Origin of the sequence: Amycolatopsis lexingtonensis, from assembly GCF_014873755.1 — a bacterium.
GTDB classification, from domain to species: Bacteria; Actinomycetota; Actinomycetes; order Mycobacteriales; family Pseudonocardiaceae; genus Amycolatopsis; species Amycolatopsis lexingtonensis.
Map to the genome: position 1 here is coordinate 8346988 of NZ_JADBEG010000001.1, position 111524 is coordinate 8458511.

111 protein-coding genes, 1 tRNA gene and 1 pseudogene (2 of these 113 only partly in view) are annotated in these 111524 nt (G+C 70.1%); 67 read left to right on the top strand and 46 right to left on the bottom strand.

All coding sequences use genetic code 11. The features are described from left to right. Window positions 1-154: the beginning of a hypothetical protein gene (locus H4696_RS38845; RefSeq protein ID WP_169734982.1), read on the bottom strand. It extends 167 nt beyond the left edge of the window; the window shows 154 of its 321 coding nt (coding positions 1-154); it begins with the start codon at window positions 152-154; the stop codon falls past the left edge of the window. Between the two features lie 55 nt (window positions 155-209). Between H4696_RS38845 and H4696_RS38850 the strand changes: the two genes are divergently transcribed. The 6 genes from H4696_RS38850 to H4696_RS38875 all read left to right on the top strand — a co-directional run bounded on the left by H4696_RS38850 (window position 210) and on the right by H4696_RS38875 (window position 4748). Next, window positions 210-650, top strand: a complete 441-nt coding sequence (locus tag H4696_RS38850) for a GNAT family N-acetyltransferase (protein WP_086860184.1) — start codon at window positions 210-212, stop codon at window positions 648-650. 40 nt (window positions 651-690) lie between these two features. Then, a complete protein-coding gene (locus H4696_RS38855) occupies window positions 691-1374 on the top strand; it encodes a metal-dependent transcriptional regulator (RefSeq protein ID WP_086860186.1) in 684 nt (227 codons plus the stop codon). A 170-nt stretch (window positions 1375-1544) separates the two neighbouring features. Further along, complete coding sequence (locus tag H4696_RS38860) at window positions 1545-2363, top strand: LLM class flavin-dependent oxidoreductase (protein ID WP_086860188.1); 819 nt, start codon at window positions 1545-1547, stop codon at window positions 2361-2363. A 72-nt stretch (window positions 2364-2435) separates the two neighbouring features. Beyond that, window positions 2436-2780, top strand: a complete 345-nt coding sequence (locus H4696_RS38865) for a transcriptional regulator (RefSeq protein WP_166640026.1) — start codon at window positions 2436-2438, stop codon at window positions 2778-2780. Between the two features lie 39 nt (window positions 2781-2819). Continuing rightward, window positions 2820-3878 (top strand): zinc-binding dehydrogenase, encoded by a 1059-nt coding sequence (locus tag H4696_RS38870; RefSeq protein ID WP_086860191.1) that lies wholly within the window; start codon window positions 2820-2822, stop codon window positions 3876-3878. Between the two features lie 249 nt (window positions 3879-4127). Further along, window positions 4128-4748 (top strand): alpha-ketoglutarate-dependent dioxygenase AlkB family protein, encoded by a 621-nt coding sequence (locus tag H4696_RS38875; RefSeq protein WP_192782777.1) that lies wholly within the window; start codon window positions 4128-4130, stop codon window positions 4746-4748. On the opposite strand, the gene H4696_RS38880 is transcribed toward H4696_RS38875, so the two are convergent. Continuing rightward, window positions 4745-5326 carry an ArsR/SmtB family transcription factor gene (locus H4696_RS38880; RefSeq protein ID WP_086860196.1) on the bottom strand — a complete coding sequence of 194 codons (582 nt, stop codon included), beginning with the start codon at window positions 5324-5326 and terminating at the stop codon, window positions 4745-4747. The genes H4696_RS38875 and H4696_RS38880 overlap by 4 nt on opposite strands. A 78-nt stretch (window positions 5327-5404) precedes the next feature. Here H4696_RS38880 and H4696_RS38885 point away from each other — a divergent pair, with 78 nt between their 5' ends. Together H4696_RS38885 and H4696_RS38890 are read left to right on the top strand one after the other, a co-directional pair. Further along, window positions 5405-5761: a hypothetical protein gene (locus tag H4696_RS38885; protein WP_086860198.1), complete on the top strand. Its 357-nt coding sequence runs from the start codon at window positions 5405-5407 to the stop codon at window positions 5759-5761. Beyond that, window positions 5754-5930 carry a hypothetical protein gene (locus H4696_RS38890; protein ID WP_169734983.1) on the top strand — a complete coding sequence of 59 codons (177 nt, stop codon included), beginning with the start codon at window positions 5754-5756 and terminating at the stop codon, window positions 5928-5930. Before H4696_RS38885 ends, H4696_RS38890 begins: the two co-directional genes overlap by 8 nt. Before the next feature lie 15 nt (window positions 5931-5945). Here H4696_RS38890 and H4696_RS38895 read toward each other — a convergent pair whose 3' ends face one another. Genes H4696_RS38895 through H4696_RS38915 form a run of 5 tightly spaced genes read right to left on the bottom strand, consistent with a single transcriptional unit; the run spans window position 5946 to window position 10187 of the window. Then, window positions 5946-6782, bottom strand: coding sequence for a 5-oxoprolinase subunit C family protein (locus tag H4696_RS38895; protein ID WP_086860199.1), 837 nt, complete (start codon window positions 6780-6782; stop codon window positions 5946-5948). Continuing rightward, complete coding sequence (locus H4696_RS38900) at window positions 6779-7390, bottom strand: 5-oxoprolinase subunit B family protein (RefSeq protein WP_086860200.1); 612 nt, start codon at window positions 7388-7390, stop codon at window positions 6779-6781. Before H4696_RS38900 ends, H4696_RS38895 begins: the two co-directional genes overlap by 4 nt. Then, window positions 7387-8136 (bottom strand): LamB/YcsF family protein, encoded by a 750-nt coding sequence (locus tag H4696_RS38905; RefSeq protein WP_086860201.1) that lies wholly within the window; start codon window positions 8134-8136, stop codon window positions 7387-7389. The genes H4696_RS38900 and H4696_RS38905 overlap by 4 nt, the downstream gene beginning before the upstream one ends. A gap of 1 nt (window position 8137) precedes the next feature. Next, window positions 8138-8932: a putative hydro-lyase gene (locus H4696_RS38910; protein WP_086860203.1), complete on the bottom strand. Its 795-nt coding sequence runs from the start codon at window positions 8930-8932 to the stop codon at window positions 8138-8140. A gap of 10 nt (window positions 8933-8942) precedes the next feature. After that, complete coding sequence (locus H4696_RS38915; RefSeq protein ID WP_086860205.1) at window positions 8943-10187, bottom strand: MFS transporter; 1245 nt, start codon at window positions 10185-10187, stop codon at window positions 8943-8945. Window positions 10188-10302: 115 nt separating this feature from the next. On the opposite strand from H4696_RS38915, the gene H4696_RS38920 reads away from it, so the two are divergent. Beyond that, window positions 10303-11025: a GntR family transcriptional regulator gene (locus H4696_RS38920; protein ID WP_086860207.1), complete on the top strand. Its 723-nt coding sequence runs from the start codon at window positions 10303-10305 to the stop codon at window positions 11023-11025. Here the strand turns inward: H4696_RS38920 and H4696_RS38925 are convergent, their stop codons facing one another. From H4696_RS38925 to H4696_RS38950, 6 genes are all read right to left on the bottom strand, one after another. After that, window positions 11026-11679, bottom strand: a complete 654-nt coding sequence (locus H4696_RS38925) for a DNA alkylation repair protein (protein WP_192782778.1) — start codon at window positions 11677-11679, stop codon at window positions 11026-11028. A 255-nt stretch (window positions 11680-11934) separates the two neighbouring features. Further along, on the bottom strand, window positions 11935-13287 hold the full coding sequence (locus tag H4696_RS38930; RefSeq protein WP_086864469.1) for a chitinase: 1353 nt from the start codon (window positions 13285-13287) through the stop codon (window positions 11935-11937). Further along, complete coding sequence (locus H4696_RS38935) at window positions 13284-15137, bottom strand: ricin-type beta-trefoil lectin domain protein (protein ID WP_169735169.1); 1854 nt, start codon at window positions 15135-15137, stop codon at window positions 13284-13286. The genes H4696_RS38930 and H4696_RS38935 overlap by 4 nt, the downstream gene beginning before the upstream one ends. Continuing rightward, window positions 15134-16198, bottom strand: coding sequence for a glycoside hydrolase family 75 protein (locus tag H4696_RS38940; RefSeq protein WP_249027210.1), 1065 nt, complete (start codon window positions 16196-16198; stop codon window positions 15134-15136). The genes H4696_RS38935 and H4696_RS38940 overlap by 4 nt, the downstream gene beginning before the upstream one ends. Before the next feature lie 24 nt (window positions 16199-16222). Beyond that, window positions 16223-17437 (bottom strand): glycoside hydrolase family 16 protein, encoded by a 1215-nt coding sequence (locus H4696_RS38945; protein ID WP_086864468.1) that lies wholly within the window; start codon window positions 17435-17437, stop codon window positions 16223-16225. Window positions 17438-18108: 671 nt separating this feature from the next. Next, window positions 18109-19344 (bottom strand): ROK family transcriptional regulator, encoded by a 1236-nt coding sequence (locus H4696_RS38950; protein WP_086864247.1) that lies wholly within the window; start codon window positions 19342-19344, stop codon window positions 18109-18111. A gap of 132 nt (window positions 19345-19476) precedes the next feature. Here H4696_RS38950 and H4696_RS38955 point away from each other — a divergent pair, with 132 nt between their 5' ends. From H4696_RS38955 to H4696_RS38990, 8 genes are all read left to right on the top strand, one after another. Beyond that, the gene (locus H4696_RS38955) at window positions 19477-20664 is read left to right on the top strand and encodes an ROK family transcriptional regulator (protein WP_086864248.1); all 1188 of its coding nucleotides are present in this window, start codon (window positions 19477-19479) and stop codon (window positions 20662-20664) included. 205 nt (window positions 20665-20869) lie between these two features. Beyond that, complete coding sequence (locus H4696_RS38960) at window positions 20870-22540, top strand: ABC transporter substrate-binding protein (protein WP_169735156.1); 1671 nt, start codon at window positions 20870-20872, stop codon at window positions 22538-22540. Window positions 22541-22558: 18 nt separating this feature from the next. Continuing rightward, window positions 22559-23626: an ABC transporter ATP-binding protein gene (locus H4696_RS38965; protein WP_086864249.1), complete on the top strand. Its 1068-nt coding sequence runs from the start codon at window positions 22559-22561 to the stop codon at window positions 23624-23626. Further along, complete coding sequence (locus H4696_RS38970) at window positions 23623-24603, top strand: ABC transporter permease (RefSeq protein WP_086864250.1); 981 nt, start codon at window positions 23623-23625, stop codon at window positions 24601-24603. The genes H4696_RS38965 and H4696_RS38970 overlap by 4 nt, the downstream gene beginning before the upstream one ends. A gap of 1 nt (window position 24604) precedes the next feature. Beyond that, window positions 24605-25588 (top strand): ABC transporter permease, encoded by a 984-nt coding sequence (locus H4696_RS38975; RefSeq protein ID WP_086864251.1) that lies wholly within the window; start codon window positions 24605-24607, stop codon window positions 25586-25588. Continuing rightward, window positions 25585-26577 (top strand): ABC transporter ATP-binding protein, encoded by a 993-nt coding sequence (locus H4696_RS38980; RefSeq protein ID WP_192782779.1) that lies wholly within the window; start codon window positions 25585-25587, stop codon window positions 26575-26577. Before H4696_RS38975 ends, H4696_RS38980 begins: the two co-directional genes overlap by 4 nt. Window positions 26578-26618: 41 nt before the next feature. Next, complete coding sequence (locus H4696_RS38985) at window positions 26619-28022, top strand: GH1 family beta-glucosidase (RefSeq protein ID WP_086864253.1); 1404 nt, start codon at window positions 26619-26621, stop codon at window positions 28020-28022. Window positions 28023-28194: 172 nt separating this feature from the next. Beyond that, window positions 28195-28818: a DUF2306 domain-containing protein gene (locus H4696_RS38990; protein WP_086864254.1), complete on the top strand. Its 624-nt coding sequence runs from the start codon at window positions 28195-28197 to the stop codon at window positions 28816-28818. Here H4696_RS38990 and H4696_RS38995 read toward each other — a convergent pair. Together H4696_RS38995 and H4696_RS39000 are read right to left on the bottom strand one after the other, a co-directional pair. Continuing rightward, window positions 28766-29932, bottom strand: a complete 1167-nt coding sequence (locus H4696_RS38995) for an acyl-CoA dehydrogenase family protein (protein ID WP_086864255.1) — start codon at window positions 29930-29932, stop codon at window positions 28766-28768. The two genes, H4696_RS38990 and H4696_RS38995, sit on opposite strands and share 53 nt — an antisense overlap. Then, complete coding sequence (locus H4696_RS39000) at window positions 29929-32271, bottom strand: bifunctional salicylyl-CoA 5-hydroxylase/oxidoreductase (protein ID WP_192782780.1); 2343 nt, start codon at window positions 32269-32271, stop codon at window positions 29929-29931. The genes H4696_RS38995 and H4696_RS39000 overlap by 4 nt, the downstream gene beginning before the upstream one ends. Window positions 32272-32337: 66 nt before the next feature. Between H4696_RS39000 and H4696_RS39005 the strand changes: the two genes are divergently transcribed. Further along, window positions 32338-32733 carry a RidA family protein gene (locus H4696_RS39005; protein ID WP_086857060.1) on the top strand — a complete coding sequence of 132 codons (396 nt, stop codon included), beginning with the start codon at window positions 32338-32340 and terminating at the stop codon, window positions 32731-32733. Between the two features lie 30 nt (window positions 32734-32763). On the opposite strand, the gene H4696_RS39010 is transcribed toward H4696_RS39005, so the two are convergent. Then, entirely contained in the window at window positions 32764-33168 is a 405-nt protein-coding gene (locus H4696_RS39010) for a hypothetical protein (RefSeq protein WP_143264953.1), read from the bottom strand. An 87-nt stretch (window positions 33169-33255) separates the two neighbouring features. Then, window positions 33256-34110 carry a PaaX family transcriptional regulator gene (locus H4696_RS39015; RefSeq protein WP_086857023.1) on the bottom strand — a complete coding sequence of 285 codons (855 nt, stop codon included), beginning with the start codon at window positions 34108-34110 and terminating at the stop codon, window positions 33256-33258. Window positions 34111-34161: 51 nt separating this feature from the next. Between H4696_RS39015 and H4696_RS39020 the strand changes: the two genes are divergently transcribed. From H4696_RS39020 to H4696_RS39030, 3 genes are read left to right on the top strand one after another with little or no spacing between them, the layout of a single operon-like run. Further along, on the top strand, window positions 34162-34836 hold the full coding sequence (locus H4696_RS39020; RefSeq protein ID WP_086857024.1) for a GNAT family N-acetyltransferase: 675 nt from the start codon (window positions 34162-34164) through the stop codon (window positions 34834-34836). Window positions 34837-34877: 41 nt separating this feature from the next. Beyond that, window positions 34878-35630: a cytochrome P450 gene (locus tag H4696_RS39025; protein WP_225955924.1), complete on the top strand. Its 753-nt coding sequence runs from the start codon at window positions 34878-34880 to the stop codon at window positions 35628-35630. A gap of 39 nt (window positions 35631-35669) precedes the next feature. Continuing rightward, a complete protein-coding gene (locus H4696_RS39030) occupies window positions 35670-36029 on the top strand; it encodes a PLDc N-terminal domain-containing protein (protein WP_086857025.1) in 360 nt (119 codons plus the stop codon). Between the two features lies 1 nt (window position 36030). On the opposite strand, the gene H4696_RS39035 is transcribed toward H4696_RS39030, so the two are convergent. After that, on the bottom strand, window positions 36031-36495 hold the full coding sequence (locus tag H4696_RS39035; RefSeq protein WP_086857026.1) for a MarR family winged helix-turn-helix transcriptional regulator: 465 nt from the start codon (window positions 36493-36495) through the stop codon (window positions 36031-36033). Window positions 36496-36595: 100 nt separating this feature from the next. On the opposite strand from H4696_RS39035, the gene H4696_RS39040 reads away from it, so the two are divergent. Further along, a complete protein-coding gene (locus H4696_RS39040) occupies window positions 36596-37018 on the top strand; it encodes a nitroreductase family deazaflavin-dependent oxidoreductase (RefSeq protein WP_086857027.1) in 423 nt (140 codons plus the stop codon). Here H4696_RS39040 and H4696_RS39045 read toward each other — a convergent pair. Then, window positions 37015-38193, bottom strand: coding sequence for an acyltransferase family protein (locus H4696_RS39045; RefSeq protein WP_192783117.1), 1179 nt, complete (start codon window positions 38191-38193; stop codon window positions 37015-37017). The genes H4696_RS39040 and H4696_RS39045 overlap by 4 nt on opposite strands. Window positions 38194-38251: 58 nt before the next feature. Continuing rightward, window positions 38252-39556: an FAD-binding oxidoreductase gene (locus H4696_RS39050; RefSeq protein WP_086857029.1), complete on the bottom strand. Its 1305-nt coding sequence runs from the start codon at window positions 39554-39556 to the stop codon at window positions 38252-38254. Window positions 39557-39646: 90 nt separating this feature from the next. Between H4696_RS39050 and H4696_RS39055 the strand changes: the two genes are divergently transcribed. From H4696_RS39055 to ligD, 4 genes are read left to right on the top strand one after another with little or no spacing between them, the layout of a single operon-like run. Continuing rightward, on the top strand, window positions 39647-40528 hold the full coding sequence (locus H4696_RS39055; protein ID WP_086857030.1) for a LysR family transcriptional regulator: 882 nt from the start codon (window positions 39647-39649) through the stop codon (window positions 40526-40528). Between the two features lie 32 nt (window positions 40529-40560). Then, on the top strand, window positions 40561-41358 hold the full coding sequence (locus tag H4696_RS39060; RefSeq protein WP_086857031.1) for an oxygenase MpaB family protein: 798 nt from the start codon (window positions 40561-40563) through the stop codon (window positions 41356-41358). Between the two features lie 49 nt (window positions 41359-41407). Further along, window positions 41408-42985, top strand: coding sequence for a hypothetical protein (locus H4696_RS39065; RefSeq protein WP_225955925.1), 1578 nt, complete (start codon window positions 41408-41410; stop codon window positions 42983-42985). A 38-nt stretch (window positions 42986-43023) separates the two neighbouring features. Next, window positions 43024-43980 (top strand): non-homologous end-joining DNA ligase, encoded by a 957-nt coding sequence (gene ligD, locus H4696_RS39070; protein ID WP_086857032.1) that lies wholly within the window; start codon window positions 43024-43026, stop codon window positions 43978-43980. A 107-nt stretch (window positions 43981-44087) separates the two neighbouring features. On the opposite strand, the gene H4696_RS39075 is transcribed toward ligD, so the two are convergent. Next, window positions 44088-44831: a CDP-alcohol phosphatidyltransferase family protein gene (locus H4696_RS39075; protein ID WP_086857033.1), complete on the bottom strand. Its 744-nt coding sequence runs from the start codon at window positions 44829-44831 to the stop codon at window positions 44088-44090. Between the two features lie 67 nt (window positions 44832-44898). Here H4696_RS39075 and H4696_RS39080 point away from each other — a divergent pair, with 67 nt between their 5' ends. Genes H4696_RS39080 through ribA form a run of 6 tightly spaced genes read left to right on the top strand, consistent with a single transcriptional unit; the run spans window position 44899 to window position 49841 of the window. Next, on the top strand, window positions 44899-45861 hold the full coding sequence (locus H4696_RS39080) for a zinc-dependent alcohol dehydrogenase (RefSeq protein WP_086857034.1): 963 nt from the start codon (window positions 44899-44901) through the stop codon (window positions 45859-45861). Between the two features lie 31 nt (window positions 45862-45892). Then, window positions 45893-46291 carry a 6-pyruvoyl trahydropterin synthase family protein gene (locus H4696_RS39085; protein WP_086857063.1) on the top strand — a complete coding sequence of 133 codons (399 nt, stop codon included), beginning with the start codon at window positions 45893-45895 and terminating at the stop codon, window positions 46289-46291. Beyond that, window positions 46288-47355 (top strand): glycosyltransferase family 4 protein, encoded by a 1068-nt coding sequence (locus H4696_RS39090; protein ID WP_086857035.1) that lies wholly within the window; start codon window positions 46288-46290, stop codon window positions 47353-47355. The genes H4696_RS39085 and H4696_RS39090 overlap by 4 nt, the downstream gene beginning before the upstream one ends. Further along, the gene (locus H4696_RS39095; RefSeq protein WP_086857036.1) at window positions 47352-48182 is read left to right on the top strand and encodes a methyltransferase domain-containing protein; all 831 of its coding nucleotides are present in this window, start codon (window positions 47352-47354) and stop codon (window positions 48180-48182) included. The genes H4696_RS39090 and H4696_RS39095 overlap by 4 nt, the downstream gene beginning before the upstream one ends. Continuing rightward, the gene (locus H4696_RS39100; RefSeq protein ID WP_086857037.1) at window positions 48179-49177 is read left to right on the top strand and encodes a lysylphosphatidylglycerol synthase transmembrane domain-containing protein; all 999 of its coding nucleotides are present in this window, start codon (window positions 48179-48181) and stop codon (window positions 49175-49177) included. Before H4696_RS39095 ends, H4696_RS39100 begins: the two co-directional genes overlap by 4 nt. Window positions 49178-49190: 13 nt before the next feature. After that, window positions 49191-49841, top strand: a complete 651-nt coding sequence (gene ribA, locus H4696_RS39105; RefSeq protein WP_169734847.1) for a GTP cyclohydrolase II — start codon at window positions 49191-49193, stop codon at window positions 49839-49841. Here ribA and H4696_RS39110 read toward each other — a convergent pair. Continuing rightward, a complete protein-coding gene (locus H4696_RS39110) occupies window positions 49830-50528 on the bottom strand; it encodes a creatininase family protein (protein ID WP_086857039.1) in 699 nt (232 codons plus the stop codon). The two genes, ribA and H4696_RS39110, sit on opposite strands and share 12 nt — an antisense overlap. Before the next feature lie 29 nt (window positions 50529-50557). Here H4696_RS39110 and H4696_RS39115 point away from each other — a divergent pair, with 29 nt between their 5' ends. The 4 genes from H4696_RS39115 (at window position 50558) to H4696_RS39130 (ending at window position 54671) form a co-directional block, all read left to right on the top strand. Continuing rightward, window positions 50558-51358, top strand: coding sequence for an inositol monophosphatase family protein (locus tag H4696_RS39115; RefSeq protein ID WP_086857040.1), 801 nt, complete (start codon window positions 50558-50560; stop codon window positions 51356-51358). Window positions 51359-51495: 137 nt separating this feature from the next. After that, window positions 51496-52968: a serine/threonine-protein kinase gene (locus H4696_RS39120; RefSeq protein WP_086857041.1), complete on the top strand. Its 1473-nt coding sequence runs from the start codon at window positions 51496-51498 to the stop codon at window positions 52966-52968. Between the two features lie 83 nt (window positions 52969-53051). Further along, on the top strand, window positions 53052-54110 hold the full coding sequence (locus H4696_RS39125) for a glycosyltransferase (protein ID WP_086857042.1): 1059 nt from the start codon (window positions 53052-53054) through the stop codon (window positions 54108-54110). Window positions 54111-54149: 39 nt separating this feature from the next. Next, window positions 54150-54671, top strand: coding sequence for a DUF4231 domain-containing protein (locus H4696_RS39130; RefSeq protein ID WP_086857043.1), 522 nt, complete (start codon window positions 54150-54152; stop codon window positions 54669-54671). 9 nt (window positions 54672-54680) lie between these two features. On the opposite strand, the gene H4696_RS39135 is transcribed toward H4696_RS39130, so the two are convergent. The 4 genes from H4696_RS39135 to H4696_RS50420 all read right to left on the bottom strand — a co-directional run bounded on the left by H4696_RS39135 (window position 54681) and on the right by H4696_RS50420 (window position 61683). Continuing rightward, entirely contained in the window at window positions 54681-56441 is a 1761-nt protein-coding gene (locus tag H4696_RS39135) for an ATP-binding protein (protein ID WP_086857044.1), read from the bottom strand. Between the two features lie 143 nt (window positions 56442-56584). Next, window positions 56585-59830, bottom strand: a complete 3246-nt coding sequence (locus H4696_RS39140) for a GH92 family glycosyl hydrolase (RefSeq protein ID WP_086857045.1) — start codon at window positions 59828-59830, stop codon at window positions 56585-56587. Between the two features lie 147 nt (window positions 59831-59977). Continuing rightward, complete coding sequence (locus H4696_RS50415; protein ID WP_211299618.1) at window positions 59978-60601, bottom strand: response regulator; 624 nt, start codon at window positions 60599-60601, stop codon at window positions 59978-59980. After that, window positions 60598-61683, bottom strand: a complete 1086-nt coding sequence (locus tag H4696_RS50420; protein WP_211299619.1) for a sensor histidine kinase — start codon at window positions 61681-61683, stop codon at window positions 60598-60600. The genes H4696_RS50415 and H4696_RS50420 overlap by 4 nt, the downstream gene beginning before the upstream one ends. 164 nt (window positions 61684-61847) lie before the next feature. On the opposite strand from H4696_RS50420, the gene H4696_RS39150 reads away from it, so the two are divergent. After that, complete coding sequence (locus H4696_RS39150) at window positions 61848-62363, top strand: GlcG/HbpS family heme-binding protein (RefSeq protein WP_086857046.1); 516 nt, start codon at window positions 61848-61850, stop codon at window positions 62361-62363. Window positions 62364-62377: 14 nt separating this feature from the next. Then, the gene (locus H4696_RS39155; protein ID WP_086857047.1) at window positions 62378-63583 is read left to right on the top strand and encodes an amidohydrolase family protein; all 1206 of its coding nucleotides are present in this window, start codon (window positions 62378-62380) and stop codon (window positions 63581-63583) included. On the opposite strand, the gene H4696_RS39160 is transcribed toward H4696_RS39155, so the two are convergent. Next, a complete protein-coding gene (locus tag H4696_RS39160) occupies window positions 63573-64421 on the bottom strand; it encodes a LysR family transcriptional regulator (RefSeq protein WP_086857048.1) in 849 nt (282 codons plus the stop codon). The two genes, H4696_RS39155 and H4696_RS39160, sit on opposite strands and share 11 nt — an antisense overlap. 83 nt (window positions 64422-64504) lie before the next feature. Here H4696_RS39160 and H4696_RS39165 point away from each other — a divergent pair, with 83 nt between their 5' ends. Beyond that, window positions 64505-65749 (top strand): MFS transporter, encoded by a 1245-nt coding sequence (locus H4696_RS39165; protein WP_086857049.1) that lies wholly within the window; start codon window positions 64505-64507, stop codon window positions 65747-65749. Between the two features lie 90 nt (window positions 65750-65839). Further along, window positions 65840-66022: a hypothetical protein gene (locus H4696_RS39170; RefSeq protein WP_143264954.1), complete on the top strand. Its 183-nt coding sequence runs from the start codon at window positions 65840-65842 to the stop codon at window positions 66020-66022. A 46-nt stretch (window positions 66023-66068) separates the two neighbouring features. Here the strand turns inward: H4696_RS39170 and H4696_RS39175 are convergent, their stop codons facing one another. Next, the gene (locus H4696_RS39175) at window positions 66069-68960 is read right to left on the bottom strand and encodes an AfsR/SARP family transcriptional regulator (protein ID WP_249026870.1); all 2892 of its coding nucleotides are present in this window, start codon (window positions 68958-68960) and stop codon (window positions 66069-66071) included. A 148-nt stretch (window positions 68961-69108) separates the two neighbouring features. Between H4696_RS39175 and H4696_RS39180 the strand changes: the two genes are divergently transcribed. Then, a complete protein-coding gene (locus H4696_RS39180; RefSeq protein WP_086857050.1) occupies window positions 69109-69702 on the top strand; it encodes a vWA domain-containing protein in 594 nt (197 codons plus the stop codon). A 39-nt stretch (window positions 69703-69741) separates the two neighbouring features. Next, window positions 69742-70662: a hypothetical protein gene (locus tag H4696_RS39185; RefSeq protein ID WP_225955927.1), complete on the top strand. Its 921-nt coding sequence runs from the start codon at window positions 69742-69744 to the stop codon at window positions 70660-70662. 20 nt (window positions 70663-70682) lie between these two features. Here H4696_RS39185 and H4696_RS51560 read toward each other — a convergent pair whose 3' ends face one another. Beyond that, window positions 70683-70856, bottom strand: a complete 174-nt coding sequence (locus tag H4696_RS51560; RefSeq protein ID WP_086857067.1) for a Wadjet anti-phage system protein JetD domain-containing protein — start codon at window positions 70854-70856, stop codon at window positions 70683-70685. Between the two features lie 113 nt (window positions 70857-70969). Between H4696_RS51560 and H4696_RS39195 the strand changes: the two genes are divergently transcribed. From H4696_RS39195 to H4696_RS39205, 3 genes are read left to right on the top strand one after another with little or no spacing between them, the layout of a single operon-like run. After that, window positions 70970-71341 (top strand): hypothetical protein, encoded by a 372-nt coding sequence (locus H4696_RS39195; RefSeq protein WP_249026871.1) that lies wholly within the window; start codon window positions 70970-70972, stop codon window positions 71339-71341. Continuing rightward, window positions 71338-72204 (top strand): hypothetical protein, encoded by an 867-nt coding sequence (locus H4696_RS39200; protein ID WP_225955928.1) that lies wholly within the window; start codon window positions 71338-71340, stop codon window positions 72202-72204. The genes H4696_RS39195 and H4696_RS39200 overlap by 4 nt, the downstream gene beginning before the upstream one ends. Window position 72205: 1 nt before the next feature. Next, window positions 72206-72442, top strand: a complete 237-nt coding sequence (locus H4696_RS39205; RefSeq protein WP_143264955.1) for a hypothetical protein — start codon at window positions 72206-72208, stop codon at window positions 72440-72442. 294 nt (window positions 72443-72736) lie between these two features. On the opposite strand, the gene H4696_RS39210 is transcribed toward H4696_RS39205, so the two are convergent. The 3 genes from H4696_RS39210 to H4696_RS39220 all read right to left on the bottom strand — a co-directional run bounded on the left by H4696_RS39210 (window position 72737) and on the right by H4696_RS39220 (window position 75100). Continuing rightward, window positions 72737-72997: a helix-turn-helix domain-containing protein gene (locus H4696_RS39210; protein WP_249026872.1), complete on the bottom strand. Its 261-nt coding sequence runs from the start codon at window positions 72995-72997 to the stop codon at window positions 72737-72739. A 275-nt stretch (window positions 72998-73272) separates the two neighbouring features. Beyond that, window positions 73273-74013: a hypothetical protein gene (locus tag H4696_RS39215; RefSeq protein ID WP_086857052.1), complete on the bottom strand. Its 741-nt coding sequence runs from the start codon at window positions 74011-74013 to the stop codon at window positions 73273-73275. 13 nt (window positions 74014-74026) lie between these two features. Continuing rightward, window positions 74027-75100: a transcriptional regulator gene (locus H4696_RS39220; protein ID WP_143264956.1), complete on the bottom strand. Its 1074-nt coding sequence runs from the start codon at window positions 75098-75100 to the stop codon at window positions 74027-74029. Between the two features lie 288 nt (window positions 75101-75388). Here H4696_RS39220 and H4696_RS39225 point away from each other — a divergent pair, with 288 nt between their 5' ends. The 4 genes from H4696_RS39225 (at window position 75389) to H4696_RS39240 (ending at window position 84054) form a co-directional block, all read left to right on the top strand. Then, a complete protein-coding gene (locus tag H4696_RS39225) occupies window positions 75389-77134 on the top strand; it encodes a type I restriction-modification system subunit M (RefSeq protein ID WP_086857054.1) in 1746 nt (581 codons plus the stop codon). After that, on the top strand, window positions 77131-78414 hold the full coding sequence (locus H4696_RS39230) for a restriction endonuclease subunit S (protein WP_086857055.1): 1284 nt from the start codon (window positions 77131-77133) through the stop codon (window positions 78412-78414). The genes H4696_RS39225 and H4696_RS39230 overlap by 4 nt, the downstream gene beginning before the upstream one ends. Beyond that, entirely contained in the window at window positions 78414-81551 is a 3138-nt protein-coding gene (locus tag H4696_RS39235) for a type I restriction endonuclease subunit R (protein ID WP_086857069.1), read from the top strand. The genes H4696_RS39230 and H4696_RS39235 overlap by 1 nt, the downstream gene beginning before the upstream one ends. Before the next feature lie 328 nt (window positions 81552-81879). Then, the gene (locus H4696_RS39240; protein ID WP_086857056.1) at window positions 81880-84054 is read left to right on the top strand and encodes a restriction system modified-DNA reader domain-containing protein; all 2175 of its coding nucleotides are present in this window, start codon (window positions 81880-81882) and stop codon (window positions 84052-84054) included. 237 nt (window positions 84055-84291) lie between these two features. Here the strand turns inward: H4696_RS39240 and H4696_RS39245 are convergent. The 3 genes and pseudogenes from H4696_RS39245 to H4696_RS39255 form a co-directional block, all read right to left on the bottom strand. After that, window positions 84292-85164: pseudogene (locus H4696_RS39245) on the bottom strand (IS110 family transposase); the annotation flags it as partial. A gap of 267 nt (window positions 85165-85431) precedes the next feature. Continuing rightward, window positions 85432-86634 (bottom strand): IS110 family RNA-guided transposase, encoded by a 1203-nt coding sequence (locus H4696_RS39250; protein WP_086857057.1) that lies wholly within the window; start codon window positions 86632-86634, stop codon window positions 85432-85434. A 303-nt stretch (window positions 86635-86937) separates the two neighbouring features. Further along, window positions 86938-87010, bottom strand: a tRNA-Arg gene (locus H4696_RS39255). A 168-nt stretch (window positions 87011-87178) separates the two neighbouring features. Between H4696_RS39255 and H4696_RS39260 the strand changes: the two genes are divergently transcribed. The 9 genes from H4696_RS39260 (at window position 87179) to H4696_RS39300 (ending at window position 96515) form a co-directional block, all read left to right on the top strand. After that, a complete protein-coding gene (locus tag H4696_RS39260) occupies window positions 87179-89197 on the top strand; it encodes a hypothetical protein (protein ID WP_086857058.1) in 2019 nt (672 codons plus the stop codon). Window positions 89198-89243: 46 nt separating this feature from the next. Then, window positions 89244-89396 carry a hypothetical protein gene (locus tag H4696_RS39265; RefSeq protein WP_192782781.1) on the top strand — a complete coding sequence of 51 codons (153 nt, stop codon included), beginning with the start codon at window positions 89244-89246 and terminating at the stop codon, window positions 89394-89396. Window positions 89397-89616: 220 nt separating this feature from the next. Beyond that, on the top strand, window positions 89617-90270 hold the full coding sequence (locus tag H4696_RS39270; RefSeq protein WP_013230063.1) for a response regulator: 654 nt from the start codon (window positions 89617-89619) through the stop codon (window positions 90268-90270). Continuing rightward, complete coding sequence (locus H4696_RS39275; protein WP_086857059.1) at window positions 90271-90879, top strand: trimeric intracellular cation channel family protein; 609 nt, start codon at window positions 90271-90273, stop codon at window positions 90877-90879. 68 nt (window positions 90880-90947) lie between these two features. After that, a complete protein-coding gene (locus H4696_RS39280) occupies window positions 90948-91640 on the top strand; it encodes a response regulator transcription factor (protein WP_192782782.1) in 693 nt (230 codons plus the stop codon). Beyond that, complete coding sequence (locus tag H4696_RS39285) at window positions 91637-93046, top strand: sensor histidine kinase (protein ID WP_086862067.1); 1410 nt, start codon at window positions 91637-91639, stop codon at window positions 93044-93046. Before H4696_RS39280 ends, H4696_RS39285 begins: the two co-directional genes overlap by 4 nt. A gap of 98 nt (window positions 93047-93144) precedes the next feature. Further along, window positions 93145-93945, top strand: coding sequence for a DeoR/GlpR family DNA-binding transcription regulator (locus H4696_RS39290; protein ID WP_086862068.1), 801 nt, complete (start codon window positions 93145-93147; stop codon window positions 93943-93945). Next, window positions 93942-95024 (top strand): galactose-1-phosphate uridylyltransferase, encoded by a 1083-nt coding sequence (gene galT / locus H4696_RS39295; protein WP_086862069.1) that lies wholly within the window; start codon window positions 93942-93944, stop codon window positions 95022-95024. Before H4696_RS39290 ends, galT begins: the two co-directional genes overlap by 4 nt. Before the next feature lie 72 nt (window positions 95025-95096). Beyond that, window positions 95097-96515 (top strand): S1C family serine protease, encoded by a 1419-nt coding sequence (locus H4696_RS39300; RefSeq protein ID WP_086862070.1) that lies wholly within the window; start codon window positions 95097-95099, stop codon window positions 96513-96515. Between the two features lie 139 nt (window positions 96516-96654). Here the strand turns inward: H4696_RS39300 and H4696_RS39305 are convergent, their stop codons facing one another. From H4696_RS39305 to H4696_RS39325, 5 genes are read right to left on the bottom strand one after another with little or no spacing between them, the layout of a single operon-like run. Beyond that, entirely contained in the window at window positions 96655-97185 is a 531-nt protein-coding gene (locus tag H4696_RS39305; RefSeq protein ID WP_086862071.1) for a hypothetical protein, read from the bottom strand. Further along, entirely contained in the window at window positions 97182-98300 is a 1119-nt protein-coding gene (locus H4696_RS39310; protein ID WP_086862072.1) for a molybdopterin-dependent oxidoreductase, read from the bottom strand. The genes H4696_RS39305 and H4696_RS39310 overlap by 4 nt, the downstream gene beginning before the upstream one ends. Continuing rightward, the gene (locus H4696_RS39315; RefSeq protein WP_086862073.1) at window positions 98297-98923 is read right to left on the bottom strand and encodes a methyltransferase domain-containing protein; all 627 of its coding nucleotides are present in this window, start codon (window positions 98921-98923) and stop codon (window positions 98297-98299) included. The genes H4696_RS39310 and H4696_RS39315 overlap by 4 nt, the downstream gene beginning before the upstream one ends. Further along, window positions 98920-99606 carry a TIGR04282 family arsenosugar biosynthesis glycosyltransferase gene (locus tag H4696_RS39320; protein WP_086862074.1) on the bottom strand — a complete coding sequence of 229 codons (687 nt, stop codon included), beginning with the start codon at window positions 99604-99606 and terminating at the stop codon, window positions 98920-98922. The genes H4696_RS39315 and H4696_RS39320 overlap by 4 nt, the downstream gene beginning before the upstream one ends. Next, window positions 99603-100247 carry a glycosyltransferase family 2 protein gene (locus H4696_RS39325; RefSeq protein WP_086862075.1) on the bottom strand — a complete coding sequence of 215 codons (645 nt, stop codon included), beginning with the start codon at window positions 100245-100247 and terminating at the stop codon, window positions 99603-99605. The genes H4696_RS39320 and H4696_RS39325 overlap by 4 nt, the downstream gene beginning before the upstream one ends. A gap of 160 nt (window positions 100248-100407) precedes the next feature. Between H4696_RS39325 and H4696_RS39330 the strand changes: the two genes are divergently transcribed. The 4 genes from H4696_RS39330 (at window position 100408) to H4696_RS39345 (ending at window position 104587) form a co-directional block, all read left to right on the top strand. Then, window positions 100408-101802 (top strand): hypothetical protein, encoded by a 1395-nt coding sequence (locus H4696_RS39330; protein WP_086862076.1) that lies wholly within the window; start codon window positions 100408-100410, stop codon window positions 101800-101802. 10 nt (window positions 101803-101812) lie between these two features. After that, window positions 101813-102514: a response regulator transcription factor gene (locus H4696_RS39335; RefSeq protein ID WP_086862077.1), complete on the top strand. Its 702-nt coding sequence runs from the start codon at window positions 101813-101815 to the stop codon at window positions 102512-102514. Further along, the gene (locus H4696_RS39340; RefSeq protein ID WP_086862078.1) at window positions 102511-103560 is read left to right on the top strand and encodes a sensor histidine kinase; all 1050 of its coding nucleotides are present in this window, start codon (window positions 102511-102513) and stop codon (window positions 103558-103560) included. Before H4696_RS39335 ends, H4696_RS39340 begins: the two co-directional genes overlap by 4 nt. Window positions 103561-103706: 146 nt before the next feature. Further along, window positions 103707-104587, top strand: a protein-coding gene (locus tag H4696_RS39345; RefSeq protein ID WP_420831550.1) for an IS5 family transposase whose coding sequence is annotated in 2 segments (ribosomal slippage) — window positions 103707-104082 and window positions 104082-104587 — 882 coding nt in all. Because the reading frame shifts where the segments join, the coding sequence is not laid out codon by codon here. 18 nt (window positions 104588-104605) lie between these two features. Here H4696_RS39345 and H4696_RS51565 read toward each other — a convergent pair. Together H4696_RS51565 and H4696_RS39355 are read right to left on the bottom strand one after the other, a co-directional pair. After that, the gene (locus tag H4696_RS51565) at window positions 104606-104716 is read right to left on the bottom strand and encodes a WYL domain-containing protein (RefSeq protein WP_249027042.1); all 111 of its coding nucleotides are present in this window, start codon (window positions 104714-104716) and stop codon (window positions 104606-104608) included. A gap of 234 nt (window positions 104717-104950) precedes the next feature. Further along, on the bottom strand, window positions 104951-106012 hold the full coding sequence (locus H4696_RS39355; protein WP_169735023.1) for an NAD-dependent epimerase/dehydratase family protein: 1062 nt from the start codon (window positions 106010-106012) through the stop codon (window positions 104951-104953). A gap of 123 nt (window positions 106013-106135) precedes the next feature. On the opposite strand from H4696_RS39355, the gene H4696_RS39360 reads away from it, so the two are divergent. Beyond that, a complete protein-coding gene (locus tag H4696_RS39360) occupies window positions 106136-106636 on the top strand; it encodes a MogA/MoaB family molybdenum cofactor biosynthesis protein (protein WP_086861534.1) in 501 nt (166 codons plus the stop codon). Window positions 106637-106658: 22 nt separating this feature from the next. Beyond that, window positions 106659-107126, top strand: a complete 468-nt coding sequence (locus H4696_RS39365) for a hypothetical protein (protein ID WP_192783150.1) — start codon at window positions 106659-106661, stop codon at window positions 107124-107126. Window positions 107127-107132: 6 nt separating this feature from the next. On the opposite strand, the gene mscL is transcribed toward H4696_RS39365, so the two are convergent. The 4 genes from mscL to H4696_RS39385 all read right to left on the bottom strand — a co-directional run bounded on the left by mscL (window position 107133) and on the right by H4696_RS39385 (window position 109311). After that, complete coding sequence (mscL, locus tag H4696_RS39370; protein ID WP_086861535.1) at window positions 107133-107546, bottom strand: large conductance mechanosensitive channel protein MscL; 414 nt, start codon at window positions 107544-107546, stop codon at window positions 107133-107135. A 30-nt stretch (window positions 107547-107576) separates the two neighbouring features. Continuing rightward, a complete protein-coding gene (locus tag H4696_RS39375; RefSeq protein WP_086861536.1) occupies window positions 107577-108203 on the bottom strand; it encodes an SAF domain-containing protein in 627 nt (208 codons plus the stop codon). Window positions 108204-108334: 131 nt separating this feature from the next. Next, window positions 108335-108634: an FmdB family zinc ribbon protein gene (locus H4696_RS39380; protein WP_086861537.1), complete on the bottom strand. Its 300-nt coding sequence runs from the start codon at window positions 108632-108634 to the stop codon at window positions 108335-108337. Between the two features lie 86 nt (window positions 108635-108720). After that, window positions 108721-109311 carry a 5-formyltetrahydrofolate cyclo-ligase gene (locus H4696_RS39385; protein WP_086861538.1) on the bottom strand — a complete coding sequence of 197 codons (591 nt, stop codon included), beginning with the start codon at window positions 109309-109311 and terminating at the stop codon, window positions 108721-108723. A 24-nt stretch (window positions 109312-109335) separates the two neighbouring features. Between H4696_RS39385 and H4696_RS39390 the strand changes: the two genes are divergently transcribed. The 3 genes in view from H4696_RS39390 to H4696_RS39400 are tightly spaced (each overlapping or abutting the next) and all read left to right on the top strand, a layout consistent with a single transcriptional unit that may run on beyond the window. Next, window positions 109336-110241, top strand: coding sequence for a UTP--glucose-1-phosphate uridylyltransferase (locus H4696_RS39390; RefSeq protein WP_086861539.1), 906 nt, complete (start codon window positions 109336-109338; stop codon window positions 110239-110241). Beyond that, window positions 110238-111515 carry a molybdotransferase-like divisome protein Glp gene (gene glp, locus H4696_RS39395; protein WP_086861540.1) on the top strand — a complete coding sequence of 426 codons (1278 nt, stop codon included), beginning with the start codon at window positions 110238-110240 and terminating at the stop codon, window positions 111513-111515. The genes H4696_RS39390 and glp overlap by 4 nt, the downstream gene beginning before the upstream one ends. Further along, window positions 111515-111524: the 5' portion of a GNAT family N-acetyltransferase gene (locus H4696_RS39400; protein WP_086861541.1), read on the top strand. The gene runs 659 nt beyond the window's last position; 10 of the gene's 669 nt are visible here — the first part of the coding sequence; the start codon lies at window positions 111515-111517; the stop codon falls past the right edge of the window. Before glp ends, H4696_RS39400 begins: the two co-directional genes overlap by 1 nt.

Genomic DNA, 111524 nt, shown 5'->3' on the forward strand with positions numbered 1-111524 from the left:
TCAGCACCAGCTGCCCGCGGACGAACATCGCGAAGATCCGCCCGTCGGCGCGCAGGGCGGAGCGGCCGAACCCGCCGGTCGCGCCCGGTGGCGTGATGCCCGGGCGTCCGGTGAACTCGTCGACCAGGGCCTCGAACCTGCCTTCCGGTGACATCGACCACCTCCGAGCCCGACAGTAACGACCACCACCGACAGAAACGGGAGGCGAGATGCCCGTCCGCGACGCCGTCTTCGAAGACATCGAGGAAATCTGCGCGCTCATCGAGGAGCACGCCGTCTACGAGGACAACCACGACCTGAAGCTCGACCGCGCCGAGATGAGCGGGCACCTGTTCGGGCCGGACCCGAAGGCGTGGGTGCTGATCGCGACCCCGCCCGGCGAGCCGGGGACCGTCGCCGGCTTCGCCTTCTGCAGCTGGAACTTCTCGACGTGGGAGGCCCGGCCGGGGATCTGGCTGGACGACCTGTTCGTCCGTCCGGCCCATCGCCGCCACGGCCTCGGCGGCGAGCTGCTCGACGAGCTGCGCAACCGCACGACCGGCCGCGTCGAGTGGGACATGCAGGAGGGCAACGAAAAGGGCGAGGCGTTCTACGCCCAGCTGGGCGCGGAGCCGGTCCCCGGCTGGATCCGCTACCGCTGGCGGCCGTGAACTTTCACGAGAAAGAACCCGGCCCCGTAAAGTATGCGGTATGGGAGATGGTTCGGTCCGGAGGTCCTCGTCGGTCGAGGACTACGTCCGGGTGATCTACGGCCTGGTCGAGCGGGGTGAGGCGGTCACCAACACGTCGCTCGCCGGCCGGCTGGAGGTCAGCCCGTCCTCGGCGTCGGGGATGGTCACGAAGCTGTCCCAGCTCGGCCTGGTCACGCACGTGCCGTACCGCGGCATCGAGCTGACCGCGGACGGCAGGCTGCTCGCGCGCTCGGTGCTGCGTCGGCACCGGCTGATCGAGACGTACCTGGTCTCGGAGCTCGGCTACACGTGGGACGAGGTCCACGCGGAGGCCGACGCGCTGGAGCACGCGGTGTCGGATCGGCTGGTCGAACGCATCGCGGCGAAGCTCGGCAACCCGGTCCGCGACCCCCACGGCGACCCGATCCCGGCCCCGGACGGCAGCGTGGAGGAGCTGTCGGTCCGGATCCTGGACGACCTCGAGCCGGGCGCGGTCGGCGAGATCGTCCGGGTGTGGGACACCGACCCGGAGCTGCTGCGGTACCTGACGGAACACGCGATCAACCTGGGCGAACGCATCGAGGTCATGGAACGCCAGCCGTTCGGCGGCCCGATGGTGGTGAAGGTGGGCTCGCCCCCGGATGCGGCTACGCACGCGATCGGGAAGGAGATCGCGCAGGCGTTGTCGGTCACGCTGCGCTAGTCCCGAGCGCCCCAATGTGGCGTTGGTTGCGTCCAACGCACCGAACGCCACATTGGTTGCGTCTGACGCACCGAACGCCACATTGGGGCGCTTTGACGCTGAGGGGCGTACGCGCGGGTGACGTCGTGAAGCGGATGTGGTGACCAGCCCGGCCGCAGCACCATGGCCGCATGAAACCCTTCCGCTTCGGCGTCGTCGCCGGCTTCGCGCCTGATCTCACCGCCTGGACGGCCCAGGCCAAGCGGGTCGAGGACCTCGGCTACGACACCCTCCTCGCCACCGATCCCGTCGGGACCGCCGACCCCTTCGTCCTCCTCGGTGCCGCCGCCGCGGTCACGCGGAACCTCCGGCTCGGCACCTTCGTGCTCGCCGATCCCTTCCGGGACGCCCGCGCCCTCGACTGGCAGGCGCAGACCCTCCACCGGCAGACCGGCGGGCGATTCGAACTCGGGCTCGGCGTCGGGCGGCCCGGGGCGGAGGGGCACGCGAAGCAGCTCGGCCGGGAGTTCCCCTCACCGGGTGAGCGCGTCACACGGATGGCCGAGACCATCGCGCTCCTCAAGCGCACGGCCGACCGGCCACGGCTGGTACTTGCCGGCGGCGGGCCGAAAATGCTCGCGCTCGCCGCGCAAGAAGCCGACACCGTCACGTTCACCTGGGCGCCGAAAACCGCCGAAGCCGAAGCCGAGTCCATTGTGGATCGATTCCGTACGCTCGCCGGTACGCGGCTGGCGGACATCGAGCTGGGGCTGAACCTCATGGCCGTCGGGGAGGCGCCGTCGCCCGGAATCGCGCGGTGGGCCGGGGTCGACGTGCCCGAGCTGGCCGCCGCTGGTGCGGTCACCGTGCTGCCCGAGGACCCGGACCGGGCCGGGGAAAGGCTTCTCCGGTGGCGGGAGCGGTGGGGGATTTCCTACGTCACCATCAACTCGGGCTACGCCGAACCGTTCGCCGCGATCGCCGCGAAGGCGCGCACGGCAGGTGGGTGAGTGCTCTTCCGATCTTGCGGACCTGCGCCTACGCTCCAATGTTCGTATTCGGGAGTGCTTCGGAGCGTTGTGATGACCGGTCAGCGAACACGCACGATCGACCGGGGGGAACAGGCGGAGCTGAGCCAGCTGCTCGCCGCGGGCCCGTTCGACGTGGCCTTGCGGGCGGCGATCCGGGCCCGCGGGCTCGGGCTCGATCGGATCCGCTATCGCTTGCGCGGCAGGGGAACCACGGTCAGCCTGGCCACCCTCAGCCACTGGCAGTCCGGGCGGTGCCGCCCGGAACGCGCGGAATCGTTGGAGGCCTTGCGGAATCTCGAGGACATTCTGAACGTGCCGGACGGCTCGCTCAGCAAGCTCCTCGGGCCGCCGCGGGGAAGAACGCGGTTCCACGCGCAGCCGCCGCCGCTCAACTGAGCGGTAGCAAGGAAAAACGGATCACGTAGGCTCGCGGCCATGCGAGCTGTCGTGATCGAAGAGTTCGGCGTCCCGCCCGTCGTGCGGGACGTGCCGGAGCCGGTGGCGCCGCCGGGTGGTGCGGTGATCGAGGTCGACGCGACCGGCGTGTGCCGCAGTGACTGGCACACCTGGCAGGGCCACGACGCCGCCGTGACGCTGCCGCACGTCGCCGGGCACGAGCTCGCCGGCCGGGTCGTCGCGCTCGGTGCGGGCGTGCGTGGGTGGGCGCCCGGCGCACGTGTCACCGTGCCGTTCGTCTGCGCGTGCGGCACGTGCGCCCAGTGCGCGCGCGGCGACCAGCAGATCTGCGACCGCGAGTTCCAGCCCGGCGCGACGCACTGGGGTTCCTTCGCCGAGCGCGTCGCCATCGAGCACGCCGAGACGAACCTGGTGGCGCTGCCGGACTCGATGGGCGCCGCCGAAGCCGCCGCGCTCGGCTGCCGGTTCGGGACGGCGTTCCGCGCGGTGCTGCGGCAGGGCCGGGTCACCGCGGGGCAGTGGGTTTCGGTGTACGGGTGCGGCGGCGTCGGGATCTCCGCCGTCCTGCTGGCCGTCGCGGCGGGCGCCAAGGTGGTCGCCGTCGACGTCTCGCCGCCGGCGCTGGAGCTGGCGGCGAAGTCGGGTGCGGTGCTGACCGTCGACGCGTCGGCGTTCGACGGCCCGGAAGCCGTCGCCGAGCACGTGCGAGAGCTGACCGGCGGCGGCACGCACGTCTCGTTGGACTGCCTCGGCTCGCCGTCGACCTGCGCCGCGTCCGTCGGCAGCCTCCGCAAGCGCGGGCGTCACGTCCAGGCCGGGCTGATGCCGCCCGCGCAGGGCGTCGCGCCGATCCCGATGCACCGGGTCATCGGCGGCGAGCTGGAGCTGGTCGGCATCCACGGGCTGCAGGCCCACGAGTACCCGGAGCTGCTCCGCGTCGTCGAGACGGCGGGGATCGACCTCGCCGCGCTGATCGGACGGCGGATCGGGCTCGGCGACGTCCCGGCGGCGCTGGCCGAGATGAACGACCCGGTGCCGGCGCGCGCGGGCGTCACCGTCGTGACGTTCGGTGACTGATCCGCCGCGCCGTGGTCAAGTGACCCGTTCGTAGCTGATCCACGCTGGCCTTGTGACATTCAGGTGTGGCAACGTCTAGTTCATGGTGGCCCAGGGCGAGGGGTTTCGGCCGCAGGAGCGTCCCGTTGGTCCGTTGGGACGTCTCCTGCGGCAGTTCGCCGCCGCGGGCGTCACGTTCCGCGGTCACCGTGTCGTGCCTTCGACGATCACCGAGCGTGCGCGGCGGGAGCTTCCGGCACAATCGAAGTGATGGACGCTCTCCTGCCGCGCCCCCGCGCCGAGATCGCGCCCGGCGCGGTGCACCTGCCCGACTGGCTCGGTTTCGACGAGCAGCGCGAGTTCGTGACGGCCTGCCGCGGCTGGTCCGGCTATCGCCACACCCGCCTGCCGAACGGCGGGGTGATGTCGGTGAAGTCCGTCTGCCTCGGCTGGCACTGGTACCCGTACGGTTACTCGCGCACCACCGGGGAGGGCACGCCGGTGCTGCCGTTCCCGGACTGGCTGGGCGACCTCGGCCGCCGCGCGCTGGCGGCCGCGACCGGTGAGGAGGGCTACGAGCCGGACGTCGCGCTGGTCAACTTCTACGACGCCACCGCGAAGATGGGGCTGCACCAGGACAAGGACGAACGCAGCCTGGCCCCGGTGGTCTCGTTCAGCCTCGGCGACGCCTGCGTGTTCCGCTTCGGCAACACCGAGACGCGCGGCAGGCCGTACACCGACGTCGAACTCCGCTCGGGCGACGTCTTCGTGTTCGGCGGCCCGTCCCGGCTGGCCTACCACGGCGTCCCGAAGACGTTGCCCGGCACGGCGGACCCGGCGCTGGGCCTGACCGGGCGGCTGAACATCACGCTGCGGGTGTCCGGGCTCTAGTCCTTTGTGGACTCGTCTTCCTCGGGCACCACGATGAGCCGCACGGCGACCGCGCGCGAGCCTTCCGGGTGCTGCCCCGGCTCGGTGACGTACTTCCACACCAGGTTCTGGTACTCCTCGACGAACGAAGCGATCTGTTCCTTCGTCAGGTGCAGCCCCGACCGGTAGATCTGGTTCCAGCCGCCCGCGCTGTCGTACCCGGCGTACGCGCGCGTGACCAGCCCCAGGTCGTGGCTCATCTTCATCGCGCCCAGCTTCAACGCGGCTTCGCGCTCGTCCGGCGTCAGCTCCAGGCCCGGCGGGGTGTAGATGTCCTTCATCTGCGACTTCCACCAGCGTTCGCGCCCGTCGCCGCGGTCCTCGAGCTCGGTGATGAGGTCGAGGTCGGCGAGCTTGCGGAGGTGGTAGCTGGTCGTCCCGGTGCTCTCGCCGAGGGCTTTGGCGACGCTCGTCGAGTTCGCTTCGCCGTGTTTGCCCAGGTAGGACAGGATGTCCCGGCGGACGGGGTTGGCCAGCGCCTTCGAGAAGGCCTTGAGATCCGGGCCGGTGAGCACGCGCTTTTGGGGACGTTGGACCATGGCCGCAGCGTACTACAGAGACTGTTTGCAAAAAATCTCTGCAATCGGCTACCTTGGATCGGGAGATCGGGGGTTGCGATGAAGAAGCTGTTCTGGGCGGCGGGGTTGGGGCTACTGCCGTGGATCGCGGTACTGGGGCTGACGCTGCCGGACGTCGTGCAAGCGCAAAACTGGCGGCTGGCCTGGACGGGGTTCGACGCGGCGGAGGCGTTCGGCCTGCTGGCCACCGCCTGGCTGCTCGGGCGCGGCGACCCGCGGACGCCGTTCGCGGCGATCGGCACGGCGACCCTGCTGCTGGCCGACGCCTGGTTCGACGTCGTGACGGCCGGCGACGATGTGGTGTTTTCGCTGCTCATGGCCGGTCTGGAGGTGCCGCTGGCGCTCGCGTGCCTGTCCGTCGCCCTGCCGCGGCCGGCGGTGCCCGCCCATGTCTGAGCTGAGCCCGGGGCTGCGCGACGAGATCGACGACCAGGTCGCGGAGGCCCTCGACGCCTACCTCGTCGAGTGGCGCCCGATCCGGGCCCGCCGCACCTGGCCGCTGTGGCTGGCGATCGCGCTCACCAACGTCGCGTGGCTGGTGGTCGTGAGTGTTCGGTCGGGTTAGCACCCGACCGAACACTCACGACGCGGGACGGAAGCGCACGGTCTGACCCGGGCGCAGCTGGGCCGCGAGGTCGAGGTCGTCCTCCTCGACGACGGCGAGCACCGGGTAGCCGCCGGTCGTCGGGTGGTCGGCGTGGAACAGGATGGGCCGGCCGGACGGCGGTACCTGCAGCGACCCGGGCACGCACGCCTCCGACGGCAGCTCGTCGTGGCGCACGCGCTCGAGAGCGGGCCCGGTCAGCCGGATGCCGACGCGGTCGGAGTCCGGTGACACCGTGTACACAGTGGACAGCAGCGCATCCGGTGCGGCGAACCAGTCCCGGCGCGGGCCCGGCGTCACCCGCAGCACCGGGGATTCCGGCAGAGCCGCCCGGGGCGCGAGGTCCACGACGGGAAACTCCCGCGGTGCCGGGCCGATCGGCAGTAGCATGCCGGCGGCGAGCGGCGGCGGGCCCAGCTTCCCGAGCGTGTCCGTCGCCCGCGAGCCGAGCACCGGCGGCACGTCGATGCCGCCGCGGACCGCCACGTAACACCGCAAGCCCGAAACCGCCGTGCCCAGCGCGAGTTCCTCGCCCGGCCACAACGTGATCGGCCCGTTCAATCCGCCTTTCGAGAGCGGGCACACCGCCCCAGTGACGGCGACCGTGGTGACGGCGGAAGCGCGCAGCACCAGCCCGCCCAGCGTCACCTCCAGGGCCGCGGCGCCGTCCGGGTTGCCGACGAGCCGGTTCGCCAGCCGGAACGACGAGCGGTCGGCGGCCCCGGACCGGCCGACGCCGAGTGCCGCGTGGCCGGGGCGGCCGAGGTCCTGCACCGTCGTCGTGAAGCCCGGCCGCACGACCTCCAGCTTCACGACGGCACCACCGTGAACCGGACGCGGGTGCCGGGCGGCAGCAGGTTCGGCGGGTCGCGCTCGACGTCCCACACCGGAACTTCCGTGCGGCCCAGCAGCCGCCACCCGCCGGGGGAGGCGCTCGGGTAGACCGCGCTGTACTCGCCCGCGATCGCCACCGAGCCCGGCGGGATCCGGGTGCGCGGCGACGAACGCCGGGACACGTGCAGCACCGGGTCCGATCCGGACAGGTAGGCGAAGCCCGGCGCGAACCCGCAGAACGCCGAAACGTACGAACCGCCGCTGTGGCGGGCGATCAGCGAGCCCACGCTCAGCCCCGTTTCCGCGGCGACTTCGGCCAGGTCTTCGCCGTCGTAGACCACCGGGATCACCACCTCGCCCGCGTCGGCCGCCGCACTGTCCACAGGGGACACCTGGCGCAGCACCGCGCCCAGCCGGCCGGCGTCGGTCACCGACGGGTCGAAGCGGACCAGCAGCGTCCGCGCCGCCGGGACCAGCTCCTCGACGCCCTCCGGCGCCAGTTCCGCCACGGCCGCCTGGTAGCCCAGCACGTCGCCGGTCTCGACCAGCACCGCGCGCCGCCCGCACGGGAGCAACCGGACGGTCATCCGGTGAACGCGCCCAGCGGCACGCCGGCGCCCTCGAGCGCCGCCTCGATCCGCCGGGCCAGCTCCACCGCGCCCGGCGTGTCCCCGTGCACGCACAGGGAATCCGGGCGCACGTCGAGCTTGGTGCCGTCTTCGGTCACGACGCCGCCGGTCGCCATGCCGACCGCGCGCTCGGCGACCAGGTCGGGGTCGTGCAGCACCGCGCCCGGCTTCTTGCGCGAGACCAGCTTGCCGTCGGCGGTGTAGGCCCGGTCCGCGAACGCCTCCGCGTACGCCACCACCCCCGCGATCTCCGCCTGCCGCTGCATTTCCGAGTTCGGCAGGCAGAGCAGCGCGAGCGCGGGGTCGTACCGGCGCAGGCCCTCGACGATCGCCGCGGCCTGCTCGGCGTCCGCCGCCGCGGTGTTGTACAGCGCGCCGTGCGGCTTCACGTACGACACGCGGCTGCCGGCCGCGCGGGCGAACGCGTCGAGCGCGCCGATCTGGTAGAGCACTTCGTCGGCCAGCTCGTCCGGCGCGATGTCGAGCGCGCGCCTGCCGAACCCGGCCAGGTCGCGGTACCCGACGTGCGCGCCGATCGCGACGTCGCGCTCGGCCGCCAGCTCGCACACCCGCCGCATCACCGACGGGTCGCCGGCGTGGAAGCCGCACGCGATGTTCGCGCTGGTCACGATGTCGAGCATGGCTTCGTCGTCGCCCATCTTCCAGGCGCCGAAGCCCTCGCCGAGATCGCTGTTCAAGTCCATTTCAGCCCACCCGGTATTCGCTGTCGTGGCGGTCGGTGATGAACATGTACCCCGGCGCGTGGGTGATCGCAAAGGGGGGCCGCGACGCCATCAGCGCCGCCTGCGGGGTGACGCCGCAGGCCCAGAACACCGGGACGTCGCCGGGGTGCGCGTCCACCGGGTCGCCGAAGTCCGGCCGGGAGAGGTCCTCGATCCCCAGCGCGCGGGGGTCGCCGATGTGCACCGGGGCGCCGTGCACCGCAGGCATCGCCCGGGTGATCCGGATGGCGTCGTCGACGCGGTCCTCCGGGATCTGGCGCATCGACACCACCATCGGCCCGAACAGCCGCCCGGCAGGCTCGCACTGCCGGTTCGTCAGGTACATCGCGACGTTGCGGCCCTGGTCGACGTGCCGCAGCGGGACGCCCTCGGCAGCCAGCGCCGTCTCGAACGTGAAGCTGCAGCCGATCGAGAAGGCGACCATGTCGCTGCGCCACAGCCCGGTCGCGTCCGACACCTCGCCGGCGAGCGCGCCGTTCTGCCAGATCCGGTAGCGCGGCAGGTCGGTGCGCAGGTCCGCGCCCTCGGCGAGCCGGGTGGCCGGGTCGCCGGGGTCGGTGACGTCGAGCAGCGGGCACGGCTGCGGGTTGCGGGTGCAGAAGAGCAGGACGTCGTACGCCCAGTCTTCGGGGACGGCGATCAGGTTGGTCTGGGTGAAGCCGTTGGCCCAGCCCGTGGTCGGCCGTGCGGTGCCGCGGCGGAACACCGCGCGCGCCTGGGCCGGGGTGAACGTGGCCGGTTCGTCCGTGGTCGTCATGAGTTCCCCCTCAGTCGACGAGTTCGATGCCCCGGGTTTCCGGGAGGCCGAGCAGTGCGAGCACGGCGATGCCGTAGCCGAGCGCGCCGAACACGATGGCCCCGCCCGCGCCGAGGAAGCCCACCACGGTCGGGAAGATCGCCCCGACCGCGCGGCCGAAGTTGTAGGTGAAGCCCTGTCCCGTTCCGCGCAGCGCCGTCGGGTACAGCTCGGCGAGGAACGCCCCGAAGCCGCTGAAGATCGCGGACATCGAGAAGCCGAGCGGGAAGCCGAGGACGAGCACGAGCCCGTTGGCGCCCTTGGGGATCTGCGTGTACGCGACGATCAGCGCGGCCGAGAGCAGCGCGAAGGTAAGGAACGTTTTCTTGCGCCCCAGCAGGTCCGTGAGGTAGCCGCCGCAGACGTACCCGACGAAGGCGCCGGTGATGAGGAACGCGAGGTAGCCGCCGGTGCCGATCACGGTCAGCTCGCGCGTCTTCTTCAGGTAGGACGGCAGCCACGTCGAGATCGTGTAGTACCCGCCCTGGACGCCGGTGGCCAGCAGCGCGGCGAAGAACGTCGTGCGCACGAGGTCGCCCTTGAAGATCTGGCCGAGAGTGCCCTTCGGGCGTTCGGTCTTGAGGCGTTCTTCCGCGCGCGGGGCGTCCTTGACGCTCTTGCGCACCCACAGCACGAGCAGCGCCGGGATGACGCCGGTCCAGAACATGATCCGCCAGGCGACGTCGTCGCTCGCGACGCTGAACACCACGGTGTAGACGATCACCGACAGGCCCCAGCCGACCGCCCACGCGCTCTGCACGAACGCCACGGTCCGGCCGCGGTAGCGCGCCGAGGAGTACTCCGCGACCAGCGCCGCGCCGGCGGCCCACTCGCCGCCGAAGCCCAGGCCCTGCAGCGCGCGGAAGATCAGCAGCGTCTCGAAGTTCGGCGCGAACCCGCAGAGCACGGTGAAGATCGTGTACATCGCGATGGTGATCTGGAGCGTGCGGACGCGGCCGATCCGGTCGGCGAGCATGCCCGCGCCGACGCCGCCGACGGCCGACACGACCAGCGTCGTCGTGCCGAGCAGGCCGGCTTCACCGCTCGAAATGCCGAAGTAGGCCGTGATGGCGGCCAGGCCGAGCGGCAGGGTCTGGTAGTCGAACGAGTCCAGGCCGTAGCCGCCGAACGCGCCGACGAAGGCGCGCCGTCCGCGTTTTCCGAGCGTGCGGAACCAGTCGAACGGCCGGGCCTCGGTTGCAGTGGTCGCGGTCATGGGCACCTCCTGGCCAGTGTCTCTCATCGTGGCGTGCCTCACACGGTAGGGATTGTTGAACAATTCCACAAGACCGCAATTGGATCGTCCCCTGTGTGACGGGTACCATCGGAGTGTGGTCATCGAAGACAGCGGGTTGCCGGGCCTGGCGGCCGACCGTGGCCTGGTCAGCCGCAAGAGCACGGCCGAACGGGTCGCCGGCGTCCTCCGCAAGCGCATCGCGGAGGGCTTCTTCCTGCCCGGCGGCCGGCTGTCCGAGCAGGACATCGGCAACGCGCTCGGCGTCTCGCGCAACACGCTGCGCGAGGCGTTCCGGCTGCTCACGCACGAGCGGCTGCTGGCCCACGAGCTCAACCGCGGGGTCTTCGTCCGCATCCCGAGCGTCGAGGACGTCGTCGACATCTACCGCGTCCGCAAGATCATCGAGTGCGCGGCGGTCCGCGGGGTGACGGCCAAGCCGGCGAGCTTCGCGCGGATCAAGGAGAAGGTCGACATCGGCGACGAGGCCGCCCGCTCCGGCAACTGGAAGGACCTCGGCACCGCGAACGTCTGGTTCCACCAGGAGCTGGCCGCGCTGTCCGGCAGCGAGCGCGTCAACGAGCTGGTCGACAGGCTGACCGCCGAGCTGCGGCTGGTCTTCCACATCATGGCCGAGCCGCGCCGGTTCCACGAGCGCTACCTGCCGCGCAACCACGAGATCCTCGACCGCATCGAGGCGGGCGACGGGCCGGGCGCGGAGCAGCTGCTGATGAAGTACCTCGAGGACGCCGAGGAGCAGCTGGTCGAGGCGTACGCCGACCGCGCGGAAGCCGCCCGCGCGGCGATCGCGGCGGAGTAGCTACCGCCGTCGCACCATCTCCGCGATCCAGGCGGGCGCGTACGGCGACGTGCAGTTCGGCGGCGTCGGGTAGTCCTTGAGCACTTCCAGGCGCTCGCCGATGGCGATCGCCCGGGCGCGGAGGTTTTCGTGCTCGATCCCGATCTGAGCCAGGCAGTGGTTCATCGCCCACTGCAGGCGGTCCGGGGCGTCCTTCAGCTCCTTCTCGATGACGTCGAGGAGTTCGGTCAGGCCGTCGGTCATGGTGGCCACGCGGGCGGTCGTCAACGCCCAGCCGGCGCTCGCGACGACGGGGTCGGGATCGGCGAACCAGGCCTGGCGCAGCTCCTCGGCGTGCGGGCTCTTCTTGACGACGTAGTTGACGAGCCAGTCGTGCACCTTGGGGGTGCGCGCGGTCCGGAGCATGGTGTCGAGCTCGTCGCGGTCGAAGGCTTTCGGGCGGCAGATCAGCGTCGCGAGCAGTTTGGCCGCGGTGTTGTCGGTCCGCCAGAGTTCGCGGGCGAGGTCGTGCTGCGTTTTCAGCCGTTTCGCGACGGCTCGCAGCTTGCTCAGGTTCACGCCGTGGTCGTCGCCGTGCTTTTCGTTGACCGCACGGGCTTTGGGGTCGTCGAGGGTCGCCAGCTCGGCGAGCACTTCGTCCACGGTCTCCGCCATGGCGACCAGTTTACGGTGCGCGTTCGGGCACGCTTGGCGTCCGGACGGGCCGAGCACCGGCCTGGCTCCGGCGCCGCTGGATAACCTCGGTGCGGTTCCGCCGCCGGAGACCCCCAGCGGCCGGCGGGCCACGCTGCCGGGTCGCCGCAACCCCAGTGCCGCGGCCCGGCAGTCCATACTCCGAAGTCCGTGAATGCCACATTGAGAGACGTAAAGTCCCTCGATGTGGCATTCACGGACTTTCCCGTGGTGTCGTCAGCCGGCGTAGCGCGCGAAGATGCGTGTGAAGTCCCACGCCTGCTGGGAAACACCCGAACAGGTGTCGTTGTTCGGGTAGGCGCCCGGGCACGGGCGGTCGCGGTTGGCCGACCAGAACGTCAACCGGGCCAGGTGGTGCGCGTTGGCGTAGCCCAGGATCGTGGTGAAGTCGTTCAGGGTGACCGTCTCGTTGTTGTCGGTGATGCCGTTCATCGACGAGATGCCCATGTGCCGGTAGGCGGTGTCGTCGTCGTAGCCGTACGCACTCTTGACGACGGTCTTGAGGCCCTCGGCGGCCCGCTGCGTCAGCGTGCCCATGTTCTGGCCGGCGCCGCCGAAGTCGAACGGCATGATGACCCAGCCGTCGACCGTGAGCCCGGACTGCGCCGCCCGGTTCACCAGGCTGCTGTCCGGTCCGGACTGCCCGGTGCCGAAGGTGACGTAGAGCTTGATGCCCGGGTTGTTCGCCCGGACCGTCTTCAGCGCGTCGACCGTGCGCTGCTGCACCGTCGGGTTGCTGTAGGCGTCGGCCTCGATGTCGATGTCGATCGCCTTGAGACCGTAGGCGCTGATCACCTTCTGGTAGCCCGCCGCGAGTTCGTCCGCGCTGCCGCACGAGGACTCCAGCTTGTTCCCGGAGTAGCCGCCGAACGAGGGGATGACGTCGCCGCCGCCCGCGCGGACCGCGTTGATCGTGTTCTGGTCGACACCGCCGGTGAGCGCCCGGCCGCCGTCCCACTGCGGGTTGCAGTAGCCGTTGGACAGGATGAACGCGAGCGTGAACCACTTGACGCCGGTGGCGCTCTGGATCGTCTGCGGGTTCGGCGGGTCGCCCCAGCCGTTGTAGAGGTACGGCGCCACGGCCATCACGCCCGGCGACGGCGTCGTGTTTCCGCTCGGCAGGGTCCACTGCTGGTTGGCCGTGCTCGCGCACGTCCAGATCTGCAGCCGCGTCCCGTTCGCGCTGGAGTTGCCGGTGGCGTCGAGGCATTTGCCCGAGCCGGTGTTGACGAGGTTCTTCGCCGCGTTGGCCGTCCACTTCTGGGCGCCCGAGCCGTTGCAGTCCCAGAGCTGGACCGTGGTGCCGTTCGCGGTGCCGGCGCTCGTCACGTCGAGGCACTTGCCCAGCGCCTGCAGGGATCCGTCGGACCCGACTGTCCACTGTTGAGCGTTGGTGCCGTTGCAGTCGTACAGCTGGATCGCCGTGCCGTTCGCGGTGCTCGCCGCGTTGACGTCGACGCACTTGCCGCCGATGCCGGTGATCGGGCCGGTCGCCGCCTGGGCGACGCCCGGGGCGAGCACCAGCGCCGACGCGGCGGCGAGCGCGCCCAATGCCGCTGTCAGTTTCATGCGGGCACATTCCACTTCTGGTTGGTGGCGCCGGTGCAGGTCCAGATCTGCAGCCGGGTGCCGTTGGCACTGGTGTTGCCGGTCGCGTCGACGCACTTGTTCGACCCGGCACCGACGATGTCCTTGGCCGCGGTGGCCGCCCATCTCTGGTTCGCGGTCCCGCCGCAGTCCCAGAGCTGCAGCTGTGCTCCGTCCGCAGTGGACTGCCCGGTGACGTCGAGGCACTTGCCGAGCGCGCGGATCGTGCCGTCGGTGCCGACGGTCCACTGCTGGGCGGCGGAGCCGTTGCAGTCGTAGAGCTGCACCGCGGTGCCGTTGGCGCTGTTCGCGCCCGCGACGTCGACGCACTTGCCGCCGAGCCCGGTGATCGGGCCGGTCTTGCCGGTGCCGCCGCCGTTGCCCTGGTTGCCGCTCCAGGTGAACGTCGCCGAGGTGTGGCCGGGCAGGGTGTAGCTGAACGAGGAGGTGCCCCAGTTCACCCGCACGCTCTGGTTGCCGGTGCTCGAGTTGTACGCGATCAGCGCCTTCGAGCCGTCCGGGTTCTTCCAGGCGACGTTGCGGACGGTCGAGTTGTCGTTCGAGTCGATCCGGTACGCGCCCGGCTTCACGAACTTCGTCAGGTGGCCCATCGTGTAGTACTCGACGGTGTAGTCGACCTGCCCGCTGCGCGAGTCTCCGTTGTGGACGGTGATCAGGCCGGTGCAGGTGCCGCAGCCGCCGTTGTGCGGGCCCATGTTCTGGTCGACGCCGAGGCTCCACTTGACGAAGCTCTTCGACCAGTTCCGGGTGTAGTCCACGATGTTGTTCATGTCTTCGGCCTGCTGGTTGGAGATCCAGGTGCCGCCGGAGTGCTCGGTCGAGTAGGCGTTGACGCCGGGGTACTGGTTGTGCGTCGTCGTCTGCTGCGCGATGTCGCCGCCGTAGCCGTGCCAGGCGACGCCCCCGAAGTTCGGGTGGTTCCGGATCGCCGAGTCGTCCAATGTGGGCGCGCCGTAGGAGGCGTAGGTGTCCCAGTTCCAGTCGAGCGCGAGGACCTTTGTGGACAGTCCGGCGCCCTGCAGTGCGGGCAGCAGGTTGTTCTTCGCGAAGTACGCGAGCCCGGCGCCGTTCCAGTTGGTCGACGGGTAGCTCGAGCAGCACGTCGGCTCGTTCTGCATCGAGACGTAGTCGATCGGCACGCCCGCGGCCTGGTAGGCCTGGAGGTACTTGACGAAGTACTGCGCGTAGGCCGGGTAGTACTGCGATTCGACCCAGCCGAGCAGGTAGCTGTCGTTGTCCTTCATCCACGGCGGCGCGCTCCACGGCGACGCCATCACCTTGGCCTGCGGGTTGAGCTGCTTGGCCTGCTTGGTCAGCGGCAGCACGTCGGCCTGGTCGTGGGCGATCGAGAAGTGCGTCAGGTTCGGGTCGGTCTGGCCGGCCGGCATGTCGTCGAAGGTGTAGCTGTAGCGGGCCAGGTCGGACGCGCCGAGCGGGTTGCGGATGAAGCTCAGCCCGATGCCGTTGTTCGGGTCGAACAGCTTGCGCATCGTGTCGTCGCGGGTGGCCTGGGAAAGCGCGCCGCTGGAGTTCATCAGCCAGGCCGCAGTGTCCGTAAAGGACGCTCCGCCGCCCTCGAACTGTTGGTAAGTGGTGCCTTCGTTGACGTTGATGGTCACGCCACCGGTGCCGGTGCCCGAGGCGAACGTGATCGGCGTCTGCTGCTGGAGGCCGCGGGTGACCGTCCGGCCGCCGGAGTCGCTGGTGGTGGTGAGCCAGATGTTGACCGTCTCGCCCGCGGCCTGCGCGGGCGCGGCGAAGGTGGCCGCGGCGAGCGCGGTCACGCCGAGCAGCGTGAGCAGTTTTCTCATGGGAGCGTCCACTTCTGGTTCGCGCCGGACCCGCAGGTCCAGATCTGCAGCCGGGTGCCGTTGGCGCTGGAGTTGCCGGTGGCGTCGAGGCACTTGCCCGAGCCGGCGTTCACGAGGTTCTGCGAGCCGTTCGCCGACCACTTCTGGGCACCCGAGCCGTTGCAGTCCCAGAGCTGGGTCGGCGTGCCGTCGGCCGTGCCCGCGCTGGTGACGTCGAGGCACTTGCCGAGTGCTTTCACCGTGCCGTCGGTGCCGACCGTCCATTGTTGAGCGTTGGTTCCGTTGCAGTCGTAGAGCTGGACGGCGGTGCCGTTGGCGTTGTTCGCGCCCGCGACGTCGACGCACTTGCCGCCGATGCCCTTGATCGGCCCGGCCGTCCCGGCGGGCGGGGGTGTCGTGCCGCCGACGAACTGCGTGGCGACCTGCTCGCCGAGGCTGACCGCGTTCGCGTGGTTTTCGATCGGGTCGACGTGCGTGTTCGGGAACACGACGTAGGTGACCGGGCCTTCGGTGCCGCCGTTCTTCGGGTCGGGGTTGATGCCGAGGCTGACGGCGGTGGCGTAGGACGCCTCGCCGATGATGCTCGTCGGGCCGGTGTCGCCGACGACCGCGTAGGTGACCTGGTTGTTGTAGATCACCGCCACGACCGAACCGCCGTCGATCCCGTAGTTGCGGTAGTCCCAAGTGGACGTCGGCTGCGGGAGGACGATGTACGGGAGCTGCGCCGCGTTGAGCGGCTGGTCGGTCGAGGTGTGGAACGCGGTGTCGGGGTAGAAGCAGCAGTCGGTGTTCTCGTTGCACTGCGTGGTGCGGACGCCGTCGCAGTCGATGTCCATGTCGGCGGTGAAGAACACGGCGCCGGGGGTCTGGCAGACGGGCACGGTGGCCGCGCCGCCTTCGTCGAAGGAATACTTGCCGTTGGAGATCTGCTGGCAGTTCTGGGTTTTGGCGAGCAGCTGGCTCGCGGACGGGCCCGCTTCGACCGCAGCTTGGGCGGAACCGGTGGTCAGGGAAAGCGCTAACAGGGCACACCCCATTAGCGCGACGAGGATTCGCCGCACTCGATTCTCCTTATGGGGTAAAGATCAGGGAGTGGTCCACTTCTGGTTGGTGCCGCCGGTGCAGGTCCAGATCTGCAGGCGGGTGCCGTTCGCGGAGCTGTTGCCCGTCGCGTCGAGGCACTTGTTCGCGTTGGGGTTCACGATGTCGCGCGCCCCGGTGACGACCCACTGCTGGGCGCCGGTTCCGTTGCAGTCGTAGAGCTGCACGGGTGTCCCGTCCGCGGTGCCCGCGGCGGCGACGTCCATGCACTTGCCGAGCGCGCGGATGGTGCCGTCGGTGCCGATCGTCCAGCTCTGGGCGGCGTTTCCGTTGCAGTCGGTGATCTGGATGGGCGTCCCGTTGGCGCTGTTCGCGCCGGCGACGTCGACGCACTTTCCACCGATGCCGGTGATGGTGCCGGTCCGGCCGCTGCCGCCGCCCGAGGTGTCGGTGACGTGCACGTAGTCGACGACCAGCTGCTGCGGGAACTGCGTGCTGCTGTTGGGATCGCCGGGCCAGTACCCGCCGACGGCGAGGTTCAGGATGAGGAAGAAATTGTGGTCGTAGACCCAGCGGTTGCCGTTCAGGTCGGCCGGGGTGCGCGTCTGGTAGAGGTTCCCGTCGACGTACCACTTGATCTGGTTGGGCGCCCAGTCGATGGCGTAGGTGTGGAAGTCGTCGGAGAAGTTCGGTCCGTTGTAGGCCGCGCCGATGCCGCCGGAGCCGGAGTACCCGGGCCCGTGGATGGTGCCGTGCACGGTGTTCGGCTCGAACCCGACGTTCTCCATGATGTCGATTTCGCCGTCGGTGGGCCAGTTCCCGCCGCCGAGCATCCAGAACGCGGGCCACATGCCTTGCCCGCGCGGGAGTTTCATGCGCGTCTCGAAGTGGCCGTAGGCCTGGCTGAACCGGCCGGCGGTGTTCATCCGCGCGGAGGTGTACTCGCAGCGGCCGTACCAGCAGTTGTAGTTGCCGGGGTTTTCCTTCTTGGCCGTGATGACGAGGTGGCCCTGCCCGTCGAGCTGGGCGTTGTTCGTGCCGGAGGTGTAGTACTGCCGCTCGTGGTTGTTGACGTTGTCGCCGGTCTCGAGCTGCCACTTCGACCCGTCGACGGCCGACCCGGCGGGCCCGTTGAAGTCATCGGTGAAGGTGGCCGCGGCTTCGGCGGCCGGCGCGGTCAGGGCCTGCTGCCCGAGGACGAGCAGCGAGCAGGCGGCGAAGAGCGCCGCCCATCTCTTGCGGAACTTCGAGGTGGACATCGTTGTCGCCTCTCTTGCCGTTGGGGGGACGGCGTTCCGCGCGCAGCACGGAACGCGGGGAGGGGCCGCGCATGCCGGGGCGGCGGCAGGCGCGGTCAGGCCCTCGAGCCGGGGCGGGGTGGCTCGGGGACGGGTGCTTTGTTGTGTCTGGCAACAAAGTATGCATGGTCCAGACAAGCCGGGCAACAGTCGGCCGGTCATTTTTTTTCAACCCGAATTAAGGGTGGGTGGGTGCCGGGGGTGGGTGGGTCGTCGCTGGTGGCGGGGTCCCGGTGAGCGGGGCACGGGTGGCTCGGTTCGTGGTTGCCGGGCTGGGTCGTGCGGGTGGTCCGGCCGGTGGGTGGGCGCTTGCCGGGTCGGTTGTCCACAACTTGGCTCGGGTGGGGACAACCGGGCGCCGAGGCGGGAATCCGGCGGGTTTTGTCGGGGCGGCTGGATACGCTGGAGCGGGGCGGTCCCCCTGGGAGGGTGGGCCCTGCTGGTGGGGCGCTGCTCAGCGAGGTCGCGAATGACTCATTCGGGACCTCCGAGGTCCCCAATGACCCATTCGCGACACCACGGCAGCCACCGGCACCACCCGACCGCACCGAGAACACCGGCAGCAAAGCCGCCGTGCGTGGATGGCACTGGCGCGCACCAGCACGCTCGACCTCGCGGCGGGCGACCCTCCGCTACGCCGCATCCGAATCCGGTGCGCCCGGCTTCGCCAGCCGCGACGTCGCCCCCTGCTCCAGCAAATCCGCCACCGGCAACGTCGCCGCCCCGGTCGCCACCGCGTCCAGCCCCAGCGACCCCAGCTGGATCGACGTCTGGCTGAACGGGTGCCGCAACGCATGCTCCCCGGCCACCGCGCGAATCCGCGGCAGCAGCTGCTCGCCCAGCGCCAGCCCGGCCCAGCCGCCGATCACTATCCGCTCCGGGTTGAACAAGTTGATCAAGTTCGCGATCCCCGCGCCCAGGTACCCCGCCGTCTCGTCGAGGACGCGAGCCGCCGTCTTCGACCGAGCTGCCGCCTCCAGCAACGCCGTGAACTGGGCCTGCTCGTCCTCGCCCGAGACGTCCTTGCCGCGCGCCCGCCGGTACCGGGCCAGCACGCCGCCCGCGCCGATGTACGCCTCCAGGCAACCCCGCGCGCCGCAGCGGCACTCCTGGCCGCCGTACGCGATCGTCGTGTGGCCCCACTCGCCCGCGCTGCTCGTCGAGCCGCGGTACGTCGTTCCGTCCGTCACCACCGCCGCGCCGACGCCCGAGCCGATCAGGGCGATCACCGCGTGGCGGGCGCCGCGGCCCGCGCCGAACCACATCTCCGCCTGGCCCTGCGTCTTCGCGCCGTTGTCCACGAACAGCGGCAGCCCGACTCCCGCGTCGCGCAGCAGCGAGACCAGCGGGACCGCGTCCCAGCCCACCGTCGGGGCGTGCACCAGCACCCGTGCGCCTTGCTCGACCGTGCCCGGGACGCCGATGCCCACGCCCAGCACCGCCGATTCGTCGATGCCCGCCGTCGCGAACACCTCGCGGAGCCCTGACGTCACCTGCTCGACCGCCGTCGCCGCGTCCGGGGCCTTCGGGAGCGGGTGCTCCACCGTGGCGAGCCGGTTCATCGCCAGGTCGAACAGCTCCACCTTGACGCCGGTTTCGCCGATGTCGACGCCGGCCACGTGCCCGTACGCCGGGTCGACGCGCAGCAGCACGCGCGGGCGGCCGCCGTCGGACTCCACCTGGCCGGCCTCCGTGATGAGGCGTTCCTCGCCCAGTTCCGCGGTCACGTTGCTGACCGTCGCGGCGCTCAATCCGGTGAGCTGGCTGAGTTCGTGCCGCGACAGCGGGCCGTCGAAGTACAGTTTCGACAGCAGCAGGGAACGGTTGTGCCGCCGCAGATCACGGACGGTGGTGCGCTTGCTCGCCATGGGCAACCCATCTGAAACTCTTACCGGCTTCGACCAGGATGCCTGATCACCGTAAGTTGTGGCTATGTATTAAGTGGTGAACTAAGTCCCGAACTGATGGTCGCACGGTGGGTGTCTGGCACAATCCCCCAGGTGACCCAGGTGGTGCGTCAGACAACCCGAGACCTCCGACGGCACAACCGCGCGGCACTCCTCTCCTCCCTGTACCTCCGCGGCCCCGTCAGCAGGCTGGAACTAGTAGCTGAATCGGGACTTTCGGCCGCCACCGTTACCAACGTCGTCTCCGAGCTCATCGCCGACGGCGTCGTCGCCGAGGCCGGTTCGGTCGAATCGGACGGCGGGCGGCCGCGGACGCTGCTCGCCGTGCGGCCCGACTTCGGGCACGTCGTGGGCGTCGACGTCGGCGAAACCCACGTCGAGGTCGGCCTGTTCGACTGCGCGCTCGGCACCCTCGGCACGGTGCGCCACCCGCTCGTCGGCACCCGGCTCGACCCGGGCGAAGTCGCCGGGTTGGTGCGCACCGGCATTGCCGAAGTGCTGGAAGACGGCGAGCCGGACATGGTGTTCGGCGTCGGCATCGGGGTGCCCGGCGCGGTCCGCGACGGCGGGATCGTGCACGCGCCCACCCTCGGCTGGCGCGGCGTGGCCTTCGGCGACCTCATCCACCCGCACATCGACGCGCCTCTCCACCTGGACAACCGGGCCCGCACGCTCGGCCAGGCGGAGACCTGGCGCGGGGCCGGCCGGGGTGCCGAACGCGCCATCGTCGCCCTGCTCGGCGTCGGGGTCGGCGCCGCCGTCGCCACGGCCGGGCGGTCGCACCCCGGCATCACGACCAGCGAGTGGGGCCACACCGTCGTCAAGGCGGGCGGTGCGCCCTGCCGGTGCGGCTCGCACGGCTGCCTGGAGGCCTACGTCGGCACCGAGGCTGTCGTCCGGCACTACGCCGCCCGCGTCGGCAAACAGCCGGTCATCGGGGACGAAAGCGACATCGAACTCGCGCACATCGTGGCGGCGGCCGTCGAACCGGGCGCCGCCGCGGACGTGCTCGCCGAAACCGGCGAATACCTGGGGATCGGCATCGCGAACCTGATCAACCTGCTCAGCCCGGACCGGGTGGTGCTCGCCGGTTCGGCGGGCGCGATCATGGGCCCGGCGATCCTGCCCGCCGTCCGCGACGCCGTCGGCCGCCACGCGCTCGACTACCTCGCCGGGCGCACCGAGGTCGTCCTCGGCCGGCTCGGGCCGGAGGCCGTCGCGCTCGGCGCGGCGACGCTGCCGATCGCGCAGTTGCTGGCCAGCGGGGGCCGGACCGGCTGATTTCCTTGCGTCGCAAGGAGTAGTCCGACGGACAGGTCCAGACCGCCAGTTCTTTCAGTACTTAAACTTAGGCACAAAACGTTACCACCGTGTTATTGACGTGACCCGAGTCACCCGGGTTGACTTCTCGACGTCGTTCGGTCGCCGGCGGTCGGGGCTCGCTACCAGTCGACACAGGTAAGTCGTCGATGACCAGGAGGATCCGATGCGAGTCAAGCGCTCCATCGTCGCAGCGCTAGTAGCCGTAATGGCCCTGGGCGGCCTGACCGCGTGCGGAGGCAGCGGCAGCTCGAACGCCGCTCAAGGCAACCCGGACGCCGTGCTCAACGTCGGCAAGCCCGACGGCCCGCAGTCGGAGAACAACAACCCGTTCCTCGAGACGTCGGCCCTGTCCAACATGGGCTACCGCTGGATGATCTACGAGCCCCTGGTCATGCACAACCGCGTCAAGCCGCAGGAGCCGGGCAAGCCGTGGCTGGCGACGAAATGGGACTGGACGGACAACTACAAGAAGCTCGTTCTCACCATCCGTGACGGCGTCAAGTTCTCCGACGGCCAGCCGATGACCGCCGAAGACGTCGCCTACACGTTCCAGCTGCTGCGCGACAACAAGGCGCTGAACGTCGACGCCGTGCCGTACAAGGACATCGCCGCCGCCGGCAACCAGGTGACGCTGGGCTTCGAGAGCTCCCAGTTCGTCAACCAGCTCAAGATCCTGCAGACCCTCGTCGTGCCCAAGCACGTCTGGCAGGGCATCAAGGACCCGGCGCTCGACACCGTGAAGAACCCGATCGGCACCGGCCCGTACACGCTGAAGTCGGCCACGCCGCAGACGATGATCGTCACCCGCCGGGACGGCTACTGGCAGGAAGCGCCGAAGGTCAAGGAGATCCGCTACACCTCCTACACCGACAACAACGCGCAGGTGAGCGCGCTGGTCAGCGGCGCGTCGGAGTGGAGCTTCGTCTTCATCCCGAACTACAAGGCGGTCTACACCAGCAAGGACCCGCAGCACTACAAGCTGTGGTTCCCCGCGCAGCTGGCCGTCCACGGCCTGTGGTTCAACACCGAGAAGGCGCCCTGGAACGACGCGAAGCTGCGTCAGGCGGTCAGCAAGGTGATCAACCGCGACGACATCTTCAACCAGGGCGAGGCCGGCTACTTCTACCCGAAGAACGACCAGGTCACCGGCATCCCCACGCCGGCGGGCGACCCGTTCATCGCACCGCAGTACAAGGGGCAGACGGTCAAGGTCGACGTCCCGGGCGCCAAGTCGCTGCTGACCGGCGCGGGCTACAAGTTCAACGGCGACAAGCTGGCCGACCCGAGCGGCAAGCCGGTCACCCTCAAGCTCACCGTCCCGTCGGGCTGGTCGGACTACATCACCGACCTGGAGATCATCAAGGACAACCTGGCACAGATCGGCATCACCGCCACGGTCGAGAAGATGAACCAGGACGCGTGGATCAAGTCGGTCGACACCGGTGACTTCGAAGGCCTGATGCACTGGACCAACGACGGTGCGACGCCGTACGACATGTACCGCGACGTGATGGACGGCAGCCGCTACAAGCCGACCGGCCAGGGTGGCATCAACGGCAACTACGGCCGCTTCAAGAACGACGAGGCGACCAAGGCGCTCGAGACCTACGCGAACGCCGAGGACGACGCCGCCCGCACCGCCGCGATGGCGACGCTGCAGAAGATCATGATCGACCAGCAGCCGATGGTCCCGACCTCGGCGGCCAACTCCGGTGGCGAGTACAGCACGAAGAACTGGACGGGCTGGCCGGACGAGGCCAACCCGTACGCGCCGGCCCAGCCGACGCTGCGCAACGCGCTCGACATCGTCCTGCACCTGAAGCCGTCGGCCTGATCGATGGCGGAATCAGCTGTGACGACCGAGCAGTCCCCCTCCGACCCCGTCGCCGTCGGGTCGGAGGGGGACCTCCCCGTTGTCCTCGAGGCGGCGGGGCTCACCAAGCACTTCCCCCTCCGGCGACGCGGCCGGGCCGCGCTGACCGGCCCGAAGCGCAGCATCCAGGCCGTCGACGACGTGACCCTGACGCTGCGGCGGGGCCGGGTCACCGCGCTGGTCGGCGAGTCCGGTTCGGGCAAGTCGACGGTCGCGCGCCTGCTCGCGGGGCTCTACCCGCGCACGGCCGGTGACATCCGGCTGCACGGCGAAGCGGTGGACGTCAAGCACGGCAAGGCGTTCCGCGCCTACGCCCGCCGGGTGCAGATGATCTTCCAGGACCCGTTCGCGTCGCTGAACCCGGTGCACACCGTGCGCTACCACCTGACGCGGGCGCTGAAGATCCACGGCCGAGCGGGCGACGACCTCGAGAAGTCGTTGCACGAACTGCTTTCCCGGGTGCAGCTGACGCCGCCGGAGCGGTACATCGACAAGTTCCCGCACGAGCTGTCCGGCGGCCAGCGCCAGCGCGTCGCGATCGCGCGGGCGCTCGGCGCCGACCCGGAAGCCCTGCTGGCCGACGAGCCGGTGTCCATGTTGGACGTCTCCATCCGGCTCGGCGTGCTGAACCTGTTGCGGGACCTCAAGGAACGCCTGCACCTGGCGATCCTGTACATCACGCACGACATCGCGTCGGCGCGCTACTTCGCCGACGAGACGATGGTGATGTACGCGGGCCGGATGGTCGAGGGCGGCGACAGCGAGACCATCACGCAACGGCCGGCGCACCCCTACACGCGGTTGCTCATCGACTCCGCGCCCGACCCCGACCGGATCGCCGGCGGGGCCAAGCCCGGGGAGACGCCCGCCGAGCGCGGGGCCGGCGAACCGCCGAGCCTGATCGACCCGCCGTCCGGCTGCCGGTTCCACCCGCGCTGCCCGGTGGTGATGGAGCGGTGCAAGACCGACCTGCCGCCGCGCTTCGACGTCGACGACGCACCCGGGCACTGGGCCGCGTGCTGGCTGTACGACGGGGCCGCCCGATGAGGTACCTGCTGCAACGGCTGCTCTTCTACGTCTTCACCGCGTGGGCCGCCGTCACCATCAACTTCTTCATCCCGCGGCTGATCCCGGGCGACCCGGTGCAGTCGCTGATCGCGAAGAACCAGGGCATGCTCAGCGCGGACGCGATCCAGTCGCTGTACGTCCTGTTCGGACTCGACAAGAACGAAAGCCTGGTCTCCCAGTACTTCGACTACTGGGGCCAGCTTTTCCGCGGCGATCTCGGGATCTCGTTCACGTTCTTCCCGACCCCGGTGTCCGAGCTGCTCGGCGACAGCCTGCCGTGGACGATCATCCTGGTCGGCATCACCACGATCGTCGGCTTCGCCATCGGCACCGGCCTCGGCGTGGTCGCCGGCTGGAAGCGCGGCTCGTGGGTCGACGGCCTGCTGCCGGTGACGACGTTCCTCTCGTCGATCCCGTACTTCTGGCTCGGCCTGATCGCGCTGACGCTGCTGGCCGGCCCGGGGAGCTTCTTCCCGTCGTCGGGCGGCTACGACCCGGGCACGATCCCGGGCTGGGACGGCACGTTCATCGGCAGCGCCATCCAGCACAGCCTGCTGCCCGCGCTCACCATCCTGATCAGCTCGATGGGCAGCTGGATCCTGGGCATGCGCAACATGATGGTCACCGTCGCTTCGGAGGACTACGTGACGGTCGCGCACGCCAAGGGCCTGCCCGAGCGCCGAGTCATGGTCGGGTACGCGGCGCGCAACGCGCTGCTGCCGAGCGTGTCCGGCTTCGCGCTGGCGCTGGGCTTCATCGTCGGCGGGACGCTGCTGGTGGAGATCGTCTTCTCCTACCCCGGCGTCGGGTTCCAGCTGTTCCAGGCGGTCGGCTCGCAGGACTACCCGCTGATGCAGGGCATCTTCCTGATCATCACGCTGTCCGTGCTCGTGGCGAACCTGTTCGCCGACGTCGCCTACCTCGCGCTCGACCCGCGCACCCGGAAGGAGGGCTGACATGGCCGTACCCGCGGCGGACGTCAAAGCCGCCCAAGCCCTCCCGATCGACGCGGTGGCGCGGCGGCGCCGGTTCCGGTTCCTGGCCGGCGGCAAGACCGGCACCGGCCTGGCCGTGATCGTCTTCTTCCTGGTGATCGCGGTCATCGGCGAGTGGATCGCGCCGTACGACCCGTCGGCGCGCAGCAGCGATCTGCTCGAAGGGCCGTCCGGACGGCACTGGTTCGGCACCACCCACCTCGGCCAGGACATCTTCAGCCAGGTCGTGGTCGGCACGCGCAGCGTCATGCTGGTCGGGCTGGCCGCCGGCGTGGTGGCGACGATCCTCGCCGTCGTCGTCGGCGTGGCCTCCGGCTACCTCGGCGGCAACACCGGTGAAGGCCTCTCCGCACTGTCCAATGTGTTCCTGGTGATCCCGGCGCTGCCGCTGATCATCATCGTCGGCAGCGCGGTGCCCACCGGCGGCGACATCCTGGTGGCGGTGATCATCGGGTTCACGTCGTGGGCGTGGGGCGCGCGCGTGCTCCGGGCGCAGACGTTGTCCTTGCGCGGCCGGGAATATGTCGAAGCCGCGCGGGCGACCGGCGAGTCGACGTGGCGGATCATCTTCTTCGAGATCCTGCCGAACCTGACCGCGGTGATCGCGTCCAGCTTCGTCGGCACGGTGATCTTCGCGGTGATGTCCGAGATCACGCTGGCGTTCGTCGGCGTCTCGGGACTGTCCAACTGGAACTGGGGCACGATCCTGTTTTGGGCGCAGAGCCAGCAGGCCCTCGCGCAGGGCGCGTGGTGGTGGTTCGTGCCGGCCGGGCTGGCGATCGCGATCCTCGGCACCGCGCTGTCCCTGCTCAACTTCGGCATCGACGAGTTCGTCAGCCCGCGGCTGCGCGGCAGCGGCAAGGCGCGCGTGCGCGGCGCCGACGGGAAGACGCACCGCATGCGAGTGGGCTTCACGCCCGTGCTCGGGCGAGAGGAAACGCCATGATGGACCCGGTACTGGAGATCAAGGGTCTCGACGTCGACTACGGCGTCGGCGACGAGGCCGTGCGCGCGGTCCGGGACGTGCACCTGACGCTCCACCGCGGCGAAGTCCTCGGTCTGGCCGGGGAAAGCGGCAGCGGGAAGTCCACTTTGGCCTACGGGCTGACGCGGCTGCTCGCGCCGCCGGGTGTCATCCGGGGCGGCGAGGTGATCTACCACCCCGCCGACGGCGAGCCGTACGACGTGCTGAAGCTGACGGACAAGCAGCTCCGGGGCTTCCGCTGGGCGGAGACGTCCATCGTGTTCCAGGGCGCGATGAACTCGCTGAACCCGGTGCACAAGGTAGTCACGCAGCTCGTCGACGTCATCAAGGCGCACGAACCGCGGACCACGAAAGCGGGCCGGGTGGCGCGGGCCCGCGACCTGCTCAAGCTGGTCGGCATTTCGGCTGACCGCCTGGAGGCGTACCCCCACCAGCTCTCCGGCGGCATGCGGCAGCGCGTGATGATCGCGATGGCGCTCGCGCTCGAGCCGCGGGTCGTCATCATGGACGAGCCGACGACGGCGCTCGACGTCGTGATGCAGCGGCAGATCCTCGGCCAGCTCGTGGAACTGCGGGAACGGCTGGGTTTCTCGGTCCTGTTCATCACGCACGACCTCTCACTGCTGGTGGAGTTCTCGGACCGGATCGCGATCATGTACGGCGGCCGGATCGTCGAGCAGGCGCCGGCCGCGGACCTCTACCGGGACGCGCTGCACCCGTACAGCCACGGCCTGCTGAACTCGTTCCCCGCGCTGCGCGGGCCGCGGCGCGAGCTGGCCGGGATCCCCGGTTCGCCACCGGACACGCGGGGGATGCCGGCCGGCTGCGCGTTCCACCCGCGCTGCCCCAAGGCTTTCGAGCCCTGCCCCGACCGCGTCCCGCTGCTGGGCACCCCGGGTGACCCGGCGCGTGAAGTCGCGTGCTGGCTGCACCCGGTGGCCACCCCCTGAATGCCGTCCGCCCTGTCCGGTACCACTGGAGGAGTGCTGCCTTGACCGAGACCACCGCCGCGACCGCCGACCAGCAGGCGCTGATCGACACCCTGCCGCCGGACTTCCGCTGGGGCGTGGCCACCGCCGCGTACCAGATCGAAGGCGCGGTCGCGGAAGACGGACGCACACCGTCCATCTGGGACACCTTCTGCCAGGTCCCGTGGGCGATCGACAACAACGACAACGGTGACGTGGCGTGCGACCACTACCACCGGATGCCGTCGGACATCGAGCTCGTGCAAGAATTGGGCGCGGACACGTACCGCTTTTCCGTGGCGTGGCCCCGGGTCCAGCCGCGCGGCCGCGGCGGCGTCAACGAGGCGGGGATCGGCTTCTACGACCGGCTGGTCGACGAGACGCTGAGCCGCGGGATCACGCCGTGGCTGACGCTGTACCACTGGGACCTGCCGCAGGAGCTGGAGGACGCGGGCGGCTGGCCGGCGCGTGACACGGCGTACCGGTTCGCGGACTACGCGATGCTGGTGTTCGACCGGCTTTCCGACCGCGTCCGGCACTGGACGACACTGAACGAGCCGTGGTGCTCGGCGATGCACGGGTACGTCCACGGCGTGATGGCGCCCGGGCGCCGGGACTACGCGGCCGGCCTGCACGCGGTGCACCACCTGCTGCTCGGCCACGGGCTCGCGACGCAGCGGATGCGCGAGGCCGCCCCGGCGGACACGCAGTTCGGCATCACGCTCAACATGTGCACGGCCGACCCGGCGACCGACTCCGAGGAAGACGTCCGCGCGGCCCGCCAGGCGGACGGCCTCGGCGTCCGCGTCTACCTGGACCCGCTGGTGCACGGGCGGTACCCGGAAGACGTGGTGGCGGACCTGGCCGACCGCGGGGTGAAGCTCCCGGTCCAGGACGGCGACCTGTCGATCATTTCGACGCCGCTGGACTTCCTGGGCGTGAACTACTACTTCGGCCAGCAGTTCTCGGGCGTGGACGAGAACGGCTCTTCCGTAGACGAGGACGGGGCGCCGGCTTCGCGAGTGGTCCCGTTCGGCGAGCCGACGACGGCGATGGGCTGGGAGATCCTGCCGGGCAAGTTCACCGAGCTGCTGACCCGCCTCGGCCGCGACTACCCGGGCCTCCCGATGTACATCACCGAGAACGGCTCGGCGTTCGACGACGACCCGGACTCGTCCGGCTTCGTCCGCGACGAGCAGCGGACGGCTTACCTGGCTTCACACATCGCGGCCGTGGCGGCGGCGCGTGAGGCGGGGGCGGACGTGCGGGGGTACTTCGCCTGGTCCCTTTTGGACAACTTCGAGTGGGCTTACGGGTACGCGAAGCGGTTCGGGCTGATCCGGGTGGACTACGAGACGCAGGAGCGGGCGATCAAGCAGAGCGGCTACTTCTACCGCGACACCGTCCGGCGGGTGCGGGGCAGCTGAACGGCGGTGGGGTGAGCCCCACCACGGTCGTGGTGGCTCACCCCATGGTTTCGTCCCCGGGATCTCCCTACCTTCGGATCGGTAGCCGATCCTGGGGGTAGTCATGACCGTTCGGACGGAGATCAGACCCGCACCCGCGCAAGGGAAACCGACGTGGTGGCGGCGGCCGTGGGTGGCGCCGCTGGCGCTCGTCGTCGCCGTCTTCCTGGCGTATTCCGTGCCGCCTTACCTCACGCTCGATCCCGCGCAGTCGCGCGTGCCCGCGCCGGCCGGGTTCGCCGCGCACTACTGGTTGCTCGTCGCCCACATCGCCTTCGGGACGATCGCGATCGTCGGCGTCATCCTGCAGATCTGGCCGTGGCTGCGGCGGACGCACCCGGTCGTGCATCGCCGCGTCGGGCGGGTCTACGTCTTCGCCGGGGCGATTCCCGCCGCCGTGATGGCGGCGACCATCGGGGCGGTCAGCCCGTTCGGGCCGGTCGTCGCCGCGCTGGACGTCGTGGCCGCCTTGCTGTGGCTCGGGTTCACGATCGCCGGGTGGCGGGCGATCCGGCAACGGCGGTTCGCCGACCATCGCAAGTGGATGGTCCGCAGCTTCGCCATGTGCATGCACACGCTGCTGACCCGCGCGCTGTCGCCGGTCGGATTTCTGCTGGTCATGTCCCGAGGCGGGGACAAAGGCACGATGATCCTCAACGCCGCCACGGTTTCCGGGGTGCTGAGCGTGCTGACGCTGTTGCTGCTCAGCCAGTGGTGGCTCGACCGGAAGCCGAAGACGCCAGCCACCGCGCGATGATCGTCCGCTGGATTTCCGACGCGCCTTCGTAGATGCGCGGCGCGCGGACCTCGCGGTACAGGTGCTCCAGCAGGTGCCCGCGGCGCAAGGCGCGGGCACCGTGCAGCTGGACCGCGGAGTCGACGACGAACTGCGCGGCCTCGGTCGCGAACAGCTTCGCCATCGCCGCGCGGCCGCCGAGGTTCTGCTCGCCGGCGTCGTACGCGCCCGCCGCCGCGTAGACCAGCAGCCGCGCGGCTTCCGTGCGGGTCGCCATCTCCGCCAGCGCGTGCGCCACCGCCTGCTGCTTGATCAGCGGGCCACCGAACGCTTCCCGCGCACCCGTGTGGTCCACAGTGGCGTCGAGCGCCGCCTGCGCCATGCCGACGGCGAACGCGCCGACGCTCGGGCGGAACAGGTCCAGCGTCCGCATCGCCACGGCGAAACCGCGGTTCTCCTCGCCGAGCAGCTCTTCGCGCCGGACCTCGACGGCGTCGAACGTGACCGTGCCGATCGGGTGCGGGCTCACCAGGTCGAGGTGCTCGCCGCCGAGGCCCGGGCGGTCGGCCGGGACGACGAACGCGCTGACGCCGCGGGAACCCGCGTCCGGGGTGGTGCGGGCGAAAACCGTGTAGAAGTCGGCTTCCGGCGCGTTCGAAATCCACATCTTGGATCCGGTGAGCCGCCAGCCGTCGCCGTCGGGCTCCGCGGAGAGCGACAGCGCCGCCGCGTCCGAACCGGCGTCCGGTTCGGTCAGCGCGAACGCCGCCACCGCGTCGCCGGCCGCCACCGCGGGCAGCCACTTCGCGACCTGTTCGTCCTGTCCGGACTGCAGGACCGGGTAGGTTCCCAGTCCCTGCAACGCCAGCGCGGTTTCGGCTTCGGTGTTCACCATGGCCAGGTTCTCGCGCAGGATGCACAGGTCCGTCGCGGCCGCCTGCCGCGACGGCGTGCCCGACGCGACGCCGGGGAACAACCGCGCTAGCAGGCCGAGCGCACCCATCGCCTTGAGCAGCGGGCGGTTGACCGCACCCTCCACACCGGACTCGGCGAGCGGGCGCAGCTGCTCCTCGGCCAGCCGCCGGACTTCCGCGGCGAAAGCCTGCTGCTCTGCGGTCAACGCGAAAGCGGTCATCGCGAAACTCCCGGTCGCCAGCGGGCATGGGCGGTCCCCGTCGGCCCCGAGCGGACGAGGTCGAGGCGCGGCTCCGGCCCGTCGCTGCGGCCGGTCTGGGGTTTGCGGCTGCCCGCGGCGAACGGCTTCGGCCACGCCAGCGGGTAGTCCTGCTCGGCCGCCGCGTGCAACGTCCACTGTGGATCGTAGAGGTGCGTGCGGCCCAATGCGCAGAGGTCTGCGCGCCCGGCCAGGATCAGCGAGTTCACGTCGTCGTACGACGAGATCGCGCCGACCGCGATCACCGCGATCCCGTACTCCTCGCCGATCTCGTTGCGGATCCGGTCCGCGTACGGCGTCTGGTAGCTGCGCCCGTACTGCGGGCGTTCCTCACTGACGACCTGGCCGGTCGAGACGTCGATGCCCGCGGCGCCGTGGGAAGCGAACGCGCGCGCGATCTCGACCGCGTCGTCGGCGTCGACGCCGCCCTCGCACCAGTCGGTCGCCGAGATCCGGACGGTCATCGGCCGCTCGGCGGGCCACGCGGCGCGGACCGCGTCGAAGACTTCGAGCGGGAAGCGCAGCCGGTTCTCCAGCGAGCCGCCGTAGGAATCGGTCCGCCGGTTGGTCAGCGGGGAGAGGAACGACGACAGCAGGTAGCCGTGCGCGCAGTGCAGTTCGAGGACGTCGAACCCGGCGCGGGCGGCGGGCTGGGCGCACGCGACGAACTGGTCCCGGATCGCCGAAAGCTCTGTTGTGGACAGTTCGCGCGGGACCTGGTTCCGCGACGAGTACGGCAAGGCCGAGGGACCGCAGACTTCCCAGTTGCCCGTGGGAAGCGGCTCGTCGATGCCGTCCCACATGAGTTTCGTCGAACCCTTGCGGCCGGAGTGTCCCAATTGGACACCGATGCGCGCGGACGACTGCGCGTGCACGAAGTCCACCACCCGCTTCCAGGCGGCTTCCTGTTCCGGCGTGTACAGCCCGCCGCAGCCGGGGGTGATCCGGCCTTCGGGGGAGACGCAGACCATCTCGGTCATCACCAGCCCGGCGCCGCCCAGCGCCTTGCTGCCCAGGTGCACCAGGTGGAAGTCGCCCGGCACGCCGTCGACCGCCGAGTACATGTCCATCGGGGACACGACGATCCGGTTGGGCAGTTCCAGCGAACCGAGCTTGTACGGCTGGAACATCGGCGGCCGCGACGTCGTCCCGAGCGACCGTGCGAACCAGTGGTCCAGCTCGGTGGCGAACTCCGGATCGCGCAGGCGGAGGTTCTCGTAGGTGACGCGGCGGCTGCGCGTGAGGATGTTGAACGCGAACTGCGGCGGTTCCTGGTGCGCGTACTGCGCGATGTTCTCGAACCACTCCAAGCTGGCCTGCGCGGCGCGCTGCGTCGACGTGACGACCGGCCGCCGTTCCAGCTCGTACGCCTTGAGCGCGGATGCGACGCCATCGTTTTCGTGCAGGCAGGCGGCGAGCGCGAGCGCGTCCTCCATCGCCAGCTTGGTGCCGGAGCCGATCGAGAAGTGCGCGGTGTGCGCCGCGTCGCCGAGGAGGACGACGTTCTCGTGCACCCACGTCTCGCAGCGGACCGTGGCGAACGAAACCCACTTCGAGTTGTTCGCCATGACCTGGTGGCCGTCCAGGACGTCGGCGCACAGCTCGCGGATCAGCGCGATCGACTTCTCGTCGCTCTCGCCCGGCTTGAGCGAGGTCGCCGCGACGGGGCCGAACGTCCGCTGCCAGACGTCCTCCTGGACCTCGAGGATGAACGTGCTGCCGTCGCGGCCGTACGGGTAGCCGTGGATCTGCATGATCCCGGCCGGCGTCTCCAGGACGTAGAACTTGAAGGCGTCGAACACCAGGTCCGTGCCGAGCCAGATGTAACGGCACCGGCGGGTCTCGACGCTCGGCCGGAACGTGTCGGCGTACCGGTTCCGGATCGCGGAGTTCAGGCCGTCGGCGGCGACGACGAGGTCGTACCCCGAGAGGTCCGCCGGCGCCTCCTCGCGGAAGTGCAGCCCGACGCCGAGTTCGCCGCAGCGGCTCTGCAGGATGCCGAGCAAGCGCTTGCGGCTCATCGCCGCGAAGCCGTGGCCGCCCGAGGTGGTCACTGTGCCGCGGTAGTGGACGTCGATGTCGTCCCACCGCGCGAACTCGGCCTTCATGGCCTCGTGCACCGCCGGGTCGGCGTGCTCGATGCCGCCGAGCGTTTCGTCGGAGAACACGACGCCGAAGCCGAAGGTGTCGTCCGGGGCGTTGCGCTCCCAGACCGTGATTTCGTGGCCGGGACCGAGCTGTTTCGCCAGCGCGGCGAAGTACAGGCCCGCCGGGCCGCCGCCGATGACCGCGATACGCACGCCGTCCAGGGTATGTCGTCACGACTACGACCGTCAATAAGGCGAAAGATGGCGTACGGTGTGCGCATGGAACGCATCAACCCGCCGGAGCTGGGCAAGCCGTCCGGGTTCTCGCACGCGGTGGTGGCCGAGGGCCGGGTCGTCTTCCTGGCCGGCCAGACGGCGCTGGACTCGTCGAACAAGATCGTCGGCGACGGCGTGGTCGAGCAGTTCGAGCGCGCGCTGGGCAACCTGCTGGCGTCGCTGCGCGCGGCCGGCGGTTCCCCGGAAGACCTGTGCAGCGTCACGATCTACATCGTCGACATGCCGGATTATCGCGCCCACGCGCGCGAGATCGGCCGGGTCTGGAAGCGGCTCGCGGGCACGGAGTATCCGGCGATGGCGGGCATCGGCGTCGCCCGGCTCTGGGACGAGGAGGCGCTCGTCGAGGTCCAGGGCTTCGCGGTGCTCAGCCGAGGTTGATCGACCTGGCGACGTAGGCGCGTGCCGGGGTCAGCTGCCCGCCATGCGGGCCATGATCGAATGCAATTTTCCGGCGGCGTCAGCTCGGTTCACGATCGGCGCTTCGGGGTTCTGGACCGCCGCGCAAAGGTGGTTGATCAGGTATTGCAGTGCACCGCTCGCCGCCTTTTGCAGATCCTCGTGATCGGCCAGCGGGAACGACTGTCGACAGGTCCACTCATTTTTCGACCTGTCGAGAGTCATCTCAAGGAGGTGCCAGCATCTCCCGCCGTCCGAGACCGCACCGATCATGCCGTCGGTGATCGGGATCCCGACTGCGGGCGATCCGTCGGGGAGCGGGGTTACGTCAACTTGAGTAAAGATGACGAAATTGCGGATGAGATCACGAATCGCCTGCAGGTTCCGAAGCACCGGCTGTCCGTTGATGAGCGGCATCGACTCCTCCACGAGTCCGGGAGCCGATAACGATAGCTCCCGGTGTGGCGCGTTCAAAGATCGTCAATGGCGGTCGGCTGGGAGAGCTCAGCCGAGGTTGATCGACTTGGCGACGTAGGCACGTGCGGGGGTTTCCAGGCGCGCGTGCAGCTCGAAGAACAGCTCGGCCGCGCGGATCCCCGACCAGCCGGCGGGCAGGAACTCCGCGGGCAGGCCCGGGTCGAGGTAGGGCATCCGCCGCCAGCCGGTCAGCACGCGGACGTAGTCGGCGAACGCCTCCTCGCCGGCGGCCGGCTCGCGGCGCTGCCAGCGGCGCAGCGCCGGGCCGTGCTCGTCGAGGAACGTCGTGTACAGCTCGTCCAGCCGGTCGAGGTCCCACCAGTCGCGGACCTTCGCGGCGACGTCGCCGAACGCCAGGTGGTCGGCGCGGAACAGGTCGGCGTACCCGGCCAGGCCGAGCCGGGTCAGCGCCTCGGCGGCCACCCCGTGCAGGTGGGCCGGCGCGATCCAGACGCCCGACGCCGCCGTCCCGAAGCCCATCCGGGCGAGCTGGGTGCGCAGGAGGTGGCGCTTGTGGCGCTCGGTCTCCGGCACCGAGAACACCGCGAGCAGCCAGCCGTCGGCCGGGGTCGCGCGGTCGCGGCGGAAGATCCGCTCGTCGCCCTCGCGCAGGATCTCGCGGGCTTCGGCGGACAGCTCGTAGCCCGCTGTCGCGTCCCGGCGGACCGCTTCGAGGATGCCGCGCCGCTTCAGCCGGGAGATCGACGAGCGCACGGCCGGTTCGTCGACGCCGACGGCCGCGAGCAGCTCGATCAGGGAGGCGACCGACAGCCAGCCGCCTTCGGTGCGCGAGTACAAGCCGTACACCGTCACGATGAGCTGACGCGGCTGGGCCGCCCGGCCGGAGCCGTCCAGTTCGGTTGCGTCGGGTACGGCCGTCATCGGGCCACAATACAACTCGCGTCCCGGCCGCTCCGCTACGATTTCGCCGCGATGCTGCCAGCCACCAAGGGGATCTTCGACCGGCTCACCCGCCGCGGCCGCCTGATGACCAAGCGGACCTGCGACCGGCAGGGCCACGTCGTGCGCGACGGGCGCTTCCTCTTCCGCACCCCGACCGCGTGGGAGTACGCCGCTGCGGTCGCGTGCGGCAGCGATCCGGCCGCCCAGCGGTGGCTGGGCTGGCAGGCCGCCTCGATCGTCGCCGAGCCGGCGCGGGCCGACGCGCTGCGCGTGGTGCCCGGCACCGGCCCGGACTGGGCGGCGCCCGATCCGCAGTCCGTCGACCTGGTGATGATCGACGTCGAGGCCAACCGCTGCGTCGGGCTGGTGAGCGTGCACACCGGTGAGGACGGCGGCCCGGAGACCGGCGGCTACCTCGCGCCGGACTACCGGGGCCGCGGCTACGGCCGGGTGCTCTTCGCGGCCGGGCTCGTGCTGGCGCACGACCACCTCGGCCTGCCGCGGGTGCGGGCCGGCGCCGAGGTCGGCAACGTCGCGAGCGCGCGTTCGCTGCAGGCCGCCGGGCTCGCCCGCGTGGCGGGGCCGCCGACGTACCGGCTCCCGGACGGCCGCGTCACCGAGGCGTGGTGGTTCCAGCACGCCGTCCCGCGGCCCGTGCGGTGCGGTGGTCCGCAAGCCACCTGGTTCCCGGTTTCGCTGCTCTGACTTCGGCAGGCGCCGAAGTTTTCCGCGGCTAACTTCGCCGTATGACTTCGCTTTCCGCTCCGGTGCCGCCCGTTCCCGTCGACGTTCCGCCGGGGAGCGTCGCCTGGCTGCGCGCCACCGTGGCCCGGTTCAGCAATGGTCCCGACCACGTCCGGCGGCGCGCGCTCGCGGTGGCGCTCCTCGAGCCGATCGGCGACTTGCGCGAAAAGGCTTTCTCGCGGACCGAGCGGATCGTGGCTCCGCTCGACGATTTCGACGTGATGGCGCTGATCGCGCGGCCGGTGCCGGTCGGCGTGCTCGCTTCGGCGCTCGGCCTGCCCGACGTCTCGGCGGACGTGGCACTGGTCGCGGCGGCGTACCACCCCCACGTGACGCCGGACGCCGCCGCCGAAGCCGCGCTGGGCCGGCTGATCGCCGCGTGCGGCGGGGCGGACGAGGGGGTGGCCGCCCGGATCGGCCTGCTCGTCCAGGCGTGCGACGCCACCGCAGGGCTCATCGGCAACGAGCTTTCCGCGCGGCTGTCCGGAAAACCCGCCGGGCAGCCGGTGCTGTCCACCCGCCGCCGGATCGACGGCGCCGACGTCGCGGTCTCGCTGGCGGGGACGCCGTTCGGCGCCGGACCGCGCGCCTGCCCGGGATCGCGGCACGCGACCGCCCTCGCGACCGGCGTTCTCCAGGCGCTGCAAGGGTTTTGCCTGACAGAAACGAAGACGACGTGGGTGTCGTCGCCGAATCTCCGGATGCCCGCCGAGCTGTGGGTGACCCGCGGCCGGCCCGGAACCGGGCTCTGCTAAGACTTACCGCGTTCATTCCTTGGGGGAAAGGCGCGGAAATTGCTGTACCTGGACGGACTGCTCGGCATCGTCACGCTCGGGCTGTGGATCTTCTGCCTGGTCGACGTGATCACGACGGACGAGTCGTCCTGCCGCAACCTGCCGAAGGGCCTGTGGCTGCTGCTCGTGCTGGTGGTGCCGCTGGTCGGGTCGATCGTCTGGCTGGTCGCGGGCCGGCCGCAGCAGGTGACGCGGGTGCGCGGGCCGTACGAGCGCCACGCGCCGGCGTACCCGGAGTACGACCGCCCCGGGCGGTTCGCGGCGACGAGCCCGGACGACGACGAGGAGTTCCTGCGCAAGTGCCGGGAACGCGCGGAGGCACAGCGGAAGCTGGCCCGCGAGAAGCGCGCCGAGGACTGAGTCAGCAGCCGGGGCCTTCGCACGTGGCGCGTTCGTAGGCCTCCAGCGTCGCGATCACCAGCTGACGCTCGGCCGGGCTCAGCGGCGTCAGCGCGTCGGTCCACGCCTTCGCGCCGCGCGCCAGCCAGGCGTCGACGGCGGGGCGCTTGTCCGGGGTGATGCTGACGATCGTGCGGCGGCGGTCGGCCGGGTCCTCGTCGCGGTTCAGCACGCCCTGGCGGCTGAGGTCGCCGACCATCAGGCTCGCCGTCGTCGGGGCGACCTGGAGGCGGGTGGCCAGTTCGGTGACCGTCATCGGGCCGTCGAAGAGCAGGTAGGACAGCAGCGACAGGTGCCGCGGCGCGAGCGAGCAGCCGTCGAGCTCCGCGGGCACCGGCGTCCGCTTCGCGCGGCCGACCAGGCGCGGCATGAGCAGCAGGAGCTGCCGCACGCCGTCCTCGACACTCGGGCCGGGCTGCGTTGACACTGCTCACCTCCGGTCGGTAGCTTTGTTTGCAAAGCAAACGCTTCGGCTCGTCCGAGCCTACCTCGCGGATCGAGCGTACCGGCCAGAACAGGGGATCCTCATGACCGCACCAGCCGACATGAACGACTTCAACAAGCAGGTCGTGGACGAGTTCCGCGCCAACAACGGCGTGGTCGGCGGCTACTTCGAGGGCAAGAACGTGCTGCTCCTCACGACGATCGGCGCGAAGAGCGGCGAAGCCCGCCTGTCCCCGCTGGTGTACACCACCGACGGCGACCGCTACGTCGTCGCCGCGTCCATGGGCGGCGCCCCGAAGAACCCGGCCTGGTACCACAACCTGGTCGCCAACCCGAAGGTCACGCTCGAGGTCGGCACGGAGAAGTTCGAGGCCACGGCGACGGTGATCGCCGACCGCGCCGAGCGTGACCGCCTGTACGCGGGGATGGTCGCGCACGCCGAGGGCTTCGCGGAGTACGAGACGAAGACCGACCGGGTGATCCCGATCGTGGTCTTCGAGCGCTAAGACGCCGAGGTCGCGGGAGCGGGCCGGGGCTCGGACGGAACCTGAGGCTCGGCCGTCCGCCGGGCCTCCTCCCGCTCCGCGCGCCGCCCTTCCTTCCGGGCGATGATCCGCTTGCCCACGTCGATCAGCGGCTTCTCCACCCACCGGTGGATCAGGTCCGCGATCGCCAGGCCGACCAGGAAGACCACCACCGCGCTCGTCGTGTGGTTGCGGGCCAGGCCCGGCACCGCCTGGATGACCGCGAAGTGCACCGGCCCCTGCAGCAGGTACAGCGAGTACGACCGCTCGCCCACGAACCGCAGCGGGGCCGTGCTCATCAGCCAGCGGGCCGGGCCCGGGCTGACCAGGACGATCAGCAGCAGCATCGCCGCGAACGCGTACGCCACCAGCAGCCACAGGTTCTGGCCCGTGCCGTTCCACAGCGTGTCGAGGTTCGTGTGGAACACGACGAAGCCCACCACGATCGGGATCGCCGCCAGCGGGTGCGTCAGCGGCTTGAGCAGCGCGTAACCCCGGCGGTAGTGCAGCAGGATCGCCAGCAGGCAGCCCGCCGCCAGGATGAAGTAGTGCACCGTCGAGCGGTAGATCGGCACGTTCGCGCCGTGCAGCAGCCAGCCGCCGGTGGTCAGCGGGACCAGGGCCAGCAGGACGACCATCGCCACGCCGACCAGCACGAACTTGCGCTTGGCCGCGCCGATCCCGAGGAAGACCAGCAGGAACGGCCAGACCAGGTAGAACTTCTCCTCGATCCCCAGCGTCCACGAGCCGCTGAAGAAGTTGTCCGTGCCGTTGGTGAACGACGGCAGGAACTCGTTGAGGAACGTCAGGTAGAACTTCAGCGCGTTCGGGAAGTCGCGGGCGTGGAATTCGCCGCGCAGCGCCACGAACGCGACGATCCCGCCCAGGATCACCAGGTACGGCGGCAGGATCCGGAACACGCGCCGGATGTAGAAGTTCGACAGCGAGATCCGGCCGGTCCGGTCCTGCTCGCGCAGCAGCAGCGTCGTGATCAGGAACCCGGAGAGCACGAAGAACAGGTAGACGCCGACCCAGCCCGACAGCCACGTCCAGTTCTGGCCGCCGAAGTGGAAGAAGATCACCATCGTGGCGGCGATCGCGCGGAGGCCGTCGAGGCCAGGGAACCGCCGCATGCCGAGGTAGTCCTCGTGGCTCATCGTGCGCAAGTCGGTTCCCCCGTCGGTGTGATCGTCCGGGCGAGTATAGGACGTCCGCTTACCCTGCCTTTGCCTCCGGTCCGACCGCCCGGAAGGTGCTCCGAACGTCGTAACGGCGCTTCAGCTCCCCGAGTCGGCGCAGGTCCGCGGCCGGATGGACCCCCTCGACCGCGGCGTGCTCGCCGTACACGAAGGGCAGCAGCCGCCCGGTCGTCCACGGCGCCAGCGCGTCGAACAGCTTCGCCTGCACGTTCCGGACCGCCGCGACCCCGCCGTCGCCGACCACCGACAGCGCCCGGACGACGAACTCGGCCGAGCTGTCCCAGCCGACGCCCGCCTTGTCGGACGGCCGGGCGAGCGCGCCGCCCAGCCGGTCGATGATCAGCACCGGCGGGGTGGCCGCGCCGGGGCCCGCGTGCTCCACGACGGCGTCGAGCATGGCGTCGTTCAGCTGCGAGACGGTCGCGTTGGTGCCGTGGTAGCCGTGCGGCTGCCGCGGCTCGGCCGCGATCGAGCCGGACTCGGTGAACGGCATGACCTTCAGCGTGTCCAGCAGGACCGGCGCCGCGGCCCGCAGCGGCGCGACCAGCTCGTCGCCGTCCTCGCCGAGGTAGGCGACGCGGATCTGGGCGATGTGCTTGCCGCGCAGCGGTTCCGGCAGCACCGGGAGGTCGGGGTAGTCGACCATGGCCAGCGACGTCGTCAGCGCGTCCGGCGCCGCCGCCGACCACGTGCGCCAGGCCCGCAGCACCGCGGGCACGTCGTCGGGGCCGAAGTAGAGGCTGCCGCCGTAGAGCCGGTCCACCGGGAACAGGTCGAACTCCATCGCCGTGACGACGCCGAAGCTGTCGCGGCCGCCGCGCAGCGCCCAGAACAGGTCCGAGCCGGGCTCGACGCGCCGCAGCTCGCCGTCGGCGGTGACGACGTCGAGGGCGCGGACGTGGTCGGCGGCGCGGCCGTACCGGCGGCCCAGCAGCCCGAAGCCGCCGGCGAGCGTGTAGCCGACGACGCCGACGTCCGGCGACGAGCCGCTGAGCGGCGCCAGGCCGTGCGCCCCGGCGGCTTCGATGACCGCGCCCCAGCGCGCGCCCGCTGCCACCCGGGCGGTCCGGGCTTCGGGGTCGATTTCGACGCCGGTCATCCGGCGGGTGCTGATCAGCAGCCCGTCGGCGCCCGCGGTGAGGCCGTGGCCGGTGGCCTGGACGGCGACCGGCAGCCCCTGCTCGGCGGCGTACCGCACGGCGGCGGCGACGTCCTCGGCGCTTTCGGCGGCGACGACGACCGCGGGGGCGCTGGGCACCGCCGTCTGGAACCCGGCGACTTCTTCGGCGTAACCGTCCTGACCTGGGCGGAGGGTGTGCATCTCGGCTCCTTTCGTTCGCTGTCTCCAGCTTCGGGCCGAGTCGACCAGAAGTCCAAGATCTGGTTTTTCTACGAGCTAGAATCAATGCTTATGGAACTGCACCAGCTCGCCTACTTCGTCGCGGTCGCCGAGGCGGGCAACTTCACGCGCGCCGCCGAACGGCTGCACGTCGCCCAGCCCGGGGTGAGCGCGCAGGTCCGGCGGCTGGAACGGGAGCTGGGGCAGGAGCTGCTGGACCGTTCCGGCCGGACGGTCCGGCTCACCGACGTCGGCGCCGCGGCCCTTCCGCACGCCCGGGCCGCGCTGGCGGCGGTGCAAGGCGTGCGCGAAGCCGTCGACGAGCTGGCCGGGCTGGTCCGCGGCCAGGTCGCGATCGGTGCCGTGACCTCGGCCGGCCCGGTCCGGCTGCCGGACCTGCTGGCCGGCTTCCACGAGCGCTACCCGGCCGTCGAGATCACGCTGTCGGAAGCCAACTCCGACACGATGCTCGCGGCGCTGCGCGAAGGGCGCCTGGACCTCGCGGTCGTCGGTCTCTCGACCGAGCCGCCGCCGGGCATCGCGACGCAGGTGCTGCTCGACGAGCCGTTCCTGGCCGTCACCGCACCGGACGGCCCGCTCGACCGGGCCGAGGTCGGGATCCGGGACCTCGACGGCCTGCCGCTGATGGCACTGCCGAAGGGGACCGGCCTGCGCACCGCGCTGGACGCCGCCTTCGCGCGTGAAGGGCTGACCCCGCGGATCGCGTTCGAGGCGGCCGACCCGAACGTCCTGGTGCAGCTCGCGACGCGCGGCCTCGGCGTGGCGATCGTGCCGGAGTCGCTGGCCCGGTTCCACCGGGCGGAGCTGCGGATCATCGGGATCGCGGGCCCGGGCCTGCGCGGGATGCTCGCGCTGGCGTGGCGGACGGAGGGCCCGCTCAGCCCCGCGGCTCGCGCGTTGATCGCGTTCGCCCGGGCGAACTACCGCTCTTGACACATCGTCAACAGTGTCGTTCCCTGGAGGGCGTGACCGAAACCGCGCTCCAGGACGCCGTGATCGGCGCCGGGCTGCTGGCCGGCAGCGCGAACGTGATCATGCAGCTCTCCCGCGCGCCCGTCGGGTACGGCGTGCTGGAAAGCCGGGTCGACAGCGGCAACCTCTTCCGCCACCCGGTGAAGCGGACGCGCACGACGCTCACCTACCTCGCCGTCGCGACCATGGGCACCGACGCCGAACGGGCGGCCTACCGCCGCGGGGTCAACGCGGCCCACGCGCGGGTCCACTCGACCGACGAGAGCCCGGTCGCCTACAACGCCTTCGACACCGACCTCCAGCTGTGGGTCGCGGCCTGCCTGTACAAGGGCTTCGAGGACATCTACCGCGCGTTCGTCGGCGGCGAGCCGGGGAACTTCTACCGCGAAGCCGCTTCGTTCGGCACGACGCTGCAGGTGCGTGAAGAGATGTGGCCCGCCGACCGCGACGCCTTCGAGGAGTACTGGGCCGCCGGGCTCGCGGAAGTCGGCATCGACGACACCGTCCGCCGCTACCTCACCGACATCGTCGACCTGCGGTTCCTGCACCCGGTCGTGGCCGCGCCGGGACGGCGGTTCCACCGCTTCGTCACCACCGGCTTCCTCCCGCAGCGCTTCCGCGACGAGATGCGGCTGCCGTGGACCGACGCCGACCAGCGGCGGTTCGACGCGCTGCTCGGCGTGGTCGGGCGGGTCGTGCGGGTGCTGCCCACGCCGGTGCGGCGGTTCCCGTACAACCTCTGCCTGTGGGACCTGCGCCGCCGGCTGCGCACCGGGCGTCCGCTGGTCTGAGCGGCCCCGGCTACAGTGTCGGGTCGGCAAAGCCACCCGAGGGGATTCCATGACGGCGATCGAGGCTGACGTCCAGGCCGAAGAGACCGCGCCCGCCCGGCCCACCCGCCGCGCGCCGCTGTTCGTGGTCTCGCTGGTCCTGCTCGCGGTGTTCCTCGTGGGCGCCTGGGCGGCCTGGTTCTTCACGATCGACGACGCGTTCATCAGCTTCCGCTACTCGGCGAACCTCGCCGAGGGGCACGGGCCGGTGTGGAACGTCGACGGCCCGCGCGTCGAAGGCTTCACGAACTTCGCCTGGGTGGTCTGGTCGGGGCTGGGCGCGTGGCTCGGACTGGCCCTGCCGCTGTTCACCAAGCTGACGTCGCTGGTCCTCGGCCTGGGCACGCTGTACCTGCTGATCCGCGAGGGCCACCGCCGTGCCGGGCTCACCGGCGTCCTGGTCGGCGCGGGCGCGTACGTCGTCTTCCTGCCGACCTATTTCCACCTCACCGCCGGCCTCGAGACGGCCGCGTTCGCCGCCGTGCTGCTGCGGATCGTCGTGCTCGGCCTGCGGGTGCTCGCGAACGAGCGGGTGCGGACGTGGGAACCGCCGGTGCTGCTGCTCCTGCTCGGCATGCTGCGGCCGGAGGGTGTGCTGGCTGCGCTGCCGGTCGTCGCGCTGTGGTTCTGGAAGGAACGCGGCCGCGCGTCGGCGCGCTGGTGGACGCTCGCCGCGGCCGTCGCCGGCGCGGGCTACTTCGTCTGGCGCTGGCGGTTCTACGGCCAGCTGCTGCCGAACACCTTCTACGTCAAGTTCGGCCACCTCGACTCCGGCTGGCTGTGGACCAAGCACACGGCGGTGCTGCTGCTCCCGCTCCTGCTGCTGACGCTGTCGGTGGTCATCCGCAAGGCGACGCGCGCGATGGGCGTGCTGCTGGTGGTCACCGTCGCGGTCACCTACGTGACGTACGCGGTGTCCGGCCCGACCATGGACTACCTCGACCGCTTCGCCGACCACGCGATCCCCGTCCTCTGCCTGGGCGCCGGGATCGCCGCCGGGACGCTCAAACCGCGTCTCGTGGGCGCGCTGCTCGGGCTGGTGGCGGTCGGCTGGTCGGCCGTCGGCGGTGCGACCGCGCCCGACCTCGGCGTGATCGCGAACTACGGCCCGGACCTGCAGCGCGCGCACATCGCGATCGGCAAGGGACTGGCCGAGGCCGACGTCCCGCCGGCCGCCCGCAGCCTCGCGGTCACCGACGCGGGCGCGATCCCGTACTACAGCGGCTGGAACTCGATCGACTACATCGGGCTCAACGACGCGGCGATCGCCCGCGGCGCCGACCCGACCGAGGTCGTCATGAAGGCGCGGCCGACGGTGATCGTCGTGACCGCGAACGGCCCGGACCCGTCCGGCATGCGCTACGGCTTCGACTTCGCGAAGGCGACCGCGGGCTACGAGAAGGTGTCCACGGTCGAGATGCGCGCCGGGTACTGGCAGAACGTCTACGCGCTGCCGCAGTACGCGGCGACGATCGGCCAGCACGTCCAGGAGCGCGCCGACGCGGCACGCAAGGCCAACGACTACGACCGCGCCGAGGACACCGTGGACCGCTGGCTCGACCGGCTCCGCTCGCAGCTGCCGTTCTGAGGTTGACCGCTTCGCGCGCGAGGCGCGAAGGTGGGCCGATGAGCGGCGAAGAGGTGCGGCACGGCGTCAAGCTGAGCAGTCTCGACCAGGAGGTCTTCCCGGACGCCGGGGTGACCAAGCGGGAGCTGCTCGACTACCTCGAAGCCGTGTCCGAGCGGATGCTGCCCGAACTGCGCGACCGGCTGCTCACCGTGCTGCGGGTGCTGCGCGGCCAGGGCCCGTTCATGCAGAAGAACCTGCCGAAGTACACCCCGGACTGGGTCGAGCGGGTGTCGGTGTGGGCCGAAACGTCCAAGCGGGACGTCTCCTACGCGCTGTGCAACGACCTCCGCACGCTGATCTGGTTCGGCAACCAGCGGGCGATCGAGTACCACACGTCGCTCTACCGCGGCGGCCCCGAGCACGGCCCGACGCACCTGATCCTCGACCTCGACCCGCCCGAGGACGGCCCGTTCTCGCTGGCCGTCGGCGCCGCGAAGCTGGTGCGTGAGGCCCTGCGGAACGACGGCCTGGACGGCGCCGTGAAGACGAGCGGCTCGAAGGGCGTGCACGTCTTCGTGCCGCTCGCACCCGGCCAGTCGACCGAGGACATCGCGGCGGCCACGCGGGCGGTCGCGGCGCGGGCCGAGCGGATCGACCCGGCGCTCGGCACCACGGAGTTCGTGCGGGAACGCCGCGAAGGCAAGGTGTTCCTGGATTCGACGCGGGCGGGTGGCGCGACGGTCATTTCGGTCTACAGCCCCCGCCACCGGCCCGGGGCGCCGGTGTCGTTCCCGGTCGCGTGGGCCGACCTCGACGGCGTCAAGCCCGCCGACTTCACGGTGCACACGGCCCCGGAGCTGCTCGCGGCCGGTGATCCGTGGACGGCGGAGATGCCGGAGCCGTTCGTGCTGCCCGAGGACCTGGTGGCGGAGGGACACACGATCCCGATCGCCCGGGTGGTCGCGATGCACGAAGGCAAGCGCCGCGCCCGGGCCGCCCGCGAGTCGGGCTGAGCGACCCGGCCCAAGCGCCCCAAGGCCACATTGGTTGCGTCTGACGCACCCAAGGCGGCCTTCGGTGCGTCAGACGCACCGAAGGCCACATTGGGGGCATCGCCGGGTTAAGCCGCCTGGTTGCCGCGCCAGGCCGGGGTGTGGAAGGGGCGGGGGAACTGGACGATCCGGGTCGGCTCGGCCACCCGGTGCCGGGCCAGCCACGCGACGTCGCGGCCGAACGACCACACCAGCGACCCCAGCGCGACCGCGACCAGGGCAAACGTCACCGCCATCGGCAGCAGCCCGGACACCGCGACCACCAGCACCACGCCCTGCACCGCGGCCACCGTCTTGCGCGCCATGCTCGGGTACAGCGGCGCGGTCAGCCACGGCATCGTCCACGAAGCCGCGACGAACACGTACCGCATCAGGCCGATCGCCAGCACCCACAGCCCGAGCGTGCGGGACACCTGGACGCACAGCAGGAGGATCAGGAACGCGTCGACCTCCATGTCGAACCGCGCGCCGAACTCCGACGTCGTGCCGGTGCGGCGGGCCACCTGGCCGTCGAGGCCGTCCAGCAGGAGGGCCACGCCGGTCAGCCCGACCAGCCACGCGACGGACAGGCCGCCGTCGGCGATCAGTTCCGCGGCGCACCCGACGAGCGTCGCGCGGGCGAACGTGATCCAGTCGGCCGCGCTGAACGCGGCGCGGCCGGCGCGGCGCAGGCCCCACTCGGTCAGCAGCACGAGGGCGATCCCGAAGGTGAGCCCGGTGGCCCAGGCGAGGGGGGACAGGCCCGCGACGACCCCCGCGGCGAGCACCCACGCCGGCACCACCGCGCGCAGGAGAAGGTCCTGTTTGATCATCGTCGACTCCGCGAATTGCTCATAGGGTGGCGACACCAGCCTCCGGTCGCCCGCTGAGGAGAAACACGTGGAACAGGCTTTCTGGGTTCAACGGCCCGGTGTCGGGGAGTTGCGGGAGGAGCGGCTGCCCGAGCCGGGATCGGACGAGGTGCTCGTCCGCACGCTCTGCTCCGGCGTCAGCCGCGGCACCGAAACGCTCGTCTTCCGCGGCGGGGTCCCGGCGAGCCAGCACGACGTCATGCGCGCGCCCTTCCAGGACGGCGGCTTCCCCGGCCCGGTCAAGTACGGGTACCTCAACGTCGGCGTCGTCGAACGCGGCCCGGCCGACCTCGAGGGCCGGATCGTCTTCTGCCTCTACCCGCACCAGACCGCGTACGTCGTCCCCGCGAGCGCGGTGACGCCGGTGCCCGACAACGTCCCGCCCGGCCGCGCGATCCTGGCCGGCACCGTCGAGACCGCGGTGAACGCCGTGTGGGACGCCCGGCCGCGGCTCGGCGACCGGATCGCCGTCATCGGCGCCGGGATGGTCGGCGCCAGCGTCGCGAAGCTCCTGAGCGGCTTCCCGGCGACGCGGGTGCAGCTCGTCGACGTCGACCCGTCACGCGCCGACGTCGCCGAAGCGCTCGGTGTCGACTTCTCGACCCCGGAGCGTGCCCACGGCGACTGCGACCTCGTCGTGCACGCCAGCGCGAGCGAAGCCGGGCTCACCCGCGCGCTGGAACTGCTCGCGCCGGAAGGCGAAGTCGTGGAAATGTCGTGGTACGGCGACCGCCGGGTGAGCGTCCCGCTCGGCGAGCACTTCCATTCGCGGCGCCTGGCGATCCGCGCCAGCCAGGTCGGGACGGTCGCGCGGCCGGACCGCGGCTACGCCCAGCGGATGGCCGTGGCGCTGGAGCTGCTGGCCGATCCGGCGTTCGAAGCACTGGTCAGCGGCGAGTGCGCGTTTGAAGATCTGCCGTCCGTGCTACCCCGGCTGGCCGGGAATGAACTTTCCGCGCTCTGCCTCCGTGTCATGTATCAGCCGCAGTGACCACGTCCACCCGAACGCATCGGAGGTCTTGGTGTTCAGCATCACCGTCCGTGACCACATGATGGTCGCCCACAGCTTCCGCGGGGAAGTCTTCGGTCCCGCGCAACGCCTGCACGGCGCGACCTTCGTGGTGGATGCGACCTTCCGCCGCGCCGAGCTCGACGAGGACAACATCGTCGTCGACATCGGCAAGGCCACGGAAGAGCTCAAGGCGGTGCTGAGCGACCTGAACTACCGCAACCTCGACGACGAGCCGGAGTTCAAGGGCGTCAACACCTCCACCGAGTTCCTCGCGAAGGTCGTCGCCGACCGCCTCGCCGACGCCGTGCACGCCGGACGCCTCGGCGAAGGCGCGCGCGGCCTCGAAGGCATCGCCGTCTCGCTCAAGGAGTCGCACGTCGCCTGGGCGAGTTACGAGCGTGCGCTGTGACCGCGGTGTATGTGGTCCTCCCCGGGGACGTCGACGACGCGTCCGTCCCGAGCGGGGGCAACACCTACGACCGCCGGCTGTGCGACCGGCTGACCGCCGCCGGGCTCGACGTGCACGAGATCGCCGTCGCCGGTTCCTGGCCGCGGCCGGACACCGAGGCCCGCGCGGTCCTCGGCCACCTGCTCGCCGCGCTGCCCACCGGGTCCGCCGTGCTGCTCGACGGCCTGGTCGCGTGCGGCGTGCCCGAGGTTGTCGTCCCGCAGGCCCGGCGCCTGTCCCTCTCGGTGCTGGTGCACCTGCCGCTGGCCGACGAGACGGGGCTGCCGCCCGCGCTCGCCGCCGAGCTCGACGCGCTGGAGCGCGAGACGCTCCGGGCCGCGAGCTCGGTCGTGGCGACCAGCGAGTGGGCCGCGCGCCGGCTGACCGTCCACCACGGGCTGGCCCCGCACCGCGTGCACGCCGTGCCGCCTGGCGTCGACCCGGCACCGCCCGCCATCGGCACCGACGGGGTGTCCCGGCTGGTCTGCGTGGCCAACGTGACCCCGCGCAAGGGCCAGGGCGTGCTCGCCCAAGCGCTCGAAACCGTCGCCGACCTGCGCTGGACCTGCGAATGCGTCGGCGGGATCCGGCGCGAGACCAAGTACGTCGAGCGGTTGCGCGAGCACCGGCTCGGCGACCGCTTCACCCTCACCGGACCCCGCACCGGCGCGGCGCTCGAGGCGACCTACCACACCGCCGACCTGCTCGTGCTGCCTTCGCGCGCCGAGACGTACGGCATGGTCGTCACCGAAGCCCTCGCCCGCGGCGTGCCGGTGCTGGCCACCGCCGTCGACGCGCTGCCCGACACGCTCGGTGTCGCGCCCGACGGCTCGGTGCCCGGGATGCTCGTCCCCGGTGACGACGTCGAGGCGCTCGGGGCCGCGTTGCGCCGCTGGCTCACCGAGCCCGAGCTGCGGACGCGGCTGCGTGCCGCGGCGAAGCTGCGCCGCGAGACCCTGACCGGCTGGGACGACACCGCCCGCCGGATCGCCGACATCGTGCAGCGGCAGGAGGCGGCGGCATGACCGCGTTCGCGCCGGACTGGCTCTACCTGCGGGAACCCGCCGACGCCGCGGCCCGCGCCCCCGAACTCGTCGACACGCTGCGCGACAGCCTCGCCGGCGGCGAAGAGATCGTCATCCGCGACCTCGGCTGCGGCACCGGCTCGCTCGGCCGCTGGCTGGCCGGCCGGCTGCCCGGCGCCCAGCGCTGGATCCTGCACGACAACGACACCGCCCTGCTCGACCGCGCCCGCACCGGCTTGCCCGCCACCGCGCTCGACGGCAGCCCGATCGCCGTGGAGGCCGAGCGGCGGGACGTCACCGCGCTGCGCGCCGCCGACCTCGCCGGGACGTCGCTGGTCACCGCGTCCGCGCTGCTCGACCTGCTGACCAGGGACGAGGTCACGGCGCTGGCCACGGCCGTCGTCGAAGCGGGCTGCGCGGCGCTGCTGATGCTGTCGGTCACCGGCAAGGTGGAGCTCTCGCCCGCCGACCCGCTCGACCCGGCCATCTCGGCCGCGTTCAACGCCCACCAGCGGCGGCTGACCGGCGGCCGCCGGCTGCTCGGCCCGACCGCGGTGGACGTCGCCGCGACCGCGTTCGGCAGGCTCGGCGCCACGGTCGTCCGCGCGGAGAGCGCGTGGCGGCTCGGGCCGGACCAGGCGGAACTGCAGCGGCAGTGGCTCGAAGGCTGGGTCGGCGCCGCCGTCGAGCAGCTGCCCGAGCTGTGCCCGGTCACCGACGTCTACCTGCAGCGACGGCTCGAAATGGCCGCGGCCGGGGAGCTGCACGCGGTGGTCCACCACGGCGACCTGCTGGTCCTGCCGCCGAGCCTGGAGGCGGCGGCGTGAAGCGCGCACTGGCCTGGCTCCGGATCCTCGGCGCGGCAGGCATCCTCGCGGTGCTCGTCTGGCAGCTCGGCAGCGCCGCCTTCCTCGACGGCCTCGGCCGGATCAGCACGCCCGGCGTGCTCGCCGCGCTCGGCATCGGCTTCGCGACGACGCTGTTCAGCGCGGGGCGCTGGCAGATCGTCGCCACCCGGCTCGGCCTGCGGCTTTCGCTGCGCACCGCGGTCGCCGACTACTACCGCGCGCTGTTCCTCAACGGCGTGCTGCCCGCGGGCGTCCTCGGCGACGTCCACCGCGCGGTGCAGCACGGCCGCGACGCCGGCGACGTGCCGCGCGGCGTGCGCGCCGTCGTCCTGGAGCGGACCGCGGGCCAGCTCGTGCTGATCGCGTCCGCCGTGGGCGTCGTGCTCTTCGTCCCGGCCGCCGTGCCCGAGGCGTTCCGCGAGGTCGTGACGGTCACCGGTGTGGTCGTCGTGCTGGCCGCCGTCGCCGGGATCGTCGCCGGCCGGCTGTTCGGCGGGCGCTGGATCCACAGCCCGTCGAAGGTCCGGCGCGGCTTCGCCGTCACCCTGGCCGACCTGCGGCTCGGCCTGTTCACCCGCGAGACCTGGCCCGGCGTGGGCTTCCTGTCGGCCGCGACGCTGGCCGGGCACCTGGCGCTGTTCGTCGTCGCCGCCCGCGTCGCCGGGGTGGCCGCACCGGTCGGGCAGCTCGTGCCGCTGATGATCCTCGCGCTGCTCGCGATGGGTCTCCCGCTCAACATCGGCGGCTTCGGCCCGCGCGAGGGCGTCTGCGCCCTGCTCTTCGGCGCGGCCGGGCTCGGGGCCGCCCAAGGTGTCACCGTCGCTGTCGTCTACGGCGTGCTCACGCTCTTCGCGAGCCTGCCCGGCGCCGGCGTCCTGCTCGTCCGGAGCGTCGCCGGGGTGCGCCGGACGGCACTTTCACGTGAAAGTGCCGCACGACCAGCCCCGCACTTTCACGTGAAAGTGCGGGGTTAGAGAGGTGGAGAAGATGACAGCAAGCGACGTCATCGGGGACGTGCCGCACCGCCCTGTGGTGGAGCGGGTGGTCGACACCCGGCTGCCGACCCGGTACGGGACCTTCCGCGCGGTCGGCTACCTGGACGACACGGGTACCGAGCAGGTCGCGCTGGTGCACGGCGAGATCAGTGAGCTGGGGACGCTGACCCGCGTGCACAGCGAATGCCTGACCGGCGACGTCTTCGCCTCGATGCACTGCGAGTGCGGCGACCAGCTGGCGGCGGCGCTGGACCGGATCGTCGAGGAGGGCTCCGGCGTGCTGGTCTACGTCCAGGGCCACGAGGGCCGCGGCATCGGCCTGCTCGCGAAGCTGAAGGCGATGCGGCTGCAGGACGAAGGCCTCGACACGGTCGACGCGAACGTGGCGCTCGGCCTCCCGATCGACGCCCGCGACTACCACGCGGCGGCGGGCATCCTGCAGGACCTGGGCGTCCGGTCGGTGCGGCTGCTGTCGAACAACCCGGAGAAGGTCGAACAGCTGACGCGCTACGGAATCCGGATCAGCGAGCGGGTCCCGCTGCTGGTTCCGCCGAACCCGGAGAACCTGCGGTACCTCCGCACGAAGGCCGAGCGGATGGCTCACCTGCTCCCGCACCTGGACCAGGCTTTCTCAGGCGCCTAACGCGTCGAGCACGCCGGCGAACCGCTGGACCAGGGTGTCCAGCAGGACGTGCCCCTTGGCCGCGCTGGCCAGCGACGGACGGCCGACCACGCCCGACTCCGTGTACGCCCGCAGGCCCCGCGTCAGCAGGTGCTCCCGGTCGGTGAGGTGGTCGGCCGCCTCGTAGCCGGGCCGGACCAGGTGCGGGTGCGCGTGCAGCAGGAGCGACGTCTCCAGTTCGCCCGCGTGCATGTCGTCGTCCAGCGACGTCCGCAGGCCGGCCGCGGTGTGCGCCGCCTGCCAGTCCGCGACGCCGGGGAACAGCGCCATCGTGCCGCCCGCCTCCTGGACCACATTGGACAGTACGTAGTTGCCGCCGTGCCCGTTGACCAGCACGAGCCGGCCGACCCCGGACGCCGCGAGCGACTCGGCGACGTCGGTGACCACGGCGTGCAGCGTGCGGGCCGAGATGCTCACCGTGCCGGCCCACCCCGCGTGTTCGTGCGAGCACGAGATCGTGATCGGCGGCAGGTGGAGCACCGGGTACGCCTCGGCAACGGCCTTCGCGAGGGTCGCCGCGATCACCGCGTCGGTGGCCAGGGGGAGGTGCGCGCCGTGCTGCTCGAAGCTGCCCACCGGCAGCACCGCGACCGATGCCCGCCGCGCCTGCTCGTCGGCGGTGGTCGCGAGCGGGAACAGATCGGTCATGAGCGCGGCCCTTCTCTATGTTGGGTGGCATGACCGAGCATGCCGCACTGCTGGCCGTCGCGCGCGAAGCCGTGGCGAAGGCGACCGGGATCGTCCGGTCGCGCCCGACCTTTTCCGTTTCCGCGAAAGGCGATCGCGACCTGGTGACCGACGTCGACACCGCCGTCGAGGACGCGCTGCGGGAGTTCCTCGCCGCGGAAACCCCCGAAATCGGCTTCCTCGGCGAGGAGCGCGGCCGCAGCGGCGCGGACGGCGGGCGCTGGTGGGCCCTCGACCCGATCGACGGCACCGCGAACTTCGCCCGCGGGATTCCGCTCTGCGGGATTTCCCTGGCGCTGGTGGACGGCGAGCACAGCACGGTCGCCGCGATCGCCCTGCCGTACCTCGGAGTCACCTACACCGCCGCGCGCGGCGAAGGTGCTTTCGCGAACGGAGAGCGGGTCGGTGCGTCGCGCGCGACCGAGCTGTCCGACGCGATGATCGCGATGGGTGACTTCGCGATCGGCGAACTCGCCGAAGAGAAGAACCGCGCGCGGCTGTCGTTGCTGACCGACCTCGGCGCGCGGGCGCAGAAGATCCGGATGCTGGGCACCGCGGCGATCGACCTCTCCTGGGTCGCGGACGGAAAGCTCGACGCCGCACTGATCCTGTCCAACAACCCGTGGGACACCATGGCGGGTGTGCTGCTCGTGCGCGAGGCAGGCGGTGCCGTCGTCGACCGTGACGGCAGCGAGCACACGGTCGGTTCCGCGGCGACGATCGCCGTCGGCGCCGGGCTGCGCAAGGAGATCGTGGACGCACTTGATCGAGCGTTCGGGGTTGTTCGTTAGTATTCGGGGTATCCGGGTGGGCGGCGCCACAACGCGCGATTGCACTGCCCGCCCAAGGTTTTCGGTTAGGTTGGTACCGGTCGGCCGCCGCGGCTGGCATGCTGACCGGATCTCTCGGCCACTTCGGAGAATGGTGGATGCTCGTGGAAAGTCGCCGGATCCGCGATCGGTACCGGCTGCTCGAGCCGATCGGCGGCGGCGCGATGGGCACGGTGTGGCGAGCCCAGGACGAAAAGCTCGACCGCACCGTGGCGATCAAGGAACTCCTGCTGCCCCACGACCACGACGAGCACCGCACGGAAGAAGCGAAGAACCGCGCGATGCGCGAGGCGCGGATCGCCGCCCGGCTGCAGCATTCCCACGCGATCACCGTGTTCGCCGTCCTCGAAGAGGAGGACCGGCCGTGGTTGATCATGGAATACCTGCCGTCGAAGAGTTTCGCCGTCCTGGTCCGCGAGGAGCCGGCGACGGTGGACGACGCCATCCGCGTCGGCGCGCAGATCAGTTCCGCGCTGGCGGGCGCGCACCGCGTCGGAGTCGTGCACCGCGACGTGAAGCCGGCCAACATCCTGGTCGCCGAGGACGGAACGGCGAAGATCACCGACTTCGGCATCTCCCGCGCGATCGGTGACGTCAAGCTGACGGCCACCGGCGAGATCGCCGGCACGCCCGCGTACCTCGCGCCCGAAGTGGCCCGGGGTGAGGACGCGAGCTTCGCCGCCGACGTCTTCTCCCTCGGCGCGACGCTGTACGCGGCGGTCGAAGGGAAGCCGCCGTACGGCACGGCGGACAACCCGATCGCCTTGCTCTACAAGGCGTCCAGCGGCGAGATCGAGCCGCCGGAGAAGTCGGGCCGGCTGACGCCGCTGCTGCTGCGGATGCTCGCTTCCGACCCGGCCGAACGGCCGTCGATGGACGAGGTCGAGCGGGAGCTGGTCGCGCTGCTGCCGGACGCGGAGCCCGGCGAGTCGGTGCTCGCGGCGACGGTCCCCGAGACCGAACCGCCCGCGCTGCCGCCGGTGCCCGCCGCGGTCACCGTGCCCGCGGGCGAGGTCGCCGCGGTGTCCCCGGGCGCGCGCAGGGGCATGATCGCCGTCGGGGCGGGCGCGGCGCTGCTGTGCGTCGCGGTCGTGGTGGCGATCCTGCTGGTCGTGCGCCAGAAGCCGCCGGCCGACAACGCGGCACCGCAAGCGTCGGTACCGCCGCCCACCTCGGCTTCGGGCACCCCGTCGGCGGCCCCGCCCCCGGCGCCGACGTCCACGTCGGAAACACCCACCACGACGGCCCCGCCCACCTCGACGCCGGTGTCGAGCGTGGCTTCGACGAAGACCGCGGCCGAAGCCCTCAGCGCCTACTACGCGTTGCTCCCGAACAACACAGCGGAGGCGTGGAACCTGCTCACGGAACGCTTCAAGGCGTCGCGCAAGCAGACGCTGGCGACCTACCAGAGTTTCTGGCGCCAGTACAAGTCGGTGACGGCGGACAGCGTGCGGGAGATCAGCCCCGGCCGGGTCACCGCGCGCGTCCTCTACGACGGCGGCAAGCCGGAGACCGACACGTTCACCTTGGTCCAGGAAGGCGGCGTCTGGAAGATCGACGCCCAGAGCTGAACCTTCCCGGCTCCGGCCGCGTGTGACGGATGAGGCGTCCGTCGATCCACGCTGGAGGTTGAGCGATGAGGCCTGCCGACCCGATGGTGTTCATCCTCCCGGCCGCCCCACCGGGTTCCGACACGTACGACAAGCGCATGTGCCAGAACCTGCCCGCCGTCGGGCAGCCGGTGCTCGAACTGCCGATCGCCGGCCACTGGCCGGAGCCCGACGCGACGTCGAGACGCCGGCTCGCGCGGTCGCTGGCCGCGTTGCCCGACCGGACGGTGGTGCTGCTCGACGGCATGATCGCCTCGGGCGTCCCGGAGATCGTCGTCCCGCACGCGCGGCGGCTGCGGCTGGCCGTGCTGGTGCACCAGGCACTGGCCGACGAGCCCGGCCTCGACCCGGCGCACGCCGCGGAGCTCGACGCGTGCGAGCGCGAGACGCTGCGGATGGCCGGGATGGTCGTCGCGACCAGCCCGTGGCTCGCCCGGCTGCTGATCGACCGCCACGACCTGGACCCCGGCCGCGTCTACGTCGCGAAGCCCGGCACCGACGCGGCCCCGCTCGCGGCGGGCGCCGACGGCGTGTCCCGGCTGCTCTGCGTCGGCGACGTGACCCGCCGCAACGGCCAGGACGTGCTGGTCCAGGCCCTCGGCGAAGTCGACCACCTCGCGCTGTCGTGCGTCTTCACCGGCTCGCTGGAGGTAGACCCGGCATACGTCGACGAGCTGCGCTGGTCGATCGAGCGCCTCGGCCTCGGCGGCCGGATCACCCTGGCCGGCGACGCGGTCGACCTCGGCGCCGCCTACAACGCGGCGGACCTCCTGGTCATCCCGTCCCGCGCGGCGACGTCCGGAATGTCCGTCGCGCAGGCGCTGGCCCGCGGCATCCCCGTGCTGGCGACCGAGGTCGGCGGCGTGTACGACGCACTCGGCGTCGACGCGGACGGCGAGGTCCCGGGCCTGCTGGTGGAGCCGGACGACCCGTTCTCGCTCGCGGACGCGCTGCACCGCTGGTACGCCGACCCGGAACTGCGCCGCTCCCTGCGCACGGCGGCGCTGGGCCGCGGCAGTGCGTTGGAAGAGTGGGACGTCGCCGCGCGGCGGTTGACGCACGTGCTCTCGCGGCTGGCGTCGGAGCCCCGCATCGTCGCCTGAGGCTTGCCGGGGCGGGCGGCCCTCCGCCAACCTGACGCGATGTCGTCCCTTGATTCCGAACGCGGCTTCCTCGAAGTCGCCGGGCGCGAGCCGGACCGCCCGCTGCGCGACCAGCTCCTGGGCTTCCGCGACCTCGTGTCGGCGGACATGGACTGGGCCGACAGCCGCAAACGCCGCTTCCGGCGGCGCGCATCGGTCATCCGCGTGGCCGCGCTCCTGCTCACCGCGGTGTCGACGGTGGTGCTCGGCATCCAGGAGATCCCGGCGCGCGCGTCGATCGCCCTGCCGATGGTGGCGCTGGTGACGGTGCTCGGCGGCCTCGAGACGTTCTTCAACTGGCGGTCGCGGTGGGTGCTGATGGAGGAGACCCGCTACAACCTCAACCGGATCCGCGACGAGATGGACTACTACCTGGTCGGCACGCCGACGGCGGAGCTGAGCCGCGCGCGGCTGCAGGAGTTCTTCGACCGGCACCAGGTGACTTGGGCCGATGCGAGCCGGCAGTGGGTGGAGTTCCGGCGCCTCGACCGGCCACCGCAGTCACCTGAGATCCGGGGGTGAGGCGGGACCTCAGCCCTCACCGTCTTCGCCCAGCGCGATCTTGCCGGTGCGGCGATACCGGGTCGCCGGGTTCCGCACGTTCTCTTCCGTCGCTTCCACGAGACCTTCGCCGCGGAGGATGCGAAGCCACCGCGCCACGGTCTGGTCGGTGAGCCCGGTGGCCGCGGCCAGCTCGAGCCGCGATCGCTCTCCTCGGCTCAGTGCGCTCAAGATCTCCTGACGGCGGTCTGCCCGCCGAGCACCCGAAGCAGGGCCCGCGCCGGACGACCGCAGTAGCGCGGGGGCGAGCCGATAGCGCGCCCAGCGCCGGTTCCCGGTCTGCACCACCAGCTCGCGAGCGATCAGATCGCGCAGCTCCTGGGTTGCCACGCGGGAGTCGACTCGGGTCTCCGCCCGGTAGGTCTGGTTGTCGAGGTGGCCGCCGTCCCGGAGGATCGCGAGGCCGACGCACTGGCTCTCGGACAGACCGTGCTCACCCAGCGAGGTGAGCCACTCGACGGTCTCTTCCCCGAGTAGCGTGTGGTTCGGGAACGTGACGCTGAACGTGCTGACACGGTTCTTGAACTCGGGCAAGCTCATCCGCGCCGCGCGAAGGGCGTTGATCATCGTCCGGATCCCCGAGCCGCGATTCTCGCAGATGGCGTGCGTACCTCCCGGCAGCGGCACGTCTTCGAGGATGCGGAGGAGAGTGGCGTTCCTCGCCGACGAGATGCCCTCCTCGCCGAGCCGGTCTTCGGTCACCGGTCCGAAGAGCCCGCCGGGATTCCGGACGGTGAGCCGATCCGGGTACATCTCGACCTGTACCTGCGTACCCCGTGCTTCGGGCGAGAGGTCACGGTGGACGAGCGCGTTTACGATGGCTTCGCGCAACGCCGCCTCGGGGTACTGCCAGACGTCCGCGCGGCCGGCTCCGCGCACGACCGAACGCCGGGTCATGTTCTTTCGCACGGCGAGGAGCGCGTCGCGGACGATCACCGGGATCGGCCCCTCGGCCACGACGTTGTCGACGAAGCGCTCGCCGGTCGCGGTGTCGGAGCCGTCGGCGGTCGGGTAGTGGACGAAGGTCAGCATCAGCTGCGGGAAGTGCTCCTGCGGGTAGCTGCCGAGCGCGAGCAGACCACCCACGCCGGCAACGACGGCGCCGTCGTCTGCCACGACCAAAGCCTTGGCTCGCTTGAGCGCGGGGACGTCGTCGAGTTCGCCGAACGCGTAGGGGCGGCGGGTGCGCAGCCTGGTCAGGAACGCTGTCACCAGAGTCGCATCGAGGTCGGCGAGGCCAGTGCCGGGAACGGGGGCCTCGTCTTCACGCGGCTGGCCCCGGTTCGCCAAAAGGAGCTGGACCTCGTAGCTGGTGAGCTTGCGGTCCCCGTCACCGACCCGGACGAAGCTCCCTTGGCTCATTCCCGCGCCACGGCTGAAGCACGGTTTGAGATGCGGAGGCAATTCCGGAACCTCGGCGACCAGGACGCTCGTGCCTTCGAAGTCGTGGATGCCGATGTGGGGCCGCACCGGCGGTTCGACGTCGGCCGCGCACATGGCGGCGAGGTCCGACGACATCTTCGCCGGGTCGGCCAGCCCCGTCGCCGTGAAGCCCGAACGCTCGTCCAGGCCGAGGATCAGCGTGCCGCCGCGGGTGTTCGCGAACGCCACGACGGTGTCGCGCGCCGAGCGCGGCAGCCCACCCGCCGCTCGTTTGACCTCGACGTCGGACACGTCGCTGCCGAGCAGCCGAAGGTTCTCGACGATCTCGGCGAGCTCTTCATCCTGCACCTGTGCTCCATCGCTTCGGCGACATGCTAGTTGGCATGTTAGTTGACATGCTAGTTAACATGCTACGCCGGGTGATGAATGAGTACAGAAAGTGGTCGTGAGTGGTGAGCCGGGCCGGAACCCGGCTCACCACCCACCACCGATCACGCCAGGGTGAGCGCGTAAATCTCCACCCTCGGGTCGTTCGGCAGGCTCACCGACTGCACGGTCTTCCCGCCATCCAACCCGGCCGAAATCCCGAACAACCGCACCGGCGGCCCGTCGACACCGCTGCCCGCCTTGATCCGGTGCGGCATCTCGAGCACGACCGGCGAACCCGACCCCGCCCAGTCCCCGAAGGTCACCGCCAGGTCGGCGCTCGTCCCGTCGGTGTAGTGCGCGGTCAGCGTCGTCGACACCGGCCCGTTGTGCGACGCCCCGACCAGCTTCAACGCGCCGTGCTGCCCGGCAGGCAGCAACAGCGACTGCCCCCGGGCCTCCACGAAGTTGGGCGAAGTCCCCGAAGCGTCCGGAGCCGCGTAGGTGACGCCGTCCCACACCGCCGGGCCCGCCGCCGGCAGTAGGGAAGCGTCGTAGCTCCAGCCGCCGCCGTCGAAGTTGCCCTCCGTGGACGCCGCCACCGTGGCCGTGCCGTCGTGGTTGAGGTCACGGGAAAGGTCGACCGCGCACTGCGCGCCGGAAGACGCGCACACCGAAGGCGTCCGGACCTCGACCGTCGCCGAGCGCGAAACGCTGTTCGCGCCCAGCCCGGTCACCTTCACCTCCACCGGGTACGTCCCCGGCGCGGTCCCGGCCGGCACCGAAACCGTGATCGGCACCGTCTTCTGCACCGGGAGCCGGCCCGACCAGATCAGCTGCAACGGCTGGACCTGCGCCCGCCAGCCCGGTGCGGACACCGAAACCGTCACCGGTTGCAGCGCCGGGTTCTGCGCCAGCACGTCCAGGTCGAGGTGCACCTGCTGCGCCGCCCCCGCCGGGATCACCACGGACGTCTGCCGCAGCGACGCGTCGACGTGCCGCCGCGAGTCACCGGCCGCGGTGTTCACCGACGGCGGCGTCGCGCCCGGCGACGTTCCCCAAGCGGAAGGCCGCGACCCCAGCTTGTGCGAGAGCGTCCCGCCGTGGGCCAGCGCGGACCAGTCCAACGACGTCTGCCGGACGTCACGGCCATTCAGCGACACGCTCTGGATGTACCGGTTCGCGTCAGAAGCCCCCGGCGCCGACACCGTCAGCGTCCCGCCCTGCGACCGCCCGTACTGTCCGATCCGGACGGTCGCCGACTCGAACTGCGGGCTCGACACCGCGAGGAAGTTCGCGCCGCTCATCGTCGGGTACAGGCCGAGCGACGAGAAGACGTACCAGGCGGACATCGTGCCGAGGTCGTCGTTGCCGGTCATGCCGTCGGGGCCGGTGGTGAACAGCGTCATCGCCGCGCGGACGACGGTCGCCGTCTTCGCCGGCGCGCCGACCCAGTTGTACATGTAGGGCGCGAGCAGGTCGGGTTCGTTGTTCGGGTTGTAGGTCGCCTTGCCGTAGTAGTCGTATGGGCTCGCGATCCAGTCCTTCCGCGCGGTCCCCGCGGGGTCCTTCAGAAGGTTGCCGTACGCGAAGAAGGAGTCGAGCCGCTTCTCCGTCGACGTGCGCCCGCCCATCAGCGAGACGAGCCCGGCCGGGTCCTGCGGCACGAGCCACTGGTACTGGTAGGCGCCGCCTTCGTGGAACTGGTGGTCGGCGTCGACCGGGTTGTACGGCGTGAGGAACGTGCCCTCGGCGGTGCGCGGGCGGAACTGCTGGATCGAGGAGTCCCACAGATTGCGATACCACTGGCCGCGGTCGGTGAACAGCTTCGCGTCGGCGCTGTGCCCGAGCCCGCGGGCCATCAGTGCCAGCGCCGCGTCGGCCGCCGAGTACTCCATGGTCGCCGACGCCGGGTGCTCGCAGTCGTTGTCGCCGCCCTTGGCCGCGCAGTCCTTGCCCAGTTCCAGACCGCTGGGGATGTAACCGCGGTCGTTGTAGTAGTTCACGCCGGAGCGGCCGTTGTACGGCGAATCGGCGGGCGGCGTGCTCGTCGCGTTCTTCTTGAGCAGCGCGTACGCCTCTTCCTCGTGCCCGGCGAGCAGGCCCTTCGACCACGCCTCGACGAGGAACGGCGTCACCGGGTCGCCGGTCATGATGTTGGTTTCGCTCTCGGCCAGCGCCCAGCGCGGCAGCCACCCGCCGTCCCGTCCGATCGCGACGACCGACAGCGCGACGTCCCGCGCGACCTGCGGCTCGAGCATTTCGAGCAGCTGGTTCTGCGGCCGGTAGGTGTCCCACAGCGAGAAGTTCTGGTACGGCGTGTAACCGCTCGCGGCGTGCACCTTGCCGTCGAAACCGGTGTACGCGCCATCGGTGTCGCCGGCCAGGTTCGGGTGCAGCTGCGCGTGGTAGAGCGCGGTGTAGAACGCCGTCTGCCGGTCGGCCGTCCCGCCGGCGATCTTGATCGCGCCGAGCCGGTCGGCCCACTGCTGGTGCAGCGCGGCCCGCGTCGCGTCGAAGTCGTAGCTGTCCGACGTCTCCGCGGCGAGGTTCTTCCGCGCGCCGTCGAGCCCGGTGTAGGACAGGCCGACCTTGAGCACGACGTCGTGGTCGGTGCTCGCGTCGAAGCTGGCCCAGGCGCCGTTGCCGCCGGTGCCCGCGGCGTCGCGGCTGCCCGGCGTGCGCGTCGCATCGCGCCAGGTGCCGAACGAGCTGAACGGCCGGTCGAAGGTGGCGGTGAAGTAGACGGTGTGCTCGTCGTGCCCGGCGCAGAACCCGCCCGCGCGGACCCGGCCTTCGAGCGTCCGGTCACCGACGACGTGGATTTCGGAGTCCTTGACGGACTGGTTGGCCTGGCCGGTGTTGAACAGGACGTTCGCCTGGCCAGTCGAGGGGAAGGTGTAGCGCTGCCAGCCGGTGCGCGCGGTCGCCGTCAGCTCGGCGTTCACGCCGTACTTCTTCAGGCCGACGCGGTAGTAGCCGGGCTCGGCGTGCTCGTCGTCGTGGCTGTACTCGGACTTGTAGGCGTTCTTGTCGACGGTGTCGACGGCGCCGGTGGTCGGCATGATCGGCAGCTCGCCCATCACGCCGCAGCCGACGCCGGACAGGTGCGTCTGGCTGAAGCCGTAGATCGCGTTCTGCAGGTAGTCGTAGCCGCCCTGACCACCGGTGTCCGGGCTGACCTGCACCATGCCGAAGGGCGCGCTCGCGCCGGGGAACGTGTTGCCGAAGTTCTGCGTGCCGACGAACGGGTTGACCAGGCCGACCGGATCGGCGGCGGCCGGGGCGGCCTGCGCCACGGCGGGGGCCAGGCCGGCGACCACCACCCCCGCGGCCACCGCGGCGGCCAGCCGTCTGCTCTGCGACCACATGGGCGCACCTCCAGGAGATGACAACGTTGTCAAACGTCGACCGGCGGTCAGGCCCGCGGTCGGTGAGCAACCTTGCCACCTGGATGCGGCTTTTGGAAGACCACAACCGGCCGCTTCGCGTACCTGTCCCTTGTGGACAAAGCCCGATCAGTCCAGCAGCCGCTGTTCCTTGGCGACCGCGACCGCGCCGCTCCGGGTGTCGACTTCGAGCTTGGCGTAGATCCGGCTCAGGTGCGTCTTGACCGTCGCCTCGCTGATGAACAGCGCGCGGGCGATCTCGCGGTTGCCGAGTCCCTCGGCCAGGCGGCGCAGGATGTCCAGTTCCCGCGCGGTCAACGTGGGCCGCGGGGCGCGCAGCCGCGCCATCATCCGGTCGGCGACCGGCGGGGACACCGCCGTCCGCCCGGCCGCGGCCGCTTCGATCGCCGTGTAGAGCTCGGTGGCGGACCCGGCTTTCAGCAGGTAGCCGGTGGCCCCGGCGGCGATCGCGCGGCTGATGTCCGCGTCGGTGTCGTACGTCGTCAGCACGAGGATCCGGGGCGCGCCGGGGGTGCTCCGGATCCGGCGGGTGGCCTCGATCCCGTCGATGCCGGTGCCGAGCTGGATGTCCATCAGGACGACGTCGGGGTGCACGGCGGCGGCGGTCGCGACGGCCTCCTCCCCGCTCGCCGTCTCGGCGACGACCTCGATGCCGTCCGCGCCCGCCAGCAGGGCACGCAGGCCGGCGCGGACGACGGTGTGGTCGTCGCAGATCAGGACGCGGATGGTCACTGCGTTGCCTCCACCGGGATCGCGGCCGAAACCACCGTGCCCTGGCCGGGCTCGGACTCCACGGTCAGCTTGCCACCGAGCTGCTGCGCCCGGACCCGCATGGCGGGCAGCCCGTGTCCCCGGTCGGCTTCGGGTGCCCGCTCGGCGAACCCCCGCCCGTCGTCGGCGACGTCCAGCACGACCTGGTCGTCGAGGTAGGTGAGGGTGAGCACGACGCTGGCCGCCTCGGCGTGCTCGCGCGCGTTCGCCAGCGCGCCCTGGGCGATCCGGACCACAGTGGACTGGACGCGCTCGGGCAGCTCCCGCTCGTCGCCGTCGATGCGGACCGCCACCGGCAGCCCGGCCCGGCCGGCGACCGCGCGCAACGCCTCTTCGAGCGTGGCGCCGGCGAGGTCGGCGGGCGCGAGGTCCTGCACGAGCCGCCGCGCTTCCGAGAGGTTGCCCGCGCCGACGCGCTGCGCGGCACGCAGGTGCTCGCGGGCCAGCTCGGGCCGGTCCCACGCCTGGTCGGCGGCCTGCAGCAGCATCGCCTGGCTGGACAGGCCCTGCGCGAGGGCGTCGTGGAGCTCCCGGGACACGCGGTGGCGTTCGGCGAGCACGCCGGCGCGGCGCTCGGATTCGCGCAGCCGCTCGGCCTGCCGCCGCATGAAGGTGATCACCGCGGCGGTGACCGCGGCGATGGCGATCGGCACGATGGTCAGGTTCGGGTCGAAGTCGTCGGCCAGCCGGTTCTGCGACACGACGACCAGCGCGGTGATCACGCCGACGAGGGCGAGCGCCTGCCCGGTCGGCAGCGTCCGCAGGCCGGTGACCAGCAAGGGGATCGCCGACCAGGCGAAGCTGGGGGCGAGCACCACCAGCACGATCCAGAGCGCCAGGACGACGGTCAGCCAGACGAGGTGCTGCCGGAGGAGCAAGCCGGCGCCGTACGCGACGACCAGCGCCGCGGTGAACCCGATCACCCACGGTTCCAGGGGAGTGCCTTCGTGGCGGGTCAGGAACCGCACCGCCGAGGCGAGCACCAGCAGGAGGAACGCCGAGTGCATGACGGCGGCGAGCCACCGCGTGTCGGCTTCTGCCATGCCTTCCATGGTGGTTCCTCCCGTCTCCAGCACCAGCGTCGGCCGGCCCGAATGCTCGCGCATCAGCCGATCGGATGACCCCGGTGTCGGCCGGGCCGCCGACGAGAAACCCCTGGTCGCGGGCTGAAGCTGGAGTCATCGAACCCCGACCCGAGGAGCAGACCATGATCTCGACCCGCACCCGCATCGCCGCCGCCGTCGCCGGCCTCGCCGCGGTCGGCGCCACCACCGTCGGCGCCGTCTCGGCCACCGCGGCCCCGGCCGGCGGAAAGGACGTCGTCCAGACCTCGCACCTGTCGATCGCGGCCGCTTCGAAGGCCGCCCAGGCCGCGCTGGACGCCGCCACCAAGGCCGGCCAGCACGTGTCGGTCGCCGTGGTGGACCGCGACGGCAACACCGTCCTGACCCTGCGCGGCGACGGCGCGGGTCCGCAGTCCTACAGCTCGGCGCAGCAGAAGGCGTTCACGGCGGTCTCGTGGAACGCGAAGACGTCCGAACTGGCCGGCCGTCTCCAGCAGGCCCCGACCCTGAAGGACATCGACGGCACGCTGTTCCTGGCCGGCGCCGTCCCGGTGACCGCCGGCAGCACCCCGATCGCCGCGGTCGGCGTCGCCGGTGCGCCCTCCGGCGCGCAGGACGAGACGTTCGCCCAGGCCGGCGTGGACGCGCTCGGCAAGTGACTAGCGTGGCTCCCATGTGGATCCGAGATGTCCGGCCCTGGGGCGGCGAACGCAGTGACGTCGAGCTGAACGGCGACCGGATCGCGGCGGTCCGCCCGCACGATCCGGCGCCGGTCCCCGGCGCGGTCGAAGGCCGGGGCCGCCTGCTGTTCCCGGCGTTCAGCGACGTCCACGTGCACCTCGACTCGACGCGCATCGGGCTGCCGTTCCGGCCGCACACCGGCGGTCCCGGCGTCTGGGCGATGATGACGAACGACCGGGAGAACTGGCGCTCGGCGGAGGTCCCGCTGCCCGAGCGGGTGGCGGGCACGCTGGAGCGGATGATCGCCAACGGCACCACTCGGGTCCGCAGCTACGCGCAGGTGGACGTCGACTGCGGGCTGGAAAAGCTCGACGCCGTGCTCGCCGCTCGCGAGAAGTTCGCGGACCAGGCCGAAGTGCACGTCATGGCGTTCGCGCAGGCGGGCATCCTGCGGGAGCCGGGCACGCTCGACGTCCTCGACGCGGCCATGCGGTCCGGCGCGACGGTGATCGGCGGCATCGATCCGTGCACTGTGGACCGTGATCCCAAGGGACACCTGGACGCGGTCTTCGGCCTGGCCGAGAAGCACCAGGCGGAGATCGACATCCACCTCCACGAGCCCGGCCACCTCGGCCTGTTCTCGACGGACCTGGTGCTCGACCGCGTCCGGGCGCTCGACATGCGGGGCAAGGTCACGATGTCCCACGCCTACGACCTCGGCTCGATCTCCGAATCGGTCAGCCGCCGGGTGATCGACGACTTCGCCGAGCTGGACATCGCGATGACGACGGTGGCGCCGTCCGCCGCCGGGCAACTGTCCCTTTTGGACCTCGTGGCCGCCGGCGTGCGGATCGGGCTCGGCGAGGACGGCCAGCGCGATTACTGGAGCCCGTACGGCAACTGCGATCTGCTGGACCGGACCTGGCAGCTGGCGTTCACCCGCGGGTTCCGCCGCGACGCGGACATCGAGCTGGCGCTGGCGGTCGCCACGATGGGCGGCGCGTCGATCATGAGCCACGACGTCCCCCGCCTCGCCGGCGTCGACGACCGGCCGGGCCTGGCCGCCGGCGACCGCGCGGACCTGGTGCTGGTCGACGGGGAAACTCCGACCAGCGCGGTGATGGACCGCGGCCGCGACCGGACCGTGCTGCACGACGGCGTCGTGGTGGCCGACGGGCTCGAGGTGCTCAAGCCCTGAGGCGGCCGGCGGTGGCGAGCAACGCGGCGACGTTCGGCTTGTGCTCGTCCCGCTTGCGCCAGGTCATGGTGACGGCGGTCGTCTCCCCGGCGAGGGGAACGGCGACCGCGCCACCGTGGCCGGCCAGCGCGGGCACGAGCCCGCACCCCATCCCGGCGGCCACGCACCGCCCGAGCGCGGCGAGGCTGCCGACTTCGGTTTCGACGACCGGCCCGTCGAGCCGGTCCAGCATTTCCCGGAAGCCGCACCCCTTCGGCGTGGCGAGGAACCCGACCCCGCGCAGATCGCCGGGCCGGATCTCTTCCTTGTCCGCCAACGGGTGTCCGGGTGGGACGAGGACGACGAGCGGTTCTTCCCCGAGGGTTTCACTCGCGAACGCGGGGTCGGCCGGCGGGCTGCCGAAGGTGAAGCAAACGTCCACTTCGGACTGCCGCACCGACTGGTACAGCTCGCCGCGGCCGCCTTCGGTCAGCGTCAGCTTCACCCGAGGCCACTTGTTCCGGTATTCGCTGAAGATTTGCGGGATCCAGTGCGCGCACAGGGTTTCCAGCGCGCCGACGGTCAGCTCGCCTTCGGGCTCGCCCCGGTTTTCCTCGACCGCGGCCCTGGCTTCCTCGGCGAGGGACAGCATCCGGTCGGCGTAGCCGATCAGGCGTTCCCCGGCGGCCGTGAGCCGCAGCTGCCGCCCGCGGTCGAACAGCTTCGACCCGAGTTCCGCTTCCAGCGCCTGGATTTGTTCGGTGACGCTGGACTGCGCGTAGTGCAGTTCCCCGGCGGCGCGGGTGAAGTTGAGCGTCCGCGCGACCACGCGGAAGGTGCGCAGGTGGCGCAGTTCCATGGCATCCCCCATCGGAGTTCCCGATACCCGCCATCGTAACTCCCTGCTTCCGCCGATGTCACGGAGCGTCCAGGCTTCGTGGTGTGCCAAGACTCCTCACCGGCCTTTCGCTGGGCTACTTCCTGGTCATGCTGGACACGACGATCGTGACGGTGGCGCTCCCGTCACTGTCGCCCTCGCTCGCGGACCAGCAATGGATTTCGAACGGCTACACGCTGACGTTCGCGGCGTTCCTCTTGACCGCGGGCGCGTGGTCCGACCGCTTCGGCGCCCGCCGGGTGTTCTTTACCGGCTTGGTCGCCTTCGCAGTGCTGTCGGGGTTGTCCGCGCTGGCGTCTCCCGGATTCCTGATCGCCCTCCGTGCCCTTCTGGGCGTGGCCGGAGCCCTGCTGGTGCCGTCGTCGCTGTCGTTGATCGCGACGGCCTACCCGGTGTCGGCCGCGCGCGCCAAGGCGATGGGGGTGTGGGCGGCGGTGAGCGGCACGGGCCTGGTCGCGGGTCCGCTGCTGGGCGGCGTGCTGACGGAGGCGTTCGGCTGGCGCGCGATCTTCGTGGTGAACGTCCCGGTGGCGCTGCTCGCGCTGGCGCTGTCCCGCTCCGCGCCGTCGACGCCGCCCAAGCCGCGACGGCTGGACGTGGTCAGCCAGGTGTCCGCCGTGGTCGCTTTGTCGACATTGACGTATGCTCTGGTGGAAGCCGTTCTCTGGCCGTTGATCTTTTTCGCCGTGGCAGCGCTGGTGTTCGTCCGGGCCCAGCGCCGCCCGGACGCGATGCTCCCGCGACGGCTCGTTTCCTGGGGCCTGCTGGCGGGCGCGATCGTCAACTTCGGCCTGTCGGGTGTCCTGTTCGTCCTGTCGCTGTACTTCCAGCAAACCCGCGGCTACGCCCCTTCGGCGACGGGCTTGGCGTTCCTCCCGTTGACCATCCCGACGGCGTTCAACCCGATCTTCACCGGCCGCCTGGTCGCCCGCGTCGGACCGCGCATCCCCGCGGTCTCGGGCTTTTCCTTGATGGCACTGGGAACGCTGCTCGAGGCGTGCTCGCCGACGCTTTCCGTGCTGGCATTGGCGTCACTGGGCTTCGGCGTCTCGCTGGCCATCCCGTCCCTGCTGACCGCGGTGGTCGGTTCGGCTCCGCCGGAACTGGCGGGAATCGCGGGCGGCGCGCTGAACGCGTCCCGCCAGACCGGCGCGGTGCTGGGGGTCGCCGTCCTCGGAGTGCTGGCGTCCGGGGCATCGACGGCGTTCGCGCTGGTCACCGCCGCGGTGCTCCTGTTCGCCGGCGGGGTTTCCTGTTTCCTGTTCCTGCGTGAAACAGGAAACCCCTAGTTCGGAAAAGCCGTTTGACGAATCCTGGTTGCAGGGCCGGAAATTCCTCCGGAATCCCCTGAAACAACCATTCCCGAGGAGGGATTCGTCATGTCCTTGCCCAGAAAGCTGGCCAGAATCGGTGGCCCCGTGCTCGCGCTCTGCATCATCGCGGCGGCGCCGCTGATCGGCTCGACCACGGCGTTCGCGGACGGCGACGGCAGCACGCCGCCGCCGGTCACGACCACCACGCCGCCCCCGGCCGGTACCGACGGCAACCCCTGGCACGGCTGACGCGAACCGGGCTGGCCGAGCAGGGGGCGGCCGGCCCGGAAAGCGTTCACCGCGAAGCGCAGGCGCATTCCCAAGCCGCGCGTTCGGTGCGCAATTCCCCGGCCTCCGGCAAATCGAGTTCGGTGAACGCTTCGACGGCGGCGTCCCAATGCTCGACGGCGTCGCCGTGCGCGCCCATCGCGTGCAGCGTTTCCGCGACCCGCTGGTGCGCGCGGGCCTGGTAGGTGCGGTTCCCGTCGCCGGTGGCCAGGTCTAACGCGGCCCGGCCGGCGATGAGCGCGTCCCCGTGCGCACCCCGGGCGAGCGCGGTCGCGCCGCGGTCGAGGTAGAGCTGTGTGCGCAGGTCGGCGTCCGGCACGTTGGCCGCCACCTCTTTGGCTTTGTCGTGGTAGCGCACGGCTTCGGGGAACCGCCCCTGCTTGCGGTGCACGTTGCCGATGTTGTTCAGCGCGTAGGCCTCGACGCAGTGGTCGCCGACTTCGGCGGCGTGGGCGTGCGCTTCGGTGTAGCTGCCCAGCGCCTCGGCGAGCCGGCCGAGGTTCTCCTGCGCCGAACCGAGGTTGTTGAGCGCGTGCGCCACGCCTTGGACGTGCCCGATTTCCCGCAGGATCCGCGCCGCGGCGCCGTGCTGGCCCAGCGCGACTTCGAGGTTGCCGTGCAGTTCGTTGAGGTAGCCGAGCATGCTCAGCGCGTGGGCTTCGCCCCGCCGGTCTTCGGTCTGCTCGTACTTCGCCAGCGCGGCTTCGAGGTGCGCGATCGCCTGCTCGTGCTTGCCCAGCTCCATGGTGGGGATCGCGAGCGCGCACAGCGTCGCCGCTTCACCCCGCTCATCACCGAGCCGGTGCCACTTCGGCAGCGCCTGGGCGGCGAGTTCCAGCGCCTCGGCGAGCCGTCCGCGCCGGTCGTTCGCGGTCGCCAGCCGGAGCAGCACGTGAGCCTGGCCGTAGTCGTTGCCCGGGTCGGCCGACACGGTCCGCCACGCGAGCTCGAGCGTGCCGATCCAGTCCTCGAACTGGTTGGTGGTGTTGAAGTAGCGCCACAGCAGCACGGCGAGGCGCCAGGTGTGCTCGGGTAGGTCGTGCCGGGCGGCGTAGCGGATCGCGGCCACGAGGTTGTCCCGCTCCGCGGCGATCCACCGCAGGCCGGCGGCTTCGTCGGCGAAGGCCGGCGCGACCGGGCAGGACCGGTCCGACGCCGGCAGCTGGGCCCGGTCGAACGGGTACGCGGCACCGACCGCGGCCGCGAGCGTGACCAGGTAGAAGTCGAGCAGCCGCACCAGGGCCTGCCGGGGCGCCGGTTCGACGGCGGCGTACTCCTTGAGCGGGTCCAGCATCTGGTACCGCTCGGGCGCCGCCTCCTCCAGCAGGCTGACTTCGTGCAGGTCGTCGAGCAGCAGCCGGGCTTCGGCGACGTCGCACCCGGCCAGCGCGGCGCCGCCGACGACGTCGACGTCTGGCCCCGGCAGACCGCCGAGCAGCCGGAACAGGGCGCGCTGCGGCTCACCGAGCTGCTGGTAGGACACCCGGACGGCGGCGATGCCGTCGTCCTCGCCCCACGGGCCGCCCTGTTCGAGCAGGTCGAGCAGGTGCTCCAGCGGCCACCGGTCGTGCCGCCGGAACAGCGCCGCGGCCACCCGGATCGGCATCGGCAGGAACCCGCACCGCTTGACGATCGAGGCGACCTCGGCCGCCCGCCCGCGCACCCGCGGCGCGTCGGTCAGCGCGGTGAACAGCTCGGCGGCCTCTTCCGGCGGCAGCGGGGAGAGCCGGACCGGTTCGCCGGTGTCGCCCATCCGCCGGCTGGTGACGATGGCGAGGCAGCCGCCGTCTTCGGGCAGCAGCGGGCGGATCTGCTCCGCCGACGCGGCGTTGTCCAGCACGACCAGCGTGCGCGTGCCCCACAGCGTGGTCTGGTAGAGCGTGACCTTCCGGCCGACGGTGGCCGGGATCTGCTCGGTCGGCACGCCCAGTTCGAGCAGCAGCTCGGTGAGCGCGTCGCCGACGCTGGTCTCGGGCACGCCGGGGGTGAACCCGTTGAGCCGGGCCAGGAGCTGGCCGTCGGGGAAGCGGTCACGCAGCCGGTGCGCGGCTTCGACAGCGAGGCCCGTCTTGCCGACGCCGGGCGCCCCGCTCACCCAGACCGCGCGCTTGCCGGAAGCGGCCGCGGTCTCGATCTTGGCGAGCTCGCCGGCCCGTCCGGTGAACGCCCCGGGCCGCGACGGCAGTGAGCTGGGCGGATCACCGTGTTCGGCGCGCGCGGCGAGGTTGCGCAGCACGGGCCCGGGTTCGATGCGCAGCCCGGCGAGCGCGTCACGGGTGCTCTTGAAGACGCGCAACGCACCGACCTGGTCACCCCCGGCGAGCAGGGCGCGCATGAGCAGCCCGGCGTGCTTCTGGCTCGCCGGATCGGCCCGCACGACGGGCCGCAGCCGATCGCGCGCCGAGCGGTGGTCACCGATGCCCAGCTCCAGCTCGGCGAGATCGCCCACGGCGTCGGAGAGGCTCTCCTCCGGGAAGCCGACCTCCGGCCCGCCGACGCGGTCGATGTCGATGTCCTCGAGAAACCGCCCCCGCCACAGCCCGACGGCCTCCCGCAGCAGCTCGATCTTCCGGCGCGGGTCGTCGGTCCGCCCGGTCTCGGCCCGCAACCAGTCGAACTTGAGCGTGTCGAGCTGGTCGTTCTGCAGTCGCAGGAGGTAGCCGGTCGGGGTGGTCTCGATGCTCACGCCGACGTCGCGCAACCGCTTGACGTAGCTGCGCACCAGGGTCGGTTTGGTTTCCCGGCCGGTCCAGACGATCTCGGCGAGGCGGGCGCTCGACACCGGCTTGTTCGCGTTCAGGAGCAGCACGACGAGGACGAACCGCTGCTGCTGGTCACCCAGCGGCACCGGCACGCCGTCGTGCCACGCCTCGAGCGGGCCGAGCATCCGGAACTCCACGCGGCCTCCCCGCTGTCAGCTTGCTGTCCTCTTTTGACATCGCGAAAACGGCCGTCAAGGTTTCGGAAATCCGCATTTCTTCCACGTTCGATACACGCGCGCTTGCCAAGCTCCGCCCGGTCGAATCAGGGGTGAAGGAGAAACGGGTATGGGGTCCGACGTGTTGCCGTGTTACGTGGCGTGCGACATCTCGCTGTCGATGGCCGACCACATCGACGAACTGAACGCCGGCCTGCGCGAGTTCCGCGGCGCGGTCCACGCGTCACTGCTCGACCGGGTGCTCTGCAGCGTGATCGGCTTCGGTGCCGAGCCGGTCCTGGTCCAGCGCCTGTTGCCGATGGACGAACTGGCCGACCTGCCCGCACCGGGGGTGTCCGCGGGCACGGACTTCGGCCCGGTGTTCACGTTCCTGCGCGCGTCGATCGAGTCCGACGCGCGTGTCCTGGCGGCCCACCGCCTGCAGGTCCACCGCCCGCTGGTCTTCTTCCTGTCCGACGGCCAGCCGACGGACCCGGTGACCTGGCCGTCGGCCTTCTCTTCGCTCGTCGATCTTTCGTGGGCCGAGCGCCCCCGGATGGTGGCGTTCGGCGTGGGCGACGCGGACGAAGAGGCATTGGGCCGAATCGGCACGTTCCGTTGCTACCTGAGCCGTGACGGCATCCGCCTGGGCACGGCCCTGATCGCCTCGGTGATGCACGTTCTGTCCACTTCCCGTCCACCGGGCGATCGCACGCTGTCCTGAAGGGGGTGACGGCCCATGGAGACGCACTGAAGGAGAACGATGGTGGAGCGCGCGGAGCTGGTCCAGGAGCTGAAGACCCTGCGCAAGGGCCGCGGCCTGGCAGGCCGGGTGGAGGATCGCGTCGGCCCATCTCTGCGAACGGCCTGCGCGGTGTCGGCCGACGACGGGATGGTGGCGATCCGGGAGAAGGTCTCGGGTCGGCTGTCGTCGCTGGCTTCGCACCTTCCGGAGGACCTCCGGGTAGCGGCGCTGGCGGCCTTCGCGATCTCGTCGGAGGCCCGCCAGCCGCTGTACCAGGACCGGGTCCGCTGGGCGGCTTCCCTCCTGGACCGAGACCCGCGGACGGTCCGCCGGCGGGTGGACGAGGCGATCGAGGTACTGGCGGAGCTGGCTTCGTCTTCGCCTTCTCCGGAGGCGTCCCCCGACAGCTGGCACACGGCTTCACTGGCGGTGTCACTGGTACTGGACCAGGGCGCGCCGTTGGTCCTCGAGCAACGCCGAATCGTGGCCGACCGCGACGGCCTGCGATCGCTGGACCTGGCGGTCTCCCTCCCAGCTGGCCGCTCTGCCTTGTCGACGACGGTCCTGTACGGCGGCAGGCTGGTGGACCGAGGCATGGAGGCCACCGACCGCTGGGGCTTCGCCTTGGACTTGCCCCGTCCGCTATCCCGCGGCGAGTCCTGGGAGTCGGCCCTGTTGTTCCGGCTGCCATCGGCGTCGGCGTTGCACCCGCACATGGTGTGCGTGCCCCGGCAGCCGTGCGAGTCGTTCGACCTGCGGGTCCGGTTCGAGGGACAGCCGGAGGTCCGGGTGCTGGAGGGTGCGTTCCAGAGGGACGTGTCGGACCCGGGGTACCGCGGGCGCCCGCACGCGGTCGACCCGTCGGGGGAGATCCATCTGCGGTTCCAGCGCCTCACCCCAGGCCTGGCGTACGGAGCGCGGTGGACGGATCAGCCGTGAATTGCCTTGGCCCCATAGTTTCAGTGATGCCTCTTGGATGGTCGCTCGCCGACCCATTGCCCCTCATGGGCAAGGAGCGTGGCCCGGTCCATGAGCATGGACCCGGTGCATTCGAACGAGCGGCGAACCCTGTTCAGGATCGCGAAGCCGTGCGTGTCGATATCACCCCAGTAGACGAGGTTCTTGCCGCCCAGTCACTGGAGGGGCTGGAGCCGGGAGAAGTCCATCAGTTCTCGAACAGTAGTTCACTTGCGACCGGCGAGCACGGGCGAACCAGTCGGCGAAGGCCTGACTATTCTGCCATCTCGTGACACGACGTTTGCCGAAGTGCCCGAAGGAACTGGTCGGCCGGTGGCGGCTCGTGGTTGTGAGCGGCTGGGACCGTGAAGCGGTCGACCTGGACGGACCCGGTTTCATCGAGTTCGCCGCCGACGGGACCGGTCAGATCAGGTTCGTTGCCGTCACCGGGTGGCTGGACTGCCGCGCGATCGAACGGGGCGGTTCACCCGGCGTCGAGTTCACCTGGGAAGGTGCCGACGAGGGCGACCAGGTCAGCGGACGAGGCTGGGCGGTCCTGATCGACGACACGATCGAGGGGCACCTGTTCTTCCACTTGGGAGACGACTCGAGTTTCCGGGCGAAGCCGTTCACCGGCGCCGACGAACGGGGTGAGCTGTGAGCGAATACCAGTACTACGAGTTCCTGGCGATCGATCGGCCACTGGACGACGGCGAACAGGCCGCGGTCCGGTCCCTGTCCACGCGGGCGGATATCAGCGCCACGAGCTTCGTGAACGAATACCACTGGGGCGACTTCAAGGGTGACCCGCGCTATCTGATGGAGCGCTACTACGACGCGCACCTGTATGCCGCCAACTGGGGCACCCACCGCTTGATGTTCCGCCTGCCGTGTGGCTTGCTCGATCCGGATATCGTCCAGGACTACTGCGTCGGCGACGGGGCGAGCGCCTGGGTGACGGGCGAGTTCATCGTGCTCGACTTCACGAGTGAAGACGACGACGGCGAATTCGACTACGACTTCGAGAGCTTGCTGTCGGCGATCGTCGGAGTCCGGGCCGAACTCGCCGCAGGCGACCTCCGACCGCTCTACCTCGCCTGGCTGGCGGCTTACGGCGCTTGGGAGCGCGATGAGGACGCTTTCGACCGTGAAGCCGACAACGATCTCGAACCGCCGGTTCCGCCCGGGTTGGGCACACTTACCGCGGCGCAGCGAGCGCTCGCTGACTTTCTCCGCCTCGACGACGACCTCCTCGCCGTCGCGTCCGAGGCTTCTCCTCCGCTCGACACTGACAATCCCGATGACCTGGCTGCCTGGGTGATTGACCTGCCCACCGCCGAAAAGGAGAGGCTCCTCGTCCGGGGCATGCTGGGGGAAGGCGTGCGGGTGCGGATGGAGCTGTTGCACCGCTACCGCGGTGATACCGCTCCGGCCATCTCCAGGTCAGCCCGCCGGACTGTGGCCAACTTGCTCGACGCCACGGCGGGGCGCCGGAACGGTCGCGATCGTCGCCGGGCGCGCTAGCGTGCTGAAGACGACGTTCCCCGTGATCGACACCCGCGGACTCGCCGACCAGGCCGCCGTTGTCACCCTGCTCACCGATCTGCAGGCGCCCGTCGAACGCACCGGCACGCGCAGGCCCGCACCCTCGATTTCAGATCTGGAAGGAGAAGAGCGCCATCCCGCGAAGGGGCAGTCCCATTCTTTTACCGCGCAATGGGAACGCGCGTTTCTTCGGCGGGTGAGTCGTGCAACTGCGTGACGCGGCGGTCGACACCGGAGAAACCGCGTGCAGCCGTTGGTGCCCCCGGCAGGATTCGAACCTGCGACACCCGCTTTAGGAGAGCAGGCAACAGCGTTGACTATGGCATCTACCTGCAACTTTGTCCTCACGGTTCTCCGTGACGTCCTCCTGAACATCACCAGGCAGCAGCGTTTCGGGTCATGAAATGGGTCATGAGATCCCGGCCTGTTGCCCGGGCGTGTCGCGGCTTTGAGGGTTACACGCCGGCGGGCGCCATGCGCGCTGGTCGCTCACCCCCGACGGTGGCGTGGATCACGCCTGAGGTCTCGCAGGCGGAGCCGGCGTGGTGAAGCTGGCCGTGTCGACGACGCTGTTGCTGGTCACGGCAGCTTGCTCGATGTCGTCGATTGCGCGCGCCGGGACGATGATGCGGTTCCGGACTCTGATGGCGGGGAACTCGCCGGCCTGAATTGCTCGGTAGAGGGTCATGGCTGACAGGTTCAGCATCGCTGCGGCCTCGCCGACGCGGTAGAACCGTGGCCGGTCGAGTTCGCGAACTATTCGATGATTCACGGCATTAGCTTTCTGGGGTGGGAGACTGAGAAACCTCATCGCTGGTGGTGTCGGCGGCCAGACTTGGCCGCCGACACGACCAGTGGGTTCATGCTGCGGCGGAATGGCGAGTGAGGGACTCTGTCAGTCGTCGGCCGCGGCGAACCTGGCTGCAGGTGAGCCGGCCGATCAGCTGCAGCTGCCGTTCAGGAATGTCGCGGCATAGGACGACGAGCTGGCGCGACATGTCGCACGGCGTGCCGCGCCAGCTCAATGCCGGTGCCGTCTGCATATCCTCAGCGCGCGAGCGAACCGAGGAGAAGTTCGCCGACCAAAGCAACCGTATCTGGCGTGGTGTCGGAGCCATTGGGTGTTGTCCTGACGAGGCGCGAGCTCCGCTCGGCGGCCGTCCGAAACCACCGTTCGACGTGCAGCGCTGCGTCCTGTTTCAGTACGACGTCGGCGGCGGCGAGCTGAGCGCGGACGACCGGTCCGGTTTCGTCGTCGAGGGTGAGCCGAACGATGTCGAGCAGGTCTGTTGCTTCCTTGACACGTGCCCGGTTAGGCAGCGCCTGCAGCTTTGTCGCTACAAGCGGTCCTGGCTCGGCGACCTGGACCGTGTGTTCGCTTGTAGTGCCGCCACCGACAGCGCGAATATGCAGGGGTGTCGCCGAACGTAGGGCCCAGTCGTGACTGAGCAGGTAGAGCCGGTCGGTCGGATCCTCGGGGAGATCGTCGAGCTGCTCCTCGCTGACTTCGAGCACGTCCACCCGAACATCGCCGGTCGGCGTGGCGACCATCGCACCTGCCCCATCGACCGCGGTGGCGCCGGTGGCGAGCAGGACATCAAGCTGGCCCGGTTCGCCGCCGAGCCGCCGGTTGACCGTGTCGACGTCACTGGTCACCCGATGCGCGGCCGAACCGAGACGCGACAGGACGGCGAGGCCACCGACCACGGTGATCCTTCGAGCGAGCCGCCGCTCGATCTCCGGAAGCGCCTGAACCAGGGACGCCGTGACCGGACCGAACAGCTCCACTTCACAGGGCTGATCACCAGACACGCGTTACCTCTTGCGGTGGGTCCCAACCTTCGAGGATCTCCCGGCCGCGGCCGGGATCGGAGGCCAGATCGAGAGCCACGAACAGTGGATGTGCCAGCGGCCACGGAGGCCCATCCGGCGATGCCGGGAATCTCAGTGAGCACACCTGGGGTACTGGCGCGATCCGGATGGTCGCACCGCGGGCAGTGTCGGATGTCGGTACTCCGAGGAGGGCTTCGGCCCGGTGGGCCGTCGTCGTGTCGGGGACGTAGAAGTCCGGTGGATAGGCAGCCCGAACTCCGACGGGAGCGCCGTAAGCGGCAGCCGCCATCGTTTCCGTCAGAGCCCAGCCGACGCCGGTTGGCGGCTCATCCCAGCCAGTGCGCAACGCGCCTGCAATCGTGGGGTCGTCGAGGAGCGCCACACGCGCCACCGTCGTCTCTGCTGGTCGCCAGGCGCTCGCCGTCTCCCAGAACAGCTCCGGAGTCACCGGAAGGCTCTCGGAGTCGATGAGCTGAGCTTCTCGCAGCGAGTTCATCACGGCGGAGACCGAACTGGGAGATCGGTGGAGTTCCCGGGCGAGTTGGCGAACGGAACCTGGATGTTCCGGTTTGAGGAGCAGAGCGGAGGCAACTTCAAGTGCGACCTTGCCAGCGAACAGGTCGACCGGGCGAGGAGCGTCGGGTGCGGCAGGGACTGCGGTATCGACAAGTACACCCGGGCCGGAAAGATGCAGGTGACCTCGAAGATCGAGCCAGCTCCAGCCCTGCTTTCCGAGCTCTTCGCGGGCGGCTGCCACGATCCGATCAGCGACGAGCAAGTGAACTGGGGCCGCTTGAGGACTCGTGCCGGAATGTCGACGAAGCTGGTTCGCCAGTGACTCCGGCGTCACCGTCGAGGCAACTTCGACGTCGATGTCCAAACGCACCCCATTGATCTCGACCGTGAGGCCGGCAGCCAGGTCCTCTGCCGAAGGTGCAGCCGTAAGGTCAACAGCCTGAAGCGCAGCGATCACGGCATCGATGGCCCGGCGCCAATCAGGAGGCATGTCCCCAATCGTCTCAGGTGTTCGGTGTTCGGTCAAGCGAGAACACCGAACAGCGATGTGCTGAGGCACCAAGAGTATGCAATTGATTACGTAAGTGACTGCGCGGTATGCAGCCCAGTTCGGGCAAGCCGTCCACGCGTAGTAGTAACATGCCGCCCTTGACCTGCGTCGATGTAGCTATGGGCACGCGCAGAGTTGCGATACGCAATGATGTCCGTGTGAAGCGCCGGCAGCTGCAGACTGTGCCCCGCTTGCTCGGGCGGCGTGCACGCCGCGCGCTGGGCGTCCGTCATCCAGCATCGAGCGAGCCTCGTAAGGAGCCTTGTGAGCACCCTCGGTAGTTTCATCTGGTCGATCGCCGACCAGCTTCGGGGTCCCTACCGCCCCAATCAGTACGGCAACGTGATCCTTCCTCTAACGATCCTGCGTCGCCTCGACTGCATCCTCGCGCCGAACCGCGAGACGGTGCGCGAACTGGCGGCGAAGTATGACAACCCGAACCGGCTCAGGATCGAGGTCAAGAAGTCGACTGGTCGGCCGTTCTACAACACCTCGAACTACTCCTTCGCCAACCTGCTGGCTGACGCCGACGGGTTGGCGGACAACCTGGCCGACTACATCGACCGGTTCTCATCCGATGTCGACGTGTTCGAGTACTTCGACTTCAAGAAGGAGATCCTCGCCCTGGACAAGGCGGGGCTCCTGCGGGAGGTCATCACGTCCTTCAAGCGCGTCGACCTGCATCCGGACGTCGTCTCCAACGCCGACATGGGCGATGCGTTCGAGTACATCATCCGCAAGTTCAACGAGGCCGCGAACGAGACTTCGGGTGACCACTACACGCCACGGGACGCGATCCGGCTGCTGGTCGACCTGCTCTTCGCCGAGAAGGACGTCGATCTGAGCGAGGCTGGCATCGTCCGCACGCTGTACGACCCCACCGCGGGTACCGGCGGCATGCTCGCCCTGGCAGAGGAGCACCTGCTCGCCCAGAACCCCGACGCGAAGCTGAGCCTGTACGGCCAGGAGTACAACCCCCAGTCGTACGCCATCTGCAAGTCCGACCTGCTGGCTAAGGGCCACGACGCGACCAACATCGCCTTCGGCAACACACTGACGGACGACGCCTTCAAGGGGCGCCAGTTCGACTTCTGTATGTCCAACCCACCGTACGGCGTCGACTGGAAGCAGTACGCCAAGGCGGTCACCAAAGAGCGCGACGAAGCCGGCCCCTACGGCCGGTTCGCCCCCGGCCTGCCGTCGACCTCGGACGGGCAGATGCTTTTCCTGCTCCACCTGGCCCACAAGATGCGCGCCCCCGAGGACGGCGGCGGCCGGGCCGGCATCGTGATGAACGGGTCGCCGCTCTTCAACGGCGCCGCCGAGTCCGGCCCTTCCAAAATCCGCAAGTGGCTGCTGGAGAACGACCTGGTCGATGTCATCGTCGCGCTGCCGCCCAACATGTTCTTCAACACCGGCATCGCCACCTATATCTGGATCCTCGACAACACCAAACACCCCGACCGCAAAGACTTGGTTCAGCTCATCGACGGCACCGCGTTCTGGACCAAAATGCGCAAGAGCCTCGGCTCTAAGAATCGTGAGCTCAGCGAGGATGACCGCACAAAGGTCGTGCGTCTGTACGCCGACTTCGCCGACGCCGACCCCGACTACTCCAAGGTGCTGCGCAACGACGAGTTTGGTTACTGGACCATCACTGTCGAGCGCCCCCTCCTCGACGAGAACGGTAACCCCGTCGTCGACCGCAAAGGCAAGCCCAAGTCGGACGCCAAGAAGCGTGACACCGAGAACGTCCCGTTCAGTTACGGCGGCTCGATCGCTGGTGCGGCTGGTAAGGCAGAGGTGATCCAGGCGTACTTCGACGCCGAGGTGACACCGCATGTCTCTGACGCCTGGATCGACTGGGCCAAGGTCAAGACCGGCTACGAAATCCCCTTCACCCGCCACTTCCACAAGTACGTCCCGCCGCGTCCGCTGGCCGAGATCGACGCCGACCTGGAGAAGCAGGTCACCAAGATCCTCGACCTGCTCCATGAGGTGGAGGGATGACCAAAACGGTGCCACTCAGGCGACTCGTTGACGTCATCGATTGCGCTCACGTCACTGCGGAGTTCGTCGACGACGACCGCCGATTCCCGGTCGCGAGTATCCGAGAGTGTCAAGGTCCGTATGTGGACCTGTCTGACTGCAACTACACGACTCAGGAGTTCTTTGATCACCTGCGAGCGGGAGACCGCGCGCCGCGGGTCGGCGACTTGCTTTTCATTCGCAATGTGTCGGTGGGCCTTGTATCAGCGGTAGGACCAGGTGTCCCTGAGTTCGCTATCGGCCAGGAGACGGTCCTTCTTCGCAGGACTTCGGACGTCGACCCGACATTCCTCCGATACGCACTGGTAGGAGCGGAAGCGGTCCACGCAATCGAGTCGGCGATGATTGGCAGTACGTTTCGCCGCATCAACGTGTCGGCGATTCGCGCTCTCCCCGTGATACTGCCGTCACCCGAAAAGCAGCGTGCCATCGCTGGCTACCTCGATCGTGAGACCGCGCGTATCGACACGCTCATCGAGGAGCAGCAGCGCTTGATCGAGCTGCTTCGCGAGCGGCGCAACGCTGTCGTCGATCGGGTGCTTTCGTGTGGCCTAGATGCCGAGCTGGTTCAGACGGGAGACCCTTGGCTGCCTGTTTTGCCTGTCGGATGGCTGGCTGTCGCGACCAAGCGATTGCTATCCTTCGGTCCCTCGAATGGCGTATCGCCCGAGGGTAGCTCAGTCGGCGATCTGCGAACGTTGTCGTTGGGTGCGGTCCGGGACGGACGAGTCAGTATGGGACCCAACGTAACGAAGTTCGTTGACCGCACCTCGGTGCCAAGGTTGAACGACCTTCGGCTGCGAGCCGGTGACGTCCTGCTCGTTCGAGGAAACGGAAATGTAAATCTTGTTGGCCGCGCGGGTCTGGTCGGATCAGAGTTCAATAACAAGGAGTACATCTATCCTGACCTGTTAATCCGCCTTCGGGTCGGTGCCTCGATGCTTCCCGAGTTCTTCGTATGGGCGTTCAACTCCGCAGCGACTCGTGCGCAGATCGGGACTCGGGCTCGAACCGCTGTCGGCACGTACAAGGTGGCGGCCAGCGATGTCCGGGCGATCGTCTTACCGCTGCCGCCCCTCAGTGAGCAGGCACGCATCGTCGCCTGTCTTGACGAGCAGACTGCGAAGATCGACTCGCTTATCGCTGAGACCGAGCGGTTCATTGAGCTTTCGAAGGAGCGCAGGTCAGCGCTAATCACGGCGGCGGTGACGGGGCAGATCGACGTGCGGGAGAGGGCGTGATGGCGGACCACCATGAGGGTGTCTTCGAGACCGAGATCTGCGAGTTCTTGGCCGGCCACGGGTGGCTTTATTCGGCCGATGACACCGGGTATGACCGGGAGCGGGCGCTCTTTCCCGAGGACCTGTTCGCCTGGCTAGAGGGAACACAGAAGGCGGCGTACGAGAAGGCTCTGAAGGCTGCCGGGTCGCAGGCGAAGTTCCTTGACGTGCTGACCACTGCGCTGGACAAGCCTCTCGAACATGGTGGCGGGGCGCTGAACATCCTGCGCAACGGCGTGCAGTACATCGGTGGCGGCCGACTGAAGATGGCGCAGTTCCGCCCCGAGAGCAGTCTCAACGCGACCACCAACGAGCAGTACACCGCGATGCGGGTGCGAGTCATGCGGCAGGTGCACTTCTCCACTGCTGACCAGCGCAGCATCGACCTTGTCTTCTTCGTCAACGGACTCCCGGTCGCCACCGTCGAGTTGAAGACCGACTTCACCCAGTCTCTCGATGAGGCGATCAACCAGTACCGCAAGAACCGGAACCCGCTGACCAATGGCCGGCCGGAGCCGCTGCTGTCGTTCGGGCACCGGGCGCTGGTGCACTTCGCGGTCTCGAACGATTTGGCCGCGATGACCACCAAGTTGGAGGGTGAGAAGACGCATTTCCTGCCGTTCAACACGGGTCACGACAGTGGTGCGGGGAACCCGCCCGGCAGGGGTGGGCGGTCGGCGACGGCGTACCTGTGGGAGCGGGTCTGGGAGAAGCACGCCTGGCTCAACATCATCGGCAAGCTGATGATTGTAGAGAGCAAGGAGGAGTGGGACGTTGCCACCGGCATCTCGATGCGACGGACAAGCATGCTCTTCCCGCGGTTCCACCAGTGGGAAGCCGTGACGAATATCGTGGCCGCGGTGCGCGAGGAGGGAGTGGGATACCGCTACCTAATCGAGCACTCGGCCGGGTCGGGGAAGACGAACACCATCGCCTGGACCGCGCACCGGCTGGCGCGCCTGCATGTGGACGACGAGAAGGTCTTCGACTCGGTGATCGTGGTCGTGGACCGCACCGTGCTCGACGGGCAGCTTCAGGAGGCGATCCGGCAGATCGACGGGTCGGGGAAGATCGTGGTCACAATCAGCCCGGAGGATGTCCGCAAAGCGGGGGCGAAGTCGAAGTCCGGGCTGCTGGCGACCGCGTTGAAGAACGGTGAGCTGATCATCGCGGTGACAGTGCAGACATTTCCGTTCGCGCTCGACGAGATCCGGGTCGACAAGGGACTGAAAGGGAAGCGGTTTGCGGTGATCGCAGACGAGGCGCACTCCTCGCAGTCCGGGCAGATCTCGTCCAAGCTCAAGGCGGTGCTGACCGCTGAGGAGGTCAAGGAGATCCAGGAGGGCGGACCCGTCGATGTAGAGTCGATCTTGGCCTCGGAGATGACTGAGCGGGCCCAGTCGGAGAACATTTCCTACTTCGCGTTCACCGCGACGCCGAAGAACAAGACGCTGGAGCTTTTCGGCCGCAAGGGCCCGAACGGCAAGCCGGTCGAGTTCCACCTGTACTCCATGCGGCAGGCGATCGAGGAGGGCTACATCCTCGACGTGCTCAGGGGCTACCAGTCCTACGACACCGCGCTGAAGATTGCCGGTCAAGCCGAGAGTGGCGACGGTGACGTGGTGGTGGACGAGGCCGCTGCACGTAAGGGCCTGATGCGGTGGGTGAAGCTGCACCCGACCAACATCAGCCAAAAAGTGCAGATCATCGTCGAGCATTTCCACGTCAACGTCGCCCACCTGCTGGAGGGTAAGGCGAAGGCGATGGTCGTGACCGACTCTCGTAGGGCCGTAGTGAAGTACAAAAAGGCGATCGACGCCTACATCGCCAAGCGGGCCGCCAAGGACGCCTCGTACAACTACCGCACCCTGGTGGCGTTCTCCAGCTCGGTGACGATGGCCGAGGACGAGGAATGGATTTCGGATTGGGGGCCACAGCCGAGCAAGGACGACGAGTTCACCGAAGCGAACCTGAACCCCGGCGCCGGCTCTGACCTGGCTGCCGCCTTCAAGGGCACGACGTACAAGATCATGCTGGTCGCCAACAAGTACCAGACAGGGTTCGACCAGCCGCTGCTCTCGGCGATGTACGTCGACAAAAAGCTCCCCGGGCTCACTGCGGTGCAGACGCTGTCCAGGCTCAACCGCACGCATCGCACTGCAGGCGGAGAGCAGAAGCGCAAAACGTTCGTCATAGACTTCGTCAACAAGCCCGAGGACATCAGAGCTGCGTTCGAGCCGTACTTCACCAACGCCACTCTGGAGACCGAGACCGACCCGTACGTCGTCGTCCATCTTGTCAATAAGCTTGCCCAGGCTGGGATCTACACACCTGAGCAGGTGCGAGAGGTCGCCGAACTGTGGGTCACCCGCAAGGGCAACAACGCGCTCTCGGCGGCGATTAGTCCAGCTAAGAACGAGTTCGCTCGCCGCTACGCCGCTGCGATCGAGTCCGACGACAAGGTCACTCTCAACACCCTTGATCTGTTCCGCAAGGACGTCTCCACCCTCGTCCGGCTCTACGACTTCATGAGTCAGATCGTTGACTACGGTGACCCGTACATGGAGATGTTGTCGATCTTTCTGAGGCTCCTGGAGAAGGTCATCGCAGACTCATCCTGGGCCGCGGAGGTCGACCTGTCCGATGTTGTGTTGGTCGGCGTCAAACACAGCAAGGGGACCGCGGTCGACATCTCGCTGACCGGCGACGGTGAGCTGAAGGGGATCAGAGCCGCGGGCACCGGCAACCGAAAGGAGCCGAAGTATGTCGCACTCCAGGTCGTCATCGACAAGATGAATGACCTCTTCGGCGCCGAGTCGTTCACCGGGTCGCAGGTCCGAGAGTTCGTGCAGGGTTTGGTGCAGCGGCTGCTCGCCTACCCGGACCTGATCAACCAAACTAAGGTGAATTCGAAGAAGCAGTTCATAGAGTCGCAGGACTTCCAGGCGGCGGTCATTGAGGCGGTAGTCGAGAACCAGGAGGCCCACAACACCATGGCCGACTACTTCTTCAGCGACGGGCCTGCCATCAGCGCTGTCATCGTGGCCCTCGCGGACGCCTTCTACGAGGCCGCGATCGATCACCGGACGGACGTGTGAGCCGCTCGGGCCCAGAACGGGACCGTGCGATAAGGGGCGGGAGCGACGACGACTGCAACACCACCATCGCTGGCGAGCGAGGTTCGCCGGCTCTTCGCCGAGGGAAGGCGTTGATCTGCTCGGCGGCGACGGCGGCAGCGCAGGCAGCTGGTTCCAGCTACGGGCATGCCATGTGGTCCTGATGGCCATGCTGGGTTTCCGGGTCGTAACTCGGTACCGGATTTGATCTCGCAATCTGCGGTGCCACATGTCACTCGAACAGCGGATGGGTGACGAGCCGTCGATGTGTTATGTCTTGACGTTGACGAAATTGATCGAGGGGTTGTAGATGCCGGACGCGCCGATTCAGGGATTCTCGAAGACTGTCCACCAGCTGTTTTCCGGCGCGAGTTTCCGGGTTGACAACTATCAACGTGAGTTCACGTGGGAGCGTAAAGACGTTGCTACGCTGATACTCGATCTGTATAAGAGCTTCTCGTCTTCGCGCAAGACCGGTGACGGCCGGAAGGAGACCGCGACTTATAAGCCGTACTTCCTTGGCCCCTACGTCTACGTTGAAGCGGATGACAACACCGTCCTGGTGGACGGCCAGCAGCGGATGACCTCGCTACACCTGCTACTCATTCACCTGTACCGGCTTCTTGACGAAGCCGAGGAGCGGGTCGATGCCACAAAGGTCGCGAACCTAATCTGGACTGTCAACTACGGTGAGACAACGTTCACCGTCAACGCGTCCGAGCGCAGGGAACTGCTCGAAGCGCTGGTTCATGGGCGTGACTACGACCTGCCTGTCAATCCGAGCCCGTCTGTTCGCAATCTTGCGCAACGTGCGCGGGACCTCGTGGAAGACTTTCCGGAAGATCTCCGTGGGGAGAGCTTGCTCCCGTTCACCGACTGGTTCCTCAACCGGGTCTGCCTGGTCGGCATCAAGGCAGAGAGTGAGCGGCATGGGTGGGAAATCTTCGTCACGATGAATGATCGAGGCGTTCGGCTGGCGCCGATTGACCTGCTCAAAGGCCATCTCATCGAGATGGCTCGCTTGGACGCCACTGACCTTAACACGCAATGGCGCGAGATGCTCAGCAATCTGTCTACGCTGGGGGCTCGGGTACCCGGTGAGTTCCTGAGTACACTGCTGCTCGCCAAGTATGCCGATGTTAACGATCGTTCCGAGCGCGACGAAGTTGATAACGCGGCACACGAATGGGTTCGGGTCAATTCTGGTAGGATGGGCCTACATGCAGCTGAGGATTACCGAACTTTCTTGAAGATTACCGTTGCCAAACTATCGCAGCGTTATCAGTCGCTTGTCTGGGCGACGATGAATTTCACGTCCGAACTGCGACCTGTTTACTACAATGCCGTCACTGGAATGGAAAAACAGCTCCTGCTCATTGTTGCCGCAGTCAGGGTGGAAGACAGCGAGTCGATCTTCTGGGAAAAGGCGAATTTGGTTGCGTCTTTCTTGGACCTGACGTACATCAGAAAATTGGTAAACGGCTCCGTTAGTAAGCCGGCCGACCTCGACGAAGATGTTTACGAGTTGGTGTCGCTGGCTCGAAAAACGCAGTCTGTGGGCGAGTTGCGCACGCTGCTTTCGAGACGAATCGCAGAACTTGACGACGAGTTCTCTGGCATGGCGAAGTTTGGGTTGCAGCCGGACAATTCGCGGCAAGTAAGGTATCTCCTCGCCAGAATAACGGCCTTCGTGGAATCGGAATGCGATGGCAGTAATGACTTCCCTGCATATGTAGACCGTGGGTGCCCATATGAAATCGAACACATTTGGGCTAATAAGTTTGATCGTCATCAGGTAGAAGTAAAGACGCCGCAGGCGTTCAAGGCGACGCGAAATAGGTTGGGCGGCTTGCTATTGCTGCCAAAGTCCGACAATGCCAGTTACAATGCGGATAGCTACACTGATAAGTTGCCTTATTATTTTCGTCAAAACATGCTGGTCAAGTCGCTGAGTAAGCATAGTTATTCGAAGTTTCCCGCCTATCGCAAGTTCCTCGATAAGTATAATCTTAAGAAATTCATGAAACACTATGACGAGTTTACGAAAGAATCTATAGAGGAACGACAGATCCTCTATGTAAAGTTATGTGAAATTATTTGGCGGCCGGAGATGTTGGGTTTCACGGTGCCGAAGACGGTCAGTCCTCAACGGCGAGTAGCTCGGCGTACTCGTGCCCGGTATGATGTGACGATCGCGGAACTGCTTGCAGCTCGATTGCTTAGGCCGGGCGACAAGCTTGTCGGGCGCAACAAAGGTAACGACTACACGGCAACGATCGAACGGGATGGCAGGATAAGCGTTCCCTCGGGAGAGTTGTTCCCCAGTCCGTCTCGTGCCGCGATGTTCGTTATGGATCGCCAGTCGTGCAATGGGTGGACGTTCTGGCGTCTTAATCGTGATGGGCAAAGCACGCTGCATGACCTTCGTGCGAAGCTCCTTGCTTCGGGGAGCCTGGAACGGTCGGCTCAGCTGCCGATCGGCTGAGCTCGCCGTGGCGATAGGCCGGCCGGGGGGTGTCCCTATGACGCTGCTATGTGGCGTCAAGGGCTGCTGGCGTGGTCGTGTGGTGTTGCTGGAGAGTCCGGAACAGCTGACGCGCGATAATCCGCTCGCGGCAGCGTTGATCTCTCGCAGGGTCTTGTCTTCCGCCAGCCGGCGGGTGATGTAGGCGCGAGTCGCGGGGTCGATCCGGCTGCGAGTGAGCACGATGGTGTGGCGCGCTCGGTTGGGCTGGCGATCGCCACCTCGGTTGAGGCGCTGGCGGTTGGTCAGGCCCGAGGAGGCGGGAATCGGTGCGGCGCCGGCGAGGCTGGCGAAGGCCGCTTCGGAGCGGAGCCTGCCGTGGTGGGACCAGCTGATCAGGATTTGAGCGGCGCTCAGAGCGCCGACGCCGGGCAGGTGCGCCAGCTCGGGGTGAACGTCGTCGACCAAGCGCGCGATGTCGCGTTCGAGCTCGTTCGCCTCGGTCTTGAGTGCTTGGATGCGGTGGGCGGTGGAGCGCATCGCCCGGATGGTGGTGCGGTGCTCGAGGTCCTGGGCGGGACGGTCGCGCAGTTTTGCGCAGTAGCTGATCTGGGCGTCGCTGCTCTGGCCTCGCAGTTCCGCGCGGAGGTTCTCGGGAGCGGAGACAATCAGTGCTTTGAGATGGTTGATCGCCGCGGTGCGGGCGGAGACCGCGCCGGCTCGTGTGCTCACCAAGACGCGCAGGGCTTCGCGCTGGCCCCGGCTGCGAGGCTCGATCAGGCGGTCGCTGCTGAGGATTTCCCTGGCGGCTCGAACCGCATCGAGGGCGTCGTTCTTGCGTCCGCCGCGCCGCGGTGGGCGCTTGGGTCGGCAGACTTCGACGACCTGTTCGCCCTGTTCGCTGAGGAAGGCGGCGAGTCCGGCACCATAGCTGCTGGTTCCTTCGACGGCCCAGCATCGCTGGCCGGGCACCTGCGCTCGCGCGAAGTCCAGCAGCTGCCGGTAGCCCTCGGCGCTGGCTGGGGCGTCGGCATGTCCCAGCGTGGCGCCGACTGCGGTGACCGCGGCTGCGGCGAGGGTGTCGCGGTGGGTGTCGACGCCGATGACGCCTTCGAGTGACTCGAGCAGCATGTTCACGCGGTACCTTCCAGCCGACGACGTTGGTCTGTGGGCGTCGGCCGTGGTGGGCACCCAGGCGAAACTGTGACGAGTCACGCCGTGCGGGCGGACGGGCTGCTTATCAAGCCACTGGGTGGGCCAGGCCGGCCCGGACGGCGTGGGAGACGTGTCATAGGCAAGGCACGTTCGAGAACGGCCAGGTTGTCAACGAGTCATCCCGCACCGCCGGACTATCCTGACAGCGACCACCAGGCCGCCCGCGCAGTCTCACAGTGGTTGTCAAGCCGCAGAGGGGACGGGAGCTGGTTCGGGGTGTCGGTAGTGGGTCCCGTTGCGCAGCATCGCGTAGAGCACGTCGCAGCGACGGCGGGCCAGGCAGATCAGCGCGGCGTTGTGCTTCTTTCCCTCGGCCCGTTTGCGGTCGTAGTAAGCCCGGCTGACCGGATCGGACAGCGCGGCGAACGCGGCGAGGAAGAACGCGCGTTTGAGCTGGCGGTTGCCGGTCCGGGCGGGATGCTCGCCCTTGATGCTGGTGCCGGAGCTGCGGGTGACCGGTGCGATCCCGGCGTAGGCCGCGAGATGCCCGGAAGAGGCGAAGTTGGAGGCGTCGCCGACCTCGAGCAGGATGCGGGCGGCGGTCCTGACACCGATGCCGGGCATCGAGGTCAGGACCCCGGCAAGAGGGTGCGCATCAAGTATCCCCTCAACCTGCTCGGCAACCTGCTTGCGTTGCTGCAGAACGGTTTTCAGGCTGTCAGCCAGCCTTGGGAGCACGGTGTCCGCGGCGGTGCCCGGGACGGTGACGGTCTGCTCGCCGAGCGCGGTCATGATCGCCTCAACCAGCCGCTCGCCCATGCGCGGCGCGTGGACCTTCGCGATCGCGGTGAGCTTGCGGCGCCCGGCCTGGGCGATGCCAGCCGGGCCGCCGCAGCGGGACAGGATCTCCAGCACCGCCGGGTGGCTGATCCGCGGTCCGATGGCGTGTTCCAGGGCAGGGTGGATGCCGGTGAGCAGGCCGCGGATGCGGTTGCTGATCCGGGTGGCTTCGCCGGCCAGGTCGTCGTCGAACCCGACCAGTACCTCCAGTTCGGCCAGTGCCTCGTCACCGACGTCGACCGGGCGCAGGGTGTGGGGCAGGGAGCGGGCGGCGTCGGCGATGACGAACGCGTCCCGGGCGTCGGTTTTCGCGCGGCCGGGGTAGAGGTCGGCGATGCGGCGCATGGCCAGGCCGGGCAGGTAGGCGACCTGGTGCCCGGCGGCGCGGGCGACCGCGACCGGCAGCGCCCCGATCGTGGCCGGTTGGTCGACCACGACCAGCAGGGTGCCGTGCGCGGCGAGCTTGTCGAACAGGGCTCTCAGTTTCGGTTCGGTGTTGGGCAGCGGCCCGTCGTGCAGTCGCTTCCCATCGAGGTCGAGACCGACCGCGTGGTGGGCGTCTTTGCCGACGTCCAGGCCGAGGAACACGCTGAAACTGCTGCTCATTCACCATGTCGTTTCGTTCGTCGGATGTGGTCACCGGTCGGGCATCGAGCGCCGGCACCCACGTTACGACGAGACCTACCCAGTGGTGGCCGTGTCCCTATCAGCGGTCGGTCGATGCCACCAGGCCCGGTGACACCACCCCCCGGATCATGGGTTCGACTGGGGGCGTTAGTCATGCCGGGCCTGGTGACCGCAGCTCCTTGATCAGGAACTACGAAAAAGGTAACGGGGGCGACGACCTTGCTGCGCTCCGTGTGTTCGACTGTCTGCGGTGTCGTGACCGGCGCGCGCCCGTCCGTCAAGTGCCCCCGGCAGGATTCGAACCTGCGACACCCGCTTTAGGAGAGCGGTGCTCTATCCCCTGAGCTACGAGGGCTTGCGTACCTTGGGCAGCCTACCCGACATGCGGTAAGAGGTCAGCAAGGCCCGTAGGCGGGCGAACGCCAGCCGTGGTGAGACGCGTGGCCAGTCGAGCCGCCGCCCCGCAGCTCCCGGTATGGCTTCCGTCACTACCTTGTCGGTAAGCGACGAGATGGGATCCGGAGTGCGAACCTACTACGACCAGGACGACTACGAAGGCTACGAAGCCGGGCAGGACCTCCTGGTCCGGCGCTTCGCTGCCTGGGCAGAAGCGCAGGGCCGGGAGATCGACCCCTACGCCGTGATCTCCGCGCTCCAGTTCCGGCACACCTCGATCGACGGGCGGCTTGCCTACTGGACCGGCGAGCTGGTCAGGGACTTCCTGCTGACGTACGTGCCGCGCACGCTCTCGGCCACCGCTGACGACGCCGTTCTCGTGCCCGAAACGCTGCAGCTCTTCCTCCGCTACCTGCACGAGGCCGGGCTGGAAGATCCCATGAGCGAGCCACCGGCGGCGCTTGAGGGGGCAGTTGCCAAGGCGGCCGCCGAGTTTCCGGCCGCGATGGCCGATGAACGCAACTTCGGTGTCGGCAAGTACTGGGTCATGACCGCCCTCCGGAACGGTGTCGACGCTGAGGACTCGGACGCTTTGAACGCCTTCCTCGCCGAGGTGCGCGAAGGGAAGCACGCCTACGACGCCGAACTCCTCGCGGAAATCGCCGCCCGGCACGCGAGCGAGCAGACCGGGCGGGCGCTTCCCCAACTGCCGGTCTCGCTGCCGCCGGACTCGGAGCTCAAAGCCGCAGCGGAGCGCTCTTCGCTGGTGATCAAGCTCCGGAAGTTCGTCGAGTGGGTGGGTGACGGGCGGGCGCTGACCGGGACCGGCGACCTCAAGCTCGCCGACGCCCGTGAGCTCGTGTCGCTGCTGGACACCGGCGACGACTTCGAACGGGACCTCGGCGGCGAGGTCCAGACCGTGCGCAGCAGCGCCGACCTGCCCAACCTCGTCATCCTGTTCGAACTGGCCAAACGCGCGCGGCTCGTGCGGGTGATCAAGGGCAAGCTGGTGCGCGTGGCGAAGGCGGCGCCGCTGGTCAAGGACGCGCTCGCCTTGTGGACAGCCGCGTTCGACGCGGTCCCCGAACCGGGCCTGCTGGTCAAGGACAGCGGTTGGGCCCCGGGCTACGCCTTGTTGCTCGACGAGAACCTCGACATCGTGCTGCCGGACGTGTTCAACACGATCTACGGCATGCCGGAGCCGATTCCCGTGGTCCGGCTTGCCGAAACCGTATGGCTGGCCTGTACCGAGGGCTACTACCTCGATCTCGAACCGTCGATGGAGCCGCTCTGGCGGGACGGGCTCGCGAGGGAATTTCGCCGGCTGCTGACGAAGCTGGCCGAGTTCGGCGCTGTCGAGCTGACCGAGGGACCGCCAGACCCGATGTTCAGCATGGATCTGGTGCCGGAGAACCCCGAGCTCCCGCCGGACATCCAGGACCGCTTGAGGGTTGCGCTCGAGGCACCGTCGGTCGAACTGGTCACTCTCACACCACTGGCCACCCGCGCCGTCCGAGCCCAGCTGCTGCGGGAAGGCCGGTTCGCGCCCCTGGTGGGTGAACTCGCCGCCGCAACTCCCGCGGCAATGCTTGGCGTGGTCGCGGAGCACTACAGCGAAGACGAGGCCGCGGCGGAGATCACCGGGTGGCTTGCCGCGCACGGTGGTCGGGATGCGGGACTGCCGTTGCTGCTGGACGCGGTCCGCGAGTGTCCGTTCCGCACGCGGGCGTCCGTCATGCTCGAGATTCTCACCGGCTCCCTTCCGGACGGTGACGCGGTGCTGCACGACCTGCGCACCGATCCAGCCTTGGGGCCGATCGCGACACAACTGCTGGTGGAGCGTGGTGAGCTGGCTCTCGAAGGCCTCGCTGAACGCGAGGCCCTGCTCGGTATGGCCGAGCAGTTCCTCGTCCTCCTGGAGACGGCCGGACCGGAAGCGACGGCTGCGACGCTGATCGAGGTGCCCGACGGCGAACGCGCGCACCTGGCGGAAGCGATCCTCGGTTCGGGCCACTCGGATCACGTGGGGCTCGCCGAACTGGCCGAGGTGTTCGAGCAGGTTCGGCCGGTCCGCACCGTGCATCCGCTGGGTGGTTTAACGCGGTCGCGCGGTACCAACGGAAAGAGCAAGAAGCGCCGCAGGTGAGCCGGGCTTTCCGGTGGGCCCGAACGATCCCGGTAGCGTGCCCGGCATGGGCACGAAGAGCGAGCGGCGGGCAGCTCGGGAGAAGGTCGCCGCCTACCACGAGGCGCGGCTCGCCGAGTTGGTCGAGAGGGTCGGAGAGGCTGTTGATCGACACCGGGCCATCGATTGGTGGCAACGAGACGAGGCACGTCGTCGGTGATCCCGGCGGGCGGCCCGACCTACGTCGTCACCCAGGTGAGTGGTTCTCCTGGCGCCCGAGCCAAGCTGGTATACCTCGCCGGACGGCCAACCGCACCTGACCTGGACGGACCAGTCGGTCACCTGGTCGTGTCTGGTTTCGAACTGCTGAACAACAGTAGGTAACCTTCGTTAACGGGACGCGGGGAGCCGCCTCCTACTGGCTGTTGCGGAGGGCTTCGTTGATCAAGCTCATGTTCGCCGACGACGAGGAACTGGTGCGCTCGGGGTTGCGCGCGATGATGTCCGGGGCCCAGGACATCGAGATCGTGGGCGAAGCCTCCGATGGCAGATCCGCGGTCGAGGTCGCGCGGCGGTACCACCCGGACGTTGCCCTGCTCGACATCAAGATGCGCGCTCCTGACGACGGGATCCGGGCCTTGAGGGCCATCCTCGCGCTGCCCGATCCCCCTACCGTGGCCATGCTGACCACTTTCGACATCGACGAGTACGTCAGCCTCGCGCTGAGGCTCGGGGCCAACGGCTTCCTCCTGAAGGACATCGACCCCGCCGCGTTGCTGCGTGCCGTCCGGGATCTGAGCCGGGGTGGGGCTGTCCTGGATCCCGGGGTGGCCGCGCGGATGGTTCAGTCCCATCGGGACGAACAACGCGCTGCTCAGCCGGCTCGGAAGCTGCTCGCCTCGCTGTCCGAACGCGAGCGTGAGGTCGTCGCGCTTATCGGGCAAGGGCTTTCCAACGCCGAGATCGGGGGACGGCTCCACCTCTCCGAAGCCACCGTCAAGGGGTATGTCTCCGCCGTGCTCTCGAAGATCGGGGCCGCGAACCGGGTGCAGGCCGCGCTGCTGGCCTACCGCGGTGGGCTGCTCGACCAGTAGATGCTGCTCACGGCGCTTGAGTTCGTCGGGCTCGTCGCCTTCGCCGCGTCCGGGGCGCTCGCCGCCGTGCGGGCGCGGCTCGACGTCTTCGGGGTCGTCGTGGTCGGGCTCACCACCGCGCTCGGGGGTGGGGTCATCCGGGACGTGCTGCTCGGCATCCACCCGCCGACGACGTTGCGGAACTGGCCCTACCTCGCCGTCTGCGCCGGGACCGCGCTCGTCGTCTTCGCCTTCCACCCGCAGGTCGCGCGGTTGCGGCGGGGCGTCCTCCTGGCCGACGCGCTCGGGCTCGGGGTCTTCGCCACCGCCGGGACGACCATCGCGATCGACGCCGGCGCGACCGTGTACGCCGCGTGCCTGATCGGGATGACCACCGGGATCGGCGGGGGTGCCGTTCGCGATCTGCTGCTCCGGGAAATACCGCTCGTCCTGCGGAAGGAGATCTACGCCGTGGCCGCGCTGGCCGGGTCGGTGCTCGTCGCCGTCGGTCACGCTCTGCGACTGCCGGCCGGACCGGTCACCGTCGTTTCGGCCGCTGCCGTGGTCGCCGTGCGGATGATCGCGCTTTGGCGGCACTGGAACGCGCCGGTCGCGCGAGCTCCGGAGTGAGGAAATCTCTTTGTTAGTTCTGTGTGTGTTCTTAGGCGGGTCTCAGCACGCTGAGTAAAACTATCGCCATGCGCATCCTTGTGGTGGACGACGACCGCGCCGTCCGTGAGTCGCTTCGGCGGTCCCTGGAGTTCAACGGCTACCAGGTCGAGCTGGCCAGCGACGGTGCGCAGGCGCTGGAGGCGATCATCGCCGACCGGCCGGACGCGATGGTCCTCGACGTCATGATGCCGCGGCTGGACGGGCTCGAGGTGGCCCGTCGGCTCCGCAGCACCGGCGACGACCTGCCGATCCTCGTGCTGACCGCGCGCGACACCGTCTCCGACCGGGTGTCCGGCTTGGACGCCGGCGCCGACGACTACCTGCCGAAGCCGTTCGCGCTGGAAGAGCTGCTGGCCCGGCTGCGGGCGCTGCTGCGCCGCGCGTCGCCGGACGCCCAGGCCGGGCAGGCCTCGGAGATGCTGTCCTTCGCGGACCTGACCCTCGACCCCGGCACCCGGGAGGTGCGCCGCGGCGGCCGCGAGATCAGCCTGACGCGGACCGAGTTCGCCCTGCTGGAACTGTTCCTTTCCTACCCGAAGCACGTCCTCACGCGTGGCCGGATCCTGGAGGAAGTATGGGGTTACGACTTCCCGACGTCGGGCAACGCGCTGGAGGTCTACGTCGGCTACTTGCGCCGCAAGACGGAAGCCGAGGGGGAGCCGAGGCTGATCCACACGGTGCGGGGGGTGGGGTACGTCCTGAGGGAAACCCCGCCGTGACCGAGCCCGGCGATCCCCGGGGCACGCGCTGGGGGACGCGCCGGTTCTCCCTGCGCGGCCGGGTGACGCTGCTGGCCGCCGCCTGTGTCGCCGGTGCCGTCGCGCTGGTGTCGATCGGCGCGTACATGGTCGTCCGCAGCAACCTCTACCAGCAGCTCGACGACAGCCTGATGGCCCGCGCGCAGGCCGCCGCCGACTCGCCGCAGGTGCAGACCGAGCTGCGGCAGGTCCCCGGTGCGTTCCTCGCGAGCGCCGACCTGCAGATCGGGCAGCTCAGCGCCGCGCCCGACGTCGCGCACGCCGTGATGACGTACCCGCTGTCGAGCTCGGCGCCGCCGTTCGGCCAGGACGAGCTGGCCGTCGCGAACGGCGACTCGCCCCAATCGATGCGGACGGACTTCCGCACCGACAGCCGGGTGGTCGCGCTGCCGACCGGGCACGGCGAGGCCATCGTGCTCGCCCAGTCGATGGGGCCGACCAAGCGCACGCTGAACGAGCTCGCGCTCGTGCTGTTCCTCATCGGCGGCGCCGGCATCCTGGTCGCGGCCGCGGCGGGCACCGCGGTCGCGCGGACGGGCCTGCGCCCGGTCGAGCGGCTGACGTCGGCCGCCGAGCGCGTCGCCAAGACCGGCGACCTGCGGCCGATCCCGGTCAGCGGGGACGACGAGCTCGCGCGCCTCACCACGAGCTTCAACACCATGCTCGGCACGGTGGCGGACTCGCAGGAGCGCCAGCGCCAGCTGGTCGCGGACGCCGGCCACGAGCTGCGAACGCCGCTGACGTCGCTGCGCACCAACCTCGAGCTGCTGCTCGCCGCCAGCAAGCCGGGCGCGCCGCCGCTTCCGGACGCCGACCGGATCGACATCGTCGCCGACATCAGCGGCCAGCTCGACGAGCTGACGCAGCTCATCGGCGACCTCGTCGAGCTCGCGCGCCAGGACGAGCCGCGTGAGCGCTTCGAGCGCGTCGAGCTGCTGGACGTCGTCGAGCGCGCGCTCGACCGGGCGCGGCGGCGCGCGGGCGAGATCAACTTCGACGTCTCGCTGCAGCCGTGGGTGCTCACCGGTGACAACAGCTCGATCGAGCGCGCGGTGCTGAACCTGCTCGACAACGCGGTGAAGTTCTCGCCGCCGGAGTCGACGGTCTGGGTGCGGCTGTACCCGCTCGGCGACGGCACGGCGGTCGTCGAGGTGGCCGACGCCGGACCGGGCATCGCCGAAGAGGACCTGCCCAAGGTGTTCGACCGCTTCTACCGCTCGTCGGAGGCGCGGACGCTGCCCGGCTCGGGCCTCGGGCTGGCGATCGTGAAGCACGCGGCGGAGCGCCACGGCGGCGCGGTGTACGCGTCGCAGGCTCCGGAAGGCGGCGCGTTGATGACGATTCGGCTGCCGGGGGCGCCCGGCTGACCAGCGGCTCCGAAGTTCACCCGAGGCTCATCACCAGATCCTGTGTTGAATCGTGTAGGATTTTGTGTGGTTGAGGCCGGACGGGACGGAGTTGAGCGGTGCTGGCGCGTCAGCGACAGGCGGTGATCCTGGAAGAGGCACGCCGGACCGGCGCGGTCCGGGTCAGTGACCTCGTGACCAGGCTGGGTGTGTCCGACATGACGGTCCGCCGCGACCTCGACGTGCTCGCCGGGCGCGGGCTGGTCGAGAAGGTCTACGGCGGCGCCACCTCGATCGTCGGCAAGAGCACCGACGAACCCGGGTTCGAGGCCAAGTCCGTGCGCCAGCGCGCGCAGAAGGAAGCCATCGCCGAGCTCGCCGCGACACTCGTCCGGCCCGGCACCGCGATCGGCATCTCCGCCGGCACCACCACGTGGACGCTGGCGCGGGCGCTCGACGCCATCCCCGGGCTCACCATCGTGACCAACTCGATCCAGGTCGCCGACGTGCTCCGCGGCTCGACGCAGCCCGATCGCACGGTCGTGCTGACCGGCGGGGTGCGCACGCCGTCGGACGCGCTGGTCGGGCCGGTCGCCGTGCACAGCCTGCGGTCGCTGCACCTCGACGTCGTCTTCCTCGGCGTGCACGGGATGGCGGACGGGCCGGGGTTCACGACGCCGAACCTCACCGAGAGCGAGACCGACCGCGCGCTGGTCGAGGCCGGGCGCAAGCTGGTCGTGCTCGCCGACCACACCAAGTGGGGCACCGTCGGGATCTCGACGATCGCGGACCTGGACGAGGCCGACGTCGTCGTCACCGATGACGGGATCCCGGACGAGGCCAAGGAAAGGCTCGCCGAACGGGCGGGAGAACTCATGATCGCCGAAACGGCGGAGACGGACGAGGCCCAAGAAGCGTGAAGCGCACCGTACGACACCTGGCCGACGGCCGGGAGATCATCTACTTCGACCAGCCCGGCGCGCCCGACCGCGTCGCCGAGGACACCCGTGACCTGCCGCCGGTTTCGGCCGCGTCGGAGATCCGGCGTGACCCGCTAACCGGGGAATGGGTGGCGATGGCCGCGCACCGGCAGACGCGGACCTACAAGCCGCCGGCCGACCTGTGCCCGCTGTGCCCGTCGAAGCCGGGCAAGCCGAGCGAGATCCCCGAAAGCGACTACGACGTCGTCGTCTTCGAGAACCGCTTCCCGTCCTTCGCCGAAGACGTCGTCGGCGAACCGTCCACTGTGGATGGTCTCGGGCTGGTGCCGGTGGCGCCCGGCCGCGGGCGCTGCGAGGTCGTCTGCTTCACCAGCGACCACGACGGTTCTTTCGCGCAGCTGAGCCCGAAGCAGGTGCGGGCCGTGGTGGACGCCTGGGCCGACCGCACGACCGCGTTGTCGGAAGTGCCTGGTGTCGAACAGGTCTTCCCGTTCGAGAACCGCGGCGAGGAAATCGGCGTCACGCTTTCGCACCCGCACGGGCAGATCTACGGCTACCCGTTCGTCACGCCGAAAACCGCGCGCATGATCGACGTCGCCCGCGCCTACCAGGCTGAGCACGGGCGCCCGGTGCTCGGCGACGTGCTGGCCGCCGAGCAGAAGTCCGGGGCGCGCGTGGTGGCCTCCGGCGAGCACTGGACGGCGTACGTGCCGCCGGCCGCGCGCTGGCCGGTCGAGGTGCACGTGGTGCCGCACCGGCAGGTCGCGGACATCCCCGAGCTGACCGACGCCGAGCGCGACGACTTCGCCGACGTCTACCTGGACGTGCTGCGCCGCTGCGACGCGCTGTACGACCGGCCGTTGCCCTACATCGCGGCGTGGCACCAGGCGCCGGTGCGCCAGGACCGCGAGCTCGGCTGGCTCCACCTGGAACTTTTCTCCGTGCTGCGCGCGAAGGACAAATTGAAGTACCTGGCGGGGTCCGAATCGGGCATGGCGGTCTGGATCAACGACGCCACGCCCGAGCAGATCGCGGAACGGCTCCGCGCGGCGGGCTGATCCCGGCATACTCATCTCCGATGCACAGGTTCGGCTCAGGAACCTCTCAGGACCGTCCCGCAAGGTGATGACATGACCGAGAACGACCCCACCACGCACGACCCCGCGGCGCCGCGGCAGCCCGAGACCGGCCAGCAGGCTGCTCAAGGCGGTTGGGCGGGGAATCCGTACGGTGAGCAGGCCAAGCCCGAGTCCGGCGGTGCGCCGCAGTACTCCGAGCCGTCCTACCACGCGGTGACCGGGGCCGATCCGTCCTACGGAGCGCAGCACACGAACCCCTGGTCCGCCCAGGGCGCGCAGCCGCCGTCCGGCCAGACCCAGCAGAGCGTCTACCCGCCGGCGAACCCGTACGGGCCGCCCGGGACCGCTGCTTACGGCACGCCCGCCCCGCCGCAGCCGAAGCGGTCCGGCGGGAAGCTGCTCGCCGGTGTCGCGCTGGTCGCGCTGCTGGTCGGCGGCATCGCGGGCGGTGCGGTCGGGTACCTCACCGGCGGCTCGTCCGGCCCAGGCAGCAACGCGCTCGACGCGCCGAAGCCGGCCCAGCAGACGGGCAACGCGCCCGCCGGCTCGGTCGAGGCCGTGGCGCAGAAGCTGTCGCCGAGCGTCGTCGAGCTGCAGGTCAGCGGGCAGCAGGGGGCCGGCGAGGGCTCCGGGTTCGTCATCAGCACCGACGGCTACATCCTGACCAACAACCACGTCGTCGAGGTCGCCGCGAACGGCGGCCAGATCCAGGCCGTGTTCCAGGACGGCCGGAAGGCGGCCGCCAAGGTCGTCGGCCGCGACCCGACGACCGACATCGCGGTCGTCAAGGTCAACGGCGTGAGCAACCTGACGCCGGTGGAGCTCGGCCGCTCCGACGACCTGCGGGTCGGCCAGTCGGTCGTCGCCATCGGCTCGCCGTTCGAGCTGGCCGGCACGGTCACCTCGGGCATCGTCAGCTCGCTGCACCGGCCGGTGCGCGCGGGCGGCAGCAGCGGCGACCAGACGACGGTGATGGACGCCGTCCAGACCGACGCGGCGATCAACCCCGGCAACTCGGGTGGCCCGCTGGCGAACATGGCCGGCCAGGTCATCGGGATCAACTCCGCGATCTACAGCCCGCAGTCCGGCCAGGGCGGCCAGGGCCAGGGCGCGTCCGAGGGCGGGAACGTCGGTATCGGCTTCGCGATCCCGATCGACCAGGCCCGCCGCACCGCGGACACGATCATCAAGACCGGCCAGGCGATCCAGACGTACATCGGCGCCCAGGTCAAGGACGCCCCGCAGGGCGGCGCCCAGCTCGGCGCGATCACCGCGGGCAGTCCGGCGGAGAAGGCCGGCCTCAAGGAGGGCGACGTCGTCACGAAGATCGACGACCGCACGATCGACTCGGCCGACACGCTGGTCGCGGCGGTGCGCACCCGCGCCCCGGACGAGAAGGCGACCTTCACCCTGGCCGGCGGCCGCACGGTCGAGGTCACGCTCGGCGGGCAGCCCGTCCAGCCCAACTGATCCGTTCCAGACGCTCGGCCGCCTGGGTGCGGCCGAGACCAGCTTCGGCTCGACTCCCGAATCCGGGGCCGGACCCACAAGGCCACGCGCGACCCAGGCATCCGATGCCGGTCGCGCGTGGCCGCATTTATGGGGGCGGTCACTTGCCGGGAGGGGCAGGCGGCGTGCCGGGACGGTCGGCCGGAGTGTGGGGAGGCGCGGCCGGGCTTGGAGATGGTTCCGGCGTGGCGGCCTTGGCTGGGAGTGCAGCACGTGATCTCGTGCGGGCGATGCGGACCGTCAAGCCGGTCACGATGACCACGAGCCAGACCGCGGCCACCGTGAGGGCCAGGCCCAGCCCTGGGGCGCCGTCGTGGAGGCCGGGCATCGGTGGGGTGCCGTAGGGGCGCCAGAGCAGGGGGAACGCCACGATCGCCAGCACGCCGGTGATCACCGTGCCCGCCACCACCGGGGCTTTCCACGGGCTCGGCACGATCCGGCTCAGCACGATGCCGAGCACCGCGGTCAGGGGCGCGATCACGCCGTCGTTGACGACCGGGCCGCCGACTATCCAGGTGGCCGTCGCGATCACGTCCGGATGCACGGGAAGCGCGTACTCGGCGAACAGCACCACACCCCACGCCAACGCCGCAAGGCCCGGCAGAGCGAGGAGTGCACGGGCGGTTTTCACAGCGCCTCCAGCTTCGTGACCCACTTCGTCTGCAGCACGCCGGGGCGGTTCGGGGCGATGATGCGGCACGGGAAGCCGTGGTCGATGTCGAGGACTTCGCCGTTCAGTTCCAGGGCCAGCAGGGTCAGCTCGTCCGACGTGTGCTCGCCGGGGAGGGTGCTGACGCCGTAGAGCCCGGAACGCTCCATTGAGGACACTCGGATCGCGGTGCCGGGTGGTGCGCCGGTGGCTTTCAGGAGGGTGGGCAGGGAGATGCCGCGCCAGGTGGCCGATTGGCTCCAGCCCTCCACGCACGCGATCGGGAGTTCCGCCGTCGTCTGGGGTAGCGCGCGCAGCTCGTCCAGGGAGAATTTCGTTGTGCCTTGCGGGGTTACCACCGAGAGGCGCCAGGACGGGGACCACGTGATGCCCGCGGCCGCCGCAGTGCGGTTCACCGGGAGGTTCTGGGTGCCCTTGCTCGTCTTCCAGGACAAGCCGGAAACGCCGCGCAGCAACGGGACCGTCGCGCCCGCCGTGGCGACGACCGCGGTGCCGGTCGCCAGGCCGGTGGTGAGGAGGAAACCCCGCCGGGAGAGGCCTGCGGGCGGTGGCTCGTCCTCGGGGGCGGTCCGGCTCAGTGCACGGCGGATGATCGGCAGCTTCACCGCCACGTGCACCAGGATCGAACCGATCGCCAGCCACGCGACCGCGTAGTGCACCTGCGGGAAGTAGAAGCCCCACGGGTAGTTCTGCGCCACGTTCAGCAGGCCGGTGCTCAGCTCGAAGAACGCGGCGCCCGAGAGCACCAGGATCGACAAGCGCTCCAGGGCGTGCGGCAGTGAACGGACGAGCGGCCTGCCGAACAGCTTCGGGTAGACGCTCCACAGTTTCGCCAGCAGCAACGGGATCGACGCCACGCCGGAGATCACGTGCAGGCCCTGGGTGACGCGGTAGAGTCCGACCGGGCGGCTGGGCCACCAGAACCACCCCGGCGGGTGCTGGATCAGGTGGCTGAGCAGGCCCGTCACGAAGCACGTCGTGAACGTGATCGCGAGCGCCAGGCCGATCTTCGACGTCACGCGCTCGTCGTGAGCCGGCGCCTGGAACTGTTCTTCCTTCGGGATCGGCAGTTTCACCGGTGCTCCAATCGCGCGAACCAGCGGTGGCCGTGGCGAGTGGTCCAGTCGACGCGCAGGCCGGCGCGTACGGCCACTTCGGCGATCGCGTCGACGCCGACCCAGGCCCAGGTGAACCACGCGACGTCGGCGTGGCCCGGGCGCAGCCGGACGCGCTCGTGGCGCAGGCCGTGGCCGGGTGGCTCCACTTCGACGAGGACGTCGCCGTCCGGTGCGATCAGCCGCGCCGTGCGCCGCAGCAGCGTCGCCGGGTCGCCGCCGATGCCGATGTTGCCGTCGGCGAGCAGGGCGTGCCGCCAGCGGCCTTCGCCCGGCAGCCGGTCGAACACGTTGCGGTGCAACGCGTTTCCGCCGCGGCGGCGGGTCAGGCCGACCGCCGTGCGGGAGCTGTCCACGCCCAGTGCGACGACTCCGCGGCCGGCCAGTGCCGCGGTGAGCCGGCCCGGACCGCAGCCGATGTCGATGGTCGGGCCGGAGCAGGCGTCGAGCAGGACGTCGTCGCCTGCGGAGGGCTCGGTCCAGCGTTCGACCGGAAGCTCGATCCGCTCGCCGCTCGCCAGCTCGAGCCAGCAGCGGTGGCCGAGCAGGCCGAGGTCGAACTCGTGGCCGGCGAGAGTCGTCATGACGCGACCACCTGCCCGCCGACGGCCGCGACGGCGCGGGCGAACCGGCCGTCCGGACACGCCGCCGCGACTTCGAGGGCGTCCGCCATGGTGTCCACATCGGACAGCCGGGCGGCCGTCGCCGGTCGCAGCCCGCACCCGCCGAGCGCGCGCAGCGTGCGCTCGCCGGTGTCGTCCCGGGACATCGGGACGCTCGCGAGAACTCGCGCGTGCCGCGGCTCGGCCAGGCCCAGCGCCCACCAGCCACCGTCCGCGGCCGGGCCGAGCACCGAGTCGTGCCCGCCGTGCCGCACCGGCGCGGCGGCCGCGGCGAGGGACTCCGGGGTGACCTGCGGGGTGTCCATGCCGATCTGCAGGACGGGCAAGCCCGCGTGCACCGCGGCGGCGTCGGCGTGGGCGTTGGCCAGCCGGGCGCCGAAGTCCCGGCCCCGCTGCGGGACGACGGTCGTGCGCCGCAGTGCTCGGCTGATCTCGGAGGCCCTGGCCGCGGCGCTGAGGTCGCCGGTCAGCGCGACGACGGGTGCGGCGCCGGGCACCGCGCACACCGCGTCGAGCGTGTCGAGCAGCGCCGCCGCGGCGATCTCCGCCGATTGCGCGGGCGTTGCCGGCGGGCAGAGCCGGGTCTTGGCGAGGCCCGGCACCGGCGCCTTGGCCACGACCAGCAGGACGAACGACGACGTCATCGGGCCAGCACCCGCCCGAAGTCGCGGGCCGCGCGCAGCGTGCCCCGCACCGAACCGGACACCTTCGACTTGGTGCCCTTGGCGCGCTCGCCGTAGCGGACGTCGAACTCGCGGACCCGCCAGCCGGCGCGCTGGGCCTTGATCAGCAGTTCGAGCGGGTAGCCGAACGCCCGGTCGGTGACGCCGAGGCCGAGCAGGGCCCGCCGGTCCGCGGCGCGCAGGGGCGCGATGTCGCGCACCGGCAGCCCCCGGGTGCGCAACAGCAGCGCCAGCACGACGTTGCCCGCCCTCGCGTGCCAGGGCCACACGCCGGGGCCGGTCGGCACCCGGCGCCCGACGGCGAGGTCGGCACCGTCCTCGACCGCGGTCACCAGCCGCGGCAGGTCGGCGAGCTCGAGGGACCCGTCGGCGTCGGCGAAGCACACGATGTCCGCGGTGGCGGCTTCCAGGCCGGCGTGCACGGCCGCGCCGTAGCCGCGACGCGGTTCGTGGACGACCTTCGCGCCGAGCGAGGCCGCCACTTCGGGCGAGCCGTCGGCGGAACCGTTGTCGACCACGATCGCGCGGTAGCCCGGGGGCAAGCCGGCCAGTACGCCGGGCAGCGCGCCGGCTTCGTCGAGGCAAGGGAGGACGACGTCCACTCCTGAGTCAGTCACGGCGCCGACCGTAAGTCCGGGATGGACCGGGGAAAACCCTTGTGAGTCTTACTGAATCATGACGAGTGACGAGGTTCTTACCGGGTCGTTACGGCCGCTCCGGCCGGGGCGCGGGACGCCGCCCGGGGACTTATGGTGGACAGCGATGAGCGAGCCGAAATCGGCAGCCCGGCTCGCGAAGCCGCCTGCCCGCGAACTCGAAACCCCGGTCACCGGGCGCAGCGCCGACCTCCTCGCCGTCGCGGCGGCGGTGGTGCTCGTCGCCGCGGCCACCGCGGTCGGCTTGTACTACAACCGGCCGGGTTCCGGCGTGGTCATCTTCGTTTCCTCGCCGCCGCTGTTCGCCGACTGGCTGCCGCACGTCGGCCCGGGCTCGGTGTTCGCCGTGCTCGTCGCCGTCGCGGTCGTGCTGCACGGCCCGGCGCTGGCCGCCCGCCTGCCGTGGCGCCGCGCACTCGCCGCCGGCTACCTGGCCTCGCTGGCCTGGATCTTCTCGCTGACCATGGTCGACGGCTGGTCGCGCGGGTTCGCCGGGCACCTCACCATTCCGCAGGAATACCTCCACGAAGTCCCCGGAATCACCGACATCCCGCGGATGCTGCGCGAGTTCTCCTCCCGCATCCTCGACTTCCAGCCGAATTCGTGGACGACGCACGTCTCCGGGCACCCGCCGGGCGCGACGCTCGTCTTCGTCTGGCTGGACCGGCTCGGCCTGCACGGCGGCGCGTGGGCGGCCACGGCCGTCGTGCTCGCCGGGAGCCTGGTCGCGGTCGCCGTGCCCGCCACGGTCGCGCTGCTCGGCCGGGCCGAGGCCGCCCGGACGGTGCTGCCGTTCGCCGTCCTCACCCCCGGCGCGGTGTGGATCGGGGTGTCCGCGGACGGCTTGTTCGCCGGGGTGACCGCCACCGGGCTGGCGCTGCTCGCGTTGTCCGCGCGCGGGTTCACCGACGGGCGCCGGTACGCCGTCCCGGCCGGTGTGGCCGCCGGGTTCCTGCTCGGCTTCGGCATCTTCCTCTCCTACGGCCTGGTGCTGCTCGGCCTGCTCGCGGTGGCCGTGGCCGTCCTCGGCCGGCAATGGCGGGCGGCCGCACTGGCGATCGTCGCGGCGCTGGTGGTCGTCGGCCTATTCGCCTGGGCGGGCTTCTGGTGGCTCGACGGCTACCACCTGGTCGTCGAGCGCTACTACCAGGGCGTCGCGCTGGTCCGGCCCTATTCGTACTGGGTGTGGGCGGACCTGGCGGCGGTGACCGTCGCCCTCGGCCCCGCGGTGGTGGCCGCCCTCCGCCGGGGCGTCGCCGGAGCGGGACGCGGCCTGCTGTCCGATCCGGTGCTGCTCCTCGGCGCCGCCGCGCTGCTCACCATCCTCTTCGCCGACGTCTCGGGCCTGTCGAAAGCCGAGACCGAACGGATCTGGCTACCGTTCGGGGTGTGGTTGCTGCCGCTGACGGCGTTGCTGCCGCGGCCCGGACGCCGGTGGTGGCTGGCCGCGCAGGCGGCGACGGCGCTGGCGGTCAACCACCTGCTGCTGACCGGCTGGTGAGGGAGACGTGATGAACGATCAGGCCGGGCGCGTGCTCGTGGTCGACGACGACGAGACGGTCCGCGACGTCGTCCGCCGCTACCTGGAGGTGGCCGGGTTCACCGTCGACCAGGCCGGCGACGGCGCGGACGGGCTGGCCAAGTTCGCCGCCCACGAGCCCGACCTCGTCGTCCTCGACGTCATGATGCCGGGCATCAACGGCCTCGAGGTGTGCAAGCGGCTGCGCCAGGTCAGCCAGGTGCCGATCGTCATGCTCACCGCGCTCGGCGAGGAGGAGAACCGGATCGCCGGGCTCCAGCTCGGCGCCGACGACTACGTGACGAAACCGTTCAGCCCCAAGGAACTCGCGCTCCGCGTCGCCTCCGTGCTGCGCCGCGCGCGGATGCCGCGCCCGCAACCGGCCGCGGCGGTGCTGGCGGACGGCGACCTCCGCCTGCAGATGAACGCGCGCACCGCGACGCTCGGCGGCCGCGAACTGCCGCTCACCACGCGGGAGTTCGACCTGCTCGCGTTCTTCCTCGCCCATCCCGGCGTCGCCTTCTCGCGCGCGGACCTGCTCGAGAAGGTGTGGGGCTGGGACTTCGGCGACCAGTCCACGGTGACCGTCCACGTGCGACGGTTGCGCGAAAAGATCGAGCGCGACCCGGCCAAGCCGGCCCGGGTGGCGACCGTGTGGGGTGTCGGCTACCGCTACGACCGGGAGCAGCCGTGATCGAACCCGGTGAGTCCTTCGACGAGATCGTCACCCACCTCTGGCACATCCTGCCGGTCGCGCTGCTCTTCGCGCTCCCGGTGGCCGCACTGGGCGGAGTGGTGCTCTACGTGCTGCGCCGCGGCTCCCTGGCCACCACGCTGACCGTGCTGGTGCTGATCCCGGTGGTCGCCACGCTGGTCGGCGTGCTCGGGATCAGCGGGTTCATGTTCACCCCGGCGCTGACCACGATGCTGCTGGTCTGCCTGCTCGTCGGCCTGATCACCGTGCCCGCGGCGATCGTCTTCGGCCGGGCCATCGCGCGCCGCAGCGTGTGGGAGCGGGAGGCGCGCGAACGCGAACGCGCGGCCGAGGCGTCCCGCCGCGAGCTGGTCGCCTGGATCAGCCACGACCTGCGCAGCCCGCTGGCCGGCATCCAGGCGATGGCCGAGGCGCTGGCCGACGGCGTGGTGTCCGAACGCGACGAGGTCGCCGACTACGCCCAGCGGATCACCGGCGAGACCACCCGCCTGTCCGCGATGGTCGGCGACCTGTTCGAGCTCTCGCGGATCACGGCCGGCGCTCTGGAACTCACCATGTCCGCGGTGCCGTTGCAGGACGTCGTCAGCGACGCGGTCGCCGCACAGGCCCCGGTGGCCGAGCGCAAGCGCGTGCGGGTGCTCGCCAACGCGTCGACCTGGCCGGTGGTGTCCGGGAGCGACCCGGAACTGGCCCGGATCGTGCGGAACCTGGTCTCCAACGCCATCCGGCACACCCCGCCCGACGGGACGGTCGCGGTGCAGATCGGCGTCGACGGCGACGAAGCCCTGCTCGCCGTCGACGACTCGTGCGGCGGTATCCCGGACGACGAGATCACCCGCGTTTTCGACGTCGCCTTCCGCGGGACGCAGGCGAGGACACCGGAACGCGGCGGGACGACCAGTGGTGGTGGGCTGGGGCTGGCCATCGCCAAGGGGCTGGTCGAGGCGCACCGCGGGAAGATCGGCGTCCACAACCACGGGCCGGGGTGCCGGTTCGAGGTGCGGCTGCCGCTGGCAATGCCCTAGGGCCTGTATCGAAGTCGTTTCGGGCAGGTTGAGCTGGAGTCGGCGCCGTTGAGCGTGTCGGTGGCCGGGAATGGGTGAGGTCTCCGGTAGATGGTTCGTCGACCAAGAAGAACCTGAACACCGGAGACCTCGTGGACACCCTAGCGGTGGCGGGGCGGTTCGACCTGACCGACGCTCAGTGGGCAGCGCTGGAGCCGTTGCTGCCCGAGCCGAAGCGGCCCGGGCGACCGTCGATGTGGACCAAGCGGCAGCTGATCGACGCGATCCGGTGGCGGGTGCGTGCCGGTGCGCCGTGGCGGGACATCCCCGCTGGGTATGGCTCGTGGGCTGCGGCGTATGGGCTGTTTCGGCGGTGGCAGCGTGATGGCACCTGGAGGCGGATATTGACCGCATTGCAGGCGTTGGCCGAGGCGGCGGGGCGGATCGTCTGGGACGTGAGCGTGGACTCCACGATCACTCGGGCGCATCAGCATGCCGCAGGTGCGCGTAAAAGGGGGATCTGCAAGCTGAGTCGCCGGGCGGGGTGACCGCCGAGCCGGACGATCATGCGTTGGGCCGGTCCCGCGGTGGGTGGACCACGAAGCTGCATCTGGGCTGTGAGCAGGGGCAGAAGCCGTTGTCGATCGTGCTGACCGCCGGGCAGCGTGGTGACAGCCCGCAGTTCATTCCCGTCCTGCGTGGTATCCGGGTGCCCCGGCTGACCGGTGGCGGGCGCCCACGCACACGGCCGGACCGGGTGCTGGCGGACAAGGCCTACACCTCCAAGGCCAATCGGGCTCACCTGCGCAAACGTGGGATCAAGGCGACAATTCCGAGCAAAGCTGATCAAGACGCGCACCGCAAGGCCAAGGGGTCGAAGGGCGGCCGGCCACCGGCCTTCGACCCCGAAACCTACAAGCAGCGTCACGCCGTGGAGTGCGGCATCAACCGCCTCAAACGCCACCGCGCCGTGGCCACCCGATACGACAAACTCGCCGTCCGCTACGAAGCCACCATCCACATCGCAGCTATCGACGAATGGCTCTGACCGACTTCGATACAGGCCCTAGAGGCCGTAGGTCCGGTGCATCGTGCGCAGGGTCCGGACCACCGCGGCCCTGAGTTCGGCCGGGGCGAGCACTTCGGCTTCGGCGCCGAGCTTGAGGATTTCCGGCACGGCGGCCTCGACCGACTCGATGGGGATCTCGACCTCGGTCCAACCCCCGCCCCGGCGACCGGGGCGAGCCGGAGCTGAGAACCCTGGTCGAGGGCCGGGACGCCGTGGTGCTCGGCGAAATCCGTCAGACGGTTCGGGACACCGGCCGCGCTTACACAGCTCGCTGCGCGCTCCACCTGACCGCCGGTACCACGTCTACGAGGACAGCCTTTCCGTCGCGGAGGCGCTCGCCGGCTAAGCCCGGACCGGGTCGCGCAGCTCCGCCGTGGCGAAGTCCGCCATGCCCTTTTCGAAGCCGATTTCCGCCGTGAAGCCCAGCAGTTCGCGGGCGCGGGCGGGGTCGGCCACCACGTGGCGGACGTCGGCTGCGCGGGCGCCGCCGACCACCTGGGGCGCCGGGCCGCCGCACGCCCTGGCCAGCTCGACCGCCAGCTCGCCCACCGTGTGCGGGGTGCCGGAGCAGACGTTCACCGGGGTGAGGTCGCCCGCCGGGCCTGCTATCCTGAGGGCCAGGACGTTCGCCCTGGCGACGTCGTGGACGTGGACGAAGTCCCGCTGCTGGCGGCCGTCCTCCAGCACACGCGGGGCTTCGCCGCGCACCAGCGACGAACGGAACAGCGACGCCACCCCGGCGTACGGGGTGTTCTGCGGCATCCGCGGGCCGTAGACGTTGTGGTAGCGCATCGCCCACACGCTGCCGCCCGTCTGCCGGGCCCACGCGCCGGCCAGGTGTTCCTGTGCGAGCTTCGTCGCCGCGTACGTGCTGCGCGGGTTCAGCGGTGCGTCCTCGGGCACCAGCTGCCACGCCAGCTCGGCCCCGCAGGACGGGCAGCGCGGCTCGAAGCGACCGGCGTCCACATCGGACTCGCGGCGCGGCGACGGCGGCACCACGCCGTGCTCCGGGCAGGCGTACCGGCCTTCGCCGTAGACGACCATCGACGACGCCAGCACCAGCTTCCGCACGCCCGCCTCGTGCATCGCGGCCAGCAGCACCGCCGTGCCGTAGTCGTTGTTCAGGGCGTACGAAGGCGCGTCCGACGGGTCGACGCCGTGCCCGACCACCGCCGCCTGGTGGCAGACCGCGTCGGCGCCGTCCAGCAGCTCCGCGACGATCTCGGTGTCGGTGACGTCGCCGCGCAGGAACCGGTGCCGTCCGGTGTACGGCGGCGGGGTGCGGGAGCCGTGCGCCGTCGGGAGCAGGTTGTCGAGCACCACGACCTCGTCACCGCCGTCGGCGAGGAGGTCGGCGATGTGTGATCCGATGAACCCGGCTCCGCCGGTGACCAGTACGCGCACACCGGTCACGCTAGGGGGCCGCACGCGGGCTTGCCGAGGGCCGCGCGGTCACGTCACCGGATCGTCAGAACTCACCCGGCACCTCCCGCCGCCGGGCGGCCGAAACCGACTACGGTGGGCGCCATGGAACGGAGTGCACAACGGCTGGGCCGGGCCCTCGTGGTCATCGTGGACGATCGCGTGGCGCACGGCGAGCACGAGGACACCAGCGGCCCGCTCGTCACGGAGCTGCTCGAAGAAGCGGGCTTCATCGTCGACGGTGTGGTGGTCGTCGACGCCGAGACCACTGGTATCCGCAACGCGCTCAACACGGCCGTGATCGGCGGTGCCGACCTGGTGATCACCGTCGGCGGCACCGGCGTGCTGCCGCGCGACCGGACGCCCGACGCCACCGCCGGCGTGCTCGACCGCCCGATCCCGGGGATCAGCGAGGCGATCCGCGCGTCCGGCTTGGCGGCCGGAGCCGTGGACGCCGGGATCTCGCGGGGGCTGGCGGGCGTGTCCGGCAGCACGCTGGTGGTCAACCTCGCCGGGTCGCGGTCGGCGGTGCGCGACGGGATGGCGACGCTGACCTCGCTCGTGCCGCACGTGATCGACGAGCTTTCGGGCCTCGAAGAGGTCTGATCCCCCGTTGACCGGGCCGGGGATGGGCGAGATCGAGGCCTGGTTCGACGGTGTCCTCGCCGCGCGGATCAGCCGCGACGCGGCTGACCGCTGGGCCATGAAGTGGCTCAGCGACGACTTCGGCGGCCAGGTCGATCTCGACGAAGATCAGCTCTGGGCGCTCGATCTGCTCGGCGGCATCGACCTCACCCACGGGCCGGAAGCGGACTTCCTGCACAGCGAGGAACAGATCCGCGGGTGGCGGGACGAGGTGCGGGCACGCCGCTCGGCGTTCGCTCTGGAGTTGTCAAAGAACGAGGCGTGGGACACTGGGGTCATGCCGGGCGAACAGCGGAAACCCCAGACCAGCAGCGAGCGGCGCCGCCGGGTCGACGAGATCTTCGGGGACGTCCTGCCCGAGACGACCTCCGACGAGCGCGACCCCGAGCGGCGCACCGGTCTCCCGGACGACTGGTACCGGGAGAACCGGCCACCGCACCACGATCGCTGAGCCGGCTCAGTCGCGGCCGTTGTCGCGCTGGGCCTGCGCACGCAGCAGGTCGCGGATCTCGATGAGCAGCTCGACGTCGGTGGGCTCGGCCGGGCCCGGCTCCTGGCCGCGCTTGCGCCGCTCCTGCACGTGCTTCACCGGCAGCACGATCACGAAGTAGACGACCGCCGCGACCAGGACGAAGTTGATCGCCGCGTTGATCACGTTGCCGAAGTCCAGGAACGTGGCGGGGTTGTTGTCGAAGATCTGGTACCCGAGGCCCTTGGCGGCGTCCGTACCGCCGATCGTGCTGATCAGCGGCTTGACGAGGCCGTTGGTGAACGCCGTGACGATCGCCGTGAACGCCGAGCCGATGACCACCGCGACGGCGAGGTCGACGACGTTGCCGCGCATCAGGAAGTCTTTGAAACCCTTGAACACTTGCTCTCCTCGAGAACGGGCTGGTGGGGGCTAGCGGAGAGTAACCGTTACCGGACGCTCCAGTGAAATCGCCGCCACCCTCGTCGCGATCGCCTCCGGCAGCCGCAACAGGACCAGCGGGCCCTTCGCCGCGGACGGCTCCTGGTGCCCGACCGCCACGACCGTGGCCCCGCCGGCCAGCACGGAAGCGGGTACGCCCGCCTCGGGCGCCGCGACGACGTCCACGCGGCTGCCCGGCGTCAGGAGCTCGGCGACGGCCGCGTCGGCCAGCCGGACCGGCACGGTCGCCGTCCCCGGATCACCCGGGGCGGGGATGGAGGCCAGCCGGACGTCGGTCAACGGCTCGCCGGCACGGACGGCACCGGCCAGCGAGCGACCGTCGACGAGATCGAGCGAATTCAGCACGCCCGAGGGACGAGCGTCGTCGGGGAGGTCGGCCAGCCGGACGTCGGCGGCCCGCAAGGCCGCGCCGGCGGGCAGGTCGTGCGCCGCGACGACGGTCGGATTCGTCGGCGCGCCTCGCGCGGAACCGGGATGGGTGAACAGCAGCGCGCCGGCCAGCAGCAGGCAGGCGGCGAGCCAGCGGCGGAGTAGCCGCGTCCGCCGGCCTCGCAGCCGGGACAAGTCGGGTGGGTGGAACCTCGCCAGTACGTCCACGGTGCCCCCTCGGTCGGATCGGGTGCGGCGGCTTGCCGCACGAGATCGACGTTAGGGAAGCCGGACGGGCCGCCGGAAGGGCCACGTCCGGCACCTGTGGACAACCGGGGTGTTGTGGATAACTCCGTGGCTCAGGAGGCCGCGGCGGTGGTTTTCGTCGTACTCGAGGAGGAGGATGCCGAGCTCGTGTCGGACTTCGACTCCGTCTTGGTCTCGGACTTCGGCGGCGTCGCGGCGGTGCTCGCCGTCTTCGAGTCGCGCGAGTCCGTGCGGTAGAACCCGCTGCCCTTGAAGACGACGCCGACCGAGCTGAAGACCTTGCGCAGCGTGCCGGAGCACTGCGGGCAGACGGTCAGGCTGGGGTCCGAGAACGACTGCACGGCTTCGAACCGGTGGTCGCATTCTTTGCAGGCGTACTGGTACGTAGGCACTGACGGCTCCTTTGCTGGCACTCATCCGACCAGAGTGCTAACCCAATTGTGCTTGAAAGCATTCCCCGAAAGCAATTCCAGGTTGCTCACACCGGCAGCTCGACCACGCCTCGACCCGGCGTCAAGGCCGCGCTCATGCGCACGTCGTGAGGTTCCCCCGGCAGCCGTTCGACCAGCTCTTCGTCCCGGACGACGGCCAGCAGCGCCGCACCGGGCGCCGCGAACACCAGCGAGCGATCGTAGTGACCGGCGCCCCGGCCGAGCCGGACGCCCCGGCGGTCGACGGCCAGCGCGGGCACCAAGATCAGCTCCGCTGCCCCCACGGCGTCGATACCCAGGCGTTTTCCGCCCGGTTCGCGGATCCCGCGGAACCGGCTGGGCACCAGATCGGCCTCGCCGGTGTACTCGGCCCACTCGAGCGGCCCCGGGTCCGGCTCGATGACCGGCAGCAGCACCCGCGCGCCCGCGGCCGCCAGCGCGTCGACGAGCGCCGTGGTGCCCGGTTCGGTGCCGAACGGGAGGTACGCGCACACCGTGGCGGATGTGACCTTCGACACCGCGTTGACCAGGGCCGATGCCTCGGCGGCGTGCGATTCGGCGGTTTGGTCCGCCCGCGCGCGCGTCAGCCGGTCACGCCACTCCGCCTTGCTCAGGTGCTCATTGCCCAGCGCGTGCATGACCTCACGTTAGGCTTTGCGCCCATGACGGGCGCCGCAACCACCCAGACGTTCAGAACCGCCATCGTGCCGGCCGCCGGCCTCGGGACACGGTTCCTCCCGGCGACGAAGGCCGTGCCCAAGGAACTGCTGCCGGTGGTGGATACGCCGGGCATCGAGCTGGTGGCGGCCGAGGCCGCCGCCGCCGGAGCGGAACGCCTGGTCATCGTCACTTCGCCGGGCAAGGAAGCCGTCGTCAAGTACTTCGAGACGCAGCCCGAGCTGGAGGAGAACCTCAAGACCAAGGGTAAGGACGAGCTGCTCGAGAAGGTCCGCCGCGGGCCCGCGCTGCTCGCCGTCGAGACCGCGATCCAGGAGCAGGCCCTCGGGCTCGGCCACGCCGTCGCGCAGGCCGAGCCGAACCTGAAGCCCGACGACGAGGCCGTCGCCGTGCTGCTCCCGGACGACCTCGTGCTGCCGACCGGCGTGCTCGAGCGGATGAGCGCGGTCCGCGCCGAACACGGCGGCAGCGTGCTCTGCGCGTTCGACATCCCGAAGGCCGAGATCTCGCCGTACGGCGTGTTCGACGTCAGCGACACCGACGACGACGACGTCAAGCGCGTGCACGGGATGGTCGAGAAGCCGAAGCCGGAGGACGCGCCGTCGACGTACGCCGCGGCCGGGCGCTACCTGCTCGACCGGGCGATCTTCGACGCGCTGAAGCGGATCACGCCGGGCAGCGGCGGCGAGCTGCAGCTGACCGACGCGGTCGCGCTGCTGATCACCGAAGGGCACCCGGTGCACGTCGTCGTCCACCGCGGCGGACGCCACGACCTGGGGAATCCGGGTGGTTTCCTGCGCGCCGCGGTCGATTTCGCGCTTGAAACGCCCGAGTACGGTCCATCTTTACGGGCGTGGCTGACGGAACGGATCGGGACAGATCGCCCATGACGGAATCCCTCGACGCGGCACGGCCCGAAGTGGCCGAGGAGGAGGCCGAGTTCCGCTCGGTCGACGCGCAGATCTCCATGACGCTGGACGCCGCCGTCCGGCCCCGGCCGGTGCGGGTGGCGATCTCCGAGGCCCAGGGCCTGCTCTGCGCCGAGGAGGTCGTCGCCGAGCACGCGCTGCCCGGGTTCGACCAGGCCGCGATCGACGGGTACGCGGTGCGCAGCGTCGACGTGCGCACCGCCGGGCAGGAGCCGGTGCAGCTGCCGGTCGTCGGGGAGATCGCGGCGGGCTCGCGCCAGCCGCGGCGGCTCCAGCCCGGCCAGGCCGTGCGCGTCGACACCGGCGCACCGTTGCCGACGCTCGCCGACGCCGTCGTCCCGCTGGCCTACACCGACGGGCACCAGGCCAAGGTCACGGTGCACCGCTCGGTGCCCTCCGCCGGGTACGTCCGGCGGGCGGGCGAGGACGTCCAGATCGGCGACGTCGCGGTGCGCAACGGCGACACCATCGGCTCGGCGCAGGTCGGCCTGCTCGCCGCGGTCGGCCGCGCGAAGGTGCTGGTCTACCCGCGGCCGCGCGTCTCGATCGTGTCGGTCGGCGACGAGCTGGTCGACATCGACCGGACGCCGTCGGTCGGGCAGGTCTACGACGTCAACTCCTACGCGCTGGCCGCGGCCGCGCGGGACGCGGGCGCCGAGGTCAGCCGGGTCGGCATCGTGTCGAGCGAGCCGAAGCGGCTGCGGGAGATCGTCGAGGGACGGCTCCTGATGTCGGAGATCGTGGTCGTCGCGGGCGGTGCCGGGGGCGCCACCGGCGACGAGGTCCACGCCGCGCTGTCCGACCTCGGCCGGATCGATCTGACCCGCGTCGCGATGCACCCCGGCTCGGTCCAAGGGTTCGGCAGGCTCGGCCCCGATTCGGTGCCGACGTTCCTGCTGCCGGGCAACCCGATGAGCGCGCTGGTGGTGTTCGAGGTGCTCGTGCGGCCGCTGATCCGGGCGGCGCGCGGGACCCGCAACCCGCACCGGCGGATCGTCGGCGCGCGGCTGCTGTCGCCGATCACGTCGACCGAGGGGCGGCGCGGGTTCCTGCGCGGCCAGCTGCTGCGCGACGAGGCCAACGGCGAGTACCTGGTCCAGCCCCTCGGTCAGTCCGGGGCGCACCTGCTCGCGTCGCTGGCCGAAGCGAACTGCCTGATCAACGTGCCGGAGGAGCTGACGGAGGTCGCCGCCGGCGAGCAGGTCCAGGTCACCTTCCTGGCGCAACGGGCCTGATGAACTCCG

What these genes read in the sequence shown, in the direction of transcription:
- H4696_RS39335 (WP_086862077.1), top strand. Translation starts at nt 101,813, where the DNA reads ATGAACGATCAGGCCGGGCGCGTGCTCGTGGTCGACGACGACGAGACG.
- H4696_RS39185 (WP_225955927.1), top strand. Translation starts at nt 69,742, where the DNA reads ATGGTGGAGCGCGCGGAGCTGGTCCAGGAGCTGAAGACCCTGCGCAAG.
- H4696_RS38950 (WP_086864247.1), bottom strand. Translation starts at nt 19,344, where the DNA reads ATGGCGAGCAAGCGCACCACCGTCCGTGATCTGCGGCGGCACAACCGT.
- H4696_RS38855 (WP_086860186.1), top strand. Translation starts at nt 691, where the DNA reads ATGGGAGATGGTTCGGTCCGGAGGTCCTCGTCGGTCGAGGACTACGTC.
- H4696_RS38975 (WP_086864251.1), top strand. Translation starts at nt 24,605, where the DNA reads ATGGCCGTACCCGCGGCGGACGTCAAAGCCGCCCAAGCCCTCCCGATC.
- glp (WP_086861540.1), top strand. Translation starts at nt 110,238, where the DNA reads ATGACGGAATCCCTCGACGCGGCACGGCCCGAAGTGGCCGAGGAGGAG.
- H4696_RS38925 (WP_192782778.1), bottom strand. Translation starts at nt 11,679, where the DNA reads ATGGCGGAGACCGTGGACGAAGTGCTCGCCGAGCTGGCGACCCTCGAC.
- H4696_RS39170 (WP_143264954.1), top strand. Translation starts at nt 65,840, where the DNA reads ATGTCCTTGCCCAGAAAGCTGGCCAGAATCGGTGGCCCCGTGCTCGCG.
- H4696_RS39050 (WP_086857029.1), bottom strand. Translation starts at nt 39,556, where the DNA reads ATGCACACCCTCCGCCCAGGTCAGGACGGTTACGCCGAAGAAGTCGCC.
- ligD (WP_086857032.1), top strand. Translation starts at nt 43,024, where the DNA reads ATGAGCGGCGAAGAGGTGCGGCACGGCGTCAAGCTGAGCAGTCTCGAC.
- H4696_RS39110 (WP_086857039.1), bottom strand. Translation starts at nt 50,528, where the DNA reads ATGACCGATCTGTTCCCGCTCGCGACCACCGCCGACGAGCAGGCGCGG.
- H4696_RS39140 (WP_086857045.1), bottom strand. Translation starts at nt 59,830, where the DNA reads ATGTGGTCGCAGAGCAGACGGCTGGCCGCCGCGGTGGCCGCGGGGGTG.
- H4696_RS38880 (WP_086860196.1), bottom strand. Translation starts at nt 5,326, where the DNA reads ATGGTCCAACGTCCCCAAAAGCGCGTGCTCACCGGCCCGGATCTCAAG.
- H4696_RS39020 (WP_086857024.1), top strand. Translation starts at nt 34,162, where the DNA reads ATGCTGCCAGCCACCAAGGGGATCTTCGACCGGCTCACCCGCCGCGGC.
- H4696_RS39150 (WP_086857046.1), top strand. Translation starts at nt 61,848, where the DNA reads ATGATCTCGACCCGCACCCGCATCGCCGCCGCCGTCGCCGGCCTCGCC.
- H4696_RS38945 (WP_086864468.1), bottom strand. Translation starts at nt 17,437, where the DNA reads ATGTCCACCTCGAAGTTCCGCAAGAGATGGGCGGCGCTCTTCGCCGCC.
- H4696_RS39160 (WP_086857048.1), bottom strand. Translation starts at nt 64,421, where the DNA reads ATGGAACTGCGCCACCTGCGCACCTTCCGCGTGGTCGCGCGGACGCTC.
- H4696_RS39025 (WP_225955924.1), top strand. Translation starts at nt 34,878, where the DNA reads ATGACTTCGCTTTCCGCTCCGGTGCCGCCCGTTCCCGTCGACGTTCCG.
- H4696_RS39250 (WP_086857057.1), bottom strand. Translation starts at nt 86,634, where the DNA reads ATGAGCAGCAGTTTCAGCGTGTTCCTCGGCCTGGACGTCGGCAAAGAC.
- H4696_RS39230 (WP_086857055.1), top strand. Translation starts at nt 77,131, where the DNA reads ATGACCAAAACGGTGCCACTCAGGCGACTCGTTGACGTCATCGATTGC.
- H4696_RS38935 (WP_169735169.1), bottom strand. Translation starts at nt 15,137, where the DNA reads ATGAGAAAACTGCTCACGCTGCTCGGCGTGACCGCGCTCGCCGCGGCC.
- H4696_RS39065 (WP_225955925.1), top strand. Translation starts at nt 41,408, where the DNA reads ATGACGGCGATCGAGGCTGACGTCCAGGCCGAAGAGACCGCGCCCGCC.
- H4696_RS39280 (WP_192782782.1), top strand. Translation starts at nt 90,948, where the DNA reads ATGCGCATCCTTGTGGTGGACGACGACCGCGCCGTCCGTGAGTCGCTT.
- H4696_RS39040 (WP_086857027.1), top strand. Translation starts at nt 36,596, where the DNA reads ATGACCGCACCAGCCGACATGAACGACTTCAACAAGCAGGTCGTGGAC.
- H4696_RS39265 (WP_192782781.1), top strand. Translation starts at nt 89,244, where the DNA reads ATGGGCACGAAGAGCGAGCGGCGGGCAGCTCGGGAGAAGGTCGCCGCC.
- H4696_RS38960 (WP_169735156.1), top strand. Translation starts at nt 20,870, where the DNA reads ATGCGAGTCAAGCGCTCCATCGTCGCAGCGCTAGTAGCCGTAATGGCC.
- H4696_RS39045 (WP_192783117.1), bottom strand. Translation starts at nt 38,193, where the DNA reads ATGAGCCACGAGGACTACCTCGGCATGCGGCGGTTCCCTGGCCTCGAC.
- H4696_RS38890 (WP_169734983.1), top strand. Translation starts at nt 5,754, where the DNA reads ATGTCTGAGCTGAGCCCGGGGCTGCGCGACGAGATCGACGACCAGGTC.
- H4696_RS39320 (WP_086862074.1), bottom strand. Translation starts at nt 99,606, where the DNA reads ATGACGTCGTCGTTCGTCCTGCTGGTCGTGGCCAAGGCGCCGGTGCCG.
- H4696_RS39315 (WP_086862073.1), bottom strand. Translation starts at nt 98,923, where the DNA reads ATGACGACTCTCGCCGGCCACGAGTTCGACCTCGGCCTGCTCGGCCAC.
- H4696_RS39385 (WP_086861538.1), bottom strand. Translation starts at nt 109,311, where the DNA reads ATGCACGCGCTGGGCAATGAGCACCTGAGCAAGGCGGAGTGGCGTGAC.
- H4696_RS39125 (WP_086857042.1), top strand. Translation starts at nt 53,052, where the DNA reads ATGGTGTTCATCCTCCCGGCCGCCCCACCGGGTTCCGACACGTACGAC.
- H4696_RS39120 (WP_086857041.1), top strand. Translation starts at nt 51,496, where the DNA reads ATGCTCGTGGAAAGTCGCCGGATCCGCGATCGGTACCGGCTGCTCGAG.
- H4696_RS39005 (WP_086857060.1), top strand. Translation starts at nt 32,338, where the DNA reads ATGGAACGCATCAACCCGCCGGAGCTGGGCAAGCCGTCCGGGTTCTCG.
- H4696_RS39330 (WP_086862076.1), top strand. Translation starts at nt 100,408, where the DNA reads ATGAGCGAGCCGAAATCGGCAGCCCGGCTCGCGAAGCCGCCTGCCCGC.
- H4696_RS38910 (WP_086860203.1), bottom strand. Translation starts at nt 8,932, where the DNA reads ATGACGACCACGGACGAACCGGCCACGTTCACCCCGGCCCAGGCGCGC.
- H4696_RS38915 (WP_086860205.1), bottom strand. Translation starts at nt 10,187, where the DNA reads ATGACCGCGACCACTGCAACCGAGGCCCGGCCGTTCGACTGGTTCCGC.
- H4696_RS38980 (WP_192782779.1), top strand. Translation starts at nt 25,585, where the DNA reads ATGATGGACCCGGTACTGGAGATCAAGGGTCTCGACGTCGACTACGGC.
- H4696_RS38865 (WP_166640026.1), top strand. Translation starts at nt 2,436, where the DNA reads ATGACCGGTCAGCGAACACGCACGATCGACCGGGGGGAACAGGCGGAG.
- H4696_RS39235 (WP_086857069.1), top strand. Translation starts at nt 78,414, where the DNA reads ATGGCGGACCACCATGAGGGTGTCTTCGAGACCGAGATCTGCGAGTTC.
- H4696_RS38860 (WP_086860188.1), top strand. Translation starts at nt 1,545, where the DNA reads ATGAAACCCTTCCGCTTCGGCGTCGTCGCCGGCTTCGCGCCTGATCTC.
- H4696_RS39275 (WP_086857059.1), top strand. Translation starts at nt 90,271, where the DNA reads ATGCTGCTCACGGCGCTTGAGTTCGTCGGGCTCGTCGCCTTCGCCGCG.
- H4696_RS39390 (WP_086861539.1), top strand. Translation starts at nt 109,336, where the DNA reads ATGACGGGCGCCGCAACCACCCAGACGTTCAGAACCGCCATCGTGCCG.
- H4696_RS38885 (WP_086860198.1), top strand. Translation starts at nt 5,405, where the DNA reads ATGAAGAAGCTGTTCTGGGCGGCGGGGTTGGGGCTACTGCCGTGGATC.
- H4696_RS38875 (WP_192782777.1), top strand. Translation starts at nt 4,128, where the DNA reads ATGGACGCTCTCCTGCCGCGCCCCCGCGCCGAGATCGCGCCCGGCGCG.
- H4696_RS50420 (WP_211299619.1), bottom strand. Translation starts at nt 61,683, where the DNA reads ATGGCAGAAGCCGACACGCGGTGGCTCGCCGCCGTCATGCACTCGGCG.
- H4696_RS38900 (WP_086860200.1), bottom strand. Translation starts at nt 7,390, where the DNA reads ATGACCGTCCGGTTGCTCCCGTGCGGGCGGCGCGCGGTGCTGGTCGAG.
- H4696_RS39130 (WP_086857043.1), top strand. Translation starts at nt 54,150, where the DNA reads ATGTCGTCCCTTGATTCCGAACGCGGCTTCCTCGAAGTCGCCGGGCGC.
- H4696_RS38970 (WP_086864250.1), top strand. Translation starts at nt 23,623, where the DNA reads ATGAGGTACCTGCTGCAACGGCTGCTCTTCTACGTCTTCACCGCGTGG.
- H4696_RS38870 (WP_086860191.1), top strand. Translation starts at nt 2,820, where the DNA reads ATGCGAGCTGTCGTGATCGAAGAGTTCGGCGTCCCGCCCGTCGTGCGG.
- H4696_RS39010 (WP_143264953.1), bottom strand. Translation starts at nt 33,168, where the DNA reads ATGCCGCTCATCAACGGACAGCCGGTGCTTCGGAACCTGCAGGCGATT.
- H4696_RS38850 (WP_086860184.1), top strand. Translation starts at nt 210, where the DNA reads ATGCCCGTCCGCGACGCCGTCTTCGAAGACATCGAGGAAATCTGCGCG.
- H4696_RS39300 (WP_086862070.1), top strand. Translation starts at nt 95,097, where the DNA reads ATGACCGAGAACGACCCCACCACGCACGACCCCGCGGCGCCGCGGCAG.
- H4696_RS39240 (WP_086857056.1), top strand. Translation starts at nt 81,880, where the DNA reads ATGCCGGACGCGCCGATTCAGGGATTCTCGAAGACTGTCCACCAGCTG.
- H4696_RS38995 (WP_086864255.1), bottom strand. Translation starts at nt 29,932, where the DNA reads ATGACCGCTTTCGCGTTGACCGCAGAGCAGCAGGCTTTCGCCGCGGAA.
- ribA (WP_169734847.1), top strand. Translation starts at nt 49,191, where the DNA reads ATGACAGCAAGCGACGTCATCGGGGACGTGCCGCACCGCCCTGTGGTG.
- H4696_RS39115 (WP_086857040.1), top strand. Translation starts at nt 50,558, where the DNA reads ATGACCGAGCATGCCGCACTGCTGGCCGTCGCGCGCGAAGCCGTGGCG.
- H4696_RS38930 (WP_086864469.1), bottom strand. Translation starts at nt 13,287, where the DNA reads ATGAAACTGACAGCGGCATTGGGCGCGCTCGCCGCCGCGTCGGCGCTG.
- H4696_RS39075 (WP_086857033.1), bottom strand. Translation starts at nt 44,831, where the DNA reads ATGATCAAACAGGACCTTCTCCTGCGCGCGGTGGTGCCGGCGTGGGTG.
- H4696_RS39015 (WP_086857023.1), bottom strand. Translation starts at nt 34,110, where the DNA reads ATGACGGCCGTACCCGACGCAACCGAACTGGACGGCTCCGGCCGGGCG.
- H4696_RS39365 (WP_192783150.1), top strand. Translation starts at nt 106,659, where the DNA reads ATGGGCGAGATCGAGGCCTGGTTCGACGGTGTCCTCGCCGCGCGGATC.
- H4696_RS39180 (WP_086857050.1), top strand. Translation starts at nt 69,109, where the DNA reads ATGGGGTCCGACGTGTTGCCGTGTTACGTGGCGTGCGACATCTCGCTG.
- H4696_RS38905 (WP_086860201.1), bottom strand. Translation starts at nt 8,136, where the DNA reads ATGGACTTGAACAGCGATCTCGGCGAGGGCTTCGGCGCCTGGAAGATG.
- H4696_RS39360 (WP_086861534.1), top strand. Translation starts at nt 106,136, where the DNA reads ATGGAACGGAGTGCACAACGGCTGGGCCGGGCCCTCGTGGTCATCGTG.
- H4696_RS39155 (WP_086857047.1), top strand. Translation starts at nt 62,378, where the DNA reads ATGTGGATCCGAGATGTCCGGCCCTGGGGCGGCGAACGCAGTGACGTC.
- H4696_RS39055 (WP_086857030.1), top strand. Translation starts at nt 39,647, where the DNA reads ATGGAACTGCACCAGCTCGCCTACTTCGTCGCGGTCGCCGAGGCGGGC.
- H4696_RS39095 (WP_086857036.1), top strand. Translation starts at nt 47,352, where the DNA reads ATGACCGCGTTCGCGCCGGACTGGCTCTACCTGCGGGAACCCGCCGAC.